The sequence below is a fragment of the Paracoccus zhouxuedongae genome, from assembly GCF_041927815.1.
GTDB lineage: Bacteria > Pseudomonadota > Alphaproteobacteria > Rhodobacterales > Rhodobacteraceae > Paracoccus.
This window is the reverse complement of record NZ_JBHFHM010000010.1, coordinates 1-93,772: the sequence shown is the minus strand read 5'-3', so window position 1 is coordinate 93,772 and position 93,772 is coordinate 1. Positions and strand designations below refer to the sequence as shown.

Annotated in this window: 89 protein-coding genes and 1 tRNA gene; 34 read left to right on the top strand and 56 right to left on the bottom strand. The window is 67.4% G+C overall.

The annotated features are described in order from the left end of the window. Nucleotides 1–559: 559 nt before the first annotated feature. Entirely contained in the window at nt 560–1,738 is a 1,179-nt protein-coding gene (gene mltG / locus ACEYYA_RS12430) for an endolytic transglycosylase MltG (RefSeq protein ID WP_374801100.1), read from the bottom strand. Continuing rightward, nucleotides 1,738–3,000, bottom strand: a complete 1,263-nt coding sequence (gene fabF, locus ACEYYA_RS12425) for a beta-ketoacyl-ACP synthase II (protein WP_374801098.1) — start codon at nt 2,998–3,000, stop codon at nt 1,738–1,740. Before fabF ends, mltG begins: the two co-directional genes overlap by 1 nt. A 336-nt stretch (nt 3,001–3,336) precedes the next feature. Between fabF and ACEYYA_RS12420 the strand changes: the two genes are divergently transcribed. Both ACEYYA_RS12420 and ACEYYA_RS12415 read left to right on the top strand, forming a co-directional pair. Continuing rightward, entirely contained in the window at nt 3,337–3,483 is a 147-nt protein-coding gene (locus ACEYYA_RS12420) for a hypothetical protein (protein ID WP_374801096.1), read from the top strand. Continuing rightward, a complete protein-coding gene (locus ACEYYA_RS12415) occupies nt 3,465–3,872 on the top strand; it encodes a hypothetical protein (RefSeq protein WP_374801094.1) in 408 nt (135 codons plus the stop codon). Before ACEYYA_RS12420 ends, ACEYYA_RS12415 begins: the two co-directional genes overlap by 19 nt. Here the strand turns inward: ACEYYA_RS12415 and dps are convergent. The 4 genes from dps to fabD form a co-directional block, all read right to left on the bottom strand. After that, a complete protein-coding gene (gene dps / locus ACEYYA_RS12410) occupies nt 3,811–4,284 on the bottom strand; it encodes a DNA starvation/stationary phase protection protein Dps (protein ID WP_374801092.1) in 474 nt (157 codons plus the stop codon). The two genes, ACEYYA_RS12415 and dps, sit on opposite strands and share 62 nt — an antisense overlap. A 127-nt stretch (nt 4,285–4,411) precedes the next feature. Beyond that, nucleotides 4,412–4,645, bottom strand: a complete 234-nt coding sequence (locus ACEYYA_RS12405; RefSeq protein ID WP_374801090.1) for an acyl carrier protein — start codon at nt 4,643–4,645, stop codon at nt 4,412–4,414. Nucleotides 4,646–4,784: 139 nt separating this feature from the next. Beyond that, the gene (fabG, locus tag ACEYYA_RS12400; protein WP_374801088.1) at nt 4,785–5,525 is read right to left on the bottom strand and encodes a 3-oxoacyl-[acyl-carrier-protein] reductase; all 741 of its coding nucleotides are present in this window, start codon (nt 5,523–5,525) and stop codon (nt 4,785–4,787) included. Between the two features lie 61 nt (nt 5,526–5,586). Then, nucleotides 5,587–6,516: an ACP S-malonyltransferase gene (gene fabD / locus ACEYYA_RS12395; RefSeq protein WP_374801086.1), complete on the bottom strand. Its 930-nt coding sequence runs from the start codon at nt 6,514–6,516 to the stop codon at nt 5,587–5,589. Between the two features lie 202 nt (nt 6,517–6,718). On the opposite strand from fabD, the gene rpsF reads away from it, so the two are divergent. The 5 genes from rpsF to ACEYYA_RS12370 all read left to right on the top strand — a co-directional run bounded on the left by rpsF (nt 6,719) and on the right by ACEYYA_RS12370 (nt 10,685). Next, nucleotides 6,719–7,138 carry a 30S ribosomal protein S6 gene (gene rpsF / locus ACEYYA_RS12390; protein ID WP_374801084.1) on the top strand — a complete coding sequence of 140 codons (420 nt, stop codon included), beginning with the start codon at nt 6,719–6,721 and terminating at the stop codon, nt 7,136–7,138. Nucleotides 7,139–7,161: 23 nt separating this feature from the next. After that, on the top strand, nt 7,162–7,389 hold the full coding sequence (gene rpsR, locus ACEYYA_RS12385; protein ID WP_374801082.1) for a 30S ribosomal protein S18: 228 nt from the start codon (nt 7,162–7,164) through the stop codon (nt 7,387–7,389). 11 nt (nt 7,390–7,400) lie between these two features. Next, on the top strand, nt 7,401–7,979 hold the full coding sequence (gene rplI, locus ACEYYA_RS12380) for a 50S ribosomal protein L9 (protein ID WP_374801080.1): 579 nt from the start codon (nt 7,401–7,403) through the stop codon (nt 7,977–7,979). A gap of 142 nt (nt 7,980–8,121) precedes the next feature. Beyond that, nucleotides 8,122–9,189, top strand: a complete 1,068-nt coding sequence (locus ACEYYA_RS12375) for a PQQ-dependent sugar dehydrogenase (RefSeq protein ID WP_374801078.1) — start codon at nt 8,122–8,124, stop codon at nt 9,187–9,189. Between the two features lie 83 nt (nt 9,190–9,272). Further along, nucleotides 9,273–10,685 (top strand): YihY/virulence factor BrkB family protein, encoded by a 1,413-nt coding sequence (locus ACEYYA_RS12370; RefSeq protein WP_374801077.1) that lies wholly within the window; start codon nt 9,273–9,275, stop codon nt 10,683–10,685. Here ACEYYA_RS12370 and ACEYYA_RS12365 read toward each other — a convergent pair. From ACEYYA_RS12365 to ACEYYA_RS12320, 10 genes are all read right to left on the bottom strand, one after another. Continuing rightward, nucleotides 10,682–12,436, bottom strand: coding sequence for a gamma-glutamyltransferase family protein (locus tag ACEYYA_RS12365; protein ID WP_374801075.1), 1,755 nt, complete (start codon nt 12,434–12,436; stop codon nt 10,682–10,684). The genes ACEYYA_RS12370 and ACEYYA_RS12365 overlap by 4 nt on opposite strands. A gap of 4 nt (nt 12,437–12,440) precedes the next feature. After that, nucleotides 12,441–13,331 carry an ABC transporter permease gene (locus ACEYYA_RS12360; RefSeq protein ID WP_374801073.1) on the bottom strand — a complete coding sequence of 297 codons (891 nt, stop codon included), beginning with the start codon at nt 13,329–13,331 and terminating at the stop codon, nt 12,441–12,443. After that, on the bottom strand, nt 13,328–14,275 hold the full coding sequence (locus ACEYYA_RS12355) for an ABC transporter permease (protein WP_374801071.1): 948 nt from the start codon (nt 14,273–14,275) through the stop codon (nt 13,328–13,330). The genes ACEYYA_RS12360 and ACEYYA_RS12355 overlap by 4 nt, the downstream gene beginning before the upstream one ends. A 60-nt stretch (nt 14,276–14,335) precedes the next feature. Further along, nucleotides 14,336–15,841, bottom strand: a complete 1,506-nt coding sequence (locus ACEYYA_RS12350; RefSeq protein ID WP_374801069.1) for an ABC transporter substrate-binding protein — start codon at nt 15,839–15,841, stop codon at nt 14,336–14,338. 33 nt (nt 15,842–15,874) lie between these two features. After that, nucleotides 15,875–16,972 (bottom strand): ABC transporter ATP-binding protein, encoded by a 1,098-nt coding sequence (locus ACEYYA_RS12345; RefSeq protein ID WP_374801067.1) that lies wholly within the window; start codon nt 16,970–16,972, stop codon nt 15,875–15,877. Next, nucleotides 16,969–17,991, bottom strand: a complete 1,023-nt coding sequence (locus ACEYYA_RS12340; protein ID WP_374801065.1) for an ABC transporter ATP-binding protein — start codon at nt 17,989–17,991, stop codon at nt 16,969–16,971. Before ACEYYA_RS12340 ends, ACEYYA_RS12345 begins: the two co-directional genes overlap by 4 nt. After that, complete coding sequence (locus ACEYYA_RS12335; RefSeq protein ID WP_374801063.1) at nt 17,981–18,727, bottom strand: FadR/GntR family transcriptional regulator; 747 nt, start codon at nt 18,725–18,727, stop codon at nt 17,981–17,983. The genes ACEYYA_RS12340 and ACEYYA_RS12335 overlap by 11 nt, the downstream gene beginning before the upstream one ends. A gap of 163 nt (nt 18,728–18,890) precedes the next feature. After that, nucleotides 18,891–20,240 carry an ATP-binding protein gene (locus tag ACEYYA_RS12330; RefSeq protein WP_374801061.1) on the bottom strand — a complete coding sequence of 450 codons (1,350 nt, stop codon included), beginning with the start codon at nt 20,238–20,240 and terminating at the stop codon, nt 18,891–18,893. Then, complete coding sequence (locus ACEYYA_RS12325) at nt 20,237–20,896, bottom strand: response regulator transcription factor (protein WP_374801059.1); 660 nt, start codon at nt 20,894–20,896, stop codon at nt 20,237–20,239. Before ACEYYA_RS12325 ends, ACEYYA_RS12330 begins: the two co-directional genes overlap by 4 nt. Nucleotides 20,897–20,956: 60 nt before the next feature. Continuing rightward, nucleotides 20,957–21,637, bottom strand: a complete 681-nt coding sequence (locus ACEYYA_RS12320; protein ID WP_374801057.1) for an HAD-IA family hydrolase — start codon at nt 21,635–21,637, stop codon at nt 20,957–20,959. A 104-nt stretch (nt 21,638–21,741) separates the two neighbouring features. Here ACEYYA_RS12320 and glmU point away from each other — a divergent pair, with 104 nt between their 5' ends. Beyond that, the gene (glmU, locus tag ACEYYA_RS12315) at nt 21,742–23,082 is read left to right on the top strand and encodes a bifunctional UDP-N-acetylglucosamine diphosphorylase/glucosamine-1-phosphate N-acetyltransferase GlmU (protein WP_374801055.1); all 1,341 of its coding nucleotides are present in this window, start codon (nt 21,742–21,744) and stop codon (nt 23,080–23,082) included. Nucleotides 23,083–23,085: 3 nt separating this feature from the next. Beyond that, nucleotides 23,086–24,897 carry a glutamine--fructose-6-phosphate transaminase (isomerizing) gene (gene glmS, locus ACEYYA_RS12310; protein ID WP_374801053.1) on the top strand — a complete coding sequence of 604 codons (1,812 nt, stop codon included), beginning with the start codon at nt 23,086–23,088 and terminating at the stop codon, nt 24,895–24,897. A gap of 77 nt (nt 24,898–24,974) precedes the next feature. On the opposite strand, the gene ACEYYA_RS12305 is transcribed toward glmS, so the two are convergent. Continuing rightward, a complete protein-coding gene (locus tag ACEYYA_RS12305) occupies nt 24,975–25,496 on the bottom strand; it encodes a hypothetical protein (RefSeq protein WP_374801051.1) in 522 nt (173 codons plus the stop codon). A gap of 165 nt (nt 25,497–25,661) precedes the next feature. On the opposite strand from ACEYYA_RS12305, the gene ACEYYA_RS12300 reads away from it, so the two are divergent. The 6 genes from ACEYYA_RS12300 (at nt 25,662) to ACEYYA_RS12275 (ending at nt 33,977) form a co-directional block, all read left to right on the top strand. After that, nucleotides 25,662–27,263: an aspartate:alanine exchanger family transporter gene (locus ACEYYA_RS12300; RefSeq protein ID WP_374801049.1), complete on the top strand. Its 1,602-nt coding sequence runs from the start codon at nt 25,662–25,664 to the stop codon at nt 27,261–27,263. 356 nt (nt 27,264–27,619) lie between these two features. Next, nucleotides 27,620–28,672 (top strand): GTP 3',8-cyclase MoaA, encoded by a 1,053-nt coding sequence (gene moaA, locus ACEYYA_RS12295; protein ID WP_374801048.1) that lies wholly within the window; start codon nt 27,620–27,622, stop codon nt 28,670–28,672. A gap of 1,105 nt (nt 28,673–29,777) precedes the next feature. Further along, complete coding sequence (locus tag ACEYYA_RS12290; protein ID WP_374801047.1) at nt 29,778–30,083, top strand: FtsB family cell division protein; 306 nt, start codon at nt 29,778–29,780, stop codon at nt 30,081–30,083. Between the two features lie 170 nt (nt 30,084–30,253). Beyond that, nucleotides 30,254–31,255 carry a pyruvate dehydrogenase (acetyl-transferring) E1 component subunit alpha gene (pdhA, locus tag ACEYYA_RS12285; RefSeq protein WP_374801046.1) on the top strand — a complete coding sequence of 334 codons (1,002 nt, stop codon included), beginning with the start codon at nt 30,254–30,256 and terminating at the stop codon, nt 31,253–31,255. Between the two features lie 12 nt (nt 31,256–31,267). Next, the gene (locus ACEYYA_RS12280; protein WP_374801045.1) at nt 31,268–32,674 is read left to right on the top strand and encodes a pyruvate dehydrogenase complex E1 component subunit beta; all 1,407 of its coding nucleotides are present in this window, start codon (nt 31,268–31,270) and stop codon (nt 32,672–32,674) included. A 13-nt stretch (nt 32,675–32,687) separates the two neighbouring features. Next, nucleotides 32,688–33,977 (top strand): pyruvate dehydrogenase complex dihydrolipoamide acetyltransferase, encoded by a 1,290-nt coding sequence (locus ACEYYA_RS12275; protein WP_374801043.1) that lies wholly within the window; start codon nt 32,688–32,690, stop codon nt 33,975–33,977. A gap of 59 nt (nt 33,978–34,036) precedes the next feature. On the opposite strand, the gene cysE is transcribed toward ACEYYA_RS12275, so the two are convergent. The 21 genes from cysE to ACEYYA_RS12170 form a co-directional block, all read right to left on the bottom strand. Then, nucleotides 34,037–34,837, bottom strand: a complete 801-nt coding sequence (gene cysE, locus ACEYYA_RS12270) for a serine O-acetyltransferase (RefSeq protein WP_374801041.1) — start codon at nt 34,835–34,837, stop codon at nt 34,037–34,039. A gap of 73 nt (nt 34,838–34,910) precedes the next feature. Further along, nucleotides 34,911–35,621 (bottom strand): DUF2793 domain-containing protein, encoded by a 711-nt coding sequence (locus tag ACEYYA_RS12265; protein WP_374801039.1) that lies wholly within the window; start codon nt 35,619–35,621, stop codon nt 34,911–34,913. Next, on the bottom strand, nt 35,614–39,489 hold the full coding sequence (locus ACEYYA_RS12260; protein ID WP_374801037.1) for a baseplate multidomain protein megatron: 3,876 nt from the start codon (nt 39,487–39,489) through the stop codon (nt 35,614–35,616). The genes ACEYYA_RS12265 and ACEYYA_RS12260 overlap by 8 nt, the downstream gene beginning before the upstream one ends. Nucleotides 39,490–39,503: 14 nt before the next feature. Next, on the bottom strand, nt 39,504–39,953 hold the full coding sequence (locus ACEYYA_RS12255) for a C40 family peptidase (RefSeq protein WP_374801035.1): 450 nt from the start codon (nt 39,951–39,953) through the stop codon (nt 39,504–39,506). Beyond that, entirely contained in the window at nt 39,950–40,828 is an 879-nt protein-coding gene (locus ACEYYA_RS12250) for a DUF2163 domain-containing protein (RefSeq protein WP_374801033.1), read from the bottom strand. The genes ACEYYA_RS12255 and ACEYYA_RS12250 overlap by 4 nt, the downstream gene beginning before the upstream one ends. Further along, on the bottom strand, nt 40,825–41,457 hold the full coding sequence (locus ACEYYA_RS12245) for a phage distal tail protein, Rcc01695 family (RefSeq protein ID WP_374801031.1): 633 nt from the start codon (nt 41,455–41,457) through the stop codon (nt 40,825–40,827). Before ACEYYA_RS12245 ends, ACEYYA_RS12250 begins: the two co-directional genes overlap by 4 nt. 9 nt (nt 41,458–41,466) lie before the next feature. Next, nucleotides 41,467–42,132 (bottom strand): phage tail tape measure protein, encoded by a 666-nt coding sequence (locus ACEYYA_RS12240; RefSeq protein ID WP_374801029.1) that lies wholly within the window; start codon nt 42,130–42,132, stop codon nt 41,467–41,469. Next, a complete protein-coding gene (locus tag ACEYYA_RS12235; protein WP_374801027.1) occupies nt 42,119–42,337 on the bottom strand; it encodes a rcc01693 family protein in 219 nt (72 codons plus the stop codon). Before ACEYYA_RS12235 ends, ACEYYA_RS12240 begins: the two co-directional genes overlap by 14 nt. Nucleotides 42,338–42,340: 3 nt before the next feature. Next, nucleotides 42,341–42,673: a gene transfer agent family protein gene (locus ACEYYA_RS12230; protein ID WP_374801025.1), complete on the bottom strand. Its 333-nt coding sequence runs from the start codon at nt 42,671–42,673 to the stop codon at nt 42,341–42,343. Further along, complete coding sequence (locus tag ACEYYA_RS12225) at nt 42,673–43,086, bottom strand: phage major tail protein, TP901-1 family (RefSeq protein ID WP_374801023.1); 414 nt, start codon at nt 43,084–43,086, stop codon at nt 42,673–42,675. Before ACEYYA_RS12225 ends, ACEYYA_RS12230 begins: the two co-directional genes overlap by 1 nt. Before the next feature lie 2 nt (nt 43,087–43,088). After that, entirely contained in the window at nt 43,089–43,505 is a 417-nt protein-coding gene (locus ACEYYA_RS12220) for a DUF3168 domain-containing protein (protein WP_374801021.1), read from the bottom strand. After that, nucleotides 43,502–43,855: a head-tail adaptor protein gene (locus tag ACEYYA_RS12215; RefSeq protein WP_374801019.1), complete on the bottom strand. Its 354-nt coding sequence runs from the start codon at nt 43,853–43,855 to the stop codon at nt 43,502–43,504. Before ACEYYA_RS12215 ends, ACEYYA_RS12220 begins: the two co-directional genes overlap by 4 nt. After that, complete coding sequence (locus tag ACEYYA_RS12210) at nt 43,852–44,451, bottom strand: head-tail connector protein (RefSeq protein ID WP_374801017.1); 600 nt, start codon at nt 44,449–44,451, stop codon at nt 43,852–43,854. Before ACEYYA_RS12210 ends, ACEYYA_RS12215 begins: the two co-directional genes overlap by 4 nt. Nucleotides 44,452–44,601: 150 nt before the next feature. Beyond that, nucleotides 44,602–45,786: a phage major capsid protein gene (locus ACEYYA_RS12205; protein WP_374801015.1), complete on the bottom strand. Its 1,185-nt coding sequence runs from the start codon at nt 45,784–45,786 to the stop codon at nt 44,602–44,604. Beyond that, a complete protein-coding gene (locus ACEYYA_RS12200) occupies nt 45,783–46,367 on the bottom strand; it encodes an HK97 family phage prohead protease (protein WP_374801013.1) in 585 nt (194 codons plus the stop codon). Before ACEYYA_RS12200 ends, ACEYYA_RS12205 begins: the two co-directional genes overlap by 4 nt. A 9-nt stretch (nt 46,368–46,376) precedes the next feature. Then, nucleotides 46,377–46,610: a GTA head formation protein, RCAP_rcc01685 family gene (locus ACEYYA_RS12195; protein WP_374801011.1), complete on the bottom strand. Its 234-nt coding sequence runs from the start codon at nt 46,608–46,610 to the stop codon at nt 46,377–46,379. Then, nucleotides 46,603–47,796 carry a phage portal protein gene (locus tag ACEYYA_RS12190; protein WP_374801009.1) on the bottom strand — a complete coding sequence of 398 codons (1,194 nt, stop codon included), beginning with the start codon at nt 47,794–47,796 and terminating at the stop codon, nt 46,603–46,605. The genes ACEYYA_RS12195 and ACEYYA_RS12190 overlap by 8 nt, the downstream gene beginning before the upstream one ends. 83 nt (nt 47,797–47,879) lie before the next feature. Further along, nucleotides 47,880–49,229, bottom strand: a complete 1,350-nt coding sequence (locus tag ACEYYA_RS12185) for a DNA-packaging protein (protein WP_374801104.1) — start codon at nt 49,227–49,229, stop codon at nt 47,880–47,882. Continuing rightward, entirely contained in the window at nt 49,180–49,554 is a 375-nt protein-coding gene (locus ACEYYA_RS12180) for a permease (protein WP_374801007.1), read from the bottom strand. The genes ACEYYA_RS12185 and ACEYYA_RS12180 overlap by 50 nt, the downstream gene beginning before the upstream one ends. A 291-nt stretch (nt 49,555–49,845) precedes the next feature. After that, complete coding sequence (gene glnA, locus ACEYYA_RS12175; RefSeq protein WP_374801005.1) at nt 49,846–51,255, bottom strand: type I glutamate--ammonia ligase; 1,410 nt, start codon at nt 51,253–51,255, stop codon at nt 49,846–49,848. 39 nt (nt 51,256–51,294) lie between these two features. Further along, nucleotides 51,295–51,633, bottom strand: coding sequence for a P-II family nitrogen regulator (locus ACEYYA_RS12170; RefSeq protein WP_374801003.1), 339 nt, complete (start codon nt 51,631–51,633; stop codon nt 51,295–51,297). Between the two features lie 152 nt (nt 51,634–51,785). Here ACEYYA_RS12170 and ACEYYA_RS12165 point away from each other — a divergent pair, with 152 nt between their 5' ends. From ACEYYA_RS12165 to tig, 3 genes are all read left to right on the top strand, one after another. Then, entirely contained in the window at nt 51,786–53,351 is a 1,566-nt protein-coding gene (locus ACEYYA_RS12165) for an NAD(P)H-hydrate dehydratase (RefSeq protein WP_374801001.1), read from the top strand. 89 nt (nt 53,352–53,440) lie between these two features. Continuing rightward, nucleotides 53,441–53,525: transfer RNA gene (locus tag ACEYYA_RS12160), tRNA-Leu, on the top strand. 23 nt (nt 53,526–53,548) lie between these two features. Continuing rightward, nucleotides 53,549–54,883 (top strand): trigger factor, encoded by a 1,335-nt coding sequence (gene tig, locus ACEYYA_RS12155; protein WP_374800999.1) that lies wholly within the window; start codon nt 53,549–53,551, stop codon nt 54,881–54,883. A 441-nt stretch (nt 54,884–55,324) separates the two neighbouring features. Here the strand turns inward: tig and ACEYYA_RS12150 are convergent, their stop codons facing one another. The 3 genes from ACEYYA_RS12150 to ACEYYA_RS12140 form a co-directional block, all read right to left on the bottom strand. Beyond that, a complete protein-coding gene (locus ACEYYA_RS12150) occupies nt 55,325–56,254 on the bottom strand; it encodes a class I fructose-bisphosphate aldolase (RefSeq protein ID WP_374800997.1) in 930 nt (309 codons plus the stop codon). Between the two features lie 72 nt (nt 56,255–56,326). After that, the gene (locus ACEYYA_RS12145) at nt 56,327–57,127 is read right to left on the bottom strand and encodes an SDR family NAD(P)-dependent oxidoreductase (protein ID WP_374800995.1); all 801 of its coding nucleotides are present in this window, start codon (nt 57,125–57,127) and stop codon (nt 56,327–56,329) included. After that, a complete protein-coding gene (locus ACEYYA_RS12140; RefSeq protein ID WP_374800993.1) occupies nt 57,117–58,313 on the bottom strand; it encodes a phosphoglycerate kinase in 1,197 nt (398 codons plus the stop codon). Before ACEYYA_RS12140 ends, ACEYYA_RS12145 begins: the two co-directional genes overlap by 11 nt. A gap of 163 nt (nt 58,314–58,476) precedes the next feature. On the opposite strand from ACEYYA_RS12140, the gene ACEYYA_RS12135 reads away from it, so the two are divergent. Continuing rightward, nucleotides 58,477–58,986 (top strand): peptidylprolyl isomerase, encoded by a 510-nt coding sequence (locus ACEYYA_RS12135; protein WP_374800991.1) that lies wholly within the window; start codon nt 58,477–58,479, stop codon nt 58,984–58,986. Further along, on the top strand, nt 58,976–59,563 hold the full coding sequence (locus ACEYYA_RS12130; RefSeq protein WP_374800989.1) for a peptidylprolyl isomerase: 588 nt from the start codon (nt 58,976–58,978) through the stop codon (nt 59,561–59,563). Before ACEYYA_RS12135 ends, ACEYYA_RS12130 begins: the two co-directional genes overlap by 11 nt. 78 nt (nt 59,564–59,641) lie before the next feature. Here ACEYYA_RS12130 and ACEYYA_RS12125 read toward each other — a convergent pair whose 3' ends face one another. Continuing rightward, on the bottom strand, nt 59,642–59,995 hold the full coding sequence (locus ACEYYA_RS12125) for a DUF1304 domain-containing protein (protein WP_374800987.1): 354 nt from the start codon (nt 59,993–59,995) through the stop codon (nt 59,642–59,644). Between the two features lies 1 nt (nt 59,996). Then, nucleotides 59,997–61,166, bottom strand: coding sequence for a M20 aminoacylase family protein (locus ACEYYA_RS12120; RefSeq protein WP_374800985.1), 1,170 nt, complete (start codon nt 61,164–61,166; stop codon nt 59,997–59,999). Between the two features lie 294 nt (nt 61,167–61,460). Here ACEYYA_RS12120 and ACEYYA_RS12115 point away from each other — a divergent pair, with 294 nt between their 5' ends. The 8 genes from ACEYYA_RS12115 to ACEYYA_RS12080 all read left to right on the top strand — a co-directional run bounded on the left by ACEYYA_RS12115 (nt 61,461) and on the right by ACEYYA_RS12080 (nt 70,878). Further along, nucleotides 61,461–62,507 carry an ABC transporter ATP-binding protein gene (locus tag ACEYYA_RS12115; protein WP_374800983.1) on the top strand — a complete coding sequence of 349 codons (1,047 nt, stop codon included), beginning with the start codon at nt 61,461–61,463 and terminating at the stop codon, nt 62,505–62,507. Beyond that, nucleotides 62,500–63,552 carry an ABC transporter ATP-binding protein gene (locus ACEYYA_RS12110; protein WP_374800981.1) on the top strand — a complete coding sequence of 351 codons (1,053 nt, stop codon included), beginning with the start codon at nt 62,500–62,502 and terminating at the stop codon, nt 63,550–63,552. Before ACEYYA_RS12115 ends, ACEYYA_RS12110 begins: the two co-directional genes overlap by 8 nt. A gap of 1 nt (nt 63,553) precedes the next feature. Then, nucleotides 63,554–65,254: a peptide ABC transporter substrate-binding protein gene (locus tag ACEYYA_RS12105; RefSeq protein ID WP_374800979.1), complete on the top strand. Its 1,701-nt coding sequence runs from the start codon at nt 63,554–63,556 to the stop codon at nt 65,252–65,254. 67 nt (nt 65,255–65,321) lie between these two features. After that, nucleotides 65,322–67,049 (top strand): peptide ABC transporter substrate-binding protein, encoded by a 1,728-nt coding sequence (locus ACEYYA_RS12100; protein WP_374800977.1) that lies wholly within the window; start codon nt 65,322–65,324, stop codon nt 67,047–67,049. Nucleotides 67,050–67,080: 31 nt separating this feature from the next. Beyond that, a complete protein-coding gene (locus ACEYYA_RS12095) occupies nt 67,081–68,088 on the top strand; it encodes an ABC transporter permease (protein ID WP_374800975.1) in 1,008 nt (335 codons plus the stop codon). Continuing rightward, complete coding sequence (locus tag ACEYYA_RS12090) at nt 68,081–69,061, top strand: ABC transporter permease (protein WP_374800973.1); 981 nt, start codon at nt 68,081–68,083, stop codon at nt 69,059–69,061. Before ACEYYA_RS12095 ends, ACEYYA_RS12090 begins: the two co-directional genes overlap by 8 nt. Nucleotides 69,062–69,070: 9 nt before the next feature. Then, nucleotides 69,071–69,961: a PfkB family carbohydrate kinase gene (locus tag ACEYYA_RS12085; RefSeq protein WP_374800971.1), complete on the top strand. Its 891-nt coding sequence runs from the start codon at nt 69,071–69,073 to the stop codon at nt 69,959–69,961. After that, complete coding sequence (locus ACEYYA_RS12080; protein WP_374800969.1) at nt 69,958–70,878, top strand: pseudouridine-5'-phosphate glycosidase; 921 nt, start codon at nt 69,958–69,960, stop codon at nt 70,876–70,878. Before ACEYYA_RS12085 ends, ACEYYA_RS12080 begins: the two co-directional genes overlap by 4 nt. 63 nt (nt 70,879–70,941) lie before the next feature. On the opposite strand, the gene ACEYYA_RS12075 is transcribed toward ACEYYA_RS12080, so the two are convergent. Beyond that, entirely contained in the window at nt 70,942–71,805 is an 864-nt protein-coding gene (locus tag ACEYYA_RS12075; RefSeq protein WP_374800967.1) for an NAD(P)-dependent oxidoreductase, read from the bottom strand. Between the two features lie 94 nt (nt 71,806–71,899). Here ACEYYA_RS12075 and ACEYYA_RS12070 point away from each other — a divergent pair, with 94 nt between their 5' ends. Further along, the gene (locus ACEYYA_RS12070) at nt 71,900–74,398 is read left to right on the top strand and encodes a penicillin acylase family protein (protein WP_374800965.1); all 2,499 of its coding nucleotides are present in this window, start codon (nt 71,900–71,902) and stop codon (nt 74,396–74,398) included. Between the two features lie 92 nt (nt 74,399–74,490). On the opposite strand, the gene ACEYYA_RS12065 is transcribed toward ACEYYA_RS12070, so the two are convergent. From ACEYYA_RS12065 to dusB, 11 genes are all read right to left on the bottom strand, one after another. Further along, on the bottom strand, nt 74,491–75,192 hold the full coding sequence (locus ACEYYA_RS12065; protein WP_374800963.1) for a hypothetical protein: 702 nt from the start codon (nt 75,190–75,192) through the stop codon (nt 74,491–74,493). 43 nt (nt 75,193–75,235) lie between these two features. After that, nucleotides 75,236–76,552, bottom strand: coding sequence for a GTPase HflX (gene hflX, locus ACEYYA_RS12060; protein WP_374800961.1), 1,317 nt, complete (start codon nt 76,550–76,552; stop codon nt 75,236–75,238). Further along, nucleotides 76,549–76,782, bottom strand: a complete 234-nt coding sequence (gene hfq / locus ACEYYA_RS12055) for an RNA chaperone Hfq (protein WP_374800959.1) — start codon at nt 76,780–76,782, stop codon at nt 76,549–76,551. Before hfq ends, hflX begins: the two co-directional genes overlap by 4 nt. Nucleotides 76,783–76,940: 158 nt before the next feature. After that, nucleotides 76,941–78,590 (bottom strand): potassium transporter TrkG, encoded by a 1,650-nt coding sequence (locus tag ACEYYA_RS12050; RefSeq protein WP_374800957.1) that lies wholly within the window; start codon nt 78,588–78,590, stop codon nt 76,941–76,943. Between the two features lie 9 nt (nt 78,591–78,599). Next, nucleotides 78,600–79,976, bottom strand: a complete 1,377-nt coding sequence (trkA, locus tag ACEYYA_RS12045) for a Trk system potassium transporter TrkA (protein WP_374800955.1) — start codon at nt 79,974–79,976, stop codon at nt 78,600–78,602. Between the two features lie 72 nt (nt 79,977–80,048). Next, a complete protein-coding gene (locus tag ACEYYA_RS12040; RefSeq protein ID WP_374800953.1) occupies nt 80,049–80,561 on the bottom strand; it encodes a hypothetical protein in 513 nt (170 codons plus the stop codon). Between the two features lie 54 nt (nt 80,562–80,615). Beyond that, complete coding sequence (gene ntrX / locus ACEYYA_RS12035) at nt 80,616–81,995, bottom strand: nitrogen assimilation response regulator NtrX (RefSeq protein WP_374800951.1); 1,380 nt, start codon at nt 81,993–81,995, stop codon at nt 80,616–80,618. Beyond that, nucleotides 81,996–84,365 (bottom strand): sensor histidine kinase NtrY-like, encoded by a 2,370-nt coding sequence (locus ACEYYA_RS12030; RefSeq protein ID WP_374800949.1) that lies wholly within the window; start codon nt 84,363–84,365, stop codon nt 81,996–81,998. A 51-nt stretch (nt 84,366–84,416) separates the two neighbouring features. Then, nucleotides 84,417–85,793, bottom strand: a complete 1,377-nt coding sequence (locus ACEYYA_RS12025; protein WP_374800946.1) for a response regulator — start codon at nt 85,791–85,793, stop codon at nt 84,417–84,419. After that, nucleotides 85,793–86,872, bottom strand: coding sequence for a two-component system sensor histidine kinase NtrB (locus ACEYYA_RS12020; protein WP_374800944.1), 1,080 nt, complete (start codon nt 86,870–86,872; stop codon nt 85,793–85,795). The genes ACEYYA_RS12025 and ACEYYA_RS12020 overlap by 1 nt, the downstream gene beginning before the upstream one ends. Then, nucleotides 86,869–87,930, bottom strand: coding sequence for a tRNA dihydrouridine synthase DusB (gene dusB / locus ACEYYA_RS12015; RefSeq protein WP_374800942.1), 1,062 nt, complete (start codon nt 87,928–87,930; stop codon nt 86,869–86,871). The genes ACEYYA_RS12020 and dusB overlap by 4 nt, the downstream gene beginning before the upstream one ends. A gap of 192 nt (nt 87,931–88,122) precedes the next feature. Between dusB and ACEYYA_RS12010 the strand changes: the two genes are divergently transcribed. The 4 genes from ACEYYA_RS12010 to ACEYYA_RS11995 all read left to right on the top strand — a co-directional run bounded on the left by ACEYYA_RS12010 (nt 88,123) and on the right by ACEYYA_RS11995 (nt 91,610). Then, nucleotides 88,123–89,250: a bifunctional 2-C-methyl-D-erythritol 4-phosphate cytidylyltransferase/2-C-methyl-D-erythritol 2,4-cyclodiphosphate synthase gene (locus tag ACEYYA_RS12010; protein ID WP_374800940.1), complete on the top strand. Its 1,128-nt coding sequence runs from the start codon at nt 88,123–88,125 to the stop codon at nt 89,248–89,250. After that, on the top strand, nt 89,247–89,741 hold the full coding sequence (locus ACEYYA_RS12005) for a phosphatidylglycerophosphatase A family protein (RefSeq protein WP_374800938.1): 495 nt from the start codon (nt 89,247–89,249) through the stop codon (nt 89,739–89,741). Before ACEYYA_RS12010 ends, ACEYYA_RS12005 begins: the two co-directional genes overlap by 4 nt. Continuing rightward, nucleotides 89,738–90,256 (top strand): CinA family protein, encoded by a 519-nt coding sequence (locus ACEYYA_RS12000; RefSeq protein ID WP_374800936.1) that lies wholly within the window; start codon nt 89,738–89,740, stop codon nt 90,254–90,256. Before ACEYYA_RS12005 ends, ACEYYA_RS12000 begins: the two co-directional genes overlap by 4 nt. A gap of 166 nt (nt 90,257–90,422) precedes the next feature. Beyond that, nucleotides 90,423–91,610, top strand: coding sequence for an ammonium transporter (locus ACEYYA_RS11995; RefSeq protein ID WP_374801102.1), 1,188 nt, complete (start codon nt 90,423–90,425; stop codon nt 91,608–91,610). A gap of 9 nt (nt 91,611–91,619) precedes the next feature. On the opposite strand, the gene ACEYYA_RS11990 is transcribed toward ACEYYA_RS11995, so the two are convergent. Then, nucleotides 91,620–92,393, bottom strand: coding sequence for a ZIP family metal transporter (locus tag ACEYYA_RS11990; protein WP_374800934.1), 774 nt, complete (start codon nt 92,391–92,393; stop codon nt 91,620–91,622). 128 nt (nt 92,394–92,521) lie between these two features. Between ACEYYA_RS11990 and ACEYYA_RS11985 the strand changes: the two genes are divergently transcribed. Continuing rightward, the gene (locus tag ACEYYA_RS11985; RefSeq protein ID WP_374800932.1) at nt 92,522–93,685 is read left to right on the top strand and encodes an alpha-hydroxy acid oxidase; all 1,164 of its coding nucleotides are present in this window, start codon (nt 92,522–92,524) and stop codon (nt 93,683–93,685) included. Nucleotides 93,686–93,772 lie beyond the last annotated feature (87 nt).

Genomic DNA, 93,772 nt, shown 5'->3' with positions numbered 1-93,772 from the left:
ACACCCGCTGTCACGCGACGCCCAAGAGAGGGCCAATTGACGACAGCCGCCACAAGCCAGCGGGCTGGGCAAGGTGGCCCACCCGACCGCTTCGCCGTACGCGGGACGCCATTCACATCATACCGGCGGCTTGGCCCGGCCGGTCTGTGTCGCGCCCCTGTGAACACCCGCTGTCACGCGACGCCCAAGAGAGGGCCAATTGACGACAGCCGCCACAAGCCAGCGGGCTGGGCAAGGTGGTCCACCCGGCCGCTTCGCCGCACGCGGGACGCCATTCACATCATACCGGCGGCGTGGCCCGGCAGGTCTGCGCCGCGCCCATCCGAAGCGCCGCTGTGATCCAACGCCCGAGACGTGGCGCAGATGAGAGCGTCCGCCCGCAAGCCCCCTTCGCACGATAGCCCGACCGGCGGCGTCAGCGCGCAGGGCAAAGGGCAATCGATGTTGGGCACCCGCGGCGTGAACGCCGCGCAGCGGCACAGCCTTTGCCACCCCACAACAGCACGCATGACAAAGGCCGCCCCAAGCGGGACGGCCTTCGCGCAGATCGTCGGGCGGATCAGTTGCCGCCGGTCATGCCCTGTTGTTGCCGGGCCTGTTCGGCCTCGATCTGGCGCCAGCGGGCGACGTTGGCGTTGTGCTGCTCAAGCGTGGTGGCAAAGGCGTGGCCGCCGGTGCCGTCCGCGACGAAATACAGATAGTCCGTGGGGTCGGGATTCAGCGCGGCCTCGATCGCGGCGCGGCCGGGGTTGGCGATCGGGGTCGGCGGCAGGCCGTCGATGACATAGGTGTTATAGGGCGTGCGCGTCGTCAGTTCGCTGCGCCGCAGACCGCGATCCAGGATCCCCTCGCCCTTGGTCACGCCATAGATCACCGCCGGGTCGGTCTGCAATTTCATGCCCTTTTCCAGACGGTTGACGAACACCCCGGCGACCTGACGCCGCTCGGTCGGCACCCCGGTTTCCTTTTCCACCAGCGAGGCCATGATCAGCGCCTCCTCCGGCGTCTTGTAGGGCAGGCCTTCGGCGCGCGCGTCCCAGGCGGCTTGCAGGTTGCGGGTCTGGCGCGCAGTCATATCGGCGATCAGCGCGGCGCGGTCGGCGCCCTGGGCGACCTCATAGGTATCGGGCGACAGGCTGCCCTCGGGCGGGGTCGCCTTGATCTCGCCCTTCAGGAAGTCGGCGGCGTTCAGCGCCTGCACCACCTGCCAACTGGTCACGCCCTCGGCCATGGCGATGCGCAGCCGCGCGTCGGCGCCCGTGATCGCCTCGCTCAGCGCCTCGGGGGCGGTCTCGGTGGCGGGATTGATGCGGATACGTTCGACGATCTGGCCGGTGGCCGGATCAACCTCGCGCAGGACAAGCTGGTTGGCGCGCACGCCGATGCGCATCAAGACCTCGGCGCCGCAGGTCGAGGGGCCGCCGGCGGTGATCGTGTCGACAATCCCCGACATCGATTCGCCAGGCCGGATCAGGAACGAGCCGAACTTCACATCGCCCGCCCGCCCTTCGTAATCGGCGCCGGTGCGGAACAGATAGGCCGAGCGGATCGCGCCCTTTTCGACCAGATCATCTGCGACCTTGCGCAACGACGATCCGGGCGCGACCTGGAGGCAGACCGCCTCGGTCAGCGGACCGGGGCCTTGATAGCTGCGCTTGGCCCAGGCGATGCCGCCGCCCACGGCCACCAAGAGCACGATCAGCACGGTCAGGAAATTGGCAACGATATGCTTCCACATCAGCCGCGCACCTTGCCAAGGACCAGGCTGGCATTGGTGCCGCCAAAGCCGAAGCTGTTGGACAAGGCCAGGTCGATGCGGCGCCGCACCGCCGCCTTGGGCGCCAGGTCGATCGGCGTTTCAACGGCGGGGTTATCCAGGTTCAGCGTCGGCGGCGCGACCTGATCGCGGATCGCCAGCACGCAGAAGATCGCCTCGACCGCGCCGGCCGCGCCCAAAAGGTGCCCGATGCTGGATTTGGTCGACGACATGGTGACACTGCCCGCCCGGTGGCCCAGCAGCCGTTCCACCGCGCCCAGTTCGATCGTGTCGGCCATGGTCGAGGTGCCATGCGCATTGATGTAATCCAGATCACCCGGCGCGATGCCCGCGCGCGCAAGCGCCGCCGACATGCTGCGGAAGCCGCCGTCGCCATCCTCGGACGGGGCGGTGATGTGATAGGCGTCGCCCGACAGGCCATAGCCCAGCACCTCGGCATAGATGTTCGCGCCCCGCGCCTTGGCGTGCTCATATTCCTCAAGCACGACGACGCCCGCGCCCTCGCCCATGACGAAACCGTCGCGGTCGGCATCCCAGGGGCGGCTGGCGGCCTGCGGATCATCGGCGCGTTTGGTCGACAGCGCCTTGCAGGCGTTGAACCCGGCAATGCCGATCTCGCTGATCGGGCTTTCGGCGCCACCGGCCACCATCACATCGGCATCGCCAAGCGCGATCAGCCGCGCCGCGTCGCCAATCGCATGGGCGCCGGTCGAACAGGCGGTCACGACCGCATGGTTCGGCCCCTTGAAGCCGAAGCGGATGCTGACCTGACCGCTGACCAGGTTGATCAGCGCGCCGGGGATGAAGAAGGGGCTGACGCGCTTTGGCCCCTTTTCCTTGATCAGCACGGCGGCTTCGGCAATCGAGGTCAGCCCGCCGATCCCCGACCCGATCATGACGCCCGTGCGCAGCCGCCCCTCCTCATCCTGAGGTTGCCAGCCGCTGTCGCGCACCGCCTGATCGGCGGCAGCCATCCCATACAGGATGAAGTCGTCGACCTTGCGGCGATCCTTCGGCTCCATCCAGTCGTCGGGGTTGAAGGTGCCGTCGCTGCCATCGCCATAGGGGATCTGGCAGGCATATTTGGTGATCACGTTTTCCGCGTCGAACCGCGTGATCGGCCCCGCGCCCGACTGACCGGCCAGCAGCCGCGACCAGGTTTCCTCGACCCCGCAGGCCAAAGGCGTGACCATCCCCAATCCCGTGACAACGACCCGACGCATGGCACCTCCGCCTTCTGACTTTGCCTGTGGTCCGGTGCGGACCGCTGCTGCACGCCCGTTCCACGCCACGCCGCCGGATCAAGCCCGACAACACCGGCGGCCCAAGCGGCACGCCATCCGGCACACCGCATCGGGACAGGCCCTTTCAGGGCAGAGATACACGCGGGGCGCGATGCGCGCAACGCGCTGAACCTGTTCTGTGATGATGCCCCCCCTTTCGCAAAGGTGAAAACCGGCAACCCGCCGCCTGTCGCCAAGCTGACCTTGCGCGATTCGGATTGAGATATGCTTAAGATTGCCCCAGCCTAGCCCGACATTTCACCACGGGGCATCGCCATGCTGGCCGCGACCATCAGCCTTGTGCTGGCCTTCTGGGCGCAAAATCTTGCCGAATGGCGCGGTGGCGGGCCCGATCTGCCGCAAAACGATCTGACGCGGCGGCTGTTGCCGCCATCCACCCCGGCGTGCGGGCGGCTGCGCTGATCCTTGTCAGCCTGCTGATCCCGCTGGCGCTGATCCTGGGCCTGATCTTGCCGCCCGGTCAGGGCCGCCCGCTGATGGTGATGATCGCCACCGCCCTGGCCGCCAATGCGGCGATGCAGGCGGTGGCAAGCCTTGCGCAGCGCCGCCCATTGCCGGGCACCTTGACGGGCCTTGCCCTGATGCTGCCCACCGCCATCTGGCTGCTGGCTGCCATCCCGCAGGCACCCGCCGCCAAAATGATCTGGGGCGCGGCCGGTGTCGCGGCCACGCCCCTTGTTCTGTTGCCGATCTGGTGGCTGGCCGCCGCTCTGTCGCGGCACCTTGGCCTTAATCCAGATGGCTCGACAGGAACCACAGATCCTTGTCGGCCTGGCGCGAGGCGGCGGTGAAGATGTCGGCCGTATCGGCATCGCCCGCCTCATCCACCGTGTCGATCGCCTCGCGCAGGGCACCGCCCAGGTCGCGCAGGCGATCGCACACGGCCTTGATGTGGTCCTCGGCCTTGGTCAGGTCGGTCGGATAAGGCTCGATCCGGCTGGCCTTGCCCACAACCTCAAGCGTGCCAAGCGCCACGCCATCCAGGATCTGCACCTGCTCGGCCATGATGTCGATATGGGCTTGCAGATTGGCATGGACCGAATCGAACAGCTCATGCACGGCGATGAAGTTGCGCCCCTTGACGTTCCAATGCGCCTGCTTGACCGCCAGCCCCAGGGCGATGGCATCGGCCAGACAGGCGTTCAGCGTGGCAATCGAGGTCTTGCGGGCGTTGTCCTTCAGCCCCTTCAGGTTCACGGTCATCGGCACCTCCTGCATGTGACCGCACCCAACGCGGCTGCCCCCGCGCCGGTTTCCTGCCGCGACAATCCGCCCCGGAAATGCAAAACGGCACCCCGTGGGGTGCCGCTTCAAGGTCTGACCGGATGGATCAGACGGCTTCGCTGATGAACTTCACCGCATCGCCAAAGGTCTGGATGTTTTCGGCGGCGTCATCGGGGATTTCGATGCCGAACTCTTCTTCGAAGGCCATGACCAGTTCCACGGTGTCCAGGCTGTCGGCGCCCAGGTCATCGATGAAGGACGCGGATTCGGTCACCTTGTCCTCTTCGACGCCCAGATGTTCGACGACGATCTTTTTCACGCGATCAGCGATATCGCTCATGTCTCTTCCTCAGTTGGCGGGCTTATGCCCAGTCAAATGCCCGCGAAACGCGAGGCGTCCGGTCTCCCGGAGGTCAGAACGGCTATATCACAGTGCGGCGAAGGCGCAAGCCATTTGCCCCACCGCCTGTGACGCGGCGTCACACCATCGCCATGCCGCCATTCACATGCAGCGTGGCGCCGGTCACATAGCCCGCCTCGGGGCTGGCCAGGAACAGCACGGCCGCGGCGATCTCCTCGGGGGTGCCCATGCGACCGGCGGGGATCTGGGTGTTGATCCGCGCCTTCTGGTCGTCGGTCAGCTTGTCGGTCATCGGCGTGGCGATGAAACCGGGGGCCACGCAGTTCACGGTGATGCCGCGGCTGGCGACCTCGGCGGCCAGGCTTTTGGTCATGCCGGTCAGCCCGGCCTTGGCGGCGGCATAGTTCCCCTGCCCCGCATTGCCGGTGGTGCCGACGACCGAGGTGACGCTGATGATCCGCCCCCAGCGGGCCTTCATCATCGACCGCAAGGCGGCGCGCGACAGCCGGAAGGCGCTGCCCAGATTGACGGCCAGCACCTGATCCCATTCCTCATCCGACATGCGCATGAACAGGTTGTCGCGGGTGATGCCGGCATTGTTCACCAGAATGTCGACCGGCCCGCCCATCGCCTCACCGGCCGCAGCGACAAGCCCCGCCACCGCCTGCGCATCGCCCAGATCGGCAGTGACCACATGGGCGCGATCGCCCAGTTCCGCGGCCAAAGCCTCCAGCGGCGCGGCCCGCGTGCCCGACAGCGCGACCACCGCCCCGGCCTGATGCAAGGCCCGCGCCACCGCGCCGCCAATCCCGCCCGAGGCTCCCGTCACCAGCGCCCGCTTCCCCGTCAGATCGAACATCGCGATCCCTTTCTTTTTGGTGCAAATATCCTGGGGTCCGGGGCAAGGCCCCGGTCCACCCTCAGCCCTTCAGCGCCGCGATATCCTCGGGCGTGCCGATGGCGCGGGTCACGGCATCGGGCGCGATCCGCCGGATCATCCCCGACAAAGCCTTGCCCGCGCCGATTTCCCAGAACTCGGTCACGCCCTGATCGGCCATCCAGATCACCGATTCCCGCCAGCGGACCGAACCCGTCACCTGCTCGACCAGCAGGCGGCGGATATGGCCCGGCTCGGCCACCGCCTCGGCGCGGACATTGGCGACGACCGGCACGACGGGATCGCGGATCTCGGTCCCGGCCAGGCTGTTGGCCATCACCCCGGCAGCGTGCTGCATCAGCGCCGAATGGAACGGGGCCGAGACCGGCAGCGCGAGTGCGCGCTTGGCGCCGCGCTCCTTGGCCAGGGCCATGGCGCGTTCGACCGCGGCCTTGTGGCCGGAAATCACCACCTGCGCGGGGTCATTGTCATTTGCGGCCTGCACGACATCCTCGCCCGCGGCCTCGCGCGCGATCGCGTCGACCGCCTCGAAATCGAGGCCGAGGATCGCGGCCATCGCGCCCTCGCCCACCGGCACCGCCTCTTGCATGGCTTGGCCGCGCACGCGCAGCAGCCGCGCGGTGTCCCACAGGCTTAGCGCCCCCGCCGCGCACAAGGCCGAATATTCGCCCAGCGAATGCCCCGCGACATAGGCGGCATCGCTGACCGCGTAACCCTCGGCCTCAAGCGCGCGCATCGCGGCGATGGATGTCGCCATCAGCGCCGGTTGCGCATTGGCGGTCAGCGTCAGGGTCTCGGCGTCCCCCTCCCAGATCAGCGCCGACAGCTTTTCGCCCAAGGCCTCGTCGACCTCATCGAACACCGCGCGCGCGGCCGGATAGGCCTCGGCCAAGGCCCGGCCCATGCCGATGGTCTGGGCGCCCTGGCCCGGGAACACGAAAGCACGGCTCATCTTGACCCTCCGTCATTGTGCCCCACCCTGTTAGCGCCGCCCCGCGACTTGCGCAAGAAACCCCGGTTTTGCCTTGCGCGGCCCGCGTTTCCCGCTATAAGGCCGCATCCTTCCGCTTTCACGAAACCGGCGCAGCCTCTCGTGGCGGGTTGCGGAAGGTGTCACCCGCCTATGAAGCGCGCCCGAGACGACAGGAGCTTACATGCCGCTTTATGAGCATGTGCTGATCGCGCGTCAGGATCTGTCCAACGCGCAGGCCGAAGGCCTGATGGATCACTTTTCCTCGGTTTTGACCGACAACGGCGGCAAGGTCGTTGATCGTGAATACTGGGGCGTGAAGACCATGGCCTACAAGATCAACAAGAACCGCAAGGGCCATTACGGCTATCTGCGCACCGACGCGCCGTCGGCCGCCGTTCAGGAAATGGAACGTCTGGCCCGCCTGCATGACGATGTGATGCGCGTGCTGACCATCAAGGTCGATGCGCATGAGGAAGGCCCCTCGATGCAGATGCAAAAGCGTGATGAGCGCGGTGACCGTGGCGATCGCGGCGACCGTGGTGATCGCGGTGACCGTGGTGACCGTGGTGACCGTGGCGGCGAACGCCGCGAGCGTCGCTAAGCGCATCGGAAAGGATCTGAAACATGGCCAACAAACCGTTTTTCCGTCGCCGCAAGGTCTGCCCGTTCTCGGGTGAGAACGCGCCCGCGATCGATTACAAGGACACCCGTCTGCTGCAGCGCTACATCAGCGAACGCGGCAAGATCGTGCCCGCCCGCATCACCGCCGTGTCGGCGAAGAAGCAGCGTGAACTGGCCCGCGCCATCAAGCGCGCCCGCTTCCTCGCCCTGCTGCCCTACGCCGTGAAATAAGGGGAAGACAGATGCAAGTCATTCTTCTGGAACGCGTGGCCAAGCTGGGCCAGATGGGCGATGTCGTGACCGTCAAGGACGGCTACGCCCGCAACTTCCTGCTGCCGCAAAACAAGGCGCTGCGCGCCAGCGACGCCAATATCAAGGCGTTCGAGGGCCGCAAGGCCGAGCTGGAAGCCCGCAACCTGGAAACCAAGAAAGAGGCTCAGGCCCTGGCTGAAAAGCTGGACGGTCAGGTCTTCGTGGTGATCCGCTCTGCCTCGGATGGTGGTGCGCTGTATGGTTCGGTCAGCCCGCGTGACGCCGCCGATGCGGCCGAGGCCGGCGGCTTCAAGGTCGACCGCAAGCAGTTCGCCCTGATCGCCCCGATCAAGGATCTGGGCCTGCACCAGGTGTCGGTCTCGCTGCACCCCGAGGTGGACGCGACCATCACCCTTAACGTCGCCCGTTCGGCCGAGGAAGCCGAGCTTCAGGCCTCGGGCAAGTCGATTCAGGAACTCGCCGCCGAGGCTGACGCCGAAGCCGAGTTCGAGATCGCCGAACTGTTCGACGAGATCGGCGCCGCCGGTCAGGACGAAGATCAGGCCTGATCGATCGGTCAACCAGGATCATGGAACCGCGCCCACCGGGCGCGGTTTTCTTTTGTGCGCAGCTTCGATCTTTGGCCGGTTCGGCCGCCGGCCACCAGACAATCGCCCCGACGCACCCTGCCAACCCGCGAAAGGACTGATCATGACCCGCCCCCTTCCCCTGATTGCGCTGATTGCGGCACTGGCTGCTGGGCTTTCCCCCAATCCCTTGATCGCGCAGGAAAACGCTGGTGCCAACCAAGCCGTTGCACCGGATTTCGCGTCCGATATCATCGCGCGGTTCGATTTTCCCTGGGCGCTCCTGCCGCTGCCTGACGGCGGCTTTCTGGTGACGGAACGCGGCGGGCGGCTGTGGCGGGTCAGCGCGGCGGGCGACAAGACCGAGATCACCGGCCTGCCCACGGTCGAAGCCAGCGGCCAGAACGGGCTGCACGACATTGCCCTTGCCCCCGATGGCAGCCTGCGGCTGACCGCCGTGGTGCCGGGCGCGGCGCGGGGCGGCGATCTGGCGCTGTTCTCGGCGCGGCTTGAGGGCGAGCGTCTGGCGGATCTGCGTGAAGTCTGGCGTCAGACCCCGCCCGGCGGCGGCGGTCAGCCCGGCGCGGTGATGGCCTTTGACGGCGCGGGCAACCTGTTCCTGACCGTCGGCGACCGGATGCGCCCGGATGAGATGGGCGGGGATGCGCTGCGTGGCGTGATCCTGCGCTTTGATGCGGATGGGGGCGTGCCGCAGGTCTGGTCACGCGGCCATCGCAACCCCTACGGTCTGGTCTTTGACGATCAAGGCCGACTTTGGTCGCATGAAATGGGTCCGCGCGGCGGCGATGAGCTGAATCTGATCGTCGAGGGTCGCGATTACGGCTGGCCCGAGGTCTCGAACGGCGACCATTACAACGGCAGGCCGATCCCCGATCACCCGACGCGCCCCGATCTGGCGCCGCCGGCGCTTTACTGGACGCCGGTGATCGCGCCCGCCGGGATGATCCAGGTCGGTGGCCCGGTCTTTGCCGACTGGGCGGGCGACCTGCTGATCGGGGGGCTGGCCAGCCAGGCGCTGATCCGGGTGCGGCCCGATGCGGAAGGCCGCGCCTCCGAGGTTGCGCGCTATGACATGGGCGCGCGGATCCGCGATGTGGCGCAGACCGTCGATGGCGCGATCTGGGTGATCGAGGATGCCGACAACGGCGCGCTGCGGCGACTGACGCGTTAAGGCGGGAAACCAAAGCCGCGCCCGTGCGTTAGCTGAACTGACACGGGCATCCATTCGCCCCTCTGACACGGAAAGGGCCGATGATGACCGACCAGCCGCTGCGCGACGACGCCACGGATCCGGATGACGCCGCGCGCGGCAAGATGATCCTGCTGGGGCTGGGTGCCGCAGCACTTGGCGTGCTGGTCGCCCGCCGCGCCCCCGAGACGGCCGACAAGATCGTGCGGGTCGAGGAACGGCTGGGCGGTGCGGCGGCGACGCTGGCCGCAGGCGGCGGCGTGGCGGCGGGGTTTGCCGCGCTGAAAGACGACGCCCCCCCTGCCCGCCGGTCCGCCATCCTTGACTGGATCACCGATGAGGCGCAGGCCCGGATGATCGGTGCGATCAGCGGTCAGCCCGTCGATCGCCCCCCTGTCGGCACGCAACTGGCGATGCTGGCGCGCGTCGCGGGCGACCGGCTGACCCATCCGGGTAAGGACAGGGCCAAGGCCGGGCTGAAGGGCAAGGCCGATACCGATAAATCCGATGACGCCCCCGACACCGCCGAAGGCGCGCGCAGCGGCCCCGGACGCGGCATCGACGCAGACAGCCCGACCGAAATCCCGGCGCGCGGCTGGTTCGACGTGCTCAAGCGCACCGCCCGCGAAATCGGCAAGGACCGCGTCATTACCTTTGCCGGCGGCATCACCTTTTTCGCGCTTCTGGCCTTGTTTCCGGCGATCACCGCGCTTGTCTCGATCTATGGCCTGTTCGCGGATCAGGCGACCATCGCGGGCCATGTCGACGCGCTGTCGGCCTTTGTCCCCGAGGGCGGGCTTGAGATCATCACCGGCCAGATCGAGCGGATCAGCAGCGCTGACGGCACTGCGCTTGGGATCGCATCGCTGGTGTCGCTGGCTGTCGCGCTGTGGTCGGCCAATGGCGGCATGAAGGCGATGATCGAGGGGCTGAACGTCGCTTATGGCGAACATGAACAGCGCGGCTTCTTCAAGCTGAATGCAACCGCTTTCGGCTTTACGCTGGGGGCGATGGCGCTGATCATCGGCATGATCGGTGTGATCGCGGTGATCCCGGCGCTGCTGGCCTGGCTGCCGTTCTCGCCCTCGGCCGAGGCGCTGATGACCTGGGGCCGCTGGCCGCTGGTGTTCGTGCTGATGATGATCGTGCTGGCCGCGCTATACCGCTTTGGCCCCTCGCGGCAGGATGCGCGCTTTGCCTGGACGGCGCCCGGCACCATCGTTGCCGCCATCGGGCTGATGGGCTTTTCGATGCTGTTTTCGTGGTATGCGGCGAACTTCGCCAATTACAACCAGACCTATGGCAGCCTGGGCGCGGCCATCGGTTTCATGACCTGGATGTGGCTGTCGGCGACGATCATCCTGGCCGGGGCCGAGCTGAACCACGAGACCGAGCGCCAGACCGCGCGCGACACCACCACCGGCCCCGACAAGCCGCTGGGCGCGCGCGGTGCGCATGGTGCCGATACGGTTGCCTAACGGCCCATTGCCGCGCCCTGCGCGCTGCGGATGGTGGCGGCGGCGGACAGGCTGCCGTCGCCTTCGCGTCGCGCCGCGGTCAGGCGGGCGGCGCTTTTCGCCGGGATCAGGGTGACCTGATGGCCGCGCGCGCGCAGCCCCGCGATGGTGGCTTCGGGCATGTCATCCTCGATCACGATCTGGCCGGGCTGGCGCGTGCGCGGATAGAATGAGGATGGGAAATCCATGATATGCAGCACCGGCGCATCCATCGCCGCTTGCAGATCCATCCCGAACACCGCGTGGCGCAGGAAGAATTGCAGGCACCATTGATCCTGCTGATCGCCACCGGGCGTGCCGAAGGCCAGGCTCGCGCCGTCCTGATGACGCGCCAGCGAGGGCGTCAGCGTGGTGCGCGGCCGCCGCCCCGGCGCCAGCGAGGTCGGCAGCCCCTCCGCCAGCCAGAACATCTGCGCGCGGCTGTTCAGGCAAAAGCCCAGGTCGGGGATGACCGGGCTGCTTTGCAGCCACCCGCCCGAGGGCGTGGCCGAGACCACATTGCCCCAGCGATCGATTGCGTCCAGATGCACGGTATCGCCGCGCGGCGGGGCCAGATGCGCCATCGTCGGTTCATAGACGCCGCCCTCGGGGCGCGACAGCCGGTCGATCAGCGCAAGGCCGCGTGTGACCTGCTGCGCGTAACCGGGCAGCGTGCCGGGGCGCAGATCAAGGCTGGCGCGGTCACCGATCAGCGCGCGGCGCGCGGCGGCATAGTCGGGTGACAGCAGCCCTGCCAGCGGCACATCGGCATGGTCGGGATCGCCGTAGTAGATCTCGCGGTCGGCAAAGGCCAGTTTCATCGCCTCGGCCAGCAGGTGCAGGTAATCCGGGCCAAGCGGGTCCATCGCCGCCAGATCGTCGCGGGCGAGCATCGCCAGCACTTGCAGAAACAGCGGCCCCTGCGACCACGGCCCGGCCTTGGCAAGCTGCCAGCCGTGAAAGGCCAGCGTGGCCGGTGCCTCCCACCGGGCGGCGTAGCCGGCCAGATCGGCGGCTGACAGAACCCCGGCATGGGCCGCGCCTGATCCATCCATGAAGGGCTGGCGGCAGAAGGCATCGATGCGGTCCGCGACGAAGCCGCGATAAAAGTCGTCGCGCGCGGCCTCGATCCGGGCCTCGCGCGTGGGGGCTTGGCCCGCGATGTCCAGGATGCGCCGCCAGGTCGCGGCCAGCACCGGGTTGCGAAAGGTTTGCCCGCCCTGCGGCGGCTGGCCGCCCGGCAGCCAGCATTGCGCCGATCCCGGCCAATGTGCGCGAAAGTGATCGGCCAGCCCCGCAATGGCCTGGGCCGCGCGCGGCAGGATCGGGTGGCCCTGATCCGCCAGATGGATCGCGGGTTCCATCACCGTGGCCAGATCCAGCGTGCCGTGATCGCGCAGCATCAGCATCCAGCCGTCGAAGGCGCCGGGGATGACGGTTGCCAACAGCCCGTCGCCGGGGATCAGCGACAGACCCTGGTCGCGGTAATGGGCGATGCTCGCGCCCTCAGGCGCGGGGCCTTGCGCGCACAGCACCTGCACATCATCGCCCCGCTGAAGGATCGCGGGCAGATCGCCGCCCGGACCGTTCAGATGCGGCTCGACCACCTGCAAGGCGAGGCCGGTGGCGACGGCGGCATCGACCGCATTGCCGCCCTGCTCCAGCATCGCTATGCCGGCCTTTGCGCCCAGTTCATGCGTGGCCGCGACCACGCCGAAACGTCCCTTGATCATCGCACTACCCGTGATCGCGCGGGTCCAGCGCATCGCGCAGCCCGTCGCCCAGAAGGTTGAAGCCCATCACCACCAGAAAGATCGCCCCGCCCGGCCAGATCGCCATCCACGGTGCCTGTTCCAGAAAGTTCTTGGCACTGGCCAGCATCGTGCCCCAGCTTGCGGCGGGCGGTTGCTGACCCAGGCCCAGGAACGACAGCGAGGCCTCGGCGATGATCGCGGTGGCGATGGTCAGCGTCGATTGCACGACGATCGGCGGGATCACGTTGGGCAGGATGTAATGGGTCATGATCCGCAGATGGCCCAGGCCAATGGCGCGGGCGCCCTCGACATAATCCTCGGTCTTGACCGACAGCACCTGGCCGCGCGTCAGCCGGATGAAGACTGGCACCGCCGACAGGCCGATGGCGATCATCGCATTGGTCAGCGACGGCCCCAGAAAGGCGGCAAGCGCGATGGCCATGATCAGGAACGGCATTGCCAGCAGCGCATCAGTCATGCGCGCGATGATCTGGTCGATCCAGCCGCCGAAATAGCCCGCGATCAGCCCCAAGGGCACGCCGACCGCCAAAGCGATGGCGACCGAGATCACCCCCGCCATCAGCGAGGCCCGCGCCCCCCAGATCATCCGCGACAGGATATCGCGGCCGATCTCGTCGGTGCCCAGCCAGTGCTGGGCCGAGGGCGCCTTGCGGATCGCCCCCCAGTCGGTTGCGATCGGATCGGCAATCGGCAGGATCGGCGCCAGAGCCGCCAGCACGACAAAGGTCAGCACGAAGATGCCGCCGACCAGTGCCGAACGGTTGGCGCGGAACTTGGCAAGGGCGCGGTTGCGGCGCCGCGGCGCCAGGCCGTCGGTCGTGGCGGCAGGGTTCACAGCGGTTGCATCGCTCACAGGTTCGTCCTCATGCGCGGGTTCAGCACGACATACAGGACATCGGCCAACAGGTTGATCAGAATGAACATCGTCGCCGTCACCAGCACGACGCCCTGGACCACCGCGTAATCGCGGGTAAAGACCGCATCGACGATCATCTTGCCAAAGCCGGGGATGGTGAAGATCTGTTCGGTCAGCACCGCCCCCGCCAGCAATTCGCCAAACAAAAGCGCCGACAGCGTGACCACCGGCAGCAGCGCGTTGCGAAACGCATGGCGGCGCACCACGGTGCCTTCGCGCAGCCCCTTGGCGCGGGCGGTGCGGACGTAATCGGCCTGCAACACCCCCAGCATGGCCGATCGCGTGTGGCGCATCAGCGTGCCCGCGATCGCGGTGCCCAGCACCACGGCAGGCATCAGCATGGTCAGGAAGCTGCGCTTCAGATCGACCCACGGCTCGACATAGCCCGAGGCCGGCAGCCAGCCCAGGTTCACAGCAAACAGCAGGATCATCATGATCCCCAGCCAGAAGTTCGGCACCGACAGACCCGACAGCGCCACGATATTGGCGGCGTAATCAACAAAGGTGCCCTTGCGCACCGCCGAGATCACCCCGGCCGGGATGCCGACCAGCAGAGCAAAGATCATCGACATCACCGCAAGCTGGATCGTCACCGGCAGCTTCTGGGCGATCAGCTCGGTCACCGGCAGACCGGTGCGCAGCGACGTGCCCAGATCGCCGCGCAGCACATCACCCAGCCAATAGCCGTATTGCATCAGAAGCGGGTCGTTCATGCGGTATTGCTCGCGCAGGGCGGCAATGGTTTCGGGGTCGCGATCCTCGCCCGCCAGCACCAGCAGCGGATCGCCGGGCAACAGCTTGGTCAGCAGAAAGACGAAGACCGTCACCAGAAACAGCGTGGGAATCGCCACCAGCAAACGGTTCAGAATGTAACGCGCCATCAGGGCCGGCCTTTCGTTGGTCCCCGCCCGGTCATGCGGCCGGGCGGGGAATGGGACAGATCAGCCGGTCACGCCGCGCAGGCGGATGATGCCGTCCGGGTAAGGCTGGAAGCCCTCGATCCCCTGCCGCATCGTGTAGAAATACTTGATGTGATACAGATAGATCAGCGGCAGTTCGTCCTTCAGGATCGCACGGGTCTGGTCATACAGCGCCTTGCGGGCCTCGGGGTCGGCGATGGTGCGGGCCTCGGCCAGCAGGCGGTCGACCTCGGGGTTGGAATAATGTTCGTCATTATTCGCGGCCCCGGTAAAGACGAAGGGATGGATGTTGGCATCCGGGTCGATGCGCCCCGACCAGCCCTGTTGCGAGATGTCGAAATTGCCCGCGACGTTTTCGGCCAAGAGCGTGGCGAACTCGGTCGGGCGCAGGGTGATGTCGATCCCGGCCTCGGCGGCCATGGCCTGAATGACGGCGCCCTGTTGCTGGGCCTGCGGCGCGTTGCCAGTCTGCATCTCGACACTGATGCGGCCCTCGATCCCGGCCTCGGCCAGCAGCGCCTTGGCCTTGTCGATGTCGCGCGGCGGCACCGGGTCGGTTTCGTCATACCAGAACGACCCCGGCGCGGCCCATTGGTTGCCCGGCACATACAGCCCCTCGAACACCACCTGGTTCAGCGCCTCGCGGTCGATGGCATGGGACAGCGCCTGGCGCACCAGCTTGTTCGACCCCATCGGCCCTTCGGATCGGGCGCCGTTGCCGACATTCACGGTGATGCCCTGATAGCCGATATTGGCGACCTCGAACAATTGCAGACGCGGGTCATTGCGGATCTGCGGCACGTCCGAGGGCTGGGTGCGCTCGGTCATGTCCAGATCACCGGCGCGGACATTGGCCAGCCGGACGGTGCCATCGGGGATCGGCAGATAGATCACGCGGTCATAGTGATACTGGTCGGCCTCCCAGTAATCGGCGAACTTTTCCAGAACGATGCGGTTGCCCTCGACCCGTTCGGCGAACTTGTAGGGGCCCGAGCAGACCGGCTTCGCCCCGAAGGCCGCGCCCGCCGCCTCGGCGGCATCGGGCGAATACATGCGCCCGGCGTGATGGGCCAGTTGCGCCAGCAGCGTGACATCGGGGGCCTTCAGATGGATCGTCAACTGATGCGGGCCGGTGGCCTCGACCGACTTGACCGAGGCGAGTTCGGATTTGCGCCGCGATTCCTGAAGGTTCAGGTTGCGTTCCAGCACCCGGCGCGCGCTTTCGGCGTCAAAGGCGGTGCCATCATGATGGGTCACGCCTTCGCGCAGGGTCAGCACCAAGGCGGTGCCATCCTCGGACCATTCCCAGGCTGTCGCCAGTTCGGGGATGATCTCCATATCGGCATTGGTGTTGACCAGCCGGCTGCAGAGCGATTCATACACCAGCGAAGACACGAAGGTCCGCGACTGCGCCGGATCCAGCGAATCCGGGTCTTCGTTCAGGCCGATGCGCATGTCTGCGGCAAAGGCGGGGGCGGCGATGGCACTGGCCAGGATCGCGGCCAGCAGCGGGTTGCGGATTGTCATCGTCTCTCTCTCCCTTGGGTCATCAATCGGTCGTCAGGTGGTATTGGTGGCGCGCGCCTCGGCGGCGGCGCGATAGATCGCAAAGCGCGCTTCGGCGGTCGGGCTGCGGGTGGCATCGGCCCGCGTCGCCAGATCGACCGGGGCCAGATCCTGCCAGTGGTGGCAGGCGGTCTGGTGGCCCTCACCCGACAGGCGCGGGCGTTCGGTGGCGCAGATCTCGGTGGCATGGGGGCAGCGGGTGTGGAACTTGCAGCCCATGGGCGGGCGCGCGGGCGATGGAATGTCGCCGCCCAGATGATCGACATCAGCGCGCTGCGCCTTGCCATCCGCCCCACGCGGCGCGGGCTGCGGCACCGGGATCGCCGCCAGCAGCGCGCGGGTATAGGGATGGCGCGGGCTGGTATACAGATCCTCGGTCGGCGCCAGTTCCACGACCTCGCCCAGATACATCACCGCAACCCGGTCGGCCATGTGCCGGATCACCGCCAGATCATGCGCGATGACGATCAGCGTCAGGCCGAAATCCTGCTTCAGATCCTCAAGCAGGTTGACGATCTGCGCCTGGACCGAAACATCCAGCGCCGAGACCGGCTCATCCCCGATCAGCAGCTTCGGACCCGAGGCAAGCGCGCGCGCCACGCAGATGCGCTGCCGCTGCCCGCCCGAGAACTCATGCGGGTAGCGGTCGGCGTGTTCGGGGCGCAGCCCGACCTTTTCCAGCAACTCGCGCACCCGCTCGCGGCGCTCGCGGCGCGACAGACGGGCGTGCAGCATCAGGGGTTCCCCGACGATGGTCTCGACGCTCATGCGCGGGTTCAGCGATGAAAACGGGTCTTGAAAGATGAACTGCATCTGCGACCGCAGCGCCCGCATCTGCTGCGCGCCCAAGTCCGTCAGGTCGCGCCCGTCATAGCGGATGCTGCCCGCCGACGGGTCGATCAGCCGCAACAGAAGCCGCGCCAGCGTCGATTTCCCGCAGCCGGATTCGCCCACGATGGCAAAGGTTTCGCCCTGGCGCACATCCAGATCGACGCCATTGACGGCATGGATCACGGTCGGCGCCGACAGCATCCCGCCGCCCATTTCAAAGCGCTTTTCCAGCCCGCGCGCGCTCAGGATGATGTCGCTCATGCCACCTCTCTTGCATGAAGTTCCAGGGGCGCGCGCAGGCAGGCCCAGCCATGGCCCGCGCCGTCATCAGCCCAGGCCGGGCGGCCGGCATCGCAATCGGGGATCGCAAAGGGGCAGCGGCTGGCAAAGCGGCAGCCGGGCGGCATCGCCTCGGGCACCGGCACCGCGCCGGGGATCGTCATCAGCCGCGCGCCGCCCTGCTGGCGGCCGCCAAGCGCGGGCATCGACCCCATCAGCCCCAGCGTATAGGGGTGCTGGGGTTCGTTGAAGATGCGTTCGACCGGGCCGCTTTCGACCACGCGGCCCGCATACATCACCGCCACCTCGTCCGCGATTTCCGCGACCACGCCCAGATCATGCGTGATCATCATCAGCGCGGTGCCGTATTCGTCCTGCAATTCACGCATCAGATCCAGGATCTGCGCCTGGATGGTGACGTCCAGCGCGGTCGTCGGCTCATCCGCGATCAGCAGCGCAGGGTCATTGGCCAAGGCCATGGCGATCATCACCCGCTGGCGCATCCCGCCCGACAACTGATGCGGGTAATCATCCAGACGCTTCTCGGCGGCGGGCATTCTGACCCGGCGGAACATTTCCAGCGCGCGGTCGCGGGCCTCGGCCGGGGTGCAGCGGCGATGGCGGCGCACCGCCTCGGCCACCTGTTCACCGACGGTGAACACCGGGTTCAGGCTGGTCATCGGCTCCTGAAAGATCATCGCCATCTGATTGCCGCGCAACGCCTCGATCTGGCGGGGCGATTGGGTCAGCAGGTCGGTGCCGTTGAACAGCACCTGACCGCGCGTCACGGTGGCCGCGCGACGCGGCAACAGCCCCATCGCCGCCAGCGAGGTGACCGACTTGCCGCAGCCCGATTCCCCCACCACCGCCAGCGTGCGTCCCGGCCGGATCGCCAGGCTGACGCCATCAATCAGGTCGATGGGCTGGCCGCGAAACCGGATCGACAGGTCGCGCAATTCCAGCACCGGCGGCGCATCGGGGGTCGGTCGGTCAGCCGTCATCGGGCGTCGTCTCCTCGCTGGTGAAGGTCAGGAATACGCGCCGCAGGCTGTGCAGATGATCGCGCATGGCGCGCGCCGCGCCGGCTTCATCACCCGCCGCGATCGCATCCAGCAGCAGGCGGTGTTCGTCCAGAACCGGGCGCACCGATCCGGCATGGCGGCGGGCGCGCAGCCGGATGCGGCGCATCCCGGCATCGTGGCGCCACAGGTTCAGGTGGTCGAACAGCGCCAGCAGGATCGGATTGCCCGCCGCCACCGCGATTTCGCGGTGCAGCGCGCTGTCCCACAGATCGGCGCTGTCGACATCCTCGGCGGTCTCGATCCGGGCCGCGCATTGGCGCATCCGGCGCAGCGCCTCGGGGGCGATCCGCTGGGCGGCCAGACGGGCGATGTCGGGTTCCAGGACCAGCCGCGCCTCGATCATCTGGATCAGCGCGGTCGGGCTGGCGGCGGGCGGATGGGCGATGGTCCGGGTCACCGGCGGCGGCCCGGCATAGGTGCCAGATCCATGCTTGCGCCAGACCAGCCCCTCATCCTCAAGCACTTCAAGCGCGCGGCGGATGGCGCGACGGCCCGCGCCAAGCTGTTCGGCCAGATCGCGTTCGGTCGGCAGCCGACCGGCCGGTCGCGCGGCCAGCATCGCCCGGATCCGGGCCAGCACCTCGGCCGAGTTCTGCGGCGCATCAGACGCCCCTTCCCCGCCATCGGTCACCATGTTTTGCGTGAACTGTCCCACTGATGACACCTGGCACCCTGAACCACTTTGCATTGGTTCAGATTAGTGGTTCACCCCTGTCGCGCAACCCTTTTTCGGCAAGGGATTGAAAAAACGCGAAAACCGCCGACTGCGGCGGTCAGGGCATTGGGGGGCAGGCACAAAATCGACGATAACGTCCCGATCAAGCGGGCGTGATCAGCGGGCGGATGCGAAACCGCGCCTCGAATCCCTCGGTGGCGCCTGCGCGGGGGGACAGCAGGTCGAACCTGCCGCCGCTGCGGTCGGCAATGGCGCAGACGATGGCCAGCCCCAGCCCGCTGCCGCCGGCCTGATCGCTGCCACGTTCAAAGCGCTCGGTCAGCCGCGCAAGCGACTGGGGCGGCACCACCGGGCCGTCATTGACCACGCTCAGCACGCCGTCGGCATCCAGCGTGACCTGCACCGGCGCGTCCGGCGGGCCGTGGCGCAGGGCGTTTTCGATCAGGTTGCGCGTGACGATCGCCATCGCATCCGGGTCGAGATCCGAGGCAAGCGGGCCATCGGGCATCTGTAACCGCACGCGCCCCTGATCGTCGCCGCGCGTCAGATCCTGCACGATCAGCGCCACCACCGGGCGCAGGTCGGTGGCACTGTCGCGGCGCATCCGCGCGCCCTCGGCACGGGCCAATTGCAACAGCCGGTCGGACAGCCGCGTCAGGCGTTTCAGCGTCGCCTCGATCCCCTCGGCGCGGCTGCGGGCGGCCTTGTCGGAGGTCTCGACGCGCAGCCTTTGCGCCTGGGCAATCGCCCCGGCCAAGGGGGTGCGCAATTCATGCGCGGCATTGGCGGCAAAGCTGCGTTCGGCGGCAAAGGCGGCATCCAGCCGCGCCAGCAGACCGTTGACGGTACCCGCGAGCGGCACGATCTCGGCCGGCAGGCCCGCATCATCGACCGGGCGCAGATCACGCGCGCCGCGCGCCGCCAGCAGGTCACGAAACCCGCGTAGCGGCGCGAGGCTGGCGCGCACCGCCAGCACGATGGCGATCAGCGTCACCGGCAGCACGATCAGCAACGGCAGCCACAGCCCCAACTGGATCTCGCGCGCGGCCTCGGCGCGGTGATCCAGCGGTTCGGCCACGGTGATGCGGATCGTGCCTTGCGCCGCCGTCTCGCTGTAAAGCCGGTGCCGCGCCGTGGTCTGGAAGCCGGTGCCGGGCCAGGGCGGGAAATCGCCCGGTTCGGCGGCATGGGATTGCAGCAGGATGCGGTCCTGGTTGTCGCGCAGGATATAGGTGAAATATTCGTCCTGCCCGCCTGCCGCAGTGATCCGCTGGCCGCGGCCCGGCGTGTCGCCGTTCAGGATCCCGGCGGCAGCCAGCGGCAGGATGCGCTGCGCGGTTTCCTGAAGCGCGGCGTCGAACACCTCCTCGATCTCGTCGCGGGCAATCAGCGTGGACAGCGTGGCGGCCAGCACCCACAGCGCCGTCAGCGCCAGCCCCAGCCATAGCGCCAGGCGGCCTTGCAGGCTGCGGGGACGGCGCGCCGCCGTCATGGCTGGCCCAGCCGGTAGCCCAGCCCGCGTTCGGTCTGGATGATGCCCGCGCCCAGCTTCTTGCGCAGACGGCTGACGTTGACCTCGATCACGTTGCTTTCGACCTCGGCGCCAAAGGCGTAAAGGCGGTCCTCAAGCTGGGTTTTGGATAAAAGCTGGCCGGGGCGCGCCAGGAAGGCCTCGAACAAGGCCCATTCGCGGGCGGTCAGGGTGATGGGCAGGCCGTCGCGGTGGATGCTGCGCGCGGCCAGGTCGATGGCCAGCGGACCGTGGCGCAGGATCGGGTTCGGATTGCCGCTATAGCGCCGCCGGACCGAGCCGATGCGCGCCGACAGTTCGGCCAGATCGAAGGGCTTGACCAGATAGTCATCGGCGCCGGCGTTCAGCCCCTCGATCCGGTCGCTGATCTGATCCAGCGCGGTCAGGATGATGACCGGCGTCATATTCCCGCGCCCGCGCAGGTGGCGCAGAAAGGCGATGCCACGCCCGTCGGGCAGCAGCAGGTCCAGCAGCAAAAGGTCGAATGCGGTGCCTGCAAGCGCATCGGCAGCGACCTCCAGCCGCTCGGCCCAATCGACCGAATGGCCATCGGCGGCGATCTGATCGCGCACCGCAGCCCCCAGCACCTTGTCATCCTCGATCAGCAATATGCGCATCTTGTCGGGCATGTTGGTGCGGGGGCGCGGTTCGTCAAGGGCATGCGGTGGCGCGGCCTGTCAGGCGGGCAGCAGGCGTGCGATCAGCCCCGGCAGATCGTCGAAATGGTGCAGGATCGCATCTGGCTGGTGGCGGGCGACGTCGCGGCCTTCGGGGCCAAAGCCCACCAGCACCACCGGCACGCCCACGGCGCGGGCGGTCAGCGCATCGGTGATCGTGTCGCCGATCAGCACCGAGCGCGCCCCCCCTGGATCGCCCCCCGCCCCCGCCACCGCCGCCAGATAGGGCGCGGGATCGGGCTTGCGCGTGGGCAAGGTATCGGCCCCGATCAGCGCCGCGAACAGATCGCGGATGCCCAGCCGGGTCAGCAGGGTTTGCGCCAGCCCCTCGGGCTTGTTGGTGCAGATCGCAAGCACATAGCCCGCGTCGCGCAGCGCGTGCAGCATCGGCAAGGTGCCGGGATAAAGCCGGGTATGGGTATCGATATGGGCCGCGTAATAGGCCAGCAGCGCGCGGTAATCGGCCTCGGCCACCGCGTCCGGGTCCAGCCCCAGCCGCGCGGCACCGGCGCGCAGCATCGCCCGCCCGCCCTGAAAGGCTGTCGCCGCATCCGCCATCGTCAGCGGTGCGTCCAGCCGGCGCGCGGCAAAGCAGGCATTGGCCGCCGCCAGCAGATCCTCGGCGGTGTCGGCCAGCGTGCCGTCGAGATCGAACACCACCACCGGGCGGAAACGGGCCATATTTCACCCCTGTTGCAAAGCGTGACGGATAATCCGCGCCCTTCCCCTTGCGGGCCGGGTGGCCATGGGTAAAACGGCGGCGAGCGAAAGAAAAGAGCAGGCCCATGAACAGTGCTTTGATCGTCCTTGCCGCCGGCCGGGGCACCCGCATGAACTCGGACCTTCCGAAGGTGATGCACCCGCTGGCTGGGGTGCCGCTGTTTGCCCATGCGATCAGCGCCGGGCGCGTGCTGGAGCCCGAGCGCATCGTGCTGGTCGCGGGCCATGGCGCGGCACTGGTGGAAAAGGCCGCGCGCAGCCATGCCCCCGAGGCGGTGATCGCGTTGCAAACCGAACAGCTTGGCACCGGTCACGCCGTGGCCCAGGCGCTGCCCGCGCTGGAGGGGTTTCAGGGTCGGGTGATCGTGCTCTACGGCGACACCCCCTTCATCCGCCCCGAAACGCTGGAACGGCTGGCGGCGTCGGATGCCGATGTCAGCGTTCTGGGGTTCCATGCTGCCGATCCGGGACGCTATGGCCGCCTGGTGGCCGATGGGGCCGACCTGCACCGCATCGTCGAATACAAGGACGCGACCGAAGATGAGCGCGCCATCACCCTGTGCAATTCTGGCGTGATCGCGGCGGATGCCACCCTGCTGGCCGATCTGGTCGGCGGCCTTGGCAATGACAATGCGGCGGGCGAATATTACCTGACCGATATCGTGGCTGCCGCCCGCGCGCGCGGCCTGCGCGCCGAGGTGGTGATCTGCGACGAGGCCGAAACACTTGGCATCAACACCCGCGCCGAACTGGCCGCCGCAGAGGCCGATTTTCAGGCCCGCGCCCGCGCCGCCGCCTTTGCCGATGGCGTCACCCTGACCGCGCCCGAGACGGTGATCTTTGCGCAGGATACCGTCATTGGCCGCGATGCGGTCGTCGGCCCCTATGTCGTATTCGGCCCCGGCGTCACCGTGGAAAGCGGCGCGGAAATCAAGGCCTTCTGCCATCTTGAAGGCTGCCACATCAGCCGCGGCGCCGATGTCGGCCCCTTCGCCCGGCTGCGCCCCGGCGCGGAACTGGCCGAAGACGTGCATGTCGGCAATTTCGTCGAGATCAAGAATGCGATCCTGGACGAAGGTGTGAAGGTTGGCCACCTGACCTATATCGGCGATGCTGATATCGGCGCGCGCACCAATATCGGCGCGGGCACCGTCACCTGCAATTATGATGGTGTGATGAAGCACCGCACGACGATCGGCGCGGATGCGTTCATCGGCTCGGACACCATGCTGGTCGCGCCGGTTTCGGTCGGCGCGCAGGCGATGACCGGATCAGGCTCGGTCATCACCGAGGATGTGCCGGATGGCGCCCTGGCGCTTGGCCGGGCGCGCCAGCAGACAAAGCCGGGCCTTGCGCTGCGGCTGATGGAACGGTTGCGGGCGATCAAGGCCCAGAGGAAAGGATAGACCATGTGCGGGATCGTCGGCGTTCTGGGCGAACATGAGGTCGCCCCCCTTCTGGTGGAAAGCCTGAAGCGGCTGGAATATCGCGGCTATGACAGCGCGGGCATCGCCACCGTGCAGGACGGCCACCTGGATCGCCGCCGCGCGGTCGGCAAGCTGGTGAACCTCTCCGATCTCTTGGTCCATCAGCCGCTGGCGGGCAAGTCGGGCATCGGCCATACCCGCTGGGCCACCCATGGCGCGCCGACCACCGCCAATGCCCATCCGCATCGCACCGGCCGCGTTGCCGTGGTGCATAACGGCATCATCGAGAACTTCCGCGATCTGCGCGCCGAGATGGGGGCCGAGGGGTTGGTGGCGGAATCCGACACCGACACCGAAACCGTCGCCATGCTGACCGCGCATCACCTGGATCAGGGGATGGACCATCTGGCCGCCGTGCGCGCCACGCTGGCCCGGCTGGAGGGCGCGTTCGCGCTTTTGTTCCTGTTTGACGGCGAACCCGATCTGATGATCGCGGCGCGCAAGGGAAGCCCGCTGGCCATCGGCTGGGGCGAGGGCGAGATGTTCGTCGGTTCCGACGCTATCGCGCTTGCACCGATGACCGACCGCATCACCTATCTGGATGAGGGCGACCACGCCGTCATCACCCGCGCCGGCGCCACCATCTATGACGCCGACAACCGCCCCGCCAATCGCAGTATCGAACGCATCGAGCTGGGCCAGGCGGCGGTCGAAAAGGCCGGCTACAAGCATTTCATGGCCAAGGAAATCGCCGAGCAACCGGCGGTGATCGACGGGGCGTTGAACGCCTATCTGAAGGACGGCGCGCTTGCCCTGCCGCCGATCGACTTCACCGGCATCGACCGGCTGACGATGGTCGCCTGCGGCACCGGCTTTTACGCCTGCCTGACTGCGAAATACTGGTTCGAACAGATCGCTGGCATCCCGGTCGAGGTCGATGTCGCCAGCGAGTTCCGTTACCGCGAACCGCCGGTCAGCCCGCGCACCATGGCGGTGCTGGTCAGCCAGTCGGGCGAAACCGCCGATACGCTGGCGGCGCTGCGGTTCCTGCGCGGGCGCGCCGACCGGATCGTGTCTGTCACCAATGTCGCCACCTCATCCATCGCGCGCGAGGCTGACCTTGACCTGCAAATCAAGGCCGGGGTGGAAATCAGCGTGGCCTCGACCAAGGCCTTCACCAGCCAGCTTCTGGTGCTGGCGCTGATGGCGATCCGCGCCGGCGCCGATCGCGGCACGCTGAGCACCGATCAGGTCGCGGCCCATCTGGCCGATCTGCGCCGCCTGCCCGGCCTGATGAACACCGCGCTTGCCCTTGAACCCGAGGTCGAGGCGCTGTCGGAACGCATCGCGCAATCCTCGGACGTGCTGTTCCTGGGACGCGGCGCGATGTATGCTCTGGCGCTGGAAGGCGCGCTGAAGCTCAAGGAACTCAGCTATATCCATGCCGAGGGCTATGCCTCGGGCGAGCTGAAACACGGCCCCATCGCGCTGATCGACCGCCACCTGCCGGTGATCGTGCTGGCGCCGCGCGACCGGCTGTTCGACAAGACCGTGTCGAACATGCAAGAGGTGATGGCGCGTCACGGTCAGGTGCTGCTGGTGTCGGATCAGGCAGGGCTTGCGGATGCCGCGGATGGCTGCTGGGCGACGCTGAAAATGCCCGCCTTCGACAGCCCCTTCGCGCCGATCCTTTATGCGGTGCCAGTGCAGCAACTGGCCTATCACACGGCCATCGCCAAGGGCACCGATGTCGATCAGCCGCGCAACCTGGCGAAATCGGTCACCGTCGAATAACGTCTTTCGTCTTGGCGGAAATATCCCGCGGGGTGCGGGGGCGCGAAGCCCCCGTACCTTTTTCACACGTACCTTTTTCACAGCTTCCAGACCTCGATTTCCGGCAGCGCGGTCAGATTGACTCCCAGTTCGCGCATCGCCGACAGCGACACCTGCGAGCCCGCGCCCGCATCGCCCGGCATCGGAATCAGGTTCACATTTACTGCCTTGCCGGTCGCAGGATCGACGATCTTGCCCTTGCCCGCTGCCTTGACGAGCGGCGACTTGATCCAGAACCCGGCATCGGTCGGATTGCCAAGGCTGGCGATGGTGGTGCCCAGTCGGCTTTCACCGGCTGCGGGGGTCGCCGTGGCGGCGGTCGCCTCGGCGCGCTCAGTCGCACTGGCCTGGTCCAGCGCCTCGGGCGCGGCACCACCTGCACCCAGGGTCGCGGGGCGCGCGACGGGGGCCGTCGTGGCGGCAACCGCCGGGCTGGCGGCTGCATCCGCGGTCGGTTGCTGACGCGCGGCCCAGCGGCTGTCGGCGGGGAATTGTCCTTCGGCGCAACCCGCCAGCGCCGCGCCCGCCAGCGCCAGAAGGATGAAACTGTTCTTCGTCATGGCATGTCCCCATTGTCGCAGTCGCGCGCATGATCGCCGCAGCGGCGCGCGCTGACAAGGGGCCGCGGACAGGGGTCAGCGCGCGCCCCCTCGCATCCGCTGTCAACGGGGCGTAAAGGTTTCACTGCTAAAGCCTGCGGGACACGCCCGCCCGGAACCGATTCCATGATCGACACGCTGATTGCCAACCCCTTGCTTTTGTTGTTCGTGATCGCCGCCATCGGCTATCCGCTGGGGCGCATCGGCTATCGCGGCTTTTCGCTGGGCATTGCCGCGGTGCTGTTCGTGGGCCTTGGCTTCGGCGCCCTCAGCCCCGATCTGAAAACCCCGCCGATCCTTTATGAATTCGGCCTTGTGCTGTTCGTCTATACGGTCGGCGTGGCCTCTGGCCCTGCGTTTTTCGCGGCGCTGAAAAGCGGGGGCTTGCGCGACAATGTCACCGTCGCCGGGGTCATCGGCGGGGCGGCGGCGCTGATCGCGGGGCTGGCGGCCCTGTTGGGGCTGAGCGGGCCGCAGGCGGCGGGGCTTTTGTCGGGGGCGCTGACCAACACCCCTGCCCTTGCCGCCGTGCTGGAGCGGATGAAGGCCGCCGACCTGGCCGACGCCGTGCAGGCCCAGCCGGTCGTTGCCTATTCCGTCGCCTATCCGATGGGGGTGATCGGCATGTTGCTGGCGATCACGCTGATGCGGCGGATCTGGCGCATCCCTGACGCCCAACCGCCCGAGCCGATCGGCCACCGCAGCCTGCGCGTGCGCGACCCCGCCGCGCTGCGTGATTTGCCCGACAGCCTGCGCATCGGTCGCTATCGCCACGGCGACGGCGGGGTGCAACTGGCCGGTCTTTATGACGCGCGGGTGCGCGCCGAAATCACGGCGGGCGACATCATCAGCCTGATCGGGCCCGAGCATCTGCTGGCCCGCACCGCCGCCCTGATCGGCGATGATCTGGGCGAATCGCTGGAACTGACGCGCGACACTTTGGACATGCGGCGGATGTTCGTCAGCGCCCATGACATTGCCGGGCGACGCCTTGGCGATCTGCCGCTGTTTGAAAAATACGGCGCCACCGTGACCCGCGTCCGGCGCGGCGATACCGATGTGCTGGCCGATGAAAACACCGTGTTGAACCTCGGCGACCGGGTGCGCGTCGTCGCGCCGCGCGACCAGATCCCAGCGCTGACCAAGCTTTTTGGCGACAGTTATCACCGCCTGTCCGAGATCGACGCGATGACCTTCAGCCTCGGGATCGCGCTGGGGCTGCTGCTGGGGCTGGTCTCGGTGCCCTTGGGCGGCGGGCAAAGCTTCCGCCTGGGGCTGGCGGGCGGGCCGCTGATCGTCGGCCTGGTCCTGGGCGCGATCGGCACGACAGGGCGGCTTAACTGGCAACTGCCCTATAACGCCAACCTGACGCTGCGCCAGATCGGCCTGATCCTTTTTCTGGCCGGGGTCGGTAGCCGCAGCGGACATGCGTTTTTCAGCACATTGGCCAGCCCCTTGGGCCTGACGCTGTTTCTGGCCGGCACATCGGTGACCGTGCTTGCCGCTGTCGCCTTGCTGATCCTGGCGCACAAGGTTCAAGGCGTGCCCTTTGCCCGCGCGACCGGGATGCTGGCGGGGCTGCAAACCCAGCCGGCAGTGCTGGGCTTTGCCAACGAAAGCCTGAAAAGCGAAGAGCCGAACCTGGGCTATGCTACGGTCTATCCGGTCGCCACCATCGCCAAACTGATCCTGGCGCAGGTGTTGCTGGGGATCGGCGCGGGCCCGTGATCGGGCCGCCCGCGCGTCGTCAGGAAGATGCGCGCTCAGGGTTGGTGTCGATGGGTTTTTGCACCGGCGGCCCCTCACAGTCGGGGATGCGCACCGACAGTCAGTCGCGTCGGCCATATCGCCACCGACACGGGGTTGCGCCGATCATTTCGGCACCGAAAGGCCCAAGCGTCTGGGGTCGCAGGCATCTTCGCGCCGCGCGGCACCCCTTCACCGCGCGCGTCGCCACGCGCCGCCCCGGAACACCGCGCGCCTGGTCTACAGCCGGGATCGGCGCCGATGCGGGCCGCAAGCGCCCCGCGCCGCTGATGGCCCCGGCCATTGCATCCCCCCCGCACGGGGCGTAATCAGGGACCATGGAAGACGTCCCTGCCCCCGGTTTTACCGCGACCGACGCCCGGTCCCCGCTGCCGCCGCTGATCGACCCCTTTGCGCGGGCGGTCAGCTATCTGCGGGTCTCGGTCACCGATCGCTGCGATTTCCGCTGCACCTATTGCATGGCCGAACAGATGCAGTTCCTGCCGAAAAAGGATCTGCTGACCCTTGAGGAACTGGACCGGCTGTGTTCGGCCTTTGTCGGCCTGGGCGTCACCAAGCTGCGTATCACCGGCGGCGAGCCGCTGGTGCGCCGCAATATCCTGAGCTTTTTCCGCGCCATGTCGCGGCATCTGGACAGCGGCGCGCTGAAGGAACTGACGCTGACCACCAACGGCAGCCAGCTTGCGCGCTTTGCCGATGACCTGTTCGCGCTTGGAATGCGGCGGGTGAATGTCTCGCTGGACACGCTGGATCCCGAAAAGTTCGCGGCGATCACCCGCTGGGGCCGCCTGCCCCAGGTGCTTGCCGGCATTCGTGCCGCCAGCCGCGCCGGGCTGCGGGTCAAGATCAACGCCGTCGCGCTCAAGGGCTTCAATGAGGATGAGCTGTTCCGCCTGACCGATTGGTGCGCCGCCGAAGGCCATGACCTGACCTTCATCGAGGTCATGCCGATGGGCGATCTGGGCGCCGAGGACCGGCTGGATCAATACTGGCCCCTGTCCGAAGTCCGCGCCCGGCTGGCCGAGCGGCTGACGCTGACCGATGTCGCAGATCGCACCGGCGGCCCGGCGCGCTATGTCCGCGTGGCCGAGACCGGGCAGCGCATCGGCTTCATCACGCCGTTGACGCATAATTTCTGCGAAAGCTGCAACCGCGTGCGGCTGACCTGCACCGGCGAGCTGTTCATGTGCCTGGGCCAGGAGGATGTGGCCGACCTGCGCGCCCCCTTGCGCGACAGCCGCGATGACGCGGCCCTGATCGCCGCCATCCGCGCCGCCATCGCCCGCAAACCCAAGGGCCATGATTTCGACTATTCCCGCCAGGCTGTGTCGGGCCAGATGTCGCGCCACATGAGCCATACCGGCGGTTGATCGCGCGCCGCGCCGGGGCCTTTATGGCCACCGCAAACCCGCCGGTCAGCGAACCGCAATGAATGTCCCATCGGTCAGCGGCAACGCGGATCAGGGCTGACATCGCGCCTTACCTGCCTGAGACCACAGGAGCCGGGCGTGGCGGCCGCGCCAAGCGTTCGCCGAGTATGATAGAGGTGCAAGGCCCGTGGACTTGGACCCCATGACGGCGCTTGGCTGCTGACGAAGGCTGGACGCGACGAACCTGCGTGCATCACGAGGCCCTGCGGAGCCTGAGCGGCGGCCGCGTGGTGGCAAGTTGTTGACCATCACCACGCCCACCCCGCACCCGGTCACCATAGCCACCAGTCGGACGGCGCGCCTTGGCAGGGGGTCCGCCGCCAACCGGCTGAGGCCGGTGAAAAGGGGGCAGCATGGCTTGGCCAAGACGCCGCAGGTTTCGGCCAGATCAAGCCAAGTCGCGCCGCGGCGCTGTGCGCCAATCTGCGGGGACGGTGGTCTGATCGCGCGGCGCATCGGCTTCTGGCCAAATGCTGCGCCAAGACCAGAGGTTCTGTTCGCGGGGAAGCTGTGGGCAGGGTTGAACGACACTCTGCTACCGTCAACCGGCAAGCGGGCCGGGGACGGCAGGAGGATGGGTCGATACAGGCCTGGGCATGGTCAGCGGTATCGACGACCGTCGGGCCGGCGAACGCTGGGCGCCAAAGCGTTTCGGCAGCGGGTCGCGGCCTTGCCTGATGGGTCGGACGTCAACCGGCGCGCCAGCACAAGCGATGGCAGGCGCTGATATGCTGGCCACACAGCACGGTCCAGCAAGACGGCCCCGCCCTGATCCGAGGGTCACGCCGGCCACGCGCCACAGCAGCCGTATCGCCCGGACCCGGCCTGTCGCGCGCCACCACAGGCGATGACAGTTGCTGACATGCTGGCCGCACAGCACGATCCGCAAGACCGCCCCGCCCTGATCCGAGTGTTGCGCCTGGCACGCTCCACGGCAGACGTATCGCCCGGCCCTTCGCGCGCCAAGACCCGTTGCCCCATGCCCCGGCGCGTGGCACAATCGCCGCGACCGGATCGCCAGAATCCGGCAGCGAATTGAGGCAAGATGCGCGCGTATTCCCCCCGTCGACTGACGCTGTTTCCGCTGATCTATGGCGGCGCCCTCGCGCTGATGGCGATCCTGTTTGCCTATGCCGCCGTGCAAGGCCAGTTCGGCATCTTGCGCCGCGTCCAGGTCGAGGCCGAGACCCAGACCTTGATCGAGGAACGCCAGGCCTTGCAGGATGAGGTGGCACGGATGGAAAACCTGACCCGCCGCCTGTCGGACGATTTTCTGGATCTGGACCTGCTGGATGAACGTGCTCGCGACATTCTGGGGCTGATGCGCGCCGATGATCTGGTGGTGCGCTAGGGCGCTTTGATCCGGTTAACGCGGCGTCAAGCCCGCGCACATGCCCGCGATACCGCTAACAAAATCGTGCGGCGCGCCGCGACGTGGCGTCATTTCGGTCTTGCCCTCGGGCCGAAATCACGACAGTTTAACGTTGAACTATTCCTGTGCATCCAAGGGAGACGCAACTGATGGCGGCACGCAAGGATCAGGATCAGGGCAAGGCCCGGTCCAATACCTCGAAAGATGAATTGCTGGGCTATTACCGCGAAATGCTGCTGATCCGGCGGTTCGAAGAGAAGGCCGGCCAGCTTTACGGCATGGGTCTGATCGGCGGTTTCTGCCACCTCTACATCGGGCAAGAGGCTGTCGTCGTGGGCCTTGAGGCTGCGGCGGAAGAGGGCGACAAGCGCATCACCAGCTATCGCGACCACGGGCACATGCTGGCCTGCGGCATGGACCCCAAGGGCGTCATGGCCGAGCTGACTGGGCGCGAGGGGGGGCTGTCCAAGGGCAAGGGCGGCTCGATGCACATGTTTTCCAAGGAAAAGCATTTCTATGGCGGGCATGGCATCGTCGGCGCGCAAGTGCCGCTGGGCGCGGGGCTGGCCTTTGCCGACAAATATCTGGGCAATGGCCGGGTGACGTTCACCTATTTCGGGGATGGCGCCGCCAACCAGGGCCAGGTCTATGAGACCTACAACATGGCCGAACTGTGGGATCTGCCGGTCATTTTCGTGATTGAAAACAACCAGTATGCCATGGGCACCAGCGTCAAGCGCTCGACCAAATCGACCACGCTCTATGGTCGGGGCGAGGCGTTCGGGATCCCCGGCGAACAGGTCGACGGCATGAACGTGCTGGCGGTGAAAGAGGCCGGCGAGCGCGCCGTTGCCCACTGCCGCGCGGGCAAAGGCCCCTATATCCTTGAGGTGATGACCTATCGCTATCGCGGCCATTCGATGTCGGACCCGGCGAAATACCGCACCCGCGAGGAAGTGCAGAAGATGCGCGACGAACGCGACCCGATCGAACAGGTCCGTTCCATGCTGCTGGAGGGCAAGCACGCCACCGAGGATGAGCTGAAGGCGATCGACAAGGACATCAAGGAGATCGTCAACGAGGCCGCCGAATATTCCAAGGACAGCCCCGAGCCTGCGCTCGATGAGCTGTGGACCGACATTTACGCGTAAGGGGGCAAAGACATGGCAACCGAAATCCTGATGCCGGCACTGTCCCCCACGATGGAGGAAGGCACGCTGGCGAAATGGTTGGTCAAGGAGGGAGACACGGTCACCTCGGGCCAGATCATCGCCGAGATCGAGACCGACAAGGCCACGATGGAGTTCGAGGCCGTCGACGAGGGCACCGTGGGCCGCATCCTGGTGGCCGAGGGTAGCCAGGGCGTCAAGGTGAACACGCCGATCATGGTGCTGGTGGACGAGGGCGAAAGCGCCGATGCGCTGCCGGAAAAGGCCGCAGCCAGGGCCTCCGCCAAGTCCTCCGCCAAGGCCGATGCGGCGCCGAAAGGCCCCGAGGATTCAGGCTCTGCCGACAGCGCCGCCCGCACCGCCGATGCCCCCGCCCAGCCGCGCCCGGAGCAGACGCCGGATTGGCCCGAGGGCACCAAGATGAAAACCATGACCGTGCGCGAGGCGTTGCGCGAGGCCATGGCCGAGGAGATGACCCGCGACGAGACCGTCTATCTGATGGGTGAGGAAGTCGGGGAATATCAGGGCGCCTACAAGATCAGCCAGGGCCTGCTGGACCAGTTTGGCGCAAAGCGGGTGATCGACACGCCGATCACCGAACATGGCTTTGCCGGTATCGCCGTCGGTTCGGCCTTCGGCGGGCTGCGCCCGATCGTCGAGTTCATGACCTTCAACTTTGCCATGCAGGCGATCGACCACATCATCAACTCGGCCGCCAAGACGCTGTATATGTCGGGCGGGCAGATGGGCTGTCCGATCGTCTTTCGCGGCCCCAACGGTGCCGCGGCCCGCGTCGGTGCCCAGCATTCACAGGATTACGCCGCCTGGTATGCGCAGGTGCCGGGCCTGAAGGTCGTGCAGCCCTATTCCGCCGCCGACGCCAAGGGCCTCTTGAAATCCGCGATCCGCGACCCGAACCCTGTGATCTTCCTGGAAAACGAGATCCTTTATGGTCGCAGCTTCGAGGTGCCGGATCTTGAGGATTTCACCGTCCCCTTCGGCAAGGCGAAGATCTGGCGCGAGGGCAAGGACGTCACCCTGGTCAGCTTTGGCATCGGCATGAGCCATGCGCTTGAAGCCGCCGCCACGCTGGAGAAAGAGGGGATCGACGCCGAGGTGATCGACCTGCGGACCCTTCGCCCGCTGGATTACGACACCGTTCTGGCCAGCGTGATGAAGACCAACCGCTGCGTCACCGTCGAAGAGGGCTGGCCGGTCGCCAGCATCGGCAACCACCTGTGCGCCGTGATCATGGAACGCGCCTTCGATTATCTGGACGCCCCGGTGATCAACTGCACGGGTAAGGACGTGCCGATGCCCTATGCCGCCAATCTGGAAAAACACGCGCTGATCACCCCGGCAGAAGTCGTCGCGGCGGTCAAGCAGGTCTGCTATCGCTAAGGGGGCAAGGATCATGGCAACCGAAATCCTGATGCCCGCCCTGTCCCCCACGATGGAGGAAGGCACGCTGGCCAGATGGCTGGTGAAAGAGGGCGACACCGTGAAATCCGGCGACATCATCGCCGAGATCGAAACCGACAAGGCCACGATGGAGTTCGAGGCCGTTGATGAGGGCAAGATCGGCAAGATCCTAGTCGCCGAGGGCAGCCAGGGCGTCAAGGTGAACACCCCGATCGCGCTGCTGCTGGACGAGGGTGAAAGCGCCGATACCGCGCCTGCCCCCAAGGCGGCACCCGCTGCGGCGCCGGTCGCGGAAAAGCCGACCGAGGCAGCCGCCGCGAAACCTGCCCCGGCCGCGCCCGCCAAGGCCGATGGCGACCGCATCTTCGCCTCGCCGCTGGCACGGCGCATCGCGGCCGACAAGGGCCTTGATCTGTCGTCGGTGACTGGCTCGGGTCCGCGCGGACGCATCGTCAAGGCCGATGTCGAGGCCGCCCAGCCGGGCGCGGCGAAGCCCGCGACCGCGGCCGCCGCTGCGACCAGCCCTGCCCCGGCCAAGGTCGCAGCGCCGCAGGGAGCCTCGGCCGACACGATCCTGAAAATCTATGCGGATCGCCAGACCGAGGAAGTCGCCCTGGACGGAATGCGCCGCACCATCGCCGCGCGCCTGGGCGAGGCCAAGCAGACGATCCCGCATTTCTATCTCCGCCGCAGCGCCAAGCTGGACGCGCTGATGGAGTTCCGCGCGACGCTGAACACGCAGCTTGAAAGCCGCAAGGTGAAACTGTCGGTCAACGACTTCATCATCAAGGCCTGCGCGCTTGCGCTGCAAGAGGTGCCGGACGCCAATGCCGTCTGGGCGGGCGACCGGATCCTGAAGCTGAAACCCTCGGACGTCGCCGTCGCTGTTGCGGTCGAAGGCGGGCTATTCACGCCCGTGCTGAAGGATGCCGACAAGAAAAGCCTGTCGGCCCTGTCCGGCGAGATGAAGGATCTGGCCAATCGTGCCAAGACCAAGAAGCTGGCTCCGCATGAATATCAGGGCGGCAGCTTTGCGATCTCGAACCTGGGGATGTTTGGCATCGAGAACTTCGACGCGGTGATCAACCCGCCGCATGGCGCGATCCTGGCCGTCGGTGCGGGGATTGCCACGCCGGTGGTCGAGGATGGCGCGGTGGTGATCCGCAACGTCATGTCGATGACGCTCAGCGTGGATCACCGGGTCATCGACGGCGCGCTTGGCGCCCAGCTGCTTGAGCGTATCGTGACGCATCTGGAAAACCCGGTCGGCATGCTGGCCTGACGCGGGGGCTTCTGAAACGACAGGAACCGGGGCCGCGGCCCCGGTTCTTTCATAATCAATCAGTTGCCAAGCAGATGGTTCATCGACAGCGCCGGTTCGTCGCAGCCGGCCTCGCCGACGACGCGCGCCGGAACACCGGCAACGGTCTTGCAGGGCGGCACTTCCTCCAGCACGACCGACCCCGCCGCGATACGCGAATGATCGCCCACGCGAATATTGCCCAGGATCTTCGCCCCCGCCCCGATCAGCACGCCATCACCGATCTTCGGATGGCGGTCGCCGTCCTCCTTGCCGGTGCCACCCAGGGTCACCGAATGCAGCATCGACACATTGTCACCGACAACCGCGGTTTCCCCGATCACGATGGAATGGGCGTGGTCGATCATCACGCCCCTTCCGATCCGTGCCGCCGGATGGATGTCGACGCCGAACGCCTCGGATGTCCGCATCTGCACGAAGTAAGACAGATCACGCCGACCCTGACGCCATAGCCAGTGCCCCAGGCGATAGGCCTGCAATGCCTGATAGCCCTTGAAGAACAGGACCGGCTGCAGATAGCGGTGGCAGGCCGGATCGCGGTCATAGACCGCCGCCAGATCGGCGCGCGCCGCATCGCCCAGGCTGGGATCGCTGGCATAGGCCTCATCGGCGATTTCCCGCAGGATCTGCTCGCTCATCTCACCCGAGGCGAGCTTCAGCGAAAATCGGTAAGCCAGGGCGCTTTCCAGGCTACGATGGTGCAGCAGCCCCGCATGGATCAGCGCGCCCAGCAGCGGCTCGTCACGCACGGCCGCCTCGGCCTCATGGCACAGCGCGCGCCACAGTGGGTCATGGGTTCGGATCTGGGTCGCGACGCTCATCGGCACCTCCGGCATGGGATGCCAATGACCTAGCGCGCATGGCGGGCTTTGACCACCCGCCACGCGCGGCGCCCTAATCACGCGGCAGCGCCAGTTCCAGGTAATGCACCGCGATGCGGACCGAACCGCCACTGAACGCGCCGCCCTCGGCTGTCAGCACCAGCGGCTCGGGCGACCAGAACGTCGTCGGCGCCCCCAACAGGCCCCGGCACCAACTGCCGCCATCCTTGCCCAGTCCCTGCCCGAACCGCGCCGGCGCGCCAGGCATTCCCAACGACCATCCGGTCAGCGTGCCGGTGATGCTGGTCACGACCCGCGCCGTCACCCCGACGATCATCGCCGGGCCGGGCAGCGCCCAGGCGGTGCTGTTCTCGGTGCCTGGCATCAGCTCATGCAGGTGTTCGGCAACGCCACACAGCAGCCCTGCGCCATGCGGCGACAGGCTCAGCGCGCCGACCTGCCAGCCAAGGCCATCGTGGATCGCGCCGACGCCGCGATCGGCAATCTGCGCGCGCCAACCTGCACGCGGCGTCAGGAAAATCCAGCCGCCGTTCTGGCCCACGGCGATCTGCCCCTCGTGCCCGGCCCAGTCGTTGACCGCGCCCGACGGCACCCCATAGGCCAATCCTTCGGCCACGGCCTCGGGCGGCGTGGTCAGGTCCAGCGTCACAAGGACCAGGTTCACCGCCGCGTCCAGACGCGACAGGGCCTCGTTCACGGTCACGTGTTTCTGTGCCTGCGCAGGCATCAGCAGCGGCAGGTTCAAACGGCTCGTTTCAGACATGCAGCACCATCCTTGCAAAAGCGCCCGGACCGAACAGGTCGGACATCTGGGCAATCAAGATCTCGACATCGGGTTGGCCTGCCAGCGACCGGATCAGCTCTGCCGACAGATCGCAACGCGGGCTGGTCACCGTCACCTCATGGCGAATGACACCCGCCTGGACGACCCGCAGCAGATAGGCCTCGGCCGCCTCGGCCAAAGGCACTTCGGCCGCCTCCCATGTATCGCCGCGCAGTCGCGTCCGGCGCGTCCAAGTGACACGACGCCCGCCGCCAGGCAGGGCAGCCAGGCGCAGGTGACACGGGGCATAGGGACGCAGCCCGATCCCCGCGAAAGCCTGCGTGCGCGCCACGAAGGACGGATCATCCCAAGGCCTGCGCGCGCTGCCGATCCGGTAATGCTGGGCCATCCCCACAGCCGACAGCGGCAGGTCAAGCTGCACTGCCGCCGCGTTCATCAGCACGACCAGCGATCCCTCGGGCCAGATGGCGGGCATCGTGCAATCCGTCCCCGCCTGACCGCGCAGGCGCTGCGCGATCGACCAGACCCCACCACCCAAAGGCGTGGCATCGCGGAACTGGAAAAGCTCCCACCGGTCGCTGCTGCCATCCCCGATTGCCATCAGATTGGCGCCGCTCAGCAACCCCGCCTCGGTGGTCGAGGCCAACGCGCCGCCCGGCATCTCCACCCTCAGCGCCGGGCCGCGGTCGATCATTCCCGGTCGCGCCGCCGCCAGCGGCTCAAGGCTGCGTCCGATCTGCGCCCGCATCGGGATCAGCCTGTTCAACCCATAGCCGCCATCGGCCTCGGCACTCGCGAACACCGCGACGCTGCCGGGCCAGGGCGTCGCTGTCGCCACCACATGCGGGGCATGGGCAACCTCGTCGCCGCGGATCAAGGGCAGGTCCAGAAACAGCGGAAAGACCGGGACGGCGGGGGTGAACGCGGTCACCGCCTCCGGCTTATCGGCCTCATGCCCCGCACGGTAAAGCGCGGGTTCGATCCGCGTGCCCTCCAACGTGACCGCGCCCGCCGACATGGCGTGATCCAGCCGGTAAAGGTCATCCTCCAGCGCCACGACATCGCCCGCACCCAGATGCGACAGTGACGGCGGCAGGCTCACCTTCACGCTGTCCTGCGCCAGCCGCGCCTCGGCCAGCCAGCGATGCGCCATGTGCCGCGCCTCGCCCTGGGTCAGCGCCATCACCAATTCGGTCTGCGCAACCCCGCTCATCCGCTCATCGGGCAGGATCGCCTCGACCGCGCGGTTGCGGTAATCGCCCTCGGCCTCGACAAAGCTCAGCCGCACCCGCCCGATCATGTCGGTCTCGGACTGCCGGGTCAGCGCGACCGCTCCGCCCTGATCCGTCACCGCCGCCTGGGACGGGTCGAGCCGCGCCGCAACCCGACCATGGCGCGACCGAAAGATCAGCCGCCCGTCGCGCTCGATCGCATCGAAGCCGTGCGCCACCATCAGCGGCTGCAACAGCGCCCGACCGGTTTCCCCACCCATCCCCAGATAGCCACGCACCACGCCGTCAAGGCCGCTGACGTCCGCTTCGACACCCGCGACGCGGCAGATCTCGGCCACGACATCAGCCATATGCTGATTGCCCGCCCGCCCGTTCAGCCAATGCCCGCGGGCATAGGCTGGGCCATCCGACCAAAGATCGGCCAGCCCCGGAAACTGCGGAAACGGCCGCGCGTCCCAGGCCCAGACATGGGCGCGGGCAAGGTCGATCATCGGGCCGCCATAGATCGCCGAAACCGGGTTGTTCTCGGCCTTGCCCCAATGGCCCAGAACCGCGCGAAGGTACTGCATCTGCATCAGATCATCGCGTTGCCCGGTCGAGAAATACGGCAGCGACGATTCCGAGCTGAAGCGATCGATGAACTTGTTGGGCTGATTGGTGCCCTTGTCGATCGCCGCGCAGCCCAGTTCGGTGAACCAGATCGGCTTCATGCCCGGCCGCCAGGCCGTGCGCGGCCCCCTCACGCCACCCACACGGTCGTGATGCTCATGCGACCACCAGCCTCGCAGGTCCTTGCTGCGCCAGATCCAGTCCTCACCATGCGCATCATCACGGATGGGCGTGCGGATCTGCGCCGCGCGATGCGCCGGGTCGGCATAGAACCAGTCGAAATACTCGCCACCCTCGACCTGGCCCGCCAGATAATCCGGCGCATGAACCGATCCCGCGGCCGCATCCAGATGCGCGTCGCCCTCGCGCCAGTCCGACAGGGGAAGGTAATTGTCGATCCCCACAAAGTCGATCTGCGGATCGGCCCACAGCGGATCAAGATGGAAAAGCACGTCGCCATTACCGGGGCGGTAGCCGAAATATTCGCTCCAGTCCGCCGCATAGCCGATCTTGCAGCTTGGCCCCAGAACTGCGCGGCAATCGGCTGCCAACTGCCGCAAGGCGGTGACTGCCGGAAAGCTGTTCCCCGGCCCGCGCAGGGTCGTCAGCCCCACCATTTCCGAACCGATGCAGAACGCGCCGACACCCCCCGCTTGCGCGCAAAGATGCGCGTAATGCAGCACCATACGGCGATAGCCCCAGTCGTCTGGGCGCGCGCAGGTGATACGCCCGTCGGGATCGGCGCTGAAATCCTGCGGCTGAACGGCGCCCATGAACGCGGCAACCTCGGCCTCGACCGCCGCTGTGCCATCGGGCGATCCGGCGTGGCCTGGCGCGACGCTGGCTGTGATCCGCCCCCGCCACGGCATCACCGGCTGTTCATCGCCGCCATAAGGGTCCGGCAGGCGATTGCCCGCCACCTGCTCCATCAGGATAAACGGATAGAACATCACATTCTGCCCCGCGGCCTTCAGCGCCCGGATCCCCTCGATCACGGCGGCATCGGCGGGCGTGCCGCCATAGATCGGCGCGCCATCGCGCTGCGTGACCTGCCCTGCCATCGCGCGTGCCAGCCCGCTTACTGCCCACGGCATCGCCGCCGCATCCTGCTCGCGCTGTTCGACCTTGGGTTGCACGCGGCACTCGCCGCAGCGCAGATCATTGCCGAACCAGCTGACCACCAGCGAGACCGACCGGCAATTCGGCAACTGGCCCCGCATCTGCACCAGCGAGGCCGCCAGATCCGTCCGCCCCAGCGGGCTGTGCTGGTTCAGGCTGACCGCCTGCCCCAACCCCTTGTCGATCTGCACGGGCGTTGTCGCCAGCGCATATTCGCCGGTGCCGGGGATCAGCGCGACACCCCGCACCATGGCGCCCGCGCTACCGGTGCCCGCGGCAGGCCGCAGCACCTCAAAGGTGAATTGCGGAACGCGATTGCCAAAGGCTGCCAAGGCCAGATCCTCGATCACCACATAGGCGATCCCGCGATAGGCGGGCGCACGCCCCTGGCCCGCGACCGCCTCGATCAAGGCGTCCGGCTCCTGCGTCTCGGAACCGGGATAAAAGCGCAGGTTCAGATCGTCGGGGTTGATCTCGACGCCATCGGCCCAGATCCGCGCGATATCGCTGGCCTCGCCCTCGCACAGGGCAATCGCCAGGCTGACAGTATAGCTGTGCTCGCTCATCCTCGGTCGCGGCGCGCCCTTGCCGCCACGGGTCGTCACCGTCTCCTCGAACGGGCCGGCCCAGATTACCTGACCCGGCAGCCGCATCCGCCCCCACAGACGCGCGACCGGCGTGCCCTCGGATGCGCCGGTCAGACGCAGCCGGTCGATGCGCCCGGTCTCGACGACGCGCGATCCGCCGCCCAGCAGCCGCTGGTCGATCATCCGGCCAACGGTGGCCCCGACAGCGCGGCCGATGACCGCACCCGACAGGCCCAGGATGGTGCCGCCAAAGCCGCCGCCGATCATTGCACCGGCAGCCGACAACAGGATGGTCGCCATGGAAAACCCCTTCGTTAAAGCCCCCGCCCGGCCGGAAAGGCAAAGCGCGCGACGATGCGCCGCGACCAGCCCGACGTCAGCGCCGTCTCGATCACGCCGCAGCGGTCATAGGCATGGATGAAGCGGCCCGGCTGACTGGCCAGGCCCAGATGTTTGGCAATCGCGCCGGGTCGCATCCGAAACAGCAGCACCTGCCCCGGCATCAGCGGCACGCCGTCACCGCAGGGCAGCAGATGCCGCAGCCCGGCGGCCCACAGCTTTTCGTCGCCCCCCGCTTCGGCCCAATCGGGGGTGTAGGCGGGCACTGCCTCTGGCTCGGCCCCGTAAAGCTCGCGCCACAGCCCCCGGATCAGCCCCAGGCAGTCGCAGCCGATCTGGCGCGACGCCGCCTGATGCAGATAGGGCGTGCCGATCCAGCCCCGCGCCAGTGCCACCACCTTGGCCCCGTCAACGCCGCCGCTCATGCGCCACCCCGTGCGCGATCTGGCGCCTGCGCGGGCGAGGCCATCAGCCAATCCTCGCCCGGAATATGCGGAAAGCCGCGAAAGTTCATGAAATTGTTGAACTTCAGGCGACAGGTTTCGGCGGATTTATCACAGCCGGGCCAGAGCCGCAGACGCTCGCCGGCCATCAGCGGCGCGCCGATGGCCTGCCACATCTCAAGCCGATGGCGACCATCGGGCAACCGTTGATCGCCCCGCACCAGGCCCGACAGACCGGCTGCCTGGCCCTCGACCACCTCGACGCGCCCACCCGTGAACCAGCCATCATCAAAGCCGCCCAGCTCGTCGAGCTCGATGATCCGGTTGCCCTCGACACTGGCGATGACCGCCTCTGTGGCCATGCCCGGCTGATCCAACCGCGCCCGGCACTGACCATCGCCAAGCACGGCGGCGCAGCGTGGGTGATAGATCCGCCCCTGCTCGCGGTTCAGCGCGTCGGCAAGGCCACGCAGCTCGGCCGTGAAGCCGCCGCCACGCCGCGTCACCTCGCCCAGATGGCCGCGAAAGATCACCCGGCGTTGCGCCACATCGGCCCAGTTCACCTGCCAGACAGTCACCTCGGCGCCGTCATAGCGACCCGCCGCGATGTCGGCCTCGGTGATTGCCTCCGCTGACAGCACGCCCGCGGCCTCGGTATTGTCGACCGACAGACCCGTCGCCTGTTCAAAGGCGCGCGCGGTCAGCCCGGCATCGGCGGCAAAGTCGACGCCATCGAAGCGCAGCGCCCGGTCGTGATCGGTAAAGCCCAGCACCGGGCCATCGCGCCGCGCCACCGCCCAGGCCCGCGCCACCGTGGTGACGCCGCCCGCCAGATGTGCCTGAAGATCGTCGCTCACAGCCGCACCTCCAGCACCGGAACCTGCGGCATGTCGCCCGCCTGAAACGACGCGACCGAGACCATCACCCGGTCGGTATCGAACCGCACCGGAACATCGAACTCGAACCCTGCATGAACCTCCGCACCCTCAGGCGGGGCGGTCACGAAGGTCACGAGACCGGTGGTGTCATCCACCTGGAAATGCTCTGCCTCTTGCAGCCGCTCGCGCTCGACACCCACCACCACCGTGCCGCGCACCGGCTTCAGGATGCGCCGCTGATACCGCCCCGGACCCGAGGTATAGGTCTTGACCAGTTGAAACGTCGTCGTCCGCCCGTCACCCACGCCGATCAACTGATCCTCGAACTGCACGGGGCGCGAGGGCAGCCCGCTTTTGTAATCCGACCAGTCCTTCCAGCGAAAGCCGTGCAGCTGGCCCTGGCGTGCCTCGAAAAAGCCGATCAGCGCCTCGACGTCGTCCAGGCTGCGCAGGCCGACACCCGCGTCATAGCGGCGGCGGCTGTCGGCCCAGGGGGTGTTGCGCTCCTCGAAACCGTTCTGCAATTCGACGATCTCGGTGCGCCGTTCGGGGCCGCCGACCGATCCGAAGGACAGGTTGGCGGGAAAGCGGATTTCGTGAAAGGCCATGATGAAACCTCAGCGGTTGCGGTCGCCGCGCGACAGGGCGCGGTTGATCTGGGCGGCGATCTGGCTTTGGCTACGCGAAAATCCCGCGACATCGGGGGTTTGCACGTTCACCGTCACGCTGACGGCGCGCCCGCCACCCGCGCCGCGCACACCCAGGCGACCATCGGGTCCGCGCGCCAGCGGCATGATCGCCTCTGGCCCGGCCTCGCCCATCAGCCCGGTCCCGCCGCGCATCGGAAAGGTCGTGGGGCTGGCCACCACGCCGCCGCGGGCAAAGGGCATCACCCGGCCCTGCGCGAACGCGCCCCCCGCAGCAAAGGGCATCGCGCCCGACAAAAGCCCGTTCATGCTGCCCGCGACAGCCCCGCCAAGCGCGTCCTGCACCGGCTTCATGGCGATGGCATAAACGGTGTCGGCCATCGACCGCGCCACCCCCTTCAGCGCGTCCGACAGCTTGGCGCCGTCGAACGCCACCCCGTCGAAGGCCCGCCGCAGGCTGCCGCCAAAGCTGGTGCCCATCGCCGCGACTTCGCGGCTGGCAAAGGTCATGCTGTGCCGCATTCCGTCCAGCTCGGCGCTGAAACTGGCGCTCATCTGCGCCGCCGCCGCAAGTGATCGTTCCAGCCGCGCCGCCTCATCACCCATGCCCGCATCGGGCCGGTCAGCTTCCCACATCGATCGTCTCCCGTGTCACCTGATCGGGCCAGGCGGCAGCCAGTGCCGCCAGGCGATTGCGATCCATCGGCGCGGCCTCGGCCCCCGACAGACCCAGCATCAGCGCCAGTTCCGCCGGGGTCAGCGCCCAGAACCGGTCGGGGTCCAGCCCCAGGCCCCCGATGCCGGCCCGCATCAGGCCGGGCCAATCCAGCCCGCCCGCCATGGCTCAGCCCCCCGCGCCAGGCCCGAAGGCCCGCGCCAGCAGCGCCGCCGCCAGTCGCGCGGCAACGACCGGGCCGCTGGCCCGACCATCGCCCACCTCGACCGCCAACAGATCGTCAAAGCCGCCCTTCCAGCCACCGCCGCGCAGCCCCGCGACGATCAGCGCCAGCACGTCGCGCGTGGAAAACCGCCCCGCCTCGAAGCGTTCCACCAGATCGACCATGCCCCCGGCCTGCATCTCGGCCTCCAGTTCGGCCAGCGCCCCCAGCGTCAGCCGGGCCGTCACCGGCGCGCCGTTCAGCCAGATTTCCACCTCACCCCGATGCGGATTGACCATCACAGCACCACAAAGCTCAGCGCCCCGGCCGAGGCCATGGCCAGTTCATAGGTCGCCTCGCCGTTGTGGCTGCCGGCATAGTCGATCGCCGTCACCATGAACGGCCCCTCGATCACGCCGAAATCGGGGATGATGACCTGGAATTGCGGCACCTCGCCGTCGAAAAAGATCTGCCGGGCGCGGGCGTCGGTGGCGGCGTCCTTGAACACGCCCGATCCCGACAGCTGCGCCGATTTGACGCCAGCCCCGCCCAGCAGCTCGCGCCAGCCCCCGGCGCTTTCCAGACTGGTCACATCGACCGTCTCGGCGTTGAAGCTGATCCGCGTGGCCCGCAGACCCGCGATGGTTTCAAATTGCCCGCCGCCGGTCAGATCAACCTTGATCAGCAGGTCTTTGCCATTCTGTGCAGCCATCTTCAGTCCCCTTGAAAATCAATCCGCGCGCGAAAGCTCAGGTCGATGCGGCGCGCCTGCCCCGCCTCGACCCGCCGCGCCTTGGCCCGCAGGAAATGCAGACCGACCAACCGCCCCCGCGCCAGCAACAAGGGCGCGTCGACCAGCGCGTCCGACACCGCGACGGCCACCGCCTTGGCGGCCTGAAACCCCGCCTGATCGGTCACTACCGAAACGGTGAACTCATGTTCGGCGCCATCACCTGTCATGTCGCTGGCGTCCTTGACATCCTCGGGGCCGATGGCCAGCCAGGTGCCACCCGGCGTGCCCTCGGGCAGCGCGTCATGGATCGCGTCACCCACCAGCCCCGCCAGCACCGCCGATCCGCGAAGCCGCTGAAACACCGCCGCCTGAAGCGCCGCGGCTGCCGCATAGCTCATGCCACCACCTCCTCGACTGCCGAGATCACCAGATACAGCCCGCGCGTATCGCCCTCCGAGACCGCCAGGATGCGGAACTGCCGCGCGCCCTCACGCAGCCGCTGGGCGGGCGCGGGCCGCAGCGGATGGCCGACCGGCACCGCCCGCAGCGTGATGCGATAGGGGGTGGCGGCGGTCGCGTGAAACTCGCCCCCCGTCACCCGGCCCGTGCCCGGCGCGACCTCGGCCCAGACCGTGCCGCGCGCCACCCAAGCCTCGGCGAAGCCGCCCATGCCGTCGGCGCGCCGCTCGCGCGCCTCCAGCAGCAGCGCCCGGTTCAGCCGAACGCGATTGACCTGCGCCCCGCTCATCGCCGCCCCCTGCCGCCCAGGATGCGGACCGACCGGAACCGCTCGATCAGCGCCGAGACGCCAAACGGCAGCGCCGCCGCCTGCCCCTGCCCGCCCTCGACGCGATCCTCATGATAGCGCGCCGCCAACAGCATGACCGCGTGCCGCAGATCGGGCGGCACCTGATCCCACTGGGTTGCAAAACCGGCGGTAAAGTCGATCTCGACAAAGCCATCGTCATCCACCGCCGGCAGCGCGCCGCCACGGCCACTGACGCGCGGGCGGTGCAGATCGGCGACCAGCCGCCAGCGCGCCGGATCGACGACGTGCCGCGTGCCGTCGCCCGCGATCACCGCGACCTCATGCACCTGGGCCACCGGTGCCAGCGGCAAGGGCTGGCCATCCGCATCCCGCCAGCCCGCGAACCGCCAGCGAAACCGGCGCGCGATCAGCACCTTGCCGGTGCGCGCCTCGATTGCGGCCATCGCCGCGCGAAGATGCGTGCCCAAAAGGCCATCGGCCGTGCCGCCATCCGCGCCCCCCAGCCGCAGCTGGTCACGCAATTCCTGAATGGGCAGCGCCGCCGCAGCCAGCGCGCCCTCCTCGATCACCATCATCGGTGCCTCCACGACCTGCTGAAACCTGCCCCAAAGGGGCGCAACGGGGCGGTCCGGGCGCGCTGCGCTCGGACAGGGAACGGCTAGGAACAGCCGCCCGTCCGCCCCGTCCGCGCGAACCGGTCGCCCGGTCCCCGCATCACCGCGCCCTTACAGCGTGGCGAATTTCAGCAGCTTGATCGCCGCAAAGTCGCTGACATCGCCGCCCACGCGCTTGGTGGCATAGAACAGCACATGCGGCTTGGCGCTGAAGGGGTCACGCAGCACCCGCAGATCGGGGCGTTCGGCAATCGTATAGCCGTTGCGGAAATCGCCAAAGGCGATGGCCGTGGCGCCCTCGGCAATGTCGGGCATGTCCTCGGCGATCAGCACCGGATAGCCCATCAGCCGCGCGGGCTCACCCGCCTGCAACCCGTCGGTCCACAGGAAACGCCCATCGGCATCCTTCATCTTGCGCACCGCACCCGCGGTTTTCGAGTTCATGACGAAGCTCGCATTGGCGCGGTATTCGGCATTCAGCGCGTAAACCAGATCGACGATGGCATCGCTGGCATTGGTGCTGGCGAAATCGCCCGCCGCGCCGGTGGCGACATAGCCCAGCTTGCCCCAGGTCCATGACGCATTGGCCACCGCCGGATGCGCCAGGAAGCCCTTGGGCTTGTCGACGCCATCGCCGCGGATAAAGGCCGCCGCCTCAGCCCGGGCAAAGCGATCCGCGATCCGCCCCGCCAGCCAGCTTTCGATGTCGAATGCGGCGTCATCCAGCAGCCGCTGGCTGGCCTTCGGCATCGCCGACAGCTCATGCAAAGCGATGCTGATGCGGTCGATCTGCGGGCTGCCGGTCTCGGTCACCGCCGCCGTCTCGCTGGCCCAGCCCGAGCCCATCTCGGTGTGATCGACCAGCACGTCATAGCTGCTGGCCTCGACATTCACCACATTGGCGACCTGACGCAGGCTGGCCGTCGTCATCAAGACGCCACGCACGGTGTCGGCGGTGGCGGGGTCGACCAGGTAACCACCTTCGGCGGCGACCTGGCTGTTCAGGCCCTTGGCCTCGATCACCAGACCCCGCAGGCCATCGTCATCGCCCGACCGCAGATAGGCCGCCATCGCCTTCTGATGCGGGGCTTCGGTCTCGGCACTCGCGGCCAGGGCGGGGCGGGCGCGGGTCATCATCATCTTGCGGTCGATCAGGCTCATGCGTTCATCCTGCTGTTGAAAACGGGCATCCAGTTTGCCCTGAAAGGTCTTGAACTCGTTCAGAAAGTCACCGATGGCGGTGCGGGCGTCAGCCAGCCCCCCACCGATGTCGGAAAAGCTGCCGGCCTCGCTCATGGCCCTGTCCCCTTCTGTTGCATCGCCGCCGTCGCGGCCCTCATCATCCCGGCCAGCGCCATCAGCGCCGCCCCGGCATCCCCCGATTTCGCGGCGACGCGCGCCTCGGGCAGCATCGGGAAGGTCACCAGCGACACTTCCCAAAGGTCGATCTCGGCGAGCACGCGGCGGCCCTTGGCATCGCGTTCCGCCGCCACCGCGCGATAGCCGATCGACAGCCCGTCGATGGCCCCGGCCCGCAGCAGCGCCTCGGCCTCGCGGGCGCGGGCGACCTCGGGCAGCAGGCGACCCTTGACCCACAGGCCCTTGTCGTCCTCGCGGATCTCGTCCCAGACGCCGATGGGCGCGGTCGCGTCATGCTGCCACAGCATCTTCACGCGCCGCGTGCTGGCCGCCAGCCGCTTCAGACTGGCGCCGTAAGCACCGCGTGCCACGACATCGCCCCCCTGATCGGCAATCCCGAACAGGCTGGCATAGCCCTCGATCACCGCGCCGCCTGCGCCCGCCGCGCCCTCGCTCAGCGCGACCGGATGGCCGGGGCCGCTGAACTTCACCTCAAGTCCCAGTTCCGATACCTGCATGAACCCTCCTCAATGCGGCGCATAGTTCAGGATCGACTGCACGGCCTGGGTCAGGATCACGGCAACCACGCCGTAAACCGTCATCCACAGCCGCTTTTCCAATCCCTCGATCAGCGCCTCGATGCGCTCCAGCCGGCGGTCGACCTGCTGGAACTGCAACCCCATGATCCGCTCGACCGAGGCGAACCTCTGGTCGTGATAATCGAACGGCTCTTTCAGAAACCGCGACCCGCCGTCAGCCATGCCCGCCCACCTCCAGCGGCGGCAGGCCCAGCAGCGCGCGCTTTTCCGCATCGCTCAGGAAAGCGGCCTGTCCGATCCGCAGCCAGGCCGCGTCCCGCTCGCCCGCCAGCGCCGGCACCTGATCCAGATCGACCCGCAGATCGACCGCCTCGCCCAGATGGGCCGACAGCCAGTCGCCAATCGCCGCCAGCACACGGCTGGCCAGCGGCAGCACCGTCAGCCGGAAAAACGCGCGGTTGGCCTCCTGGTAATTGGCATAGGTCGCCTCGCCGGGGATGCCGATCAGCATCGGCGGCACGCCAAAGGCCAAGGCGATCTCGCGCGCGGCGGCCAGCTTGGTCTCGTGGAACTCCATATCAGCGGGGCTGAAGCCCATCGGCTTCCAGTCCAGCCCCCCCTCCAGCAGCATCGGCCGCCCGGCGTTGCGCGCGCCCTGGTGGTGCATCTCCATCTCGCTGACCAGCCGGTCATATTGATCGGCGCTCAGCGTGCCCTGCCCGTCGCTGCCCTGATAGACGATGGCACCCGAGGGCCGCGCGGCATTGTCCAGCAGCGCCTTTGACCAGGCGCTTGCGCTGTTGTGGACGTCCACCGCGGTCGCGGCGGCCTGCAACGGCGACAGCCCGTAATGGTCATCCTGCGGGTGAAAGGCCTTGATGTGGCAGATCGGATCGGCATCGCCGGTCATGTCGAAGCGGTGCTTGCGCCCTCCCACCGCATAGTCATAGGCCACCGGCCAGCCATCCGCGCCCGGCACGATCGACATCCGGTCCGACCGCAGCACATGCAGCTCGACCGGCAGGCCACCGCCGCCCACCGCCTCGACATAGCCGTTGCCGCTCAGCAGGATCTGGCCATACAAAGCCTCGAACAACTCGGCCCGGCCCTGGCCCGCATTCGGGCGCCGCAGCAGGTCGATCAGCGGATGCACCTCATAGCGCCGCACCCGGTCCTGGCACAGCACCGGCAGCGCCGCCGCCGATTCCGCGATCACCTTGACCGCGCGAAAGCCGACCGGATTGCCCATGAAGCCGGCCCGCGTCAGGCTGGCGGTGTCGCGCGGCGACCAGACCACGCGGCCCGACCCGGCCGCCAGCGCCACCACCCGGCCCGTGGCACTTGCCTTGGCCTCGGGCGGGCCAACCGGGGCCGCCGGCCTTTGGCTGCGGAAAAACTGAAACGCCATCCTCATCTCCTTGATTGGCGGGGCAACGACAAAGGCCGGGGTGTCACCTCCGGCCCTGCCCGCCCCTAACCTTGTGAACGCGCCTAAAGCGACCGCATCTGCGGGCGCCGGAACGCCTGCGACGGTTCCAGCATCAGCGCGCTGATCGCCCAGACCAGCGCGTCCAGCCGGTCGGGGCTGCCGCGCCCCTCGAACCCGCGGTTGGTCATGCGGCACATCTGATCCTCCAGCGCGCCCAGATCGGCGCGGCGCAGGTGATGCACGCGGCCCTGCTCATAAAGCGCCGCCACCGGCTCGGCGCGCACCGCCTTGCCCCGGCTGGCCCGCACCGCGCGAAACGGCACCAGGGGATCGACCTGCCGCAACACCTGCTCGACCAGATCGCCGCCTTGGTTGACCTCGGCCACGATCCGGTCGGCGCCATGCCGATCCGCCGCCGCAATCGCCGCCCGCGCCCATTCCGCCGGGCTGGCGCCCGTGACGGTCGCATCGGCGATGACATAGGCGCGCCAATCCTGCGGCGCGCCGCGCGTGACCGCGCCGACCACCACGATGCCGCATTCGTCCGACCCCGAATGCCCGGTCACCGCCGGATCGACCGCGACCACCACCCGGTCCAGCGCGGGCAGATCATCCACCCGGCACGCCTCCAGCCCCGCGGTCGCCCACAAGGCCCCTTCGGCATCCTCCAGCAACTGCCCCTCCAGTTCCTGTCGGCCCAACCGTGTGCCCGCATAACGCGCCTCGACCTCGGCCAGGAAGCTGTCGGCCAGATAGGCGCGGTTGGCCTCGGTCGGGGCATGGGTCACCACGGTCGAGGGGTTTTTCAGGATGGCCTTCAGCGTCGCCACATTGCGCGGCGTGGTGGTGATGACCTGCTGCGGATGCGCCCCCAGACGCAACGCGAATTGCAGCATGTCCCAGGTCTCCTCGGCCTTGCGCCATTTCGCCAGCTCATCGACCCAGGCCGCGTCGAATTGCGGGCCTCGCAGGGCCTCTGGCTCATGCGCGCTGTAGACCGTCGCGGTCGCGCCATTGGGCCAGACCAGCCGCCGGCGCGTCGCCTCCCACACCGGGCGGCGATCGGGGGGCGAGCAGGCCAGGATCCCGCTTTCGCCCATCACCATGACCTCGCGCGCCTGATCGAATGTCTCGCCAATCAGCGCCACCCGCTTGCAGCGCCCCGCATCCAGCGGCCCCGCGCCCTCCACCTGCGCGCGCACCCATTCCGCCCCGGCGCGCGTCTTGCCCGCACCGCGACCGCCCATGATGACCCAACTTTTCCAGTCGCCTTCGGGCGGCAACTGATGCGGCAAGGCCCAGAAGTCGAAAATCCACGGCAGCGACAGCAGCGCGTTTTCCGACAGCCCGCCCAGGAAATCGTCAATCTCCGCGGGCGTGGCGGAGACAAGCCAGGCGGCGCCCGATTTCATCGCGCGCGGCGCCCAGGTCAAGCTGGCCTCCCCCGACGGCTCCCGCCAGGTTGCGGCGAAGTTGTTCAACACGGCTTCGTTCATCCTGCAAACGCTCCAGCGCCTTGCGCGTCTCTGCGGCGGCATCGGATGCCTCTTTCGGGCGGATCGCATCGCCCGCCTCCAGCCGTCGCAGCAGTCGCGTCATTTCCGATGCGGCGGCACCGAACAGCGCCTCCGCCACTGTCAGACTGGGCACCTGCGGGCCTGCCGCCGGTGCGCCATCGGGCAAAAGGATCGCCTCCCCCGGCCCGTCCGTCATCGCCAGCCCCGGAACGCCCGGCACCGGCTCTGCCCCCTTCGGGTCAAATCTTGCATTCATTGACTGTGAACCCGCCTCTCATGCCTGTCCGCACGAGCTGAAATGAAAAAGCGGCCCTGGGGTCGTCCCCGGCCGCTTGCCCACTTCTCCTAGCATGTCACAAGGAATACATCAGACCGTGCGCAGGGTCAAGAAGTTTATGATTATCAAATGGTTAACGCCTTGCGCGCACGATCGCGCGAAATCGCAACACCATGGCAGCCGCCATGAAAAAGGGGCGCCCGCAGGCGCCCCCCAAGCTCGTGCCGCTGCCGATCAGCAGGAATAATACATCGCATATTCAATGGGATGCGGGGTATGCTCATAGGCATAGACCTCTTCCCATTTCAGCTTGATATAGGCCATCAACTGATCGCGGGTGAAGACATCGCCCGCCAGCAGGAAGTCCATGTCCTTCTCCAGCTCTTCCAGCGCCTCGCGCAGGGAACCGCAGACGGTCGGGATTTCGGCCAGTTCTTCGGGCGGCAGATCGTACAGATCCTTGTCGGACGCCGGGCCGGGGTCGATCTTGTTGCGAATCCCGTCCAGCCCCGCCATCAGCAGCGCGGCAAAGCACAGATAGGGGTTGGCCGACGGATCGGGGAAGCGGGCTTCCACGCGCTTGGCCTTGGGCGATTCGGTCCACGGAATACGGACGCAGCCCGACCGGTTGCGGGCCGAATAGGCGCGCAGCACCGGCGCCTCAAAGCCCGGAATCAGCCGCTTATAGCTGTTCGTGCTGGGGTTCGTCAGCGCGTTCAGCGCCTTGGCATGCTTCAGGATGCCGCCGATGAACCACAAAGCTTCCTGGCTCAGATCGGCATATTTGTCGCCTGCGAACAAGGGCTTGCCGCCCTTCCAGATCGACATGTTGACATGCATCCCCGACCCGTTGTCGCCCTTCATGGGCTTGGGCATGAACGTCACGCTCTTGCCATAGGCGGCGGCGACGTTGTGGATGACATATTTGTATTTCTGGATATTGTCGGCCTGTTCGACCAGCCCGCCGAAGATCATCCCCAGCTCGTGCTGGCAGGTGGCAACCTCGTGGTGGTGCTTGTCGACCTTGATGCCCATGCGCTTCATCGTCGACAGCATTTCGCCGCGCAGATCCTGCGCTTCGTCGATCGGGTTCACCGGGAAATAGCCGCCCTTGAAGCCCGCACGATGCGCCTGGTTGCCCATTTCATATTCGGTATCGGTGTTCCAGGCCGCCGCATGGGCGTCGATCTGATAGGCCACCTTTTGCGGGGTCACCGAATAGCGCACGTCGTCAAAGATGAAGAACTCGGCTTCCGGTCCGCAATAGAAGGCATCGCCAATGCCCGACGACTTCAGATAGGCCTCGGCCTTGACGGCGGTGCCGCGCGGATCGCGGGGATAGGGCTCGCCGGTGTCCGGCTCGACCACGTTGCAATGGATGCACAGGGTCTTTTCGGCATAGAACGGGTCGATATAGACGCTGGACGCATCGGGCATCAGTTTCATGTCCGACTGGTCGATCGACTTCCACCCGGCGATGGACGACCCATCGAACATGAAGCCTTCCTCGAACCAGTCCTCATCGACCAGATCGACGTCCAGCGTGACGTGTTGCAGCTTGCCCTTGGGATCGGTGAATCGGACGTCGACATAGGCGACCTCCTCATCCTTGATCAGCTTCAGGGCGTCTTTGACCTTGCTCATGTCATATGGCCTTTCGTTGGTATTCTGATGCGGGTGCGATCACACGGCGTCGTCGCCGGTTTCGCCGGTGCGGATGCGGATCGCCTGCTCGATGGGGCTGACAAAGATCTTGCCGTCCCCGATCTTTTCGGTGCGCGCGGCGGCGATGATCGCCTCGATCGCGGCTTCGACCTGATCGTCGGCCACGACCGCCTCAATCTTCACCTTGGGCAGGAAATCGACGACATATTCGGCACCGCGATACAGTTCGGTATGGCCCTTCTGGCGGCCAAAACCCTTGACCTCGATCACCGAAAGGCCCTGGATGCCCACCTCTTGCAGGGCCTCCTTCACCTCATCCAGCTTGAACGGCTTGATGATCGCTTCGATCTTTTTCATGCGCGGCCCTCCGGTTCTGCTGATCCCAATCAGCACTTCCGCGCCGCGGCGTCCATGCGTTAGGGTTGCGCTGCACGGCAGCGGGCGGCGTTCCCGGCGTGACTGCCTGAAAATTAGGCAAAGCGGCGCAAAAACCGGCAAAGGTGAATCGGATGACCTGGCACAACGAGATTCTGACCTGCGCCCAGATGCGCGCGGTGGAACAGGCCGCGATCGCCAAGGGCGCCGTCACCGGGCTGGAGCTGATGGAGCGCGCGGGCGCGGGTGTGGTGGGGGCCATTGAAACGAAATGGCCGCAGCTTTTCACGCCGCCCGAACGGGCCGACCTGCGCAGCCGCGCTGTGGTCCTGTGCGGTCCGGGCAACAATGGCGGCGATGGCTATGTGGTGGCGCGACTGCTGGCCAATCGCGGATGGGATGTTCAGGTTTACGCCCTTGGCGATCCCGCCCGCCTTCCTGCCGATGCGCGCACCAATCACGACCGCTGGCGCGCCATCGGACCGGTCACGCCGCTGATACCCGACCGGGCGTTCTTTCAATGCGACGTGCTTGTGGATGCGCTGTTCGGCACCGGCGGGCGCGGCATGTTGACGGGGCTTGACGGCCTGCTGATGGCGATCGAAGAGGCCGCAGGCAATATATTTTGCGGCCCGAACTCACCGGGGATCGATCATATCGTCGCGGTCGATGTGCCAAGCTGGCTGGATGCCGACACCGGGCAGGCCCGCAACGATTACTGCCCGGTCGTGTCCGATCTGACCGTGACGTTTCACACCGCCAAACCGGGGCATTATCTGGCCGAAGGCCCCGAGCTGTGCGGTGATCTGGCGGTGGTGGAACTGGGGTTGTTCAACGCACCCCTTGCCCAGCACCCCGATCCGTCACTGCGGCGTCCCATTTACCTGGCGACCGCAAACAGACACCGTCTGTCAAAGACCGAAGGCCACAAATACGATCACGGCCACGCGCTGATCCTGTCGGGCGGTCCAGGTCGCGGGGGCGCGGCGCGGATGGCGGCGCGGGCGGCCTTGCGCATCGGCGCCGGGCTGGTGACGCTGGCCTGCCCCGGTGCCGCGCTGACCGAAAACGCCGCGCGGCTGGATGCGGTGATGTTGCGCGAGGTGGACACCGCCGACACCCTGGCCGCGCTGCTGGACGACCGCCGCATCACCGCGCTTGCCCTTGGCCCCGGCCTTGGGCTGGACCGCGCCCGCGATCTGCTGCCGATCGCCTTGGCCGCGCGCCGCGCGACGGTTCTGGATGCCGATGCGCTGACCGCCTTTGCCGATGCCCCCGACCGGCTGTTTGCCGCGCTGCACCCCGATTGCGTGCTGACGCCCCATGCGGGCGAATTCGCGCGGCTGTTCCCCGATCTCAACCTGTGCGACAGCCTTGCCGCGACCCGCGCGGCCGCCGCCCGCGCGGGCTGCACCGTGCTGCTGAAAGGCCCCGCGACGATCATCGCCGCGCCCGATGGCGCGACGCAGATCAATGCCGCCGTCTATGCCGACGCCGCCCCCTGGCTGGCCACCGCCGGATCGGGCGACGTGCTCGCCGGGATCATCACTGGCCTGCTGGCCCGGGGCTGTCCGGTGTCAGAGGCCGCAGCCCAAGGCGCCTGGATGCACGCCGCCGCCGCCCGCGCCTTCGGCCCCGGCCTGATCGCCGAAGACCTGCCCGACCAGATCCCGGCGGTCCTGCGCGCCCTTGGGCTTTAGGGCGCATTTTGCCACTCGCATCGCCCCCGCAACCTTGCTAGAACGGCGCGGATTTGGCGTCCCCCGGCCCGGGGGGTGTCTTTGAACATGCGGGTGTGGCGAAATTGGCAGACGCACCAGATTTAGGTTCTGGCGCCGCAAGGCGTGGGGGTTCAAGTCCCTCCACCCGCACCACGATGAATGAAAAGGAAACGCCCATGCAGGTCACCGAGACCCTGAACGAAGGCCTCAAACGCGGCTACAAGATCACCCTGCCCGCCGCCGAACTGGACGCGCAGGTCACCGCCAAGCTGAACGAGATCCAGCCCGAGGTCGAGATCAAGGGCTTCCGCAAGGGCAAGGTGCCGATGGCCATGCTGCGCAAGCAGTTCGGTCAGCGCGTCCTGGGCGATGCGATGCAGGAAGCCATCGACACCGCGTTGCAGGGCCATTTCGAAAAGACCGGCGACCGCCCGGCGATGCAGCCCAAGGTCGAAATGGACGGCGGCGAAACCTGGAAAGAGGGCGACGACCTGATCGTCAACGTCTCTTATGAAGCCCTGCCCGCGATCCCCGATTTCGACGCCGCCAGCCTGAAACTGGAACGCCTGGTCGTCGAACCCGAGGAAACCGCCGTGACCGAGGCGCTGGACCGCCTGGCTGAAGGCGCGAAAACCTTTGAGGCCAAGAAGAAAGGCACCAAGGCCAAGTCCGGCGATCAGGTCGTGATCGACTTCATCGGCCGCATCGACGGCGAAGCCTTTGAAGGCGGCGCAGGCGAAGGCTATCCGCTGGAACTGGGTTCGGGCAGCTTCATCCCCGGCTTTGAAGACCAGCTGATCGGCGCGAAGGCCGGCGACAAGGTTGACGTGACCGTCAGCTTCCCCGCCGAATATGGCGCGCAGCATCTGGCCGGCAAGGAAGCCGTGTTCGAATGCACCGTGCATGAGGTCAAGGCCCCCGCCAAGGCCGAGCTGAACGACGATCTGGCCAAGCGTTTCGGCGCCGAGGATCTGGACGGGCTGAAGGCCCAGGTCAAGGACCGCATCGGCGCCGAATACAAGGGTGCGGCCCGCGCCGTGCTGAAGCGCGCGCTGCTGGATGAGCTGGACAAGGCCGTCAGCTTCGACCTGCCCCCCAGCCTGGTCGAGGCCGAAGCCCATCAGATCGCCCATTCGCTGTGGCATGAGGAACACCCCGAGGTTCACGACCACAACCACGGCAACATCGAAACCACCGATGAGCACAAGAAACTGGCCGAACGCCGCGTGCGTCTGGGCCTGCTTCTGGCCGATATCGGCACCAAGGCCGATGTCGCCGTGACCGATGCGGAAATGACCCAGGCGGTGATGATGCAGGCCCGCCAATATCCGGGCCAGGAACGCCAGTTCTTTGAATTCGTTCAGAAGAACCCGCAGATGCAGCAGCAGCTTCGGGCGCCGATCTACGAAGACAAGGTGGTGGATCACATCCTGGGCCTGGCAAAGGTCAGCGACAAGTCGGTCTCCAAGGACGATCTGGAAAAAGCCATCGAGGCTTTGGACGAAATGTGATCACCGGCCAGTCCGGCTGATCGAAAGGCCGCCCTTCGGGGCGGCCTTTTTCGTCTTAGACCAACGGGGCGGTCAGCGCCGCGACCTCGGCGCCCCCAAGCCGCCTGCGCAGCGAAAGCCGTGGCAGCGATGACCGCAACGGGCCTCGATCAAGGCCAGCCACGCGTCCCAGCGCCGACCGACCGCGCCCCCATGACCGGCCTGCGCTCTCTGCCGGATCCCGCCGATCGACGCGATGGTTCGGGGCCGGATGGTGACGCCCGATCTGTTCGACATGGCCGGAACATGTCGCGGCAACGGCGTCACCCGGGCGTCGCCGGCAGCCGCCAGTTGACGCTGCCCGCCTGACCCGGCGCAGCAAAAAAGGCGGGACAACCGCCCCGCCCTTTCTTTCTTGACCAAATACGCTGGGGGTCCGGGGGCAAAGCCCCCGGCTTCTCCTCAGGCCTTGCCCTTGTAGATATCGACCAGCTTGCCCAGCATCGCCAGCGCATCCTCGCGCGAGCGTTGGAAGCTGTTGCGGCCGATGATCGACCCGTTGCCGCCGCCATCGCGGATGGCGCGCGCGTCGTCATACACGGCATCGGCGCCCTTGGCCGCCCCGCCCGAGAACACGATCAGGCGACGGCCGTTGAAACTGGCCTGCACGCAATGCTTCACCCGCGCGGTCAGGTCGGAAATATCAATCTTTTCCTTGTCATAGACCTTCTTCGCCTCACCCTGCATCAGGTGGTCGGTCGACAGCTTGATCTTGATGATATGCGCGCCCAAAAGCGCCGCGATATGGGCGGCATAGGCGCCCACGTCGATCGCCGTTTCGCCATCCTTGGTCACAGCCTCGCCGCGCGGATAGGACCAGATCACGGTCGCCACGCCCTTGCTGGCGGCCTCGCGGCGCATCTCGACGATTTCCTCGAACATGTCCAGCGCCATGTCGGAACCGGGATAGATGGTGAAGCCGATGGCCGCGCAGCCCAGACGCAGCGCATCATCGACCGAGGCGGTCACCGCCTGGTTCTTGCCCGCCGTGTCCGACATCAGGCTGTTGGCGCTGTTGACCTTCAGAATCGTCGGGATCTGCCCGGCGAAGGTGTCGGCGCCCGCCTCCAGCGGACCCAGCGGCGCGGCATAGGCCGACAGGCCCGCGTCGATCGCCAGCTGGTAATGATAATGCGGATCATAGCCCGCGGCGTTCGGGCCAAAGCTGCGCGCCGGGCCATGTTCAAAGCCCTGATCCACCGGCAGGATGATCATCTTGCCGGTGCCGCCCAGCTTGCCCTCCATCAGCATCCGGCACAGGTTGGCCTTCACGCCGGGGGTTTCACCCTCGTAATTGGCAAGGATTTTCTGAACGATCTTCGACGCGCGCATGGGCTGCCCTCCGACATAAGAATGATAGGGGCGGTTTAGCCGCAGCGCAGCGCGCCGACAACATTGGTGTCGCTAACGGTCGCGTTTTCGCCACAGCCAGCCGGTCACGCGGGCCACGATGGTCTTTGGCCCCAGATGTGTGGCCCAGACGGTCAGGCGGTTGCGCCAGCCGGGGATCAGCACCGCCCGGCCCGCCATCATCGCCGCCCATCCGGCCCGCGCCACCGCATCGGCCCCGACTACCGGATGCAGCGCCAAAAGCCGCACCGCGCCAACGCCCGCGCGGTCAAAGAAACGGGTGCGCATCGGGCCGGGGCACAAAGCCGTCACGCTGACGCCGCTGCCGCGCAATTCGTCGCGCAAGGCATGGCTTAGCGACAGCACATAGGCTTTTGACGCATGATAGCTGGCCAGCCCCGGCGCCGGACCCCAGGCCGCGATCGAGGCCACCGTCATGATCCGCCCCGCCCCCTGCGCGCGCATCACCCCCGCCGCCAGCCCCACCAGCCGGGTCAGCGCGGTGATGTTGACGCCGATCACCTCGGCCTCGCGCGGCCAGCCGCCGCCCTGATCGTCACCGATCATCCCCGACCGGCCAAGCCCCGCATTGGCGATCACCGCCGCCAGCGGGCGACAGCCTGCTGCCGCCTGCCACAGATCGTCGGTGCCGCCGGGATCGGCCAGGTCCACCTCATGCGTGGCCACCACCACGCCCGCCTCCGCCGACAAAACCGCGCCGGTCGCAGCGATGCCGCTGCCGGGGCGATCCGACAGCATCAGCCGGTGGCCAGCCTGCGCCGCCACCCGCGCCAGTTCCAGCCCAAGGCCGGAGCCGGCGCCGGTGATCAGCACCCAGCCGCGATCAGCGGTCATCCATCAGCACCGCGACGCCGGGCAGCTCCTTGCCCTCCATCCATTCCAGGAACGCCCCCCCGGCGGTCGAGATATAGCTGAAGCGCGCCGCAGCCCCCGCCTTGTTCAGCGCCGCCACCGTGTCGCCGCCACCGGCAACCGAGATCAGGCTGCCCTCGGCGGTCAGTTCCGCGGCCTTTTCCGCCGCCGCATTGGTCGCGGCGTCAAAGGGCGCGATTTCAAAGGCGCCCAGCGGGCCGTTCCAGATCAGCGTGCGGCAGGTCTCGAACACCCGCGCGATGGAGGCGACGGTCTGGGGGCCAGCATCAAGGATCATCGCGTCGGCCGGGCAGGCATCGGCGGGCACCACCTCATGCGCGGCACCGGCCTTGAACTCGCGCGCCACCACCACGTCGATGGGCAGATGGATCGTGCAGCCCGCGGCCTCGGCCTTGCCCAGGATCTCGCGCGCGGTATCGGCCATGTCGCGTTCGGCCAGCGATTTGCCGACGTCGATCCCCTGCGCCACCAGGAAGGTGTTGGCCATGCCGCCGCCGATCACCAGATGATCGACCTTGGCCACCAGATTGCCCAGAAGATCCAGCTTGGTCGAGACCTTGGCCCCGCCGACCACGGCGCAGACCGGACGTTCGGGCTGGCCAAGGGCTGCCTCCAGCGCCTTCAACTCGGCCGCCATCAGCCGACCGGCCGCGGCGGGCAGCACCCGCGCCAGCCCCTCGGTCGAGGCATGTGCCCGGTGCGCCGCCGAAAAGGCGTCGTTCACATAGATCTCACCCAGGGCAGCCAGACTGGCGGCCAGCATCTCGTCGTTCTTTTCCTCGCCCTTGTGGAAACGGGTGTTTTCCAGCAGCACGACATCACCCGGCTTCATATCCATCACCGCGCGCTTGGCGGGGGCGCCGATGCAATCCTCGGCAAAGGTCACGCTTTGCCCCAGGGCGCTTTCCAGGGCGGGCAGGATCGGGCGCAGGCTGTATTCGGGGTTCGCCTCGCCCTTGGGGCGACCGAAATGCGCCATCAGCACCGGCTTGCCGCCCTTGGCCTGAATGTCCTTGATCGTCGGCACGATCTTGTCGATGCGGGTGGTGTCGGTGACCTGGCCGCCCTCGACCGGCACGTTCAAATCCACCCGGACCAGCACCACCTTGCCGTCCATGTCCATGTCGTCGATCGTCTTCCAGGCCATCGGGCACTCCTGTCAAAATGTTGTGCCCTTTTGACTCCAGGATCACCGGCCCGTCAACGCTGCGGAAGTCGCAGATCGGCGGGTTTTCTGCCGCATCGCCCGACAGGGGGTTTTCCTTCGCCCCGCCAGCCCCTACCTTGGCCCCAAACCAAGCGAGGACCAGATGGCCGAAATCAAAGACCCCGAAAACACCATCATCCTGACCCTGAAGGATGGCGATGTGGTGATCGAACTCATGTCGGATGTGGCACCGCTGCACAGCGCGCGCATGAAGGAACTGGCGCGGCGCGGCGATTACGACAACGTGGCCTTTCACCGCGTGATCAACGATTTCATGGCGCAGACCGGCGATGTCGAACATGCGAACATGGAAAAGGACTATAACCCCCGTCGCGCCGGGACCGGCGGGTCGGACCTGCCCGACCTGAAGGCCGAGTTCTCGCGCATTCCGCATTCGCGCGGCACCCTGGGCGCGGCGCGGTCGCAGAACCCGAACTCGGCCAACAGCCAGTTCTTCATCAACTTCAAGGACAATGACTTCCTGAACGGCCAGTATACCGTTTACGGCCGCGTCATCGAAGGCATGGAACATGTCGACAAGATCGCCCGCGGCGAGCCGCCGGCCAATCCCGATCGCATCATCAAGATGAAGGTGGCAGCCGATGTTCAATAAATCCCTGATGGCGGCGGCGGTGGCCGCAATGATCGCGGGCCCGGCCTTGGCGCAGCCCGCCGATGGCCCCGGCCCGAATGTCGTGATCGAGGTGGCAGGCGCCGATGGCGCGGCCAAGGGCAAGGTCGTCATCGACCTGGCCAGTGACAGCGCGCCGAACCACGCCGCGCGCATCGTCGAGCTGGCCAAGGGCGGCGCCTATGATGGCGTCGTCTTTCACCGCGTGATCGACGGTTTCATGGCGCAGACCGGCGACGTGCAATATGGCAAGAAGGACGGCAATACCGCGATGGCCGGCATGGGCGGGTCCGACCTGCCCGATCTGAAGGCCGAGTTCTCGAACCGCAGCTTCGCGCGCGGCATCGTCGGCATGGCGCGGTCGGCCGACCCGGATTCGGCCAACAGCCAGTTCTTCATCATGTTCGCCCCCGCCCCGCATCTGGACGGCCAATACACCGTCGTCGGTCATGTGCTTGAAGGGATGGAGGTGATCGACGCCGTTAAAAAGGGTGATGCCGCCGCCAATGGCAGCGTCGAGGCCCCCGACTACATGGCCAAGGTCACGGTCGCGGACTAAGCGCCGCTTGCGTATTTGGACAAGGAAGAAGGGGGCCTTGCGCCCCCTTTTTCATCTGCGGTGCTGCTGCGGCGGTCGTCAGATCCCCGCCACAAGCGCCGCCAGGGCGATCAGCGCCGGGATTGCCTGCACATAAAGGATACGGCGGCTGACGGTTGCCGCACCGTAAAGCCCGGCCAGTCCCACGCAGATCAGGAAGAAGGCCACGACATCGCGGCCCCCCTGCCCCTGCCACAGGCCCCAGATCAGACCGGCGGCCAGAAAGCCGTTGTAAAGCCCCTGATTGGCCGCCATCACCCGCGTCCGTTCCGCCAGACCCGCGTCAATCCCGAAGGCCGCGCGGGTGCGGGGATGGGTCCAGCGGAACATCTCAAGCCACAGGATATAGATGTGCAGCGCGGCGATCAGCGCGGCCAGGGTGGCGGCGACCACCTCAGGCCGCCTTCAGCCGGTCCTCGACCATGCCGACATACCAGCTTGACCCGAACGGGATCGCGGCATCGTCGAAATTATAGGCCGGGTGATGGACATGGGCCGTGTCGCCGTTGCCGACAAAGATATAGGCGCCGGGGCGTTCGTTCAGCATGTAGCTGAAATCCTCGCCGCCCATCAGCGGCTGCATGGTCAGATCGACCTGCCCGCCCGACACCTGATCGGCCACCGCCGCCGCCCATTCGGTCGCCTGCGGATCGTTCATCGTCACCGGATAGCCGCGTTCGTAAACGACATCGGCGCGCCCGCCCATCATCGCGGCGGTGCCGGTGGCGATCTCGGTCACGCGGGCCTCCAGCAGGTCGCGCACCTCGGGGGCGAGCGACCGGCAGGTGCCGCGCAGAACCACGGTCTGCGGGATCACGTTGTGCGATTCGCTTTCCGGCCGGAACGTGCAGACCGAGATCACGCCGTTCTTCAGAGGGTCCAGGTTGCGCGCGACAACCGATTGGAACGACACGACAATCTGACTGGCGATCAGGATCGGGTCGATGCAGTCATGGGGTTTTGCCGCATGGCCGCCCTTGCCGGTGATGGTGATGGTGAACTGGTCCGCGGCCGCCATCATCGCGCCGGGGCGGATGGCGAAGCTGCCGACCGGGATGCCGGGCATGTTGTGCATGCCGTAGACCTCATCAATGGCGAAACGGTCGATCAGGCCGTCCTCGACCATGACGCGACCGCCGCCGCCGCCCTCCTCGGCGGGCTGGAAGATGACCACGGCGGTGCCATCGAAATTGCGCGTCTCGGCCAGGTATTTCGCCGCGCCCAGCAGCATCGCGGTATGGCCGTCATGGCCGCAGGCATGCATCTTGCCCGGCGTTTTCGAGGCGTAATCCAGCCCGGTCGCCTCATGAATGGGCAGCGCGTCCATATCGGCGCGCAGGCCGATGGTGCGGCCGCTGGTGTTGGTGCGGCCGCGGATCACGCCGACGACGCCGGTGCGGCCCAGCCCCGTCACCACCTCGTCGCAGCCGAAGGATTTCAGCAGTTCCTCGACCCGACCCGCGGTGCGGTGGACGTCGAACAGCAATTCGGGATGTTCGTGAAAATCGCGCCGCCAGGCGGTGATTTCGGGCAGAAGTTCGGCAAAGCGGTTCTTGACGGGCATGATCTACCTTTGGTTAGCGGGCGCGGGCGGCCGATCGGGGCCGCGTGCGACGGATGGGTGACAGCCTAGGGGCAAAGCCCGCGCCCCGGCAAGGGCGGGCCGGGGACACCGACATTTCGCCAATGCCGCCCGGCTTTCCCCCGCCAGATCGCCCGATCGCATCGTCATTCTGCCCGTGCCCACGCACTTGTGTTGTGGGGCGAATCCGCTAACCTGCCGCAAAGATCGCGCCCCACCGGCACACCGCAGGCAGCGCGAACAAGAAAAGACACGTCCAACCGGGGGGTTAATCGCATGGATGATGGGCCGACGCCCGTCCTGTCCGTTCAGGGCCTGAAGACGGTTTTCCACACCCGCGGCGGCGAAGTTCACGCCGTCAATGATGTCAGCTTTGACCTTGGTCCCGGCGAATTGCTGGGGGTGGTGGGCGAATCGGGGTCGGGCAAATCGGTCACGATGATGTCGCTGATCCGCATCCTGCCCGAACCCCCGGCCGAGATCCGCGAGGGCGCGGTGATGTTCCAGGGCCTGAACCTGCGCACCGCCACGCCCGCGCAACTGCGCGCCATCCGAGGCCCCGGGGTGGGCTTCATCTTTCAGGATCCGATGACCAGCCTGAACCCGGTCTTTACCGTGGGTTATCAGCTACGCGAACCGCTGATGAAGCACATGGGCATGGGCAAGAAACAGGCCAATGCCCGCGCCCGCGAATTGCTGGAACTGGTCGGCATTCCCGATGCCGAACGCCGACTGAAGGATTACCCACACCAGTTTTCCGGCGGGATGCGGCAGCGGGTGATGATCGCTATCGCGCTTGCCTGCGACCCCAAGGTGCTGATCGCGGATGAGCCGACCACGGCGCTGGACGTGACGATCCAGGCGCAGATTCTGGAACTGGTCAAGGAACTGCGGCACAAGCTGGGCATGGCGATCATCTGGATCACGCATGATCTGGGCGTGATCGCGGGCATCGCCGACCGGGTGATGGTGATGTATGGCGGCCAGGTGGTCGAGATCGGCCCGGTGCGCGATCTGTTCCACATGCCGCGCCATCCCTATACGCGGGCACTGCTGAAGACCGTGCCCTCGGTTCGCGGTGAACGCGCGGCCAAGCTGAATGTCATTCAGGGCCAGCCGCCGATCCTGTCGGGCGCGCCGCGCGCCTGCCCTTTCCGCGACCGCTGCGAATACCGCTTTGCCGCCTGCGACCTGGCCAATCCGGGGCTGGTCACGGTCGGGCCTGCGCATCGCGCCGCCTGCTGGTGGGATTTCGACACCGACAGTCCGCGTGCGGATGCGCCCACAGCCGACATGCCCACAGCCGAGGTGGCCCATGCTTGACCAAGGCAACCGCGACAGCCGCCGCCCGCTGGTCGATGTGCGCGGGCTGAAGATGTATTTCCCGATCACCGCCGGGGTGTTCCGGCGCAAGGTCGGTGATGTGAAGGCGGTCGATGACGTCTCATTCTCCATCTATCAGGGCGAGACATTGGGCCTGGTCGGTGAATCCGGCTGTGGCAAGTCGACCACCGGTCGCGCCATCCTGCGGCTTTACGAACCCACCGCCGGATCGGTGGAAATCGACGGCACCGACATCCTGGCCGCCCGCCCCGGCCCGCTGCGGCAGTTGCGCACCAGGATGCAGATGGTGTTTCAGGATCCGCAGGCCAGCCTGAACCCGCGCATGACCGTGGCCGAGATCATCGGCGAACCTTTGGCCGAACATACCGATCTGGACCGCAGCGCCCGGCTGGCGCGCGTGCTGGAACTGATGGATCAGGTCGGGCTGAACCGCCGCTTTGCCAACCGCTATCCGCATGAGTTTTCGGGCGGCCAGCGTCAGCGCATCGGCATCGCGCGCGCCCTGGCGCTGAACCCGCGCTTCATCGTCTGCGACGAGCCGATCGCGGCGCTGGATGTCTCGATTCAGGCGCAGGTGGTCAACCTGCTTGAGGAGTTGCAGGATCGGCTGGGGCTGACCTATCTGTTCATCAGCCACGATCTGTCGATGGTGCGCCATATCGCCGACCGCGTGGCGGTGATGTATCTGGGCAAGATCGTCGAACTGGCGCCGCGCGACGGGCTTTATGGCGCGCCGCTGCATCCCTATACCGTGGCGCTGCTCTCGGCCGTGCCCGAACCCGACCCCGATACCGAGGCGACGCGTCGCCACATCATCCTGCAAGGCGACGTGCCCAGCCCCGCGAACCCGCCCAGGGGCTGCAACTTCTGCACCCGCTGCCCGCGCGTCATGGACATCTGCAAAAGCGTCGAGCCAGAGTTCCTTGAGGTCGCGCCGGGCCGCTTTGTCGCCTGCCATCTGCATTCACAACCGACCGCGGGCGAAACCGCGGCACCCCACCCCACCCATCAACCGGGAGCCTGAGATGAAACTGAAAACCGCCCTTCTGGGGGCCGCCGCCACGCTGGCCTTCGCGCCCGCCGCTTTCGCCGAACGCGGCAGCGATGGCGAAGTGCGCATCCTGTATTCGCAAGCCGTCTCGACGATGAACGCCTATCTGTCCTCGGGCACCAAGGATGTCGAGGTCGGCAGCCTGGTTCTGGAACCGCTGGCCGGTTTCGACGAAAAGGGCAATGTGATCCCGCGTCTGGTCAGTGAAATCCCGTCGCGCGAAAATGGCGGCATTTCCGAGGATCTGAAAACGATCACCTGGAAGATCACCCCCGGCCTGAAATGGTCGGATGGCAGCGATTTCACCGCCGATGATGTGGTGTTCACCGCGCAATACTGCATGGACCCGGCCGGTGGCTGCGCCCAGCTTGCGCGCTATGAAGGCGTCGACAAGGTCGAAGCCGTCGATCCGCTGACCGTCAAGGTGACGTTCAAGGATCCGAAACCCAACCCGTTCATGGCCTTTGTCGGCGCCACCTCGCCGATCCTGCAAAAGGCGCAATTCGCCAATTGCCTGGGGGCTGCGGCGTCGACCTGCACCGATCAGAACTTCAAGCCGATCGGCACCGGTCCGTTCATGGTGACCGAGTTCCGCACCAATGACACGGTGCAGCTGGCCGCCAACCCGAACTATCGCGACCCGGCGAAACCGGCCTTTGCCACGGCGCTTGTCAAGGGCGGCGGCGATGCGGCGGGGGCTGCGCGCGCGGTGATGGAAACGGGCGAGTTCGATTATGCCTGGAACACCCAGATCAGCCCCGAGATTCAAGAGCAGATGAAAGCCGGCGGCAAGGGCCAGTTCGTCACCGCCTTCGGCACGCTGGTCGAACGGATCGAGATGAACATGACCGATCCCGACCCGGCCCTGCCCGAGGGCGAGCGCTCGACCACCAAGCATCCGCACCCGATCCTGTCGGATTTCAAGGTACGCAAGGCGCTGTCGATGGCCATTGACCGTCAGACGCTGGTCGATGTCGGCTATGGCGTCGCCGGTCGCGCGACCTGCAACCTGGTCCCCGCGCCCGAGATGTTCGCATCCGACAACACCGACTGCCTGAAGCAGGACATGGAAGGCGCCAAGGCGCTGCTGGAGGAAGCCGGCTGGACCGTGGGCGCCGATGGCATCCGCGAAAAGGACGGCCGCAAGCTGAAGCTGCTCTATCAGACCTCGGTCAACGCCGTTCGTCAGGACTTCCAGGCGGTCATCAAGCAGTGGTGGAACGAACTGGGCGTCGAGGTCGAGCTGAAGTCGGTCGACGGCGGCGTGTTCTTTGGCGGTGACGCGGGTTCGCCCGACACCTTCCAGAAGTTCTATGCCGATGTCGAAATGTATGCCAACAACTTTGACGGCACCGACCCGGAACCTTATCTGGCGCAATACACCTGCGACAAGGCGCCCGGCCCCGAAAGCCAGTGGCAGGGCGAGAACGTGAACCGTTTCTGCGACCCGGCCTATGACGCCATGGTCAAGGAACTGGGCGTTACCGCCGACATGGCCAAGCGCGGCGAGATCGCCAAAAAGCTGAACGACATGCTGACCAAGGACTCAATGACCGTCGTGCCGCTGGTCGACCGTGGCCGTCTGTCGGCGCATTCCAACACCCTGGGCGGCGTCGTGCTGAACACCTGGGACAGCGAGCTGTGGAACGCTTCGGACTGGTTCCGGGTGAAGTGATCCGAACCGGGGCCGCCTGTCGCGGGCGGCCCCATCCTTTTCATTGATTTTATGCCCCGAGGTTGCCATGACCCTTTCCGCCCGCCCCTCCGCCCCGATCCGCCGCCTGGTGCTGGGCGCTGCCGGGATGCTGATGTGCAGCGGCGCGGCCTGGGCCGAACGTGGCAGCGACGGCGATCTGCGCATCCTTTACTGGCAGGCGCCGACCACGCTGAACCCCTATATCTCGACCGCGAACAAGGATGTGGATGCGGCCTCGCTGGTGCTTGAACCGCTGGCGGGCATTGCCGATGACGGCAGCCTGTATCCGCGTCTGGCCGAGCAGATCCCGACGCTGGAAAACGGCGGCATCGCCCCCGATTTCACCGCGATCACCTGGAAGCTGAAGCCCGGCATCCTGTGGTCTGACGGCAGCCCGCTGACGGCGAGCGATGTGGTCTTTACCGCCGATTACTGCATGGCCGAGGGGTTCGGCTGCGCCTCTGCCGCGCGTTTTGCGGGCATCAAGGAGGTTCAGGCGCTGGACGACCTGACCGTCAAGATCACCTTTGAGGCCCCGAAATACGCGCCGTATCAAGCCTTTGTCGGATCGCGCGTGCCGGTGATCCAGGCCGCGCAATTCGCGGATTGTGTGGGCGCGGCGGGGGTCAGTTGTTCGACGCAGAACTTTGGTCCGCTAGGCACCGGTCCCTTTGTGGTGGACGCGTTCCGCCCCAATGATGTGGTCACGCTGTCGGCCAATGCGCAATACCGCGACGCGGCCAAGCCCGCCTTTGCCAAGGTCACGCTGAAAGGCGGCGGCGATCCCACCGGGGCCGCGCGTGCCGTGCTGGAGACCGGCGAATATGACTTTGCCTGGAACCTGCAAATCGCCCCCGAAGTGCTGGCCCAGATGGAGGCCGCGGGCAAGGGCAAGACCCTGGTCAGCATGGGCACCTGGGTCGAGCGGATCGAGCTGAACCAGACCGACCCCTCGGCCAGCCTGCCCGAGGGCGAGCGGTCCACCCTGGCCCATCCGCATCCGTTCCTGACCGATCCGGCGGTGCGTCAGGCGCTGTCGATGGCGATCGACCGCCAGATCCTGACCGAGATCGGCTATGGCGCGGCGGGCCGTGCGACCTGCAACATCGTGCCCACGCCCGAGGCTTATGTCTCGGCCGACAACACCGCCTGCCTGACGCAGGATGTCGAGGGCGCGAAAAAGCTGCTGGATCAGGCGGGCTGGCTGCCCGGCCCCGACGGCATCCGCGTCAAGGATGGGATGCGGCTGAAGCTGCTGTTCCAGGCCTCGGTCAACTCGGTCCGGCAGGATTTCCAGGCGCTGATCAAGCAATGGTGGGCCGATATCGGCGTCGAGACCGAGCTGAAGCAGATCGACGGATCGGTGTTCTTCGGCGGCGATCCGGGTTCGCCCGACACGATGCAAAAGCTGTATGCGGACGCGCATATGTATGCCAACAGCTTTGACAATCCCGATCCCGAAGCCTTCATGTCGAACCTGACCTGCGCGCGCATTCCGACGCCTGCGACGCAATGGGCGGGCAACAATTTCGCGCGCTATTGCGACCCGGCCTATGACGCCAAGGTCGATCAGTTGCGCCAGACCGCCGATCCCGCCACCCGTCAGGCGCTGGTCAAGGATCTGAACCTGATGGCCACGCGCGACAGCAATGTGATCCTGCCGTTGGTGCATCGCGGCATGGTCGCCGCCCATGCCAATAGCCTTGCGGGCGTCTTGCCGAATGCCTGGGAAAGCAACCTGTGGAACATCCAGGATTGGAGCCGCGCGAAGTGACCCGTAACCCGTTGCCCATCGGACCCCTGCCATGCTGACCTTTGTGCTGCGCCGCCTGCTGCTGGCGATCCCGACGCTGCTGTTCATCTCGCTGGTGATCTTCCTGTTGCTGGAACTGTCGCCGGGCGATCCGTTGGGCGACGTCCCGCTGACCGTCCCGCCCGAGGTGAAAGAGCGGATGCGCCAGGCGCTTGGCCTGGGCGATCCCTGGTATGTGCGCTATGTGCTGTGGCTGCGCCAGTTCTTCTGGGTGGAACCCCTGAACGGCATCGATGCGATCTTCGGCACCACCTATGCCGAGGGGATGCAGCGCATCATCAGCTTCCAGACCCGCGCGCCGGTGTTCCAGACCATCGCCGAGCGCCTGCCCCAGACCATGACTGTGGTGGGCTTTTCCTATCTTCTGGGCATCGCCATCGCGCTGCCGATCGGCATCTATTCGGCCTATCGGCAGTATAGCTGGTTCGACCAGTTGGGGACGTTCATCTCGATGGTCGGGTTTTCGCTGCCGACCTTCTTCACCGGGGTGCTGTTGATCGTCATCTTCTCGGTCAAGCTGCAATGGTTCCCGTCGATCTACGACACCACGCTGAAGGTCACCGACTGGGCCAGTTTCACCAAGCAGGTCAAGCAGATGGTGCTGCCGGTCACGGTGCTGGCGCTGTATAACGCGGCGATCATCAGCCGCTATATGCGCGCGTCCATGCTGGACAATCTGGGCCAGGATTACGTCCGCACCGCCCGCGCCAAGGGCATGACCGAAAAGGTGGTGGTGCTCAAGCACGTGCTGCGCAACAGCCTGATCCCGGTGGTGACGGTGCTGGCCCTGGGCGTGCCCGCGATCTTTGGCGGCGCGATCATCACCGAACAGGTGTTCAAGGTGAATGGCCTGGGCCAACTGCTGATCCTGGCGATCCATGGCAATGACCTGCCGATGGTGCTGACGCTGACCTTCATCTTTGCCATCCTGATCGTCGTTTTCACCCTGATCGCCGACATCCTGTATGGCGTGCTTGACCCGCGGATCCGTTATGACTGATCGCTTTTCCCCCCGTTTCGATCCGCTGCCCGAGGCTTTGGCGAATGCCCCCGTCCCCGAGGCCGCCCAGCCCGTCAGCGCCGCCAATCTGGCCGGGCCGCGCAGCCCCTGGGCCGATGTCTGGGATCAGTTCACCCGCCACCGGGGCGCGATGATCGCGCTTGTGGTGTTCGTGGCAATCATCCTGTTCGTGCTGATCGGCCCGCGGATCTGGACGGTCGATCCGACCTATGTCGACATTCTGGGCCGCAACAAGGGCTTCACCGCCAAGCATCCCTTGGGCACCGATCAGTTGGGCCGCGACATGCTGGCGCGGCTGATGGTCGGCGGGCGCGTCTCGCTGGCGGTGGGCATCACCGCCATGGCCATCGCCATCACCTTTGGCGCGATGGTCGGCGTCATGGCCGGGTTCTTCCGCCGCCTTGACGGGCCGCTGATGCGGCTGACCGAACTGTTCCTGGCGCTGCCGCTGCTGCCGCTTCTCTTGCTGATGGTCACGCTGTTCCGCGAACCCTTGTCGCGCAGCTTCGGCCCCGGCCTGGGGGTGTTTCTGCTGATCGTCACCGCCATCGGGCTGACCTCGTGGATGCAGACCGCCCGCGTCGTGCGCGGCGAGGTGCTGGCCATCAAGGAACGCGAATTCGTGCTTGCCGCCCGGTCGATCGGCACCCCTTCGCGCCGGTTGATCCTGCGCCATATCCTGCCCAACGTCATGTCGCCGATCATGGTCTCGGCCACGCTGGGCATCGCCAGTGCGATCATCACCGAAAGCGCGCTGTCGTTCCTGGGCCTCGGCTTTCCGCCGGATTTCCCGACATGGGGGCGCATCCTTTACGACGCGGTGGACCAGATCCAGCTTTACCCCTGGCGGGTGATCCTGCCCGGCATCGCCATCTCGCTGACGGTGCTGTCGGTGAACTATATCGGCGACGGGCTGCGCGATGCGCTGGACCCGCGCATCCGGGGGCGCTAAGTCAGGCGCATGACAGCGCCTGACATCCTGTGCATCGGATCCGTCCTGTGGGACATCATCGGCCGCGCGCCCGTGCATATGCGGGCGGGCGCGGATGTGCCGGGGCGCATCACCCGGCTGCCGGGCGGCGTGGCGATGAACATCGCCATGACGCTGGCCCGGTTCGGGCTGCATCCGGCGGTGCTGTCGGCGGTCGGCCGCGACAGCCAGGGCAATGACCTGATCGCCGCCTGCGCGCCGTTGGGCGTCATCAGCGACTATGTCTATCGCAGCGACGACCTGCCGACCGACCGTTACATGGCGGTCGAGGGCGCCAATGGCCTGATCGCCGCGATTGCCGATGCCCATTCGCTTGAGGCGGCAGGCGCCAAGATCCTGCGCCCGCTGGCCGATGGCCGGCTGGGGTCGGCGGATGCGCCCTATCCCGGGCCGGTGGCGCTGGATGGCAACCTGACCGAGCAATTGCTGGCCGAGATCGCCACCTCACCCCTGTTCGCTGCCGCCGATCTGCGCGTGGCCCCCGCCAGCCCCGGCAAGGCCGAACGGCTGCTGGCGCTGATGACCCATCCGCGGGTGACCCTGTATGTGAACCTCGAGGAGGCTGGGCTTTTGTGCCAGACCACGTTCGAGGACGCGCCGACCGCCGCATCCGCATTGGTGGCGCGCGGCGCGCGGCGCGCACTGGTCACCGCAGGTGGCGCAACCGCCGCCGATGCCAGCCCGGATGGGCTGCTGACCGCCACTCCGCCTGCCGTCATGGTCACCCGCGTGACCGGGGCGGGCGATACCTTCATGGCCGCGCATGTCGTGGCCGAAATCCGCGGCGCAGGCCGCGAAACCGCGCTGGCCCGTGCGCTTGAGGCCGCGGCGCGCTATGTCTCGGGGGCTGCTGCCACATGAACCTTCCCATCGCCTTTTCATCCGAAGTCGCGACCGCCCTGGCCGAGGGCCGCCCGCTTGTCGTGCTGGAATCGACGATCATCACCCACGGGATGCCCTTTCCCGGCAATCTGGACATGGCGCGGTCAGTCGAGCAGACCATCCGTCAGGCCGGCGCAACCCCGGCCACCATCGCGGTGATCGGCGGCCAGATCCGCATCGGGCTTGAGGCGGGCGACCTGGACTGGCTGGCCCGTCAGACGGGGGCGCGCAAACTGTCGCGCGCCGATCTGGCGGCCTGCCTGGTGACCGGCGAAACCGGCGCGACGACGGTGGCCGCGACGATGATCTGCGCCCATCTGGCGGGGATCAAGGTCTTTGCCACCGGCGGCATCGGCGGCGTTCACAAGGGCGCGGAGACGAGCTTCGACATCTCTGCCGATCTTGAGGAACTGGCCCAGACCCCGGTGACGGTGGTCGCCGCGGGGGCCAAGGCGATCCTCGATCTGCCGAAAACCCTTGAGGTGCTGGAAACCCGTGGCGTTCCTGTGATCGCTTATGGCCAGGACGATTTCCCGGCCTTCTGGTCGCGCAGCTCGGGCCTGGCCGCGCCGATGCGCATGGACGACCCCGCCCAGATCGCGAGCGCCCATCTGATGCGCGCCCGCATCGGCCTGCCCGGCGGACAACTGGTCGCCAATCCGATCCCTGCCGCCGACGAAATCGCCGCCGAGACGCTGGCCCCCGTCATCGCGCAAGCCGTGTCCGAGGCCGAGGCGCAGGGCATCGGCGGCAAAGCCGTCACGCCGTTCCTTCTGTCGCGGATCTTCGATCTGACCGAAGGTGCCAGCCTGCGCGCCAATATCGCGCTGGTGCTGAACAACGCCCGCCTGGCCGCGCAAATCGCCGCCGCGCTGGTGGCGGCCGCACGGCTGTGAGTATTTGGGCAAAGAGGAAGCGCATATTTCCTCTTTGCCCCAAATACTCATCCGACCTGCGGATCAGCGCAGCCGCTTGATCAGGCTTGAGGTGTCCCAGCGGCCGCCGCCCATGCGCTGCACGTCCTTGTAGAACTGATCAACCAGCGCGGTGACCGGCAGGCTGGCGCCGATCTGGTCGCCGGTGGCCAGCACGATGCCCAGATCCTTGCGCATCCAGTCGACGGCAAAGCCGAAGTCGAAGCGGTCCTCGGCCATGGTGGCGTGGCGGTTGGCCATCTGCCACGAACCGGCGGCGCCCTGGCTGATGACCTCGACCAGTTGCGCGACGTCAAGGCCGGCCTTCTCGGCAAAGGCCAGCCCCTCGGACAGGCCCTGGACAAGGCCCGCGATGCAGATCTGGTTCACCATCTTGGCCAGTTGCCCGGCGCCGACATCGCCCATGCGACGGCAGATGCGGGCATAGGCGGCGATCACCGGCTCGGCCTTGGCGTAATCGGCATCAGACCCGCCGCACATGACCGACAGCACGCCCCCCTCGGCCCCCGTCTGCCCGCCCGAGACCGGCGCGTCGACATAGCCCAGTTCCAGATCGGCGGCGACAGCGGCCAGTTCGCGCGTGACCTGCGCCGACACGGTCGTGTGATCGACAAAGACCGCGCCCATGCCCATGCCGGCGAATGCGCCGTCCGCGCCGATGCACACCGCGCGCAGGTCATCGTCATTTCCGACGCAGGCCATCACGACATCCGCGCCCTCGGCTGCCGCGCGGGGCGTGGGCGCAGCCTGGCCTGCGTGGGACAAAAGCCAGCGGTCGGCCTTGCCCGGCGTGCGGTTATAGACCGTCACCTGATGCCCCGCCGCCGCCAGATGTCCGGCCATGGGAAAGCCCATCACGCCCAGCCCCAGAAATGCCACCTTTGCCATGACGTGATCCCTATCCCCGTTGTATCCATGCCCCTGCTGTCTTAGGAAACGCACAGCCGCCCCGTCAACACGCGCCCTACGACCGGACCCGCCCATGCCGACCCTTTTCAGATGGCTGTTGCGCCTTGCCGTCCTGTCGATCCTGCTGATCGTGCTGGCCGCCACCGCGCTGTGGTATTTCGCCAGCCGCTCGCTGCCCGAATACAACGCCAGCCATCCGGTCGCGGGCATCACCGCCCCGGTCGAGATCGTGCGTACCGCCGAGGCCGTGCCGCATATCTTTGGCGCCACAGACGGCGACGTGTTCTTTGCGCTTGGCTTTGCCCATGCCCAGGACCGGCTGTGGCAGATGGTGATGCTGCGGCGCACCGTGCAGGGCCGTCTGTCCGAGGTGATCGGCCCGGCCACGCTGAAAACCGATGAGATGATGCGCAGGCTTGATCTTTATCGGCTGGCCGGTGAGGCGGTGCCGGCCCAGGACGAAGCGACCCGTTCCGCGCTGGAGGCTTATGCCGCCGGGGTCAATGCCTGGATCGCGCGGGTCAATGCCGGGGCGCGCGGCCGCGGCGCGCCGGAATTGTTCCTGTTTTCCAATGAGATCGCCTATTGGCAGCCGCAGGATTCGCTGGCCATCCTGAAGCTGATGGCGTTTCAGCTGTCCGATCAGGCGGCAACCGATGTGCTGCGCGCCCGGCTGAACCGGCTGTCGCCCGACTGGCCGCGCGATCTGATGCCCGATGCGCCGAACATGCCCGGCGAGATGCAGGATCGTCAGATGCAGGGTCAAGGGCCAGCGGCGTTGCCCGCCTATGCCAGCCTGTTCGACACCGCCCTGCCCGCGCCTGGTCGCGCGGATGCGCCGCTGGCCGGGATGCTGCCGGGGGTTGCGGCCTCGAACGCCTTTGCCGCCGCGCCGCGCCGGTCGGCGGCGGGGGGCAGCCTGCTGGCCAATGATCCGCATCTGGGCCTTGGCGCGCCCTCGATCTGGTATCTGGCGCGGCTGGAGCTGGCCTCGGGCGGGGTGATCGGTGCGACGATACCGGGGATGCCCCTGATCCTCAGCGGGCGCAATGACCGGCTGGGCTGGGGGGTGACGGCGGCCTATGCCGATGATCAGGACGTGCTGATCGAGGAGGTCGACCCCGCCGATCCGGGCCGTTACCGCACGCCCGATGGCTGGAAGCCGTTTGTCAGCCGCCCATCCATCGTCACCATCAAGGATGCCGCGCCGGTCACGCTGACCCTGCGCTGGACCGACAATGGCCCGGTGCTGCCTGCGGGTGTGATGGGTCTGGGCGATGTGGTGCCGCCGGGTCATGTCGCCTCGCTGGCCTGGACGGCACTGTCGCCCAAGGACACCAGCATGTCCGCGGCCATGGCGCTGATGCGGGCGGGCAGTGTCGATCAGGCGGTGGCGGCGGGGGCCGGGGTGCTGGCGCCGGTCTTGAACCTGACGCTGGCCGACAAGGATGGCGTCGGTCTGGTGACGGTCGGCGCGTTGCCGCGCCGCGATCCGGGCCATCAGACCCAAGGCCGGATGCCCGCGCCGGGTTGGGTGGCGCAGAACCGCTGGCAGGGGGTGATGCCCACCGCCGACAATCCGCGCATCCTGACGCCCGCCAGCGGCGTGGTCGGCAACACGAACAACAAGATCGTCGACCACCCCTTTCCCGATCATGTGGGCTTTGCCTGGGGCGACACGCAGCGCATCCAGCGCCTTGACCGGTTGATGCAGATGCGCGAGGTCCACACCCGCGACAGTTTCATCGCCGCGCAACTGGATACCGTCAGCCCCGCCGCGCGCGGCCTGCTGCCCTTGGTCGGCGCCGATCTGTGGTTCACCGGCGAGCCTGCGCCCGAGGGCACGGCCGAGCGTCAGCGCCAACGCGCGCTGGAGCTGCTGGCCAACTGGGACGGCGAGATGAACGAGCATCTGCCCGAGCCGCTGATCTATGCCGCCTGGATGCGCGCGCTTCAGCACCGGCTGATCCGCGACGAGCTTGGCCCGCTGGCCGAGGATTTCACCCAGCTTCAGCCGCTGTTCATCGAACGGGTGTTCCGCAATGTCGATGGCGCGGGGCATTGGTGCGACATCATCCAGTCGGCCCCCATCGAGACCTGCAACGACATTGCCCGTCAGGCGCTGGATGCGGCGCTGCTGGATCTGGGCGCGCGGTTTGGCACCAATCTGACCAGTTGGCGGTGGGGCGATGTGCATGAGGCGCAGCAGGATCACCCGGTGCTGGGCCGGGTGCCGATGCTGGGCTGGCTGGTCAACATCCGGCAATCGATCTCGGGCGGGGATTTCACTTTGGCGCGCGGCCAGACGGCGGGAACGGGCGACAATCCGTTCCGCGCGGTGACGGCGGCGGGCTATCGCGGGGTCTATGATTTCGCCGATCCCGACAGTTCAGTGTTCATCATCTCGACCGGGCAATCGGGCCATCCGTTCAGCCGCCATTACGACGATCTGGCGGAATTGTGGCGGCGGGGCGATTACATCCCGATGTCGCTGGACCCCGATCTGGCGCGCGCCGGGGCCGAGGGGATCACCCGGCTGGTGCCCGAAGGGGCCGCCCCCGCCGCGCCCTGACCCGCCGCCTGCGCGGGTGGCGCGGGCGGATGGATAGATGGGCCAAGAAGAAAGCAGCAGCGTGGTGGGGCTGTCAGGGGCCGGCGGCCGGGTCAGCGCGGCAGGTCGGTGGGGGGCAACGGGTCAGCCTCAGCGCCTGCGCCGCCTGCCCCCATGCCAAGGCCCATGGCCATGCCGCCCCCGCCTGCGCCGCCAGCACCGCCGCCGCCGCCGCGACCGCCGCCACCCCGACTGCTGCCGCCGCTGCGCCCGCTGCCACCGCTGCCGGGGCGGGTCGGGCCTTGCAGCGGGATCGCCAGCCCCTGCGGGATCGGGTCCAGATCAAGCGCGCTTCGGATGAAATCGCGCAGGCTGGCGACCAATTGCGCGGTGGCGATGCGGCGTCCGGCGACAAGATCGCGGGCGGCCGCCTCGGCCAGGCGAACCTGGTCTTCGGTGCCCAGCAGAAGGATGTCGGACAGCGCCCCCTCGACCGCATCGCGGATGCGGCGGCTGCGGTCGCTGCCCAGATCGGCCTCATCTTCATCGCCCGCCGCGCGGGCCGTGGCGCGCAGGTCGCGCAGATGCGTGGGATCGACCGTCAGGCTGCCGGTGAACGACCCGCCCAGCGTCTTGTAGGCGGCGATCAGCACCTTCAGCCGTTCATTGATCTGCCGGTTGGCGCGTTCGCGGCGCTGCTGGATCGTCACCATCATCAGCACCCGCAGCCCGACGCCGATCAGCGTGATCAGCGCCAGCGTCAGGATCGTCGACAGCAGGCTGTGCCAGTTGCTCAGGTCCAGATTGCGCAGCATGAGGCCCCCTTTCGCGCGTCAACGCACGCGGGTGCGGCAGGGTTCAGTCGGCCCCGCCGAAAAGCGCCGCATATTCGCCCTGCTGGCGCGCGGTCCAGCGCAGGGTCAGGCGGTGGCCGGTCTCGGTTTCCCGCTCGTCCTGCACCACGCCCGCATCATGCAGCCACGCGCGCGCGCGGCCATCGGCAAAGGTCAGGTCGATCACCTGCACCCGGCGCGCGCCGTCGCGGGATTGTTCCAATTCGTCCAGCCGCGCCTCGATGGCCGCGACAAGGCCGGGCAGGCCCTGCCCCGTCACCGCGCTGACCGCCGCCACATCGCCGCGCCGCGCGTCGGTGGTCAGCAGCGCCGCGCGGGTCTCGGGCGACAGCGCGTCGATCTTGTTCCAGACCTCGATCAGCGCCACATCCTCATCGACGCCCAGACTTTCCAGGATGTCGCCCACGTCACCGGCCTGTTCCTCGGTCTCGGGGTGGGAAATGTCGCGCACATGCAGGATCAGGTCGGCCTCCAGCACCTCCTCCAGCGTGGCGCGGAAGGCGGCGACCAGTTCATGCGGCAGATCGCTGATGAAACCCACGGTGTCCGACAGGATCACCTTGCGCCCCGAGGGCAGCGTGAGGCCGCGCATCGTCGGATCCAGCGTGGCAAACAGCATGTCCTTGGCCATCACCTCGGCCCCGGTCAGGTGGTTGAACAGCGTCGATTTGCCGGCATTGGTATAGCCGACCAAGGCGACGATCGGGAACGGCACCTTGCGCCGCGCGGATCGGTGAAGCTCGCGCGTTTTCACCACCTTGGCCAGTTGCCGGCGCAGGCGGATCACCTGTTCGTCGATGGCGCGGCGGTCGGCCTCGATCTGGGTTTCGCCGGGGCCGCCGACAAAGCCGAAACCGCCGCGCTGCCGTTCCAGGTGGGTCCAGGCGCGCACCAGGCGACTGCGTTGATAGCTGAGCGCGGCCAGTTCCACCTGCAACACCCCTTCGCGGGTGCGGGCGCGGTCGGCGAAGATTTCCAGGATCAACGCGGTGCGATCCAGCAGTTTGACATCCCAGTGTTTTTCCAGATTGCGCTGCTGCACCGGTGTCACCGGGCCGTCGACCAGCACCAGGTCGATCTCGGCCTCGCGCAACTGCGCCCCGATTTCATCCAGCTTGCCGGTGCCGAACAGATGGCCCGGATGCGGGTCGCGCAGCCGCACGACCTCGGCGCCCTGAATGTCCAGATCGGGCAGCGCGGCGGCAAGCGCCACGGCCTCGGACAGGGCCAGGTCGGGGGCGCGGCGGGTGCGGCCATCGCGCAGATCGGGGTGGATCACAAAGGCGCGGGTCAGGGCCTTTGCGGTGTCATGCGCGCTCAATCGTCGCCTTCATAAAGGGTGATGGGCTGGCCGGGCATGATCGTGGAAATCGCGTGTTTATACACCAGTTGCGATTGGCCGTCGCGGCGCAGAAGCACGCAGAAATTGTCGAACCAGGTGATGACGCCCTGCAATTTCACGCCGTTGATCAGAAAGATCGTCACCGCGACCTTCGATTTGCGGACGTGGTTCAGAAAGGCGTCCTGAAGGTTCTGCTTGTCCGAGGCCATGGGCGTTTCCTTGCTTCTTCGTGGGCTTCTTGGTGGTGGTTCTTGTCGTCAGCTCAAGGGGTTGCGGGGCGCGGCCGGGGATCACCCCGCCGATCACTTTAGCGCTAGTCGATTTGTGGCGTGACTGCAAGTCCATGTCCAGACCATGTCCGACGCTATCAGGACCGCCACAATTCGCGGTTGAACAGCGCCAGAATGGCCAGCGTTTCCAGCCGCCCCAGCACCATTGCGCCGGCCAGCACCGCCTTGGTCATGTCCGCCAGCCCCGACCAGCTTGGCGCGCCGACGCCGGTCAGCGCACCCGACACCGCCGCCAGCGGCCCGGTGTTCGACAAGGCCGAGATCGACAGCATCATCGCCTGAAGAAAGGCCAGGTTGGACAGCGACACAAGCGCGGTGACGACGGCGATGGCGGCGGCAAACAGCATGAAGAACAGGAAGGCCAGAAATGCCGCCTCGCTGCGCAGCCGGCGGGCGATGCGGCCGCCGCCGGGAACGACCGCGGGATGCAGCAGGCGGTCAAGCTCATGCCGGCCGTGCATCATCAGCGCCGCGACGCGCAACAGCTTGACCCCGCCCGCGACGGTGGCGACGCCGCCCCCGGTGATCGCCAGCCCGGCCAGCATCAGCCCCGGCGCCGACAGCCCCGACCAGCCGCGTGCCAGGGCAAAGTCGCGCGCCTCGAACCCGGTGGTGGTCAGGAAGGACAAGGCGGTAAAGGCCCCGGCCCAGGCGGTGCGGGCGGCCTCGGCCAGGTTCTGCCAGGGGGTGATCGCCTGGGTCGGCACGGCGGCGTGAAAGGCGATGTGGCGCGCCACCAAGACGGCGGGCACGGCGATCACGATCAGCGCCGCCAGCCGCAATTCGGGATCGCGCGCCAGCCGGTCGGAAGCGCGCAGCAGCTTGCCCTCGGCCGGCCACAGGCGGCGCGATAGCGCAAGGATCAGGACAAGCGCGATCAGCACCTCGCCCATCAGCCCCGATCCGGCGGTCAGGCCGATGGGCTGCGGCCCCGCAGTCATCCCCGCCACCGGCCCCGCGATCGGCGTGATCCCCGAGGTCGAGACCGTGGCCATCGCGTGACACAACGCCACCAGCGCCGGATCGCCCGCCAGCATCAGCGCCACCCACAAGCCCAGCGTGATCGCCGCATAGACCGGCGCCAGAACACGCGCAAAGCGCATCAGCCGGGCGGCGGCGTCCACCGCCTCGCCCGGCACGGGTTGCAGCCGCGCCCCGGCTCGACCTGCATCCGCGCCCGCCCCCACGCCCAGCCGCGTCAGGTTGTCCTGACTGCCGCCGCCGGGCGCCGACATCATCTCGAACCCGCCGATCTTCAGCGGCGCCAGGATCGAGATCGCCGCGATCAGGATGAACAGACCGCCCAGCCAGCCCACGATCGCGCGCCACAGATGCAGGCTGGGCGACAGCCGCGCCGGGTCATAAAGCGTGGCCCCCGTGGTGGTGAAGGCCGACACCATTTCCCACCAGGCGTTGAACAGGCCGGTGTCGGGGATCGATTCATTGAACGGGATCGCCAAACCCAGGGGCAGCATCGTAAAGGCCGCCAGCACGGTCAGCAGATGCGACCGCGCCTGGCGCGCGGTGCCCGGCGGCGCAGGATCGGCGCTGGTCGCCAGCCCCGCCAGCACCACCAGGATCAGCCCCAGGCTGCCCGCATGCAGGAACGACCGCGCCACCCGCAGATCATGCGCCACCCCGGCATGGATCGCGGGCACGAACATCGCGATGCAGCCGATCCCGGCCAGGATCACCATCAGCGGCAGGCGGCGCGCCAGTCGGGTCATCGCGCGCCCCTAGAAATAGTCGATCGAGACCTGCAACAGGCGCTCGATCTCGGGGACATCGGCGCTGAGGCTGAAGATCACCACCACGTCGCCTTCCTCGATGCGGGTGTCGCCGGTAGGCATCACCACGCGGCCCGATTTCATCACCGCGCCCAGCACCGCGCCTTCGGGAAAGCCTACATCGCGGATCGCCCGGCCCGTCAGGGGCGAGGTCGACAGCACCTGTGCCTCGATCACCTCGGCCTCGGCATCGCCGATCGAATAGATCGCGCGCACCCGGCCATGGCGGATGTGGCGCAGGATCGAGCTGACGGTGGTGGCGCGCGGGTTGATATGGGCGTCGATGTTCAGTTCCGCCGCCAGCGGCACCATGGTCGGGTCATTGACCAGCGAAATCGCCATCCGCGCCCCAAGGGCCTTGGCGCGCACCGCGCCCAGGATGTTGGTCTTGTCGTCATCGGTCAGCATCAGGATCGCATCGGTGCGTTCCACCCCGGCCTCGTCCAGCAGTTCGGCCGACAGCCCGTCGCCATGCAGCACGATGGTGCGCGCCAGACTGTCGGCGGCCAGTTCCGCCCGCGCCCGGTCGCTGTCGATGATCCGCGCCCGGATACCGGTGCCGCGCTGTTCCAGCTTTTGCGCCACCGTCAGCCCGACATTGCCGCCGCCGACGATCAGCACCCGTTCCGCCCGCGCCCCGGATTTTCCGAAGATCTCGACGGTGCGCGGCAGATCCTCGGTGACGGTCAGCACGTGGATGTGGTCGCCCGCAAACAACTGGTCGCGCGGCTCGGGCGCGAACAGACGCCCCTCGCGGCGGATCCCCACCACCCGCGCCCGCAGCGAGGAAAACAGGTCGGTCAGATCGGTCAGCGGCGTGTTCAGCACCGGGCAATTGCCATCCAGCGCAAGGCCCAGAAGCTGCGCCCGCCCGCCCAGAAAGGTCTCGGCGTCAAAGGCCGAGGGCACCGCCAGCCGCTTCAGCGCCGCCTCGGCGACCTCGATCTCGGGGCTGATGATGACGTCGATGGGCAGGTGCTCGGTCTGGTAAAGGTCGGAATAGATCGCATCCAGATAGGCGCGGCTCCGGATGCGGGCGATCTTGCGGGTGACGGCAAAGACCGAATGGGCGATCTGGCAGATCACCATGTTCACTTCGTCGGACTGGGTGGCGGCGATGATCAGATCGCAATCGCGCGCACCGGCGCGGTCCAGCACCTCGGGGTGGCTGGCAAAGCCGACCACGCCCTGCACATCCAGCGCATCGGTGGCGCGCCGCACCAGTTCGGGGTTGGCGTCGATGACGGTGATGTCATTGCGTTCGCCCGACAGATGCCGGGCGATCTGCCAGCCCACCTGGCCCGCACCGCAGACGATGATCTTCATGGCCGTCCTTTCGCTTGCCCCCCGTTGTCGCGCGCGGGCGGGCTTGCGTCAACGGGGGCTGCAGCGGGCCGCTTACCGCAGCGCCTGAACCACCTCGTCGGCCTTTTCGGACATCAACTGGAAATGCCGATGCGCCGAGGCCTGCGTCAGCTTGCGATCACAATTCCTGAGCCAGTCCCGCAATTCCTGAGACCGCCAGTCTTGCAGGTCGTTCAACAGGTGATCGGCCCGGATCGTGCGCGCGGTCTGGCGCAGGCTGTCGCGGCCATGTTCGGCCATTGTCTGCGCGAAGGCCCGCAGGATCAGATCAAGGTCGCGCGCCAGCCGGTTGGAATCCTGTTCCAGCCGAACGCATGCAGCCTGGTCCAGTTCGATGCCGTGACCCTTGACGGAAAAGCCGTCGCGCACCTTGGCAATCTCGGCCTGAAGCGCGGCGATGGCCTCGGTCAGTTCGGTCTGGATCTGATCGCGGGTCTTGCGCCGATCCGCCTGCGCAAGCCGTGGCGCCCAATAAAGCAGGATCACCGGCACCGCGATCGCCGCCAGCGCCGAAACGACGCTGGCCAAGGTTGAAATGCTGTCCATCACAATACACCTTCATGGCCCGAAAATCCGCCGGGCCGGTTGCGGTCCTGATCTCTAATCCTCGCCCACCACATGTCCCGAGACGACGCCCAGCGACTTCAGCTTGCGGTGCAGGGCGCTGCGTTCCATGCCGACGAAACCGGCGGTGCGGCTGATGTTGCCGCCGAAGCGGTTGATCTGGGTGACCAGATATTCGCGTTCGAACAGCTCGCGCGCCTCGCGCAGGGGCAGCGCGGTCATCGGCGCGGCCAGCGTCACACGGCCCTCGGACTCGTCGCTGCCGGCGGGGCCGCCGACCTCGCGCGGGTCGATCGGGCCTTGGCCCTCGCCCAGGATCAGGATGCGTTCAATGACGTTGCGCAACTGCCGGATGTTGCCGGGCCAGTCCATCGTCTGCAGGACCGAGGCCGCATCCGCCGCGATCTCGCGCAGCGGCAGGCCCTGGCTTGCGTGAAAACCGGCGATGAAATGCTGGGCCAGTTCGACGATATCCTCGCGCCGTTCCGACAGCGCGGGCACGGCGACGGGGACGACGTTCAGCCGGTCGAACAGTTCCTGGCGGAAGTTGCCGGCGGCGATTTCGGCGGGCAGGTTGCGCGTGGTCGAGGAGATCACCCGCACATCCACCTGCACCTTGTTGGCCCCACCCGCGCGGGTGAAGCTTTGTTCGGTCAGCACCCGCAGCAGGCGCGGCTGGGTGCCCATCGGCAGGTCGCCCACCTCATCGAAATAGATGATGCCGCCATGCGCCTGTTCCAGCAGGCCCTTTTCGATGCCGCGATCAGGGCTTTCGCGGCCAAACAGCACGTCCTCCATCCGGTCGGGGTCGATGGCGGCGCAGGTCACGGTCACGAAGGGCGCATCGGCGCGCGTCGAATGGGCGTGGATATAGCGCGCGGCCATTTCCTTGCCCGATCCCGGCGCGCCGGTCAGCATCACGCGGGCGTTCGATTTCGTCACCTTGTCAAGCTGGTCGCGCAGCTTGCGAAACGCGGGCGAGGCCCCCAGCATGTCGGCCGGGCTGGTCTCGCGCTTGCGCAGGCTGGCGTTTTCGCGCCGCAGCTTCGACGCCTCCATCGCGCGGCCGATGACGACCAGCAACTGATCGATGTTGAAGGGCTTTTCGATGAAATCATAAGCGCCCTGCTTGATCGCGGCGACGGCGATTTCGATATTCCCATGCCCCGAGATGATGACCACCGGCACATCGGGCATGTTGCGCTTGACCAGCTTCAGGATGTCGATCCCGTCCATCCGGCTGTCCTTCAGCCAGATGTCCAGGATCAGCAGCGCCGGCGCCTCGGCGTTGATCTGGGCCATTGCCTCGTCGGAATTGCCGGCCAGCCGGATCGGGAAACCCTCATCCTTCAGGATGTCGCCGATCAGTTCGCGGATGTCCTTTTCGTCGTCCACAATCAGGATGTCGTTGCTCATCTATCTGCCTTCGGTCTGCATGTCTGGGCCGCCTTCTGGATGGGCGGTCTCGACGGGGGATTTGAACGGGTCGCGCGGGCTGCGCGGCAGGCTGGCGCGCGACGGGCCATGGCCGTTGCCGGTGGCGCCACGGGCGCGCGGCAGGCGGATCTCGGCCTGGGCGCCGCGCGGGGTCAGATCGTCCGGCCCATCGGTCAGCACAAGCGCGCCGCCATGTTCCTCGATGATCTTTTTCACGATCGGCAGACCCAGCCCGGTGCCGCCGGGGCGATGGGTGACATAGGGTTCGAACAGCCGGGATCGATCCTCGGGCAGGCCGATGCCATTGTCGCGGATGCGGATGATCGCGGCGTCGGGGGTGGTGGTCAGCGACAGATGCACCTGCGGCTGCCAGCCCTCGGGCGCGCCCTTCTGGCGCAGCATCCCGATCGCCTCGCCCGCGTTCTTGACCAGATTGGTGATCGCCTGTCCGATCATCGTGTCGTCAAAGGTCATCACCAGATCGCCGGGCGGAATGTCGGCCACCAGCCGGGCGCCATCCAGCGCGTCCTGTTGCAGCGTGGCAATATCGCGCAAGAGCCGCGCCAGATCGTGATCGCGCCGGTCGGGTTCGGGCATCCGCGCGAACTTTGAAAACTCGTCGATGATGCGGCGCAGATCGCCGGTCTGGCGGATGATGACGCCGGTATATTGGTCCAGCGCCTCGGCCTGATCGCCGGCCAGCGGTGCGAACTTGCGTCGCAACCGTTCGGCCGACAGCGCAATGGGCGTCAGCGGGTTCTTGATCTCATGCGCGATGCGGCGGGCGACATCGCCCCAGGCGGCCATGCGCTGCGCGCTGACCAGTTCGGTGACGTCCTCGAAGGCCACGACATAGCCTTCGGGGTTGCCATCGGCGGCGTGGCGCTTGGCGATGCGCACCAGCAGGCTTTCCAGACGGCCATCGCGGCTGACGCGGATTTCCTCTTGCACGACATCGGCGATGCCGTCGGTCAGCCGGGCAAAGAGCGCGGCGAATTCGGGCACGGCCTCGGCCAGCGGGCGGTCGTGATCGCGGGCCGGGTCCAGCGCCAGCAGGCGCTGCGCCGAGCGGTTCAGAAAATCGACCTCGCCCGCCGCATCCAGCCCGATCACCCCCGATGTGACCGAGGACAGCACGGAATCAAACCGCCGCCCACGTTCCTCGGACGTGGCATTGGCCGCCACCAGCGCGTCGCGCTGTGCCTTAAGCTGCCGGGTCATGGTGTTGAACACCTGCCCCAAAGTGGCGATTTCGTCATTGCCGCTGGCCGGGCGCACCTGCACGTCCAGATCGCCGCCGCCCACCCGTTCGGCGGCCTGCGCCAACTGCCCGATGGGGCGCGACAGCCGTTCGGCCAGCCACAGCCCCAGCCACATCGCCGCCAGCGTCAGCAGCAGCGCAAAGCCCAGATACAGCAGCGCAAACTCGGCCAGCATCCGGCCCCGCGTCGCCTCAAGCTGGTTATAAAGGCCGACGGTTTCGCGGGTGTCGTCCAGAAGCCCCAGCAGATCGCCATCCACCGCGCGCGAGATATAGACGAAGCGGTCGGTCAGCGGGCTGATCTGCGCCAAAGCGCGGAACTCGTTGCTGGACCAATCCTCGATCAGCACGGTTTCGCCGGCGCGCGCGCGGTCCAGATCGGCGGGGCTGGGCTGTTCGTAATCGAAAAGATACGACCGGTCGCCCCGCGCCCGGATCTGGCCGGTGCCGTCGATGACAAAGGCTTCTTTCAGGCCGCGCTGCACCTGCATCTGACCGGCGGTCAGCACCTCGCGCCAGTCGCCGTCGCTGATCAGCGGGCGTTCGTCGCGAGCGGCGGCCAGCATCGCGCGCAGCGCCCGCGCATCGGCGGTCAGATCGCGGCGATGTTCGTTCTGATAGGCCTCGGCGGCATCCAGCGAGGTGGCGACCACGCGCTGCACCCGGTCGGAAAACCAGCCGTCCAGACCGATGTTGACGGTCAGCCCGCCGAACACGGCGACCAGAATGGTGGGCACCAAGGCCACGCCGGTAAAGATCGCCGCCAGCCGTGCGTGCAGCCGCGACCCGGCCGAGCCGCGGCGGCGTTCGATGATCGCCCGCGCCAGCCGCGTCAGCACCAGCCCCGCGACGACCAGCAGATAGACCAGATCGACCAGCAGAAGGGTGCGCAGCCCCCCCGATTCCAGCCCCCGGCCAAAGGGACCAAGCGCGGCAAAGGTCGCAAGCGCCAGCACCGGGCCAAGCGCGACCAAAAGCAGCGTCAGGATGTTCAGCACCCGCCGACGCGCACCACGACGCCCCAGCCGCTGCCACAGCCCCGGCTGCACGGCTGGCCCCGTTGTCGAAATGCTGGCGTCGCGCGTCATCTGCCTTGCCCCCGGCGGGCCAAAGCGAAAAAGGCCACACCTGTTGCGCGTTTACATCATCTTGCGGCGGCGCGAAACCTGAATGTTCAGATCGGTCAGCTTCTTGCGCAAGGTATTGCGGTTGATGCCCAGCAGGTCGGCACATCTGGCCTGGTTGCCGCCGGTCGCGGCCAGCGCGATTTCCAGCAGTGGCACCTCGATTTCATGCAGGATACGGTCATAGACGCCGGGCGGCGGCAGCGCGCCGCCATGCAGGTCGAAATAGCGCTGGATATGCCGGGCGACGGCGGCCTGAAGGCGCTCGGTCTCGGCGCTGACGGCACCGGCTTCGGCGGCCATGCCGGGCTGGCGGGCCAGGGCGGCCTCGACTTCGGGGCGGGTGATCTCATCCCCGGCGGCGGTCACGGCCAGGCGGCGCAGGGTGTTTTCCAGCTGCCGCACATTGCCGGGCCAGGGGTAGCCGCGCAAAAAGGCCGCAGCCGGCGCGGCCAGACGCCGCAGCGGGCCGCCCTCACGCTCGATCCGGGCCAGCGTGTGATCGGACAAAAGCGCGATATCCTCGATCCTTTCGCGCAAGGGCGGCACGGCCAGCACGACCCCGCCCAACCGATAGAACAAATCCTGCCGGAAGCGACCGGCCTGCACCTCTGCGGCCAGATCGCGCTGACTGGTGGCCAGGATGCGCGGCGCGGGCTGCGGCAGCGCGTCCATCATCCGCGCCAGCCGCCCCTGCGCCTCGGCGTCGAAATCAGCGACCTCATCCAGCACAAGCGATCCGCCGCGCACCCGGCTCAGGATCATGTCCGTCGCCTCATGCCCGACCAGATCGGCGGCGGTGACGCTGACAAAGGGCAAAGTGCGGCGGTCGGAAAAGTCGTGGATGGCGCGCGCGATCAGCGATTTGCCGGTGCCCGATTCCCCGGCGATCAGCACCGGCAGATCGGCATTCATCACCCGCGCAACCAGCCGATACAGCGCCTGCATCGCGGGGGTCCGCCCAACCAGCGGCAGTTCGGCATCGGGCGCGGGGTTGGGCGCGCGGGGGTTGGGCGCGGGCCGCGACCGGCGGCTGTCCAGCGCGCGGGCGGCGCGTTTCATCAGATCGGGCAGGTCAAAGGGCTTGGGCAGATAGTCGAACGCCTCGGCCTCGGCGGCGCGGATCGCAGTGACGATGGTGTTCTGCGCCGAAATCACGATCACCGGCAGGCCGGGACGGCGGCGCGCGATCTGCGGGATCAGGTCGATGCCATTGCCATCGGGCATCATCACATCGGTGATGACCAGATCGCCCTTGCCCTCATCCACCCATCGCATCAGCGTGACCAGGCTGGCGGTGGCGTGAACCTTGACGCCCGCGCGGGTCAGCGCCTGGGTCAGCACCGTGCGGATCGTACGGTCGTCATCGGCGACAAGAACGGTGCCATCCATCAGCTTTCCTCCTGTTCGGCGCGGCGCGGCGCAAGCGGCAGCGACAGCCGGAACACGGTGCGGCCGGGGCGGCTGTCGACGCCCACAAGGCCGCCGTGATCGGCGATGATCTTGGCGACCAAAGCCAGACCGAGGCCGGTGCCATTCTCGCGCCCGGACACAAACGGCTCGAAGATCTCGGCGGCAAGCGCGGGCGGAATGCCGGGGCCGTCGTCGATCACCTCGATCTGCAAGGGCAGCGTCCGGCCCTGCCCGTCCGGCCCGCGCAGGCGCAAGGCGTGGTCGTAGAACGTATGCAGCCGGATCGTGCCGCGCCCGCCGGGTGCGGCCTCGATGGCGTTCTTCAGCAGGTTCAGGAACACCTGCACCAGTTGATCGGCATCGCCCCAGGTGGCGGGCAGCGAGGGGTCGTAATCCTCGATCATCGTCATCGCCGCGCCGTAGCCCATGGTCGCCATGCGTCGCGCGCGGTCCAGCACGTCGTGGATGTTCACCGCGCGGCATTCGGGGGGGCGGGTGTCGCCGAACTGTTCGACCTGTTCCAGCAGTTTGACCACGCGGCGGGTTTCATCGACGATCAGCGCGGCCAGCTCCTGATCCTCGGGGGTCAGGTTCATCGACAGCAGTTGCGCCGCCCCCGCGATCCCGGCCAGCGGGTTCTTGATCTCATGCGCCAGCATCTCGGCCATGCCGATGGCGGCGCGCGCGGCAGAACGGCTGGCCCCGGCGCGCCCCAGCCGTTCGGTCACATCGCGCGGCGTGAACAGCACCAGCGCCTGCCCCTCGGCATCGGCCAGCGGCGCGGCCTGCACGGTGCAGATCGCATCCTCCAGATCGGCGCGGCTGACGTCGACGTCATTGACAAAATGCGACGACTGGCTGACCCGCAGCCGCGCCAGCACCGGGGCCAGATCGGTGGACAGCCGGATACGCTCGCCCAGCCGTGTGCCGGTCAGGCTGCGGGCCGACAGGTTGAAGAACAGCTCGGCCTGCGGATTGACGGCGCTGATGCGGTCGTCAGCGCCGATCACCAGCGCGGGCACGGGCAGCGAGGCCCAGATCTGCCCGAAGCCGGTCATGCGGCGGCCTTTCCGGGGGCATCACCGGGGGCATCGGCAAAGATCGCCGCAATCAGCCGCTGGGCCGTGGCGGCGTCGGGCGCGGTCAGCAGCCGCTTGCGATCCGCCGCCGCAACGCCTGCCGCATCGGCATACCAGCCCAGATGCTTGCGCGCCACGCGCAGGCCAAGATCGGTGCCGTAAAAGCCCAGCATCGCCTGATGATGGGCGCCGATCAGATCGGCCAGCGCCCTTCCCTGCGGCGCGTCAGGCGGGGTCTGGCCAGCCAAAGCCGCGCCGATCTGCGCGACGATCCAAGGGCGGCCCTGCGCGCCGCGCCCGACCATCACCCCATCGGCACCGGATGCCGCCATCGCCGCCCGCGCCGACGCCGGCCCCGTCACATCGCCATTGGCCAGCAGCACCACACCGGGCAGCGCCGCACGGGTCGGCGCGATCGCCGCCCAATCGGCCTGCCCCGTGTAAAACTGCGCCCGCGTCCGGCCATGGATCACCACCATCGCCACCCCCGCGTCGCGCGCCCGCGCGGCGATCAGCGGCGCGTTCAGGCCATCGTGATCCCAGCCCAGCCGCATCTTCAGCGTCACCGGCACGCCGCCCTCGGCCTGCCCCGCCTCGGCCACCGCCTCGATCAGGCGAAGCGCATGGTCGGGGTCGCGCATCAGCGCCGATCCCGACAGCCCGCCCGTCACCTTGCGCGCCGGACAGCCCATGTTGATGTCGATGATCCGCGCCCCCATCCCGGCCACGATCCGCGCCGCCCGGCCCATCGGCGCGGCCTCGCGCCCGGCCAGTTGCACCGAAACCGGCACATCCCCCGCCCCGGCGATTTCCGCCTTGGCGCGGATCTGCGCGCGAACCGAAGGCCGCGCCGTCACCATCTCGGCCGAGGCGACCATCTCGGACACCACCAGCCCCGCGCCAAAGCCCGCGACCACGGCGCGAAACGGCTGATCGGTGATCCCCGCCATCGGCGCCAGCGCCACGCAGGACGCCAGCCGCACATCACCGATCATGGGTGGCGGCGCAACGGGCTGGCTGGGCATCGGCATCGACATCAGGGCATCCTTTGACGGGGGCTTAACGCGGGCGGTAGCGATTGGGATGACAAACCAGGGCCGTGGCCCGGCCAGATCCGCGCTTTTCGCGGCTTTTGCCTGTTTTTTAGGCGAAACGCCAGACAGACAGGCAGGAAAAGGGCGCCGAACCCACCCTTGCGCGGGTGATCGCAGGGGGGTAGCACCTTGGGCATGAGCGTTGCGATCATCATCACCGCCGCCGGACAGGGCAGCCGCATGGGCGACGGCCCGGCAAAGCAGTGGCGCGATCTGGCCGGCGTGCCGGTGATCGCGCGCACCATTGCGGCCTTTGCCGGGCGCGGCCGCATCGTGGTGACGGTGCCGCCCGATCAGATGGCGCTTGCCGCCGAACTGACGCGCGGGGCGGTGACGCTGATCGCCGGGGGTGCGACGCGCGCGGCCTCGATCCGAAACGCGCTTGAGGCGCTGGAGGGCACAGGCGTCAGCCGCGTGCTGATCCATGACGGCGCGCGCCCGCTGGTCGATGGGGCGGTGATCGACGCTGTGCTGGCGGCGCTGGATCACGCCCCCGCCGCCGCCCCCGCCTTGCCTGTCACCGATGCGCTGTGGCGCGGCGATCAGGGGCGCGTCACCGGCCTTGTCGACCGCACGGGGCTTTGGCGCGCGCAAACCCCGCAGGGCTTTCATTTCGACGCGATCCTGGCCGCCCATCGCGCGGGCGATGGCAGCGCGCCCGATGACGTGGCGCTGGCGGTCGCGGCCGGGCTGCCGGTGGCGATCACGGCGGGGTCCGAGGACAATCTGAAACTGACCTTCCCCGGCGATTTCGACCGGGCCAACCGCATTCTGGGGACTGCCATGGATATCCGCACCGGCAACGGCTTCGACGTTCACGCCTTCGAGGCCGGGGACCATGTGGTCCTGTGCGGCGTCACCATCCCCTTTGATCGGGGGCTGAAGGGCCATTCCGATGCCGATGTGGGCATGCATGCGCTGACCGATGCGATCTATGGCGCGCTGGCAGATGGCGATATCGGCCAGCATTTCCCGCCCAGCGACCCGCAATGGAAGGGGGCTGCCAGCGACATCTTCCTTCGCCATGCCGCCGGTCTGGCGCGCACGCGCGGCTTTCGGATCAGCCATTGCGATGTGACGCTGATCTGCGAGGCGCCGAAGATCGGTCCCCATGCGGGCGCGATGCGCTCCGCGCTGGCCGCGATCATCGGGATCGAGGTCGACCGCATGTCCGTGAAGGCCACCACCACCGAACGGCTGGGCTTTCCCGGCCGGGGTGAGGGCATCGCGGCCCTGGCCACAGCCACGCTGGTGAAGCCATGATCCGCGCCATCAACACCTTTTTCTTCATCGGCACGTTGCGGCCTGCGCCCGGCACCTGGGGATCGGCGGCGGCGATCGCGGCGGGGTTGATCCTCTATCGGTTGGGCGGCGCGCCGCTGCTGGCCATGGCCACCGCCGCCGTGACCGCGCTTGGCTTCTGGTCGGTGGCGCAGGGCACCCGTGGCATGGCCGATCCCGACGCCAGCGAGATCGTGATCGACGAGGTGGCCGGGCAATGGCTGGCCCTGTGCTTTCCCGCCTTCGGCTTCTGGTCGCGCGGACTGCCTTTGGACAATTTCCCCTGGCCGGGCTGGGTCGCGGCATTCCTGCTGTTTCGGCTGTTCGACATCTGGAAGCCCTGGGTGATCGGCCGGGCCGACCGGCGCGGCGATGCGCCGGGCGTGATGCTGGACGATCTGTGGGCGGGCCTGTTCGCAGGCATCGGCACGCTGATCCTGGCGGGGCTTTACCATGGGGTGATGATGCGATGACGCCCGAACGGATCCTGGCCGCCGCCCGCGCCCGTGGCGCGCGCATCGCCACCGCCGAAAGCTGCACCGGCGGCTTGGTGGCCGCCGCGCTGACCGATCTGCCGGGATCGTCCGATATGTTCGACCGGGGCTTTGTCACCTATTCCAACGCCGCCAAGATCGAACTGCTGGGCGTGACCGACACCACCCTTGCCGCCCATGGCGCGGTCAGCGAGGCGACCGCCCGCGAAATGGCCGAGGGCGCGCTTGGCCGGTCCGCCGCCAGCCTCGCCGTGGCCATCACCGGCATTGCCGGGCCGGGCGGGCAAGAGGCGCCCGCCGAGGGCCGCGTCTGCCTGCACGCCGACGCCTATGCCACCGCCAAGCCCGAAGGCATGGTCTGCTTTGCCCTGGCTGAACGCGGCCGCCCGACCCGCGCGCTGACCGTGCAGTTCGGCGCGCTTGGCCGCGCCCATGTCCGCGCCGCCGCCCGCGACCAGGCGCTGGACTTGCTGGCAAAGGCCTTGGGCGCGTGATCCGCGCCCTGCCCCATTCCGGTCATTTGCCCGCCGAAACCGCCTGATTTTCGGGCATTTTGAAAACCGCCCGGCTTTTCGGCGGATTTTGCCCCGCTGCCGCTTTTCGCGCCACGCGCGGCCCGCCACGACAGCCCCAAGGATAACCAAATTGGGGATGCAGGGAATGAATGCCGCCGATACCGCCTGGGTGATGACAGCCAGTGCGCTGGTTCTGTTGATGTCGCTTCCCGGCCTTGCGTTGTTCTATGGGGGGCTGGTGCGGGCGCGCAACCTGCTGTCTGTCTTTGCCCAGGTCTTTGCCATCGCCGCACTGATGAGCCTGACCTGGCTGGCCGCGGGCTATGCCTTGGCCTTTGGCACCGGCAACGGCCTTCTGGGCGGCCTCGTTGACGCGCGTCCCTGGTTCATGGCCGGGGTCGATGCGGAGGCGCTGCGCGGCAGCCTGCCCGAGATCGCCTTTTTCACCTTTCAGATGACCTTCGCCGTCATCACCCCGGCGCTGATCGTCGGGGCCTTCGCCGAACGCATCAGCTTTGGCTTCGTGCTGGCGTTTTCGGCGATCTGGCTGCTGATCGTCTATGCGCCGGTCGCGCATTGGATCTGGGGCGGGGGCATGATGGCCGATGGCGGCATGTTCGGCGCGCTCGGCACCCGCGATTTCGCCGGGGGCATCGTCGTGCATGAGACCGCAGGCCTTGCCGCCCTGGTGCTGGCGATCATGGTCGGCCCGCGCCGCCACCGCACCACGCCGCCGCACAGCCCCGGCCTTGTCGCCATCGGCGCGGGAATGCTGTGGGTCGGCTGGTTCGGCTTCAACGGCGGATCGCAACTGGCCGCCGACGGCACCGCCGCGATGGCGATCACTGTCACCCATCTGTCGGCCGCCGCCGCCACCCTGTCCTGGGCCGCGTGGGAGCGGGTGAAGTTCGGCCGCAGCTCGCTGGTCGGGATCGTGACGGGCACCATCGCCGGGCTGGCCTCGATCACCCCGGCCTCGGGCTATGTCGCGCCCTGGCAAGCGGTGCTGATCGGCGCGGTCGCGGGCGTGCTGTGCCAGGAGGCCGTGCTGCTGATCCGCCACCGCTTTGGCATCGACGACACGCTGGACGTGTTCGCCGTGCATGGCGTGGGCGGCATCTTCGGCACGATCATGATCGCGGTCCTGGGGCTGGGCAGCGCCATGGCGCAACTGGGCGCGCTGCTGATCGTGGGCCTCTGGACCGTGGCCGCGACCTGGGCCATCGCGCGCGGCCTGTCCTTGGTCATCCCCCTGCGCGTCGATCACGAATCCGAGGTCAACGGCCTTGACCTGTCGACCCATGGCGAACGCGCCTATGACGTGAACTCCTGACCGGCGGGCTTAGCCCAGCGTCACATCCAGAAACATCATCAGGATCAGCCCCAGCATCAGACCGAATGTGGCGCGATCCTGATGGCCGTTTCGGTGGGTTTCGGGCACGATTTCATGGCTGATGATATACAGCATCGCCCCCGCCGCGAAGGTCAGCCCCCAGGGCAGTAGCCCGCCCATGACGGTGACCAAGGCCGCACCGATCAGCGCGCCGACCGGCTCGATCAGGCCGGTGGCCATGGTCACCAGAAAGGCGGTGCGGCGCGAATAGCCCTGGCCGACCAGGGCCAGGGCGACGGCCATGCCCTCGGGGATGTCCTGAATGGCGATGCCGGTCATCACCGACAGGCCATTGGCCTGATCGCCCGCGCCAAAGGCCACGCCGATCGACAGGCCCTCGGGGAAGTTGTGGATGGCAATGGCCAGCACGAACAGCCAGATCCGCGCCAGCTGCGCGGGGTCGCCCCCCTCGCGGCCCATGACGAAATGTTCGTGCGGGATCGACCGGTTCAGCCAGGCGACAAAGCCCGCGCCAAGTGCGATCCCGGTTCCGGCGATGGCGGCGGCGATGGTGACCGACCCGTGCCGCGCCTCGGCCGCCGCGATGCCGGGCAGGATCAGCGAAAAGAAGCTGGCCGAGATCATCACCCCGGCGGCAAAGCCCAGCATCGTATCGGATGTGCGCTGCGTCATGGACCTGCCGACCAGCGCCGGGATCGCCCCCAGCGTGGTGGCCAGCGCCGCCACGAAGCCGCCCAGCGTGCCCATCAGGATGGGGTCCATGACCGTTCCTTTCCCGGTTGATCGCGCCAATGAACAGCCGCGCCCCGGACTTGTCCAGAGACACCACCGCAGATTGCGCGCCGCCGCACCAGTTGCTAACCCTGGGGCAAACCAGAGCGGAGAACACCATGCCCGTCGTCACCTGTATCGAGGATCTGAAGCGGATGCACCGCCGCCGCGCGCCGCGGATGTTTTACGACTATGCCGAATCGGGCAGCTATACCGAACAGACGTTCCGCGAAAACGTCAGCGATTTCAGCCAGATCCGGCTGCGGCAGAAAGTGGCGGTGGATATGTCGGGACGCTCGAGCGCCTCGACCATGATCGGCCAGCCGGTGACCATGCCGGTCAGCCTGGCGCCGGTCGGCTTTACCGGGATGCAGGCCGCCGACGGCGAGATCAAGGCGGCGCGCGCGGCGGAAAAGTTCGGCGTGCCGTTCTGTCTGTCCACCATGTCGATCTGCTCGATCGAGGATGTCGCGGCGCATACGACCAAGCCCTTCTGGTTCCAGCTTTATGTGATGCGCGACCACGGTTTCGTCGACCGCATCATCGACCGCGCCAAGGCCGCCGGGTGCAGCGCACTGGTTTTGACGCTGGATTTGCAGATCCTGGGGCAGCGCCACAAGGATCTGAAGAACGGCCTGTCCGCGCCGCCCAAGCTGACCCTGCCGACGATGCTGAACCTCGCGACGAAATGGGCCTGGGGGCTGGAGATGCTGGGCACCAAGCGGCGGTTCTTTGGCAATATCGTCGGCCATGCCGAGGGCGTGGGCGATGCCGCCAGCCTGACAAGCTGGATTTCCGAACAGTTCGAGGAAAAGCTGGACTGGTCGATGATCGCCCGCATCCGCGACCGCTGGGGCGGCAAGCTGATCCTGAAAGGCATCCTGGATGTCGAGGATGCGATCATGGCGGCCGATTTCGGCGCCGATGCGATTGTCGTGTCGAACCACGGCGGGCGGCAACTGGATGGCGCGCTGTCGGCCATTCGCATGTTGCCACAGATTGTGAAGGCCGTCGGAGACCGCGTTGAAATCCATATGGATTCCGGCATACGCAGCGGTCAGGACGTGCTGAAGGCGCTGGCGATGGGGGCGCATGCGACATCAATCGGGCGGGCCTTCATCTATGGCCTGGGCGCGATGGGCGAGGCCGGGGTGACCCGCGTGCTGGAGATCATCCACAAGGAGCTGGACGTGACCATGGCCCTGTGCGGCGAGCGGCGTGTGCAGGATCTGGGGCGGCATAATCTGCTGCTGCCGGACGGATTTCTTGACGGTTATCGCTGATGGGGACGTTGCAGGGGGGGGGGGGGGGGGGGGGGGGGGGGGGGGGGGGGGGGGGGGGGGGGGGGGGGGGGGGGGGGGGGGGGGGGG

Bases quoted from the DNA above. Each gene is read 5' to 3' on its own strand.
- ACEYYA_RS12275 (WP_374801043.1), top strand. From the start codon at position 32,688: ATGGCAACCGAAATCCTGATGCCCGCCCTGTCCCCCACGATGGAGGAA.
- ACEYYA_RS12200 (WP_374801013.1), bottom strand. From the start codon at position 46,367: ATGCAGGTATCGGAACTGGGACTTGAGGTGAAGTTCAGCGGCCCCGGC.
- mltG (WP_374801100.1), bottom strand. From the start codon at position 1,738: ATGTGGAAGCATATCGTTGCCAATTTCCTGACCGTGCTGATCGTGCTC.
- glmS (WP_374801053.1), top strand. From the start codon at position 23,086: ATGTGCGGGATCGTCGGCGTTCTGGGCGAACATGAGGTCGCCCCCCTT.
- ACEYYA_RS12255 (WP_374801035.1), bottom strand. From the start codon at position 39,953: ATGAGCGGCGGCGTTGACGGGGCCAAGGTGGTGGCACTGGCGCGGGGC.
- ACEYYA_RS12070 (WP_374800965.1), top strand. From the start codon at position 71,900: ATGCCGACCCTTTTCAGATGGCTGTTGCGCCTTGCCGTCCTGTCGATC.
- ACEYYA_RS12110 (WP_374800981.1), top strand. From the start codon at position 62,500: ATGCTTGACCAAGGCAACCGCGACAGCCGCCGCCCGCTGGTCGATGTG.
- ACEYYA_RS12245 (WP_374801031.1), bottom strand. From the start codon at position 41,457: ATGGCCTTTCACGAAATCCGCTTTCCCGCCAACCTGTCCTTCGGATCG.
- ACEYYA_RS12075 (WP_374800967.1), bottom strand. From the start codon at position 71,805: ATGGCAAAGGTGGCATTTCTGGGGCTGGGCGTGATGGGCTTTCCCATG.
- glmU (WP_374801055.1), top strand. From the start codon at position 21,742: ATGAACAGTGCTTTGATCGTCCTTGCCGCCGGCCGGGGCACCCGCATG.
- ACEYYA_RS11990 (WP_374800934.1), bottom strand. From the start codon at position 92,393: ATGGACCCCATCCTGATGGGCACGCTGGGCGGCTTCGTGGCGGCGCTG.
- ACEYYA_RS12170 (WP_374801003.1), bottom strand. From the start codon at position 51,633: ATGAAAAAGATCGAAGCGATCATCAAGCCGTTCAAGCTGGATGAGGTG.
- ACEYYA_RS12320 (WP_374801057.1), bottom strand. From the start codon at position 21,637: ATGGCCCGTTTCCGCCCGGTGGTGGTGTTCGATCTCGACGGCACGCTG.
- ACEYYA_RS12090 (WP_374800973.1), top strand. From the start codon at position 68,081: ATGACTGATCGCTTTTCCCCCCGTTTCGATCCGCTGCCCGAGGCTTTG.
- ACEYYA_RS12135 (WP_374800991.1), top strand. From the start codon at position 58,477: ATGGCCGAAATCAAAGACCCCGAAAACACCATCATCCTGACCCTGAAG.
- moaA (WP_374801048.1), top strand. From the start codon at position 27,620: ATGGAAGACGTCCCTGCCCCCGGTTTTACCGCGACCGACGCCCGGTCC.
- dps (WP_374801092.1), bottom strand. From the start codon at position 4,284: ATGACCGTGAACCTGAAGGGGCTGAAGGACAACGCCCGCAAGACCTCG.
- pdhA (WP_374801046.1), top strand. From the start codon at position 30,254: ATGGCGGCACGCAAGGATCAGGATCAGGGCAAGGCCCGGTCCAATACC.
- ACEYYA_RS12330 (WP_374801061.1), bottom strand. From the start codon at position 20,240: ATGACGGCGGCGCGCCGTCCCCGCAGCCTGCAAGGCCGCCTGGCGCTA.
- ACEYYA_RS12305 (WP_374801051.1), bottom strand. From the start codon at position 25,496: ATGACGAAGAACAGTTTCATCCTTCTGGCGCTGGCGGGCGCGGCGCTG.
- ACEYYA_RS12040 (WP_374800953.1), bottom strand. From the start codon at position 80,561: ATGGACAGCATTTCAACCTTGGCCAGCGTCGTTTCGGCGCTGGCGGCG.
- tig (WP_374800999.1), top strand. From the start codon at position 53,549: ATGCAGGTCACCGAGACCCTGAACGAAGGCCTCAAACGCGGCTACAAG.
- ACEYYA_RS12220 (WP_374801021.1), bottom strand. From the start codon at position 43,505: ATGAGCTATGCGGCAGCCGCGGCGCTTCAGGCGGCGGTGTTTCAGCGG.
- ACEYYA_RS12260 (WP_374801037.1), bottom strand. From the start codon at position 39,489: ATGGCGACCATCCTGTTGTCGGCTGCCGGTGCAATGATCGGCGGCGGC.
- ACEYYA_RS12355 (WP_374801071.1), bottom strand. From the start codon at position 14,275: ATGGCGCGTTACATTCTGAACCGTTTGCTGGTGGCGATTCCCACGCTG.
- ACEYYA_RS12010 (WP_374800940.1), top strand. From the start codon at position 88,123: ATGAGCGTTGCGATCATCATCACCGCCGCCGGACAGGGCAGCCGCATG.
- ACEYYA_RS12265 (WP_374801039.1), bottom strand. From the start codon at position 35,621: ATGTCTGAAACGAGCCGTTTGAACCTGCCGCTGCTGATGCCTGCGCAG.
- ACEYYA_RS12230 (WP_374801025.1), bottom strand. From the start codon at position 42,673: ATGGTCAATCCGCATCGGGGTGAGGTGGAAATCTGGCTGAACGGCGCG.
- fabF (WP_374801098.1), bottom strand. From the start codon at position 3,000: ATGCGTCGGGTCGTTGTCACGGGATTGGGGATGGTCACGCCTTTGGCC.
- ACEYYA_RS12240 (WP_374801029.1), bottom strand. From the start codon at position 42,132: ATGTGGGAAGCTGACCGGCCCGATGCGGGCATGGGTGATGAGGCGGCG.
- ntrX (WP_374800951.1), bottom strand. From the start codon at position 81,995: ATGAGCAACGACATCCTGATTGTGGACGACGAAAAGGACATCCGCGAA.
- ACEYYA_RS12165 (WP_374801001.1), top strand. From the start codon at position 51,786: ATGACCTGGCACAACGAGATTCTGACCTGCGCCCAGATGCGCGCGGTG.
- ACEYYA_RS12190 (WP_374801009.1), bottom strand. From the start codon at position 47,796: ATGGCGTTTCAGTTTTTCCGCAGCCAAAGGCCGGCGGCCCCGGTTGGC.
- ACEYYA_RS12365 (WP_374801075.1), bottom strand. From the start codon at position 12,436: ATGATCAAGGGACGTTTCGGCGTGGTCGCGGCCACGCATGAACTGGGC.
- ACEYYA_RS12130 (WP_374800989.1), top strand. From the start codon at position 58,976: ATGTTCAATAAATCCCTGATGGCGGCGGCGGTGGCCGCAATGATCGCG.
- ACEYYA_RS12120 (WP_374800985.1), bottom strand. From the start codon at position 61,166: ATGCCCGTCAAGAACCGCTTTGCCGAACTTCTGCCCGAAATCACCGCC.
- ACEYYA_RS12085 (WP_374800971.1), top strand. From the start codon at position 69,071: ATGACAGCGCCTGACATCCTGTGCATCGGATCCGTCCTGTGGGACATC.
- ACEYYA_RS12105 (WP_374800979.1), top strand. From the start codon at position 63,554: ATGAAACTGAAAACCGCCCTTCTGGGGGCCGCCGCCACGCTGGCCTTC.
- ACEYYA_RS12300 (WP_374801049.1), top strand. From the start codon at position 25,662: ATGATCGACACGCTGATTGCCAACCCCTTGCTTTTGTTGTTCGTGATC.
- rplI (WP_374801080.1), top strand. From the start codon at position 7,401: ATGCAAGTCATTCTTCTGGAACGCGTGGCCAAGCTGGGCCAGATGGGC.
- ACEYYA_RS12150 (WP_374800997.1), bottom strand. From the start codon at position 56,254: ATGCGCGCGTCGAAGATCGTTCAGAAAATCCTTGCCAATTACGAGGGT.
- trkA (WP_374800955.1), bottom strand. From the start codon at position 79,976: ATGAAGATCATCGTCTGCGGTGCGGGCCAGGTGGGCTGGCAGATCGCC.
- ACEYYA_RS12145 (WP_374800995.1), bottom strand. From the start codon at position 57,127: ATGACCGCTGATCGCGGCTGGGTGCTGATCACCGGCGCCGGCTCCGGC.
- fabG (WP_374801088.1), bottom strand. From the start codon at position 5,525: ATGTTCGATCTGACGGGGAAGCGGGCGCTGGTGACGGGAGCCTCGGGC.
- rpsF (WP_374801084.1), top strand. From the start codon at position 6,719: ATGCCGCTTTATGAGCATGTGCTGATCGCGCGTCAGGATCTGTCCAAC.
- ACEYYA_RS12030 (WP_374800949.1), bottom strand. From the start codon at position 84,365: ATGACGCGCGACGCCAGCATTTCGACAACGGGGCCAGCCGTGCAGCCG.
- rpsR (WP_374801082.1), top strand. From the start codon at position 7,162: ATGGCCAACAAACCGTTTTTCCGTCGCCGCAAGGTCTGCCCGTTCTCG.
- ACEYYA_RS12095 (WP_374800975.1), top strand. From the start codon at position 67,081: ATGCTGACCTTTGTGCTGCGCCGCCTGCTGCTGGCGATCCCGACGCTG.
- ACEYYA_RS12195 (WP_374801011.1), bottom strand. From the start codon at position 46,610: ATGGCTGACGGCGGGTCGCGGTTTCTGAAAGAGCCGTTCGATTATCAC.
- ACEYYA_RS12345 (WP_374801067.1), bottom strand. From the start codon at position 16,972: ATGAGCGACATCATCCTGAGCGCGCGCGGGCTGGAAAAGCGCTTTGAA.
- ACEYYA_RS12185 (WP_374801104.1), bottom strand. From the start codon at position 49,229: ATGAAATCGGGCGCCGCCTGGCTTGTCTCCGCCACGCCCGCGGAGATT.
- fabD (WP_374801086.1), bottom strand. From the start codon at position 6,516: ATGAGCCGTGCTTTCGTGTTCCCGGGCCAGGGCGCCCAGACCATCGGC.
- ACEYYA_RS12115 (WP_374800983.1), top strand. From the start codon at position 61,461: ATGGATGATGGGCCGACGCCCGTCCTGTCCGTTCAGGGCCTGAAGACG.
- ACEYYA_RS12225 (WP_374801023.1), bottom strand. From the start codon at position 43,086: ATGGCTGCACAGAATGGCAAAGACCTGCTGATCAAGGTTGATCTGACC.
- ACEYYA_RS12140 (WP_374800993.1), bottom strand. From the start codon at position 58,313: ATGGCCTGGAAGACGATCGACGACATGGACATGGACGGCAAGGTGGTG.
- ACEYYA_RS12350 (WP_374801069.1), bottom strand. From the start codon at position 15,841: ATGACAATCCGCAACCCGCTGCTGGCCGCGATCCTGGCCAGTGCCATC.
- glnA (WP_374801005.1), bottom strand. From the start codon at position 51,255: ATGAGCAAGGTCAAAGACGCCCTGAAGCTGATCAAGGATGAGGAGGTC.
- ACEYYA_RS12205 (WP_374801015.1), bottom strand. From the start codon at position 45,786: ATGAGCGAGGCCGGCAGCTTTTCCGACATCGGTGGGGGGCTGGCTGAC.
- ACEYYA_RS11995 (WP_374801102.1), top strand. From the start codon at position 90,423: ATGAATGCCGCCGATACCGCCTGGGTGATGACAGCCAGTGCGCTGGTT.
- ACEYYA_RS12025 (WP_374800946.1), bottom strand. From the start codon at position 85,793: ATGGATGGCACCGTTCTTGTCGCCGATGACGACCGTACGATCCGCACG.
- ACEYYA_RS12235 (WP_374801027.1), bottom strand. From the start codon at position 42,337: ATGGCGGGCGGGCTGGATTGGCCCGGCCTGATGCGGGCCGGCATCGGG.
- ACEYYA_RS12280 (WP_374801045.1), top strand. From the start codon at position 31,268: ATGGCAACCGAAATCCTGATGCCGGCACTGTCCCCCACGATGGAGGAA.
- ACEYYA_RS12290 (WP_374801047.1), top strand. From the start codon at position 29,778: ATGCGCGCGTATTCCCCCCGTCGACTGACGCTGTTTCCGCTGATCTAT.
- ACEYYA_RS12375 (WP_374801078.1), top strand. From the start codon at position 8,122: ATGACCCGCCCCCTTCCCCTGATTGCGCTGATTGCGGCACTGGCTGCT.
- ACEYYA_RS11985 (WP_374800932.1), top strand. From the start codon at position 92,522: ATGCCCGTCGTCACCTGTATCGAGGATCTGAAGCGGATGCACCGCCGC.
- ACEYYA_RS12420 (WP_374801096.1), top strand. From the start codon at position 3,337: ATGCTGGCCGCGACCATCAGCCTTGTGCTGGCCTTCTGGGCGCAAAAT.
- ACEYYA_RS12000 (WP_374800936.1), top strand. From the start codon at position 89,738: ATGACGCCCGAACGGATCCTGGCCGCCGCCCGCGCCCGTGGCGCGCGC.
- dusB (WP_374800942.1), bottom strand. From the start codon at position 87,930: ATGTCGATGCCGATGCCCAGCCAGCCCGTTGCGCCGCCACCCATGATC.
- ACEYYA_RS12210 (WP_374801017.1), bottom strand. From the start codon at position 44,451: ATGATGGTGATCGAGGAGGGCGCGCTGGCTGCGGCGGCGCTGCCCATT.
- ACEYYA_RS12005 (WP_374800938.1), top strand. From the start codon at position 89,247: ATGATCCGCGCCATCAACACCTTTTTCTTCATCGGCACGTTGCGGCCT.
- ACEYYA_RS12215 (WP_374801019.1), bottom strand. From the start codon at position 43,855: ATGAGCGGGGCGCAGGTCAATCGCGTTCGGCTGAACCGGGCGCTGCTG.
- ACEYYA_RS12100 (WP_374800977.1), top strand. From the start codon at position 65,322: ATGACCCTTTCCGCCCGCCCCTCCGCCCCGATCCGCCGCCTGGTGCTG.
- ACEYYA_RS12050 (WP_374800957.1), bottom strand. From the start codon at position 78,590: ATGACCCGACTGGCGCGCCGCCTGCCGCTGATGGTGATCCTGGCCGGG.
- ACEYYA_RS12370 (WP_374801077.1), top strand. From the start codon at position 9,273: ATGACCGACCAGCCGCTGCGCGACGACGCCACGGATCCGGATGACGCC.
- cysE (WP_374801041.1), bottom strand. From the start codon at position 34,837: ATGAGCGTCGCGACCCAGATCCGAACCCATGACCCACTGTGGCGCGCG.
- hfq (WP_374800959.1), bottom strand. From the start codon at position 76,782: ATGGCCTCGGACAAGCAGAACCTTCAGGACGCCTTTCTGAACCACGTC.
- ACEYYA_RS12065 (WP_374800963.1), bottom strand. From the start codon at position 75,192: ATGCTGCGCAATCTGGACCTGAGCAACTGGCACAGCCTGCTGTCGACG.
- ACEYYA_RS12020 (WP_374800944.1), bottom strand. From the start codon at position 86,872: ATGACCGGCTTCGGGCAGATCTGGGCCTCGCTGCCCGTGCCCGCGCTG.
- ACEYYA_RS12405 (WP_374801090.1), bottom strand. From the start codon at position 4,645: ATGAGCGATATCGCTGATCGCGTGAAAAAGATCGTCGTCGAACATCTG.
- ACEYYA_RS12325 (WP_374801059.1), bottom strand. From the start codon at position 20,896: ATGCGCATATTGCTGATCGAGGATGACAAGGTGCTGGGGGCTGCGGTG.
- ACEYYA_RS12340 (WP_374801065.1), bottom strand. From the start codon at position 17,991: ATGACGGCTGACCGACCGACCCCCGATGCGCCGCCGGTGCTGGAATTG.
- ACEYYA_RS12080 (WP_374800969.1), top strand. From the start codon at position 69,958: ATGAACCTTCCCATCGCCTTTTCATCCGAAGTCGCGACCGCCCTGGCC.